A 115,343-nucleotide genomic window follows, 5' to 3' on the forward strand; every position below is an offset into this window, starting at 1 on the left:
TGCAGCCGGTCACCGAGCCTGATTTGCTGGATTTTGATATAGTCTTTGACATTTTCAACTTCTTCTTTCAAGGTCGTTTCACTTTTCGATCCCGATAAACTGTAGCGGAACAGCTTGCCTAACGTATAGGACATTTCGGCCGCTTCCGGATCATCATTTGCTTCTGCGATCATGCGTATGGATTCAAGCGTATTGTAGAGGAAATGAGGTTTGATTTGCGCTTGCATCATCTGATAGGCGGACTCTTTCCTCAGCATTTCAGAGCGGTGCACGGTATTGACCAGCTCGTCCATTCGTCGGATCATGGCATTGTAAGAGGAGGTCAGATGCCCAACTTCATCTTTATTAATTTCTCCTACGTACAAGGGAAAGTGGTTTTCATCGACCCGCCGCATATGCTTGGAAAGCTTCAAAATCCGTTTCGTAATGGAACTTGCGATCAGATAATACATACCGGATAACGTCAATAGTAGGATCGTTACAATCATCACAAGTACATATTTGTTTTTCTTAATTCCACTAAAGACATCATCTACTTGCTCCATCATAACAAAATGCAGCTTCAAACTGTCAGCATAAAAGGATTCGATCAACATTTTATCTCCGCCTACAGTTTGATAGTAGTACTTCATGTTGGTTTGGAAGGCATTATCCAATAGGGCCTTTTCTGAAACTTTAGTTAGTGGAATTTTCTCAATGCGCGAGATGACTTGGTGATCCTGATCAAGCACATATAGATTGCTTTTGCTATTCAAATTTAAAGATTCAAACAGTGGTTTAATTAACTTGGAGGTAACTTTTATATCGAGTAGACCGATGTCCTGCTCAAAATTCCGATTCCCTATTTTGTGAACATAATGAAGGTCGATGTTTGGATCGGATCCATTGCTTGACGTTATCCATTTCCCTACACCTAGCTGGAGCTTTCGGATGCCTTCTCCTAACTTGAACTCGTCCATTCTGGCCATTTCCGGTCGAAAAATCATTCCGTTTTGCTGTTCCATGTAAATTGTCATACCATCAATCATTTGATTGGAAGACAGGATATAGGAAAATAAGGGTCGAATATAGGTCAAGAAGTTGGAGACTTGTTCAAAATCCGTCCGATAATTCCCGCTTAAATAAGCGATCGTATTGGAATTGTTTTGGAATAACTGATAAGCGGACTCGATCTGCACCGTGCTGATGCTTATATTATTTAACACTTGATTCACGATTTTTTGTCTGCCTTGCGCGTATTCTTCCAGAAAGCTGTTATAGTTTTGATTATAAAGAAATAGTCCGAAAGAGATGATCGGAATAAAGATGATCACGATGTAGCCAATCGCCATTTTTTTGACAATAGACAAGTTCTGATAGTTGAAAGCAAGCTGCTTTGGAATGAGGCACACCACCTTATGAATGGACAGTTCATCTTAAAAATGATCCCTATAAATTTGTTCGACAGTCCATTATGATAGTCCTTGTAAGCGCTTAAACAAATAGGTCATTAAATGCATCTTGGAGGGAGAGTTACCATGAGTATAGCATTGAGAATGGTAAGGAAAAACTGGCAGCTCTATCTGATTATCCTGCCGTCACTTCTATATTTGCTTATTTTTAAATATGTACCGATGGCTGGCGTGCAAATTGCGTTTAAGAATTATGTCGTAACCAAAGGGATTTGGGGGAGCGATTGGATTGGCTTCAAACATTTCATTGAATTTTTCCGGCTGCCGATTTTCTGGCGAATTATTAAAAATACGGCTCTCCTAAGCCTATATTCGCTAATTGTAGGTTTTCCTGCGCCTATCATTCTTGCTTTAGCTTTAAATGAGTTGAAAAATGGCGTGTTTAAACGAGCCGTACAGCTAGTCACCTTCGCGCCTTATTTCATTTCCACTGTTATCATGGTATCGATCATTATGCTATTCCTTTCTCCACAACTTGGATTTGTCCATCTACTGGCCGATAAATTCGGTTTTCCGGCAGAAAATATAATGTCAAAGCCGGAGTATTTCAAAACTGTCTATGTGCTCTCCGACGTCTGGCAGTTTACCGGCTACGCTTCGGTCATCTATATTGCGGCTTTGGCCGGGGTAGATCCGCACTTATATGAGGCGGCGAAAGTGGACGGCGCATCACGCTTTCAGCGGATGATCCATATCGATTTGCCGAGTCTTATGCCGACGGCTGTGATCTTGCTTATTTTGAATGCAGGGCAAATCATGAACGTAGGGTTTGAGAAGGTGTATCTGATGCAAAATGCCATCAACGTTGGGGCTTCCGAAGTCATTTCGACCTATGTATACAAAATGGGATTAGTCGGAGCAAACTTTAGTTTCTCCGCAGCGGTCGGACTATTTAATGCCGTCGTGAACTTGCTGCTGCTCATCGTTGTAAATTATGTGGCAAGGAAAAATTCCGAGACAAGTTTGTGGTAGGAGGCAAAGAAGATGATGAATCCCGAGCAAGCCTTATCGTTAAAATCACGAAAATCAACGACCCGCATCGTTGAAAGCAGTATAGATCGTGTTTATCTGTTCTTCGTCTATCTGTTTTTGATCATTTGCTTAGTCATCGTAGCGTATCCCTTAATTTATATCGTCAGCTCCTCATTCAGTTCATCATCCGCTGTTATTTCGGGCAAAGTGTGGCTTCTCCCTGTTGAGCCGACACTGCGAGGTTATCAAGCCGTGTTCCAGAACCCGCAAATTTTGAAAGGGTACGGCAACTCTTTGTTCTACCTGGTCGTAGGGACCCTAATTAGCGTATCGTTGACAATTACGGCTGCTTATCCGCTTTCTCGTAAAAACTTTTATGGACGCAATGTGATCACGGCTTTGTTTGTTTTCACGATGCTTTTCAGCGGAGGTTTAATTCCCTATTATTTGACGGTAAAAGGACTGGGGATGCTCGATACGAGATGGGCCATGATTATCCCAGGTGCGATATCCGTCTGGCAGGTTATTCTGGCGAGGACGTTTTTTCAAACATCGATTCCATCCGAGCTAACGGAGGCCGCACATTTGGACGGATGCAGCGACTTCAAATTTTTAACGCGAATCGTGATCCCATTATCTAAACCGATCATTGCCGTTCTAGTGCTCATGTATGCAATTGGCTACTGGAACTCTTATTTTGAAGCCTTAATCTTCTTGAAAACCGCTAACTTATATCCACTGCAGCTTATTTTACGTAACATTCTAATCCTGAACTCCATTGATCCTACAATGATTAAAGACGTCAGGGAACTAGCGGAGAGGCAGGGCTTGAAGGAGCTGCTTAAATATTCACTCATTGTCGTAGCAAGTGCGCCTGTTCTTATTCTTTATCCATTTGTGCAAAAGCATTTTGTGAAGGGTCTACTGATTGGTTCTTTGAAAGGCTGATTCCTGGTGAACGATGAAAGGCGGGATGCGAGGCAGCGGATAGCTCCGGTTTGCCCCCACGAAGATGGATTGGCGAAGACAAACAAGGAGGGTTTGAGTATGGGGATGAAAAAAACCAATAGAACATGGAAATCGATAGCCCTTATTGTATTCATTACTACGTTTGTGGTCGGCTGCACATCAGGAGGCGGTGAGCCGAACAGCGCTACTCCGAATGGAGGCGGAAGTTCAGATGGAGGAAGCAACGTGAATGTTACGGGCTTTCCGATCGCCAAAAGCAAAATCAACATGAGTGCTTTTGCGCCGCAATCGGCGAATATTGCTGATTTGAATACAAACTGGTTTACCAAATATTTGGAAGATAAGACGAATATTCATTTGAACTGGCAGCTTGTACCTGGCGAAGCAGCGGCCTTGAAAGAGAAAAAACAGTTACTGCTGGCAAGTGGCGACTATCCTGATATTTTCATGTCAGGGGATCTGACGAAGGAAGAGCAGCTGTTATACGGTCAACAAGGCGTTTTGCTGCCGCTTAATAAGCTGATCGATCAATATGCGCCAAATATTAAAAAGGCATTCAAAGATATTTCTTATCTGGAAAAAGCAATTACAGCGCCGGATGGCAATATTTACGCGATTCCTTCGGTTAATGAGTGCTATCACTGCCAATTCTCCGCCAAAATGTGGGTGAACTCGAAGTGGCTGCAGAAGCTTGGGCTGAGTGCGCCGAAAACGACGGACGATTTCTACAACATGTTGAAAGCTTTCAAGGAGAAAGATCCGAATGGCAACGGCAAAGCCGATGAAATTGCATTCACCGGTTCGCCAACGGGCTGGCATACGGATATTGAAACCTTCGTCATGAACGCATTCGTTTATTTTAATGCTGATAATAACTATTTCGTGTTAAATGGCGGCAAGCTGGGAACGTCTGTTGACCAACCAGGCTTCAAAAAAGGATTGCAGTATTTGAATAAACTGTATTCGGAAGGCTTGATTGATAAGGAGGCATTTACGCAGAAATCGGATGCGCTTTCACAAAAAGGGAACAGCCCAGACACAGCCATAGCGGGTGCGATTCCGGCAGGTTGGTTCGGTGAATTCACCGATGCATCGCCGGCGGCGACTCGCCACAAGGACTATGATCCGATTGCTCCGCTAACGGGTCCGGATGGAGCCTCGTTCACCGCGCACTATATCGGGATTGGGAATTCCGTATTTGCCATTACGAACAAAAACAAAAATCCGGAAGCAGCCATTCGTTTGGCGGATTATCTCTATTCGGATGAAGGCACGACGTTGTCCAACTTCGGAGAGGAAAATCGCAACTGGGTAAAAGCGGATGCGAGCCATAAAAACACGCGCGGAACTGCCGCTAAGTTCAAGGTGAAAGAAACTTCGTACGGCGTAGGACAGGTACAGAACGACCACTGGAATCAAATGGGGCCGAACCTTCGTTCAGCCGAATATCGTGAAACATCTTATGCAGTGAGCCAGGACATCTATACGATGGATGGGTTGGAAGCACGACTGTACAAAGCTACGAAAGAATTGTATGAAGGGCACCAGCCGAAGGAAGAGTTCCCGACGGATATTTTCTTGACGAATGAACAAGCAAATCAAGTTAAGCAATTAAAGCCTATTATTACCGATTATGTGAAGCAATCCATGCTGCAGTTCATTATGGGTGCCAAAAGCATCGATAAGGATTGGGACGCCTACTTGAAAGGCCTCAAAGATTCCGGTATGGATCAATTCATCTCCATTTATCAAGACGCGTACAATAAGGTGTATAAAAAATAACGCCGAATAGCAGGAGGGTTGGCTGAATAACGCCGATCACTCCTGCTTTTCTCTTTTCCTAGTTGATCTTTACCCCTTGGAAGACATAATCCCATGTTGCATTCCGATTAGGGTCAGAAGGAACCTCCACCGCACATACTCTTTCAATACCCCAATCCAATAATGTCACCGCATTGGTGCTCTCAGCTGGACAGAGGATCAGGACGCTAAACGGACCATCTACCAATTCGGATAAAACTGATTGTAACTTGGCAGCCTGGTCATAATTAGCGGCCCATCTCACAAATAACATGCTTCGGCTAGTTTGCATCTTATCCATCAATCTGTCTATTCGGCGACTCATTTTCTCCCGATAGGAAGGGTATGTCATCGTCCAGTGTTGGTTTGGGTCTATGGGAAAATCATGTACGGAAAGAATATTGTAATAAGTGTCTTTTACAAAATGCGACTTTACAGATTGAATGGGGACTCCGTCATCTAATAAATGAGCAACCCCGTCTATTAATTTCATATTGTTCAAATCCATGAAGTTATGGAATTTATTCTTCAACAAGCGGTTTACATCAGAAAGTGAAAGAGACACATGCCAATCCAGCGGACCTGAAACCGTTCTCAACTGGTGACGTTTTAATTGAAGCGAAGGATTGCAAGCACTGCCTAAACTAACAATTGCGTCATAGGAACCTTTTATTTCAACCAATTTCAATGCCATTCCCTCCTCTGGGGTGCTCCTATTATACTAGATGATCTATGGATTAAATTTGATTGGACACCTTAGTAGATAGGGCAATATAGAGCCGCACAGATTGCAGTGGCGATATAAATATATTTTTTTCTTAACAAAAAAATGGTTTACAAAAACCAGGTTAACGCATATATTTAAGTCAAAGTGTTTCCTTGGGCAAACTTTTTGTCCTAATGGAAACAAAATTTTTGCGCAAAATGTTTCCTTAATGCAAAATAATTGTAAACAAGCAATATTAATGGGGGAGGGTTTAACGATGCTGCGTGATTCGAATGATAAGATCTCAAGACGCAAACTTTTGAAGATGGGAGGTGCCGGGGCTTTTGCCGTTATTGGAGCTGCTTTATTACATCCATCCACTTTATTCGGAAAGTCGACCTTAGTGGCGGATAAACATGACATTCATAAGGCGATGAAAGGTCAGCTGCATGAAGGCATGAAGCATGGCTATGTGCCAAGTAATGATGCAACCGAAGGATTTAAAGCCGCACAGAAGGCATTGACAGCATTTGATTATGGCAAGGTAAGTAAACTTCCGGATGGAAGAACATTGCGTGAGTATGAAATTACTGCCTATGAGAATGAAGTTCAGATCGCCAAGGGCATTAAGTTCCCGGGATGGACATTTAACGGCACAATTCCTGGTCCGACCATTCGTTGTACCGAAGGCGATGTGCTTCGTATACACTTTGGCAATGCAACGAGCCATCCGCATTCCATCCACTTTCATGGGATGCACCCGACAAATATGGATGGCTTGGAAGCTGTCAATGCCGGAGATACGTTTACTTACGAATTTGAAGCTAAACCAGCCGGCATGCATGTTTATCATTGCCATGTTGCTCCATTAGCCAGACATATTCATAAAGGACTATATGGGAATTTCATCATTGATCCCAAAAAACCAAGAGCTTCAGCGCGAGAATTCAGTATGGTCATGAACGGGTTTGATTTGGATCTTGATGGAGAAAACGAAATTTACACGGTAAACGGGTATGCTTTTGCCTATCAACAAGAACCAATTAAAGTGCAGGTCGGAGAACTTGTACGCATTTATCTCAGTAATTTGACGGAATTCGATCTGATCAATTCTTTTCACCTTCATGCGAACTTTTTCAACTATTATGCAACCGGCGCGGACCCTGAGGCTCGTCCTCAATTTACGGATACGATCATGCAGTGCCAAGGGGAACGCGGTATTCTGGAAATCGTGTTTCCATCCGCCGGGAAATATATGTTTCATGCCCATCAAAGTGAATTTGCGGAGCTTGGTTGGATGGGCTTCTTCATAGCCGAATAAGAAAGGAGGTAAATGCTCAATGAATTATGCAGATCAAAGGGAAACCAAGACGTCATCCCTTCCATTAAAAGCTATCTTATGGGGAATTCTCCCGCTCATTTTGTTAATTGCCATCATCGGTACGATTGCCAAGGTAGGTACTGGTATAGAAAGTGAGCCTGCTGCACCTATTGAAGTTGTGAACGTTGAGAAAATCACGCTGAATGATGACGGCATTCAAGTGAAGGTTCTGAACTCCGGCCCTGAGGAAATAACAATTGCTCAAGTCGTTGTTGACGGAGCGTTCTGGAACGCAGAGTTTTCACCAAGCGACACCTTGCAACGATTCGAGAGAGGAACGATTCTTATTCCCTACCCGTGGGTGCAAGGGGATCCCCATGAAATCAAATTAATCACGTCGAATGGATTAATTTTCACAGGTGAGGTTGCAGCAGCAGCAGCTACACTAACTCCGACAGGAAAGCTTTTTGCTCAATATGCCTTAATTGGATTTTATGTTGGAGTCATTCCTGTGGGGTTAGGTCTGCTATGGTATCCCTTCTTACGGCGGTTTTCGGTGAAAGGCATGCATGTGATTCTTTCCTTGACGATCGGACTTTTATTTTTTCTTGTCATTGATACGTTCGAGGAAGGGTTTGAAATGGCGGCTGAAGCTCCTGGTGTGTTCCAAGGTACTGGATTAGTATGGTTTGGCGCACTGCTCAGCTGTTTATTCTTGATCGCTGTCGATCAGTCGAATGACCGCAAATTAAGCAGCAGAACGCTTGAGGGAAGCAGAGTGTCCCGGAAAATCGCTACAGGCATCGGTTTGCATAATTTCGGTGAAGGCCTGGCCATTGGATCCGCATTTGCTGTCGGAGAGGCAGCGCTGGGAACTTTCTTGATCATTGGTTTTACCCTGCACAATATTACAGAAGGCGTGGGGATCGCTGCTCCATTGCTTAAAGAGCGTCCTAGCTGGAAGACTTTTGTTACATTAGCGTTAATCGCAGGTGGGCCAGCTATCATTGGAACTTGGGCAGGTGGATTCATTTTCAACGATACTTTGGCGGCTTTATTCTTCGGAATCGGCGCTGGCGCTATTCTTCAAGTCATTTATGTCATTTCCAAAATGATCCTCAAAGAATCCGAAAAGCGCAGTTTGTCGCCTGTTTCCTGGTTGAATTTTGGCGGGTTATCGGCAGGAATTCTCATTATGTACATCACAGCGCTTATGGTGAAATTTTAATAAATGCAGGTGAGAAGGTAGGTGCTTTTCATGCTTTCAGGGATTGGTGTTTCAGGTGTTATCATCATTGCAGTAGTGGCGTTATTGTTATTCGGACCTACGAAATTGCCTCAATTGGGGCGTGCGTTCGGCACGACAATTAAGGAGTTTAGACAAGGAACGAAAGGATTATTGGAAGAAGACACCGTTAAAAAACAAAAAAGCGAGTGAACAGGAAGGCCAGTCCCTAAAAGTGGGATTGGTCTTTTTTTCATGAGAAAGGTAAAATGAGGAGGTATCGCAGTGAAAGTAAAGGACCGATGACTAGGATGAAAATGGAGTTAGAAAATAGGACGATTGAATTTCATGTTTCATATGGCGTTAGAAAGAAAATATCCATTCAAATCGATAACACAGGCTATATGACTGTTAAAGCTCCTAACGATACAAACCAGGAGACGATAATAAGCCTTGTAAAACAGCATGGAAAACAAATCGTAGAGAAATTAAGGCTTATTGAGAAATCGAAAGAAACCGTTGGAATAAAAGAGTATCAAGAGGAAGGAAAGTTCCTTCATCTTGGAAAATATTATTTTCTCCATGAATTGATCGAGACCACTGGGCTTACTGAGGAAGAGTTGAAAATAAATCTTAAAAAGTTCTATTTCTCAAGCTGCAAGAAAATCATTGCTGAGCGCATCAAGATCTATCAGACACAATTAAAGGTTAAACCGAAGGAGATTGAAATCGAAGAGTCTACAACCAAATGGGGAAGCTGCAGCTCATCTAAAAAATTAACCTTCAATTATCGTTTAGCTATGGCGCCAATCGACGTGATTGATTATGTCATCATCCATGAGTTATGTCATCTCACCCATATGAATCATGATCGCTCCTTCTGGAGACGAGTAGGAAGCATAATGCCCGATTACAAGGAGAAGGAAGAGTTCCTGGCCAAGTATGGACTAGCTATGACACTTTAAAAAGATTAACGGAAATGAACTGTCGTCCGGACAAAATCGGCGTCAGTTTTTTTGTTTTTGTGCACGAGTTTAGCTCCGTATTATCCGCTTACGTAAAAAGGAAAGATAATTGTAAAAAAGCGCGGGATATTACAAATCTATATTTTTGAAAATATGTTAAGTTAAAAACACGCAGCAAGATAGGGAAAGGAGGTTACGCGGTGTGTCACTAGGTAACGAGGCTGCTGGCTTTGTTTCTTGCATGAACTCGGAACGTTAGCAGAATATCCACGGAGTAGAAACGAATATGAGAATAGGAGATTACCGATGAAAAAAGTAATAGGGATACTTATGGCTTTTATCTTATTTGCATGTACGATCAATATGCCTATGAATGCTCGTGCTGCAGATCCAATTTCGGATGGACATGGATTGATGGGGGATTTCTTTAAATGTGTGCCGAATCCTGATAATCGAACAGATATCACCGTATTCAAATTCGATGATCTGCGTGGATCACGTGCTATTGGCAATCTGAATGGGGATTCATTTAGCAGTATTTTTAATCAATTTTCTGGAACACCTGATTATAATACGGCACGTTTTACAGGAACAATAGTTCCTGCCTACACAGAAGATTATACCTTCCATATGGTTGGTGATGATGGGTTTCGCCTATGGGTTAATGGGCAGCTGATCATTGACTTCTGGCAGCAAACTTGGGAGAAACCGCAAGATAGTGTTCCTATCTCTTTGGAGGCTGGCAAACACTATGACATCAAAGTTGAATATTTACAAGGTTGGGGCGGTACTTGGCTCAAGATGGAATGGGAGAGTGCAAGTCAGCAGCGACAAATCGTTCCTGAATCAGCCCTTTACTTGCCGGCAGATCGCACGTTGGTAACGAAAAAAAGCGAGTTGTCCGCAGAAATTCAAAAGTTGGATTATTTAGCTGACAATTTTGGAGATAAAGTAACCGCAAGTGATCGAACCAATCTCCAAACGGCTAAACAAACGGCTGAAGAGCTGCTGAATACGATTGATGGCGCTCAAATGGATGACCGAGCTAAAGTGGAAGCGCTAATTCAAGGAATTGAAAACGTATCCATCGCTCGTTCCGCCTTTATGAAAGAGATGGGTGTCACAAGTTCTTCTATACATAACAAATTTAGCAATCCGCTCTATCAAGGGCAGGACCCATTTGTAACTTACAAAGACGGCTATTATTACTTCGTTTCTTCCAGTAACCTGGACTCTGAGAACAAAGTGTATGTATCCAAGTCTCGCACCCTGACAGACCAAGGGGAAAAGAAGCTGGTTTTTGATTCACAAGGCACACAAACGCGGATTTTTGCTCCGGAAATTTTCTTCTTTGACGGCAAATGGTATATCTACTACTGTGCCGACTTGAAAGCCTATGATTACAAGCACATGGCGACAGTTCTGCAATCCGTTACGGACGATCCGCAAGGGGCTTATGTTGACAAAGGTGCTCTATATGCGGGTGAACATGGTGTCTATAAGCAAGCGAACGATTTTACGGTTTTTGAAAATAAAGGAAAGCTTTATGCCGTATGGGGCACTTTGGGCTCCGGAGAACCAATCGGTCCGGCCATTGCTCCAATGGATAATCCTTATACCATTAGCGTTGACCGGTCATTCTTGCCTGGCGGAGGCGGGGAAGGTCCTCGTGTCTTACAACGGGACGGCAAAGTATTCATCACGATGTCCGAGGGTGACTATCAATCAGATGGTTACCGGTTATCTTATTTTATGAATACGGATGGGAACTTCTTGAACCCGAGCTCTTGGACGCGCAAAAATGATGTTTTCGTATCGACAAGTGATGTTTCAGGACCAGCTCGAGCAAGTTTTGTGAAATCCGTAGATGGTACGGAAGATTGGATGATGTATCACTCACGGGTGTATCAAGATACAGGGCGAAACTGGTGGCGTCAGGTTAATATTAAAAAATTCGGTTGGAATGCCGATGGTACGCCAAACTTTGGTACGCCTGTTGCTCCGAATGAGTGGCAGGAACTGCCTTCAGGCGATCTGGGTCAAGGAGATATGTATCAAGCCGAAGATGCTGTTCTATTAGGGGATATCACGAAAGAAAACAGCCATTTGAACTTCCAAGGAACAGGTTACATTCATTTACCGAAGAAATCAGGCGCTGAAGCGAATTTTGTTGTTAATGCAGCTGAAGCTGGGGATTATATCGTTGGTTTAAGATATGCCTATGGGGAACAAGTAAACGGGGAATCGACTTCGAATCCTACCGTTCAATTGCCTGCAAGAGCAAAAATCAATGTCTATGTCAACGGAGCACATGTGAAAACGATTGCTCCGGACAAAACAGCGATTAGCTGGGATGAATGGTTTACGGGTTCTGAACGTTTGGCTTTACAGGCGGGTAAAAATGTAATTAGCTACCGAATTGATGAAAGCAGTATCGGGAATGTCAATTTGGATTATGTAACGATGTATAAGGCTGATGTGCCTAATGTGACCGAGCCAACTGAACCGACTGAATTAACAGGAACGCTGACAGGTGTGTCTCAAGTTGCAGTCGGCAATAACCTTGATGTGAACTATGGACTGGCGCATGTTTCGACGAACGCGTCAGATGCCATCTTCGCACAGGATTTAACGTTCAGCTATGATGCGGATACCTTCCTTTTTGATTCAGCACTAGCACTGAAAACTGGTCTTGAAGTCGTTTCAGTGAATAAGGATGTGCCTGGCAAAGTACGTATTTTGCTGGCAAGCCTAGGCACTAATCATGCCGTTTCCACGGATGGCGGACTGCTTAAATTAACATGGAAAGCTCTTAAACAGTCGGCTAATGCAAGTATTCGGCTTTCTTCCCTGCAAATTGCTAACTCAGCGGGTGTAGAGAGTACACTTAACGCTGTTACGTATAACGTAAAGGTCACTGGCACGGCTGATCTGAACAAAGAAGCGTTGAATACATTAATTGCGCAAGCGCAAACAACTCTACAAGCGGCTGTTGAAGGTAGTGCACCAGGTCAATACCCAACTGGCTCCAAAGCCACTTTGCAAGCAGCGATCAATACAGCGATTGCGGTTGCCGCAAACGCAGTTACGCAGGCGGAAATCGATCAAGCAACAAGCAGCTTGAATCAAGCTTTGCAAGCATTTACGAGCTCCGTAAATACCAGCCCTTCAGGAGACGTCAATGGGGATGGCAAAGTAACGGTCGGTGATATCGCAATTGCCGCTGCAAACTATGGCAAAACAGAGTCAAGCCCAGATTGGAATTTGGTCAAGAATTTTGATTTAGTCAAAGACGGCATCATTGATATTAAGGATCTTGCGGTAATCGCTAGGGCTATGTTCGAATAAAGGTGAAGCAAGACCGTCAGGGGAGCCTGACGGTCTTTTTTTGGTTTGACGAACTTTTTTATATCGATTCAAGTGTTGATCCTATGTTAAAATAAGGAAACAAGTCAAAAAGAGAGGAACAATGGATGAAACGAATAGCTGAGGGAAGAACAGCCGAGATTTTCCAAGAACATCATGAAAGCGTAATCAAGCTATACCGCAGCGGATTTCCAAAAGACGCAATTATCTATGAATATGAGATAACGAAACAAGTTGCATCGCTTGGTATTTCTGTACCGATGGTTCATGAGCTAGTTGAGATGGAGGGAAGAATCGGCATTAATTTTGAATACATTGAAGGCAAGCCGCTCCTTCAGAAAATGGCAGAGCATCCGCAAGAACTGGATGATTTTGCAGAAATACTAGCTGAGATGCATGTCACACTTCATCGTTGTGAAGTCCCTGCCGATGAGAGGGGCAAGCCTTTTCGTAAACAAAAGGAAATGCTTGCGCATAACATTCATCAAGCTCCCCAGCTTTCAACGGATGAAAAGCATGCAATCCTTCAAATCCTTGAAGCCCTGCCAAACGGCAACCGTGTCTGTCATGGCGATTTTCATCCGGATAACGCGATGGTCGGGGAGAAGAGGTGGATCATTGATTGGATGACGGGCATGGTTGGCCATCCTGCCGGGGACATTGCCCGCACATTGATTTTGTTCCGTTACGGTACACTTCCAGAAGCTGCTCCGAGCCATGTGAAGGATCAACTTCAAGCCATGAGAGAGAGGATGGGGCATGTGTATTTCAATTATTATCTTGCCCATTCCAATCTACAGATGGATGAGATCGATCAATGGATGTTGCCAGTTGCTGCAGCCAGATTAACTGAGTGGATTCCCGAAGAGGAGAAAGATCAGCTGAGGTCTGTGATCAGAGAACGTTTGAAGCTGAAATAAAAAGCAGTCCATCGGTGTTAATTTTAAATCGAAAACGAGGTGCTGACTGTCATGTGGAATCCGGATCACTATTTTAAAGATCTGTACGATCGTGTAACGCCATCCGAAAAATTTCAAGCGAGCTCACAAGAGGAATGGCTTAACTGGAATGAACGGTTACGTTCGCGTTTTGTTGAGTTACTTGGTGGATTTCCACCGAAGATTCCCGAACTTGGACCCGAGCTTTTGGAGTCTGTGGATTGCGGCACGTATACGAGAGAAAGAATTCAAATTCAGACGTATCCTGACCTCTACATGCCTGTTTATGTACTTATTCCGAAAGAACGCAAAGAGCGAGCGGGAGCCATTATCGCCTGTCATGGCCACGGATATGGCAGCAAGGATATTGTAGGTCTAACGATAGATGGCGAGGAAAAAACAGGTGACAAGGGCTATCAGAAAGATTTCGCCGTAGAACTTGTCAAGAAAGGCTATATCGTTGTTGCACCAGAACTTTTAGGCTTTGGTGATCGTAAGTTGAGCGCTGAGAAGCAGGATGCAAACTCTTGTCACAGTCTATCTACATCGCTTTTGGCGATGGGCCAAACGATGGCTGGTTATCGAGTGTTTGAAACTTTGCGCTGCGTAGATTATCTACTTACACGTGAAGATGTAGATGCCGCGAGGATTGGGTGCATGGGGATTTCCGGAGGCGGACTTGTCTGCTCATTTGCTGCGGCTATTGATCATCGCATAACGGCAGCTGTCGTAAGCGGATATACGAACACTTTTCAAGCTAGCATACTATCCATTCATCACTGTATAGACAACTATGTGCCGGGTCTGTCACTAGCTGCTGAAATGCCGGATCTGATTGGCTTGATTGCCCCTAGACCTCTTCTCATTGAATCAGGGAAAGGCGATCCTATTTTTCCTGTACACGCGACCATGCAGGCCTATGAGCAGATTCGAAGCATTTATCAGATTTTAGAGGCAGAAGAAAAATTGGCTTTAGATCTTTTTGAGGGCACTCATGAGATTTCAGGGAAAGTGGCTTACGATTGGTTTCAACGAGTTTGGGCTTGAGTTTTCCGGGAATCTGAAAGAGAAGATTAGCAACTTTTTCCACTCCATAGCGTCTTAAATAACATGGAATTGTATGCGCTATCATTAGTTCTTTTTTCATTAAAATTGAACATAAGAAGGATGGATGACTATGTATACCTTTGGTTGGTGCAGTGAGATTCAGCAGGCTGAGAAATTAAAGGATTTGGGTTTTGATTACATAGAATGTGCGCTAGTTTCTTTAAATTTGGAAAATGAAACGGAATATGCGGCAAGATTGCCGTTATTTATGAATAGCCCGCTCCCAGTCAGCGCATTTAATATTTTTTTCCCTGGCGATTTAAAAGTTGTTGGGCCTGAGGTTGATGAGGAGCGTCTCCAGCGTTATATACATAAAGCAGCCAATGCGTTAAATCAAATCGGAGCCAAAACGGTCGTTCTGGGAAGCGGGAGATCACGTAATATTCCCGACGGATGGGAACAGAACCGCTCAGAGGAGCAGTTCACGCAGCTGTTGTCCCGTATCGGTGAAGAATTTGCCGGGACTGGCGTAACGTTGGTGATTGAACCTTTAAATAAAAAGGAGACGAACCTCATAAACAGTGTCTCCGAAGCTGTTCGCTTCGCGAAACAAGTTAATCACCCGTCTGTTCGGGTTTTGGCAGATTTTTACCATATGGATGAAGAGAAAGAGTCGCTACAAACGCTTATCGACAACCAAGCTTGGCTGCAGCATATTCATTTAGCGGATACGGGTCGATTTTCACCAGGGACAGGTCAGTACCCCTACGAGCAGTTCGTTTCAGCGCTGAAGGCTTCGGGCTATGAGGGGATGATTTCGGCGGAGTGTACAGTCCGAGATCCGGAAACAGATCAACGTAACAGTTTAGCTTTTATGAAACGAGTATTTGCTTAGTAATAAGCTGTAGTTATAGATAAACGATAGCGTTCACTCTGTTATGAGGTGAACGCTATTGTTCCTTGTTGATTTGCGAAGCAGCTATCCATCTTTTGCCTATAAGCCATATCTTTAATCCGGTGCCCCAAAGAATCAGAGCGGAGCCAAAACCAACGACGAGCCACCAGGTAATGACGGGATGCCCGCCAAGGGCTGCACGTTCAGGTACAAATAGAAGGGTAGCAATCGCAAGTAGGTGTCTCATACGCGCCAACTTCCTTTCCGCATCATGTTAGTTGATTTTAACTGAAGGAGGAGAGAAAATGAATTTATTTTTTCGTGATAATTTTTTTAATGCAGGTTTTACGGAGATTTTGGACAGCGAGGAAAAAAACATGGGGCATCTGGATTTAAAGAGTTCCTTTGGTTCGGCCATCGATGTATATGGCGTCAATGATCGACTTCTTTACAAAGGAGGATTTCCGTTCTTGTCAGGAAAATGGGAGGTTTCGCATCCGGGTGGGAGCTTGGCCGGTGTTCTGCGAAGCCGTTTTGCGATGTTTTCCAAAAAGTTTACGTATGAAACGCAAGGGAGAGGCAGTTATGACATCACCTCCCCGGCATTTTCAAAAGAATATGAAATATCCGATTCCTCAGGCGTGCTTGTCGCTCATTTTGAGAAAATAAACGGATGGTTTTCTTCAGGAGCATTTACACTGCGAAACCAATCTGCAGAATTGGATAGTTACGAACTTGTGGCTGTCATTATGGGCATGCATGCGATTCAAAAAAGGCAGGACGCCAGCCATGCTTCCCATTAAGGAGCGGCCAATCTTTCTATTTTAATAAAGTGTATCTGCAAAGATCCGAAAAATACTCTTCCTTGATTGTATTGAAGTTCACATATGTACCCATAAGTTCGAGAGATCGATTGCAGTTCTTTGAAACCTGGGAGCCTTTTAACTAAAGTTGTAATTTGTTGAATGACGTGATTTGGCAGGTGCGTGAACATCCTTGTATGGATGCCGTCGACGACGGATATAAAACTGGGAAATGTGGTTTTGTTGAAGTGCGAAAGTTTCGCGCTATCCTGGGCAATTTCCAATATTTCTTTGTTCAAGCGATTTAAATTAATGGTGATGTTCTTGTAAAAATAAATGCCAAAACCGATTCTGTTCGTTATAGGGTTGATGCGTTTTTTCCACTTTAACACCGTTGCTTCGAGATAAGTCTCCAGCTGATCAGCAAATGACCGCTTATGAAATAGGGATTTGATAAATTTCCTCATGATTATTCTCCTTCGTATAGCAAAGTTGCCTTGGATTTGACGTAAGCGTCGCGTGTATTGTTCATTTTACAAATGCTCAAATTTCTTCTTGTAGTTACTCAAGGTGAATAGGGGCCAAATATATCGATAACTGTGATAGTTGGAATAAAAGGTGCCGGGCAGTCCTGCTCCGGTTGGATACCGCGTCGTCCAGTCATCCTTGTGCAGCAGCAGGAGCAATTGCTGCATCCCCTTGCGGATGGCAGGCAGAGGTTCATCGCATACCGCGATAAGCGCATCAAGCGCCCAAGCGGTTTGGGAAGGCGTGCTGGCGCCGAGCGGTATGTAGTGTTTGGAGCTATCGCTGCTGCAGGATTCGCCCCAGCCGCCGTCTTCGTTTTGGATGCTTAGCAGCCAATCGACGGCTTTTCGCACTGCAGGGTGATAGGGTTTCGTTCGAACAGCCATCAGCCCTGTCAAAGCAGCCCATGTGCCATAGATGTAGCAAACTCCCCAACGGCCGTACCACGAACCATCTGCCTCTTGATTCGAGAACAACCAATCCGCACCTCTTTGCACAAAGGTTTGACGGATGTCCAGACCTGCTGTTGCGCCTAGGAATTCCAATGTTCTTCCGGTAAGATCCGCCGTAGACGGATCAATTGCAGCAGCGGAAGCGCCGTCGACCGGGACAAGCGTCAGCAGCTTGTTGGTAACCCCTCTTTCGAAAGCGGGCCAGCCGCCATCTTTATTCTGCATGGACAGAACCCAGTTCAACCCGCGGTTCCATACGTCTTGGTATTCAGGATTCTGCTGCACGGTTGCATGTATGGCCCGCAGAGCTGCTGTGGTATCATCCACGTCGGGGTTAATCGTATTCGATTCGGAGAAACCCCAACCGCCGGCTACTGGATGAGCGACATGAAATCTCCAATCTCCTAGTTTGGATTGCTGCAAACCGTGCAAATAATGGACTGCTTTTGCGATCGAAGGATGATCGGGTGAAGTTCCCGCTTGCTGCAGCGCCGCGGCAAGCAGGGCTGTATCCCAGACTGTCGACGGTGAGTTTTGGAGATGTACCTTTCCGTTTATGTTCCACAGCATCGAGTAGAGTCCGTTCAGCGCCGCGGTAATCGTAGGGTGATTCTTGTCATAGCCCAGCGCTAACAAGGACAAGATCATCAGCAGCGTACACGTCGCGTAGCTGTATAGCGTTCCATCTGCTTCAATACGTTCAAGCATATAGGTTTTAGCATATCGAATAGCTCGTTTATGCAGCTGTTGGGGAAGACTGGTTAGCTGCTTAATACCGGTATGCACTTCATTCAGCAGCTCCTGGAATCCTCGGGGTGACTCTTGCTCTTTGCGAACGGGCAGAGTCAGGTCTGATAAGTCCGGAGTGGCCGCGTTTTTTCTGACAAATTTGAGGTCGGCCATGATCAAGACCGGTGCAAAGTGAACGCGGGCAAAGCCGGAGAAGTCAAAAAAGTTGACGGGAGAGGTCAACGGCAGCAACAGAAATTCCAGCGGAATCATGATCGAGGATGGCCATGGATATTGTCCTGCGGTTGCCAGGAATACCTTCGTAAGAAAGGTTTTCACTTGCTTAATTCCGCCTTTGGAAGTGATGAACCGTGCAGCTTTCATCATCGGTTCGTCTGTTTTTTGGCTATAGCCCGAATACAAAAGCGCAAAATAGGCATTTACGGTCGTATCCAAATGGCCATCCGCTTCATCCTGATAGACTTTCCATGCGCCATTGGGTTCTTGTTCGGCAGCGATGCGATCATGCAATTGTTTGATGAGCGCTTCTTGAGGAACTTCCAGTGTCCGAAGGACGATAATCATGTAAGCGTCGGTTAACAGACTATTTTCAAAGCAAAATCGCCAAGAACCGTCTTGATGCTGCCATTGTTCGAGGCTGGCCCTCATGCGGCGAATTTCCTCATTCACTTCATTCCGTACAGGCATATGCAGTCCTCCTGCCGCTTCGAGTCAAGATTAGATGGATCTTTACATGATATGAACAACACATCATTTTAATCTAAAAAATCCAATACGCATCTATGGCGGTATCGCTACCTCGGTGATCGTAAAACAAGAAAAAACGCCAGTTTTCACTGACGTTTTACTTCTCTAGCCCATTAACTTTGATACGGAGGTGTAAAATCGTAATGATTTTGCGGCGCTTTAGGGACAAGCAGGCAGCCGATCATATAGATTAGGACTACGGTACCGAAGCTGCACAAAGCGGCGATGATGACCAACAAGCGAATCATCGTTGCATTTATACCTAGCCATTCTGCTAGTCCTCCGCAAAGGCCTGTTAATTTGCTGTCTGTTCTAGAACGGAATAATTTGTTCATGGTATGGCTCCTCTCCATTTTGCGATCTATGGCATGTCATTGTTTCGTTTTCATGTCTTTATTGTAGCTCTTGCAAGGTACTGCGAAAACGGACCTATGACGGTTATTGAAGCCGGACTTGAGGCGGGGAAGAGCCACTACAAAAGCCAAGAACCCCGCAATTAAGTTCGTAATCGCGGGGTTCTTTTATGGATAGGCTGTGCATCTTAAGATAGGAGGTAGTTAAGCTGGCGAAGATGGGGCTGTAGTTCCGGAACGACATCAAGATAAGAGGTAAACACTTTGATGAGTGTTGAATTGGGAGTTTGGCGGACGCATTCCTCTTGTAGCATGACCGCAACCTTGCGAAGCTCCTCGCGCACATCATCCGGCTTTGACAGCTCGCCGATCTTGAAAGTCATTAGCGAAATCAACTGCTCAATCGTCGTCTGACGGGCGGGAGAATCACTCGGATTCAAATAGTTGAAATGTGTGTTGCTTTCATCAATGATGGGCTTCGGTGCTGTCCGAATGAAGTCGTCGATTAAGGCATCCAAGCGATCGACGATGAACGCAGCTAACTCGGACATTGGTAAGGCAATCACTTTCTGCTGAACATAAGCTAAGTATTCAATATGAATGCCGCGGAAAATGGCAACAATATCCCATATGTAGGGCTCAATCTGATTGCCGTATGTCTCGATTAGCAGTTCGCGGCGCCAGGTGTGCAGCGCGTTTTTCTTCCGTTTCCATGCCGCGATGAATTGTTCATTGGTTGTAATGGGCAGTTCCCTGAAGTCAATCATGAACAGGTGATTCTCAACCGTATATTGCAACTGGAATTCGATTTTTCGCCGCAGCTTTTCTTTGGGAGTCAGGCTCAGCCTTTCAGCGCCACGATCAAGTGCTGCTGCTTGATCTAGCAATGTCTGGTGACATGCGACGAAAGCGGCAGTAAACAGCTCTTCTTTGGTCGCAAAAAATTTATAGATGCTGGCTTTGGCCATACCGCAAGCCTCGGCGATATCCTGCATGGATGCGGCGCTGTAACCTTTCGATCGGAACAGCTCGATGGCTGTATTCAAAATTTTATCTTTTTTCGTGTCTACCATCGCGATCCCTCCATCCCTATCTTGACATGAGTCAAGGGGAACGTCAATGTTTCTCATTGACGATAAAACTATCGAGTTCTATAATGAACTCATTGGTTTTATACTTGAATAAAAGGAGGTGGCCGATATCTTGCCCTAAGCTGGATAGAGGTTAAGGTATCGGTAATCACATGAGAATAGCTGAAGGCATTGAAATGTTGTCATTAAATTTGGGACCTATGACGATTCATCCGACAATCCTTTTTGACAAAGAGTCCTGGGTGTTAATCGATACGGGCATGCCGGGTTCGGCCCCTGCGATTCGGGAGTTAGCAAAGCAAGCAGGGGTGTTGAATGTCCCGCTTCGCTCCATTATTTTGACACATCAGGACATCGATCATGTTGGCGGACTGCCTGAGTTTCTCGCGGCTGAAGACGAATCTCCCATCGTCTATGCCCATGAAGACGACAAAGACGTCATTAACGGGGCGAAACCGATGATCAAAGTGAGCCCGGAGAGGCTGGCTGCGCTCCTGGCTCAGCTGCCGGAAGTGACTCGCAACCAATTCGAGCAGACTTTTCTGTATCCGTCGCACCCCAACGTGGAGAGCACGATCGCAGATGGAGAGACGCTGCCGATTGCAGGCGGCTTAACCGTCATTCATACGCCGGGACATACGCCCGGGCATGTCTGTTTGTACCACCACGCAAGCAAGACGCTAATTGCCGGAGATGCCATGGTCGTCGAAAATGGCGAATTAAAGGGGCCGCGGGCAGCCGTTACACCGGATATGGAAGAAGCACTAAGATCGCTTAAGAAGCTGCTTGCCTTCGATATCGAGACCGTTATCTGTTATCATGGCGGGAACTTCCAAGGTGAAGTGAATAAACGTATCGCTGAATTGACTGAGCAGCCGTGATTCGTTTCGTCATCACACTTGCTTTGTCGCTTGTAGGGGGGACCCTTTTCACGTTCATTCATTCTCCCTTACCTTGGCTCTTGGGTCCGATGCTGTTTGCGTTTTTGGGAGCTCGTTTGTTGAAAAAGGTGAAGCCGCTATGGCCTAGTTATTTACGTGATGCGGCACTGATTATTATTGGTTATTCCATTGGATTAACATTCACGGTGAACACGTTGCAAGAAATGGGAAAACAACTGCCCAGCATGATTCTAATGACCGTTTTACTGCTGCTTTTCAGCGCATTAATCGCCTACTGCATTTCCAAGGTATCTGGTTTGCCGCTGCCAACGGTGTTGATGGGGAGTATTCCCGGCGGGTTGTCGCAGATGATCATCCTTGCGGAAGATACGGAAGGCATTGATCTTACGGTAATGACGTTTCTCCAAGTTTCTCGGTTGATGATCATTATTTTCTGCGTACCGCTCCTTATCTTTAGTCCATTGTTTGGCGGTGAACGGTCGGCGATAGAGCAGATAGCGGGAGTAAGTGCGCGTTGGAGTGATCTTTTCCCTAATATTTTCTTGTTCGCTATTGTTTGTGTGATATGTGCCGTGCTGGCGAAAAAGATTCGTTTTCCATCGGCTTTTTTGCTGGGGCCAATGATTGCCACAGCCGTGCTTCATCTGTCCGGTGTGTCAGGGCCAGTTCTGCCGTCTGGTCTTCTAGACGTATCGCAACTATTGATAGGCACGTACGTTGGTTTACTCCTTCGTCCAGAGAGTTTAACGCATAAAGTACGAATCATTGGGCTCTCGATCGTAAGCGGCTGCGTTCTCATCCTGGGCTCGTTAGGTTTAAGCCTTATGCTTTCAAACATGCATAACGTTTCAGGAGCCACTGCCTTTTTGGCTATGGCGCCTGGAGGTATGGATCAAATGGGGATCATGGCCAAAGAGGTTCATGCGGACATTGCGATTGTCACGTGCTATCAAATATTCCGAACCTGGTTCATTTACTTTGCGGTTCCGCCGCTTCTAAGGCTTGCCTTTAAATATTTGCTGCCAAGGGAAAAAGTAGGGAATGAGCCTGTCCCCAGAAGCTGAAAAGTGGAAAATACAGGATCGGCAGAGGATTGAAGCCATCTTATTCTGTCAAGACTAGTTAGCATAACTTTTTTAGCAGATGAGTGGTGAACATGAAAGATATTACTTTCAGAGCTCTGGCGGTCACGAATGAAATTGATTTAAACAAAATCGCAATTCATTGTCATATTCCAAAAAAATACACGTGGGAGCAGCCGTTAATTCTGAGGGGGGATATTTTATCCTCAATCCTTCAAAAAGAAACGGATTCCTTACAGCAGGTGCTGGTGTTTTCGTTTGGAAGTATTGTATTTGTGAATCACAAAAACAAGGATGAAATTACAGCTTTCTTAAAATTTATCCAAACCTTTGAGCCTGATCTGGAGCTCCAGCATGTGGATAGATATATGGACGATTACAGTCTGCATATCGAGGAAATCGAGAGCATGGAGTTGACAGACAAGTATGTCATTGTTGCCGAATATCAGTTCTTTTACCCTGAACTCATCTCTACAGTTCTTGCCAAATCCGTAGCGTTGGAGAAGATTGAGGAACAACTTGGCGATATTCATGATGGACTTGAAGGAATGATCGATCGATTAGAGAAAGGGAAGCTTCGCGTGGGCAACAAAGAATTGGCGAGAACCACAGCCAAAATCGTAAGGCATGAGTACAATACCCTTGCCTACATCATGATTTTGGATAAACCTGATCTAACTTGGACGAATAGCACGGCCAGTGAATTTTATGACGGGATGATGGATTTCTTTGAACTGAATGATCGCTATAAAATTTTGAAAAGCAAAACGGACATTTTGTATCACATCCTTGAGGGGTTTTCAAATATCAGCCATTCTATTCGAGGGTTGTTCGTTGAGTGGATTGTCGTGATTCTAATTGTTATAGAAGTCGCGTTAACGGTTTTACAAATTGTAGGCTGGCTTCCTTCCCATTAGGAGAATGGAGTATCAAAAGATTGAGGGAAACTTCCTTCAAGCTTTTTATTTTTTTAGATCCAATGTGGCATAAAGCGGCCCGAAAAATGATAACATCAAGCATTATAGGGTTATCATTGGAGGTATGTGAATGAAGGCAATGGTCTACACGAAATATGGAGCCAAGGATGTTCTTAACCTTGTTGAGATAGAAAAACCAACACCCAAAGTCAATGAAGTCCTGGTTCGCGTTCATGCCGCATCCGTCAATTCGTGGGATTGGGATCTTTTGCGAGGAAAACCCTATTTGGCGCGCCTTGGGGGGATGCTAAAGCCAAAATATAGCATTCTCGGAGCTGACATTGCAGGGATCGTTGAAGCGGTGGGACGAGAAGTCAAACAGTTTCAGCCTGGCGATGAGGTGTTCGGGGACATCTCTGGCAGTGGTTGGGGCGGATTTGCGGAGTATGTGTCTGTTCGTGAAGCCGTTTTGTCACCCAAACCACCTCATCTGACTTTCGAGCAAGCTGCTGCTCTCCCGCAAGCGGGAGTCCTTGCTTTACAAGGCCTCCGTGATAAAGGAATGATTCAGCCAAACCAGAAGGTTCTCGTCAATGGTGCCGGTGGGGGAGTGGGGACGATCGCCGTACCGTTTGCCAAATCTGTCGGTGCGGTAGTGGCGGCTGTCGATCGCCGCGAAAAGTTGGATATGCTTACATCGATTGGGGCAGACGAGGTTATCGATTACACAACGAAAGATTTTACCAAAAACGGACAGCAGTATGACTTAATTCTTGATGTAGTAGGAAATCGATCAATATTCGATTACAAACGCGCACTAAGTCCATTAGGTTCTTATGTGATGGTAGGAGGTTCTATGGCTCGTATTTTCCAAGTTATGTGTTTAGGGCCATGGATTTCAATGACGGAGAAGAAGAAAATGGGCATCTTGATCCACAAGCCAAATCAACATGATCAAAAGGAATTGGGTAGGCTTGTTGGGACTGGAGTCGTTACACCCATTATTGATAAATACTATCCATTAAGTGAGGTTGGTGAAGCTATTCAGTATTTGGGAGAAGGCCATGCCAAAGGGAAAGTGATGATTCGCATCTTGGACTAAATGACTCTTCTGTTCCTGAAAAAGTGCATGATTAGATAGGCGGATTGGGGAAAATTCAAGCCTAGCTGCCACGCACCAATACCAAGCAGCTGATAGTCGATGACCAGTTGACATTTCGCTGCCCGGGCCCTCGCATCCTCAAACCAGACGATATGTCTGCGTCCTTGCTCATCCCAATAACCAAAATACGGCTGTTGATGCTGCTCGGAGTATTGAATATTCACTTCATATTTAATTGCGGTATCTGTTGCTGATTTTACGGAAACCGCTTTGGCCGTTAGCGGGACATTCCCCTCCATAGTCCAATCGAAACCATACCGCGGGACACCAAGAATGATTTTATGACGGGGCATGTGTTGAAGTGCATAATCAACCGTTTTTCTTATTTCATCGATCGGGCCGACGGGTCCAGGACCTGAATGTGCTTCATGGAAATCATAGGCCATTATAAACACGAAGTTGACAGCGCTAGCAATTCCGCCGTAATCATATCCCGGATGGTCAAGTTCGGACCTTTTTACAGGTACCGCAACTGACGTATAATAACCGTCAGGTTGTAACTTTTCTTTCAATGCTCTCAAGAAACCGGAGTACAAGTCCCGTTCATCTGGCCGAATTCGCTCGAAATCCACATTGACACCGGCAAAATTTTTCGTTTCCAGTAAGGAATAGATGTTATTGATTAAACGGTTTCGAAGTTCCGGAGACTGCAGCAATTGTTTCGTTATGTCGGAACTGAACCCTCCTGGCGTTAAATTTGTTACTGTAGCAAGAGGAGCTACAAGGTGAGAACGTGCGGCCTTGACTGCGACCTCATCGAGGGGGAGATCACTCAAACTGCCGTCAGGCGTAATATGATATTCAAAAACACCATAGTAGGTATTCAAGTTTGCGAAGTTTTGAACGGTTTTCTGAATCTGATCCGGCGTACTAGGCAAAATATAGCTTAGCCCTTCCTCCAAGTATTTAGGTCGATCCGGCAACGTTAGCTTCATACCGACAGTTAAGTTATCGCTTTGGAGACCGTTAGCGGTTCTTAACAGCTGTAAGGGAATATAGCTGATGCTCGCGATATAGGAAAGTGTGTCACCCGGTTGAACGATGTAGCTCGATGTTGAGATGATAAGCGCTTGACCTGGTACGAGGTCAGACTCAATTAAACCATTTACGGAGCGTATTGTTTCAAGTGAGACTTGAAATTTTCTCGAGATTGCATATAAAGAATCGCCTGATTTGACCGTATAAATAAACAAAGGGATCAGCCCCCTGACCGAGAAATGGCAATCTAATTTAATAATAGTTATTCCGTCTTCGGCATGTTTAAGAACAAGGGCCAGCCATTCAAAATGGTCCAATCCTTAGTTGATGATCTTTTCAAAACTGGGAATGCTAATAAGCAATACGGTATCCAGAGGTGTATGAGTTGAATCAGATCCGATGCGATGAATCCCCAATGAAAGAACAGCTCAAACTACATATCCAAGAAATTTCTGATGCGCTGCATCGTAGCTTACAAATCATAGATAATGAGAATCACTGCATGTTAAGCGATTTAGAGGCGATTCAAGAAAGGTTCAGGAGAGTTGAATCGATTGCCGCTTCCTTTTACATGCAATGTTATTTGTCAGCTTTCTCCATCCAATATTCCGATTTGACCATTGCCGTTGATCACTTGTCGAAACGCCGCCATGGTGCATTGATAGTCATACAACGCAACGATCCTATAGAGGAACATCTTCATAATGGCATTCCAGTTGGTGCCAAAGTATCGTATTCCTTGCTGGAATCAATCTTCTACCCTGGGAATCCCTTGCATGATGGCGCAGTGTTCATTAGTTACGATCAAATCGTTTCAGCAGCGAATGTCCTTCCTTTATCAGCCACGATTGTAGAAAATAAAAAGTTAGGTACGCGGCATCGGGCGGCAATTGGCATTACGGAACGAACAGATGCTTTGGCTCTGGTTGTATCGGAAGAAACCGGCCAAACTTCATTCGCCTATAAGGGCCAACTCCATCCGATCATCATGTCGGATATTATTGTATAGATCCCATAGGATAATAGACCTAAAAAGGCTGTCGAGAATTGAATTCTCGGCAGCCTATTTTCATAGCTCTGATACGCATTATATCAACTATTTACATACTAATTTAAATTAGCTATAAAAAATTCGACGGGTTTCGCCGAAATTAAACATAGGATAATTTATCCTGTAAATTAAAGGGAAAACATGACCCCTTACAACAAAAAGAGAAACTTCGGAGGCTAGCAGAATGAAACTCACGCTGTACAAGAAACTTCTTTGTAGCTTTGTCATTGTTTTAGTGCTTCTCACGGCAATTAGTATCACGTCACAAATGCGGATGAAATCAATGGGTGACACTGCCAAATTAACGACGGATAAAGGACTTCCTTCCGTTATCTTACTGGGTAATTTGAACTATGATTTAAAAAGCCTGGACGATCAAATCCTGCGTATTCAATTTAACATGGAGGATAAGACGAAGCAAAACCTAAGTGGTACTGGCATGTTAGAAGATGAGGCCACCACGTCTCCTGCGGAGAGAGCTCAAACCTTATTTAATGATATTGAAAAGAAAATCAATCAGCTGGATGGGACTTTCCAGGATGAGAAAGATATTCAGATGCTCAAAGTATTCAAAGAGCAGTGGACGCAGTACGCTACCGTTTTTCCTTCTACGCTGGAAGCTGCGCAAAAACACGGTGCTGAAGGTCTGGCGCTTATCCAGGTAGCGGATAGTAATTTGGGAAGCTGCTCGTTGCTGATTGAAATGTTCACCAAACGCATTCAGGAAAATGCGGAAGGATGGGCAGCAGAAGTGGAGCATTCTTATCAGGATGGCATTAAGTGGAATACGATCCTTAGTATCTTTGCTATCATATTAGGCTTAGTTATCTCGTTCCTGATTGCTCGTCACGTCTCCAAACCGATTACGACGATGAGTGCAGCGGCTAGACGCATATCGGATGGGGATCTTTCTGTGAGCTATACAGCATTGAAGCAGAAGGATGAAATCGGAGATCTCAGCGCTTCGTTTGCCCAAATGACGGAGCATATGAGAACTATGATCGAAACGGTGAATGGGCATGCGCAAAGCGTAGCTTCTTCGGCGGAACAACTTCGCATCAGCTCTATTGATATGCAGGAAGTATCCAATCATATCACGCAGACAGTGAAAGACGTAGCTACAGGGGCGGATCAACAGACGCTTACGATGGAAGAAACTTCGCGTTCCATGGAAGAAGTGGGCAGCGGGATATACCGGATGGCCGAAAGTGCTTCAACGATCGCGGAGTCGATCGAATGGACCAAACAGCAGGCAGAAGCGGGTGGCACCTATGTACAGAACACCGTACAGCAGATGGAATCCATTCATGACTCTGTCCATCAGACAGATCAAGTAATGTCTATGTTGGAGAGAAAATCGCAAGAGATCGGGCATATTTTACAAGCAATTCAGGATATTGCACAGCAAACGAATCTTCTGGCACTTAATGCAGCGATTGAAGCGGCTAGAGCAGGAGAGCAGGGACGCGGTTTTGCTGTCGTAGCTTCTGAAGTGCGTAAACTTGCCGAGCAATCCGGGCAATTTTCGGGTGAAATTTCCGCTTTGCTGAGTGAAATTCAAGCAACTGTACATGACTCGGGGGATGCGCTCAGCCAAGTCAAAAATGAAGTTCAAACGGGCATTGAGCTCGTGCAGAAAACCGAGCAAAACTTCGGTGAAATTTTGCAGTCCACTACTTTAGTGGCCTCACAAATCCAGGAAATGGCTGCAACTTCCGAACAAATGTCGGCTGGCGCGCAAGAGATTACGGCATCTGTGCAACAAGTTGCTTCCATTGCCAAGAAAACGGCGGACTCATCCCAGGACGTGTCATCCTCCGCGGTGAATCAGCTTGAGACTACAGGTGAAGTGAGAGTCGCCGCACAATCTTTATCGGAGATGGCTGAAGAGCTCCAGCAGATCCTGGCTCGATTCCGTATTGCTTAGTCCCATACATTTGGAAACCCCACAAACCCTTGCGGTTTGTGGGGTTTTATTCGGAAGGACGCCTAGTGCGTTTTTTTGCGTAGATAAGAAAGTATAAGTTTTTACATTTGCTTCGCTCTACCTTGACAAATGCGCTCGTCCTAAAGGACGACGAAGTCGTTTATCTTTGTATCTCTGTTATAAATTATTCAACCTTCGGTAAATATGACGTACTGTTGTCAGCTTTACTGTGCTATGCTAGATAAGTTCATGGAAGTTGATACGGAGACGGAGGAACTTACAGAGATGGCAGACGCATTAAAAGATATGTACAATCAAGCATTTCTTGAGGAATTCGCAAAAAAAGTTCATAGCGCTTACCAATCTTTCGACGAGGATTCGTTCGTGGAGAAGGTTATGAATGCTGACTGGGCAGATTTAGCGTTGAAACAAAGGATGAGGAAAATTACGCTAACGCTCGGCGATCATCTGCCGCCTTCTTATAGCGAGGCGTTGGCCATTTTATATGCAATTGAAGATACCTGTATTGGTTTTCCTTATTTGTTTTTTCCTGATTTTGTGGAAGTATACGGTCACAACAGCGAGCATTGGGAGATGTCCATGCAAGCACTGGAAAGATTCACATCAAGATCTTCCGCTGAGTTTGCTGTTCGGCCATTTATTTTGCATGATCCCGAACGAATGATGGAGCAGATGTCCGTTTGGGCCGATCATCCGAATGAGCATGTGCGCAGGCTCTCTAGTGAAGGATGCCGTCCGCGTCTTCCTTGGGGGCAAGCGCTTCCGGTGTTTAAGCGGGATCCTGCGCCGGTACTGGGCATTTTGGAGAAGCTGAAGGCCGATCCGTCGCTTTATGTCCGCAAAAGTGTCGCTAATAATTTGAACGATATTGCCAAGGATCATCCGGCGATCGTTCTGGAGACAGCCGCGCGTTGGAAGGGGGACAATCCGGATACGGATTGGATCGTGAGACACGGCTGCAGGACGCTGATTCGCCAAGCGACTCCAGAGGTGCTTGCTCTGTTTGGATATGCAGAGACGCGTGATGACCATCCGCTCGCGGATTACGCAGCAATCATATCCGAGCCGAACGAGCTGATGATTGGCGAGAACTGCGAACTTCGGTACGAAGTTCATGTTCGGCAGGGTGAACCCGTGCATCTGCGTATCGAATACGGAATTGATTTTGTGAAAGCAGGAGGAAAACATTCCCGGAAATTGTTTCTGCTCTCTGATAAAACCGTACCAGGAGGCTCACGACTTACCGCTGCTAGAACCCATCGATGGGCGGACCTGACGACCCGCCGGCATTACCCTGGCGAGCATCGAATTGTTTTACTCGTGAACGGAAAGGAAGTCGCAGAGACCTCCTTAAATTTAACGACAGGAAACTAGGGAGCTGATTCCGTGAGTCCTATTAACATCCAGAAAGTTGAGAATCTGGATACTAATTTATTGCTGCCTTTGGCAGAAGAGAGTGCGAGTGAAGGCTTTCATCACCTAGACCGATTGATTAACGAGTATGCGGATGGGAGTAATCAATTTGATCAAGATGGAGAAGCTTTTTTCATTGCCACGCTGGGCAGTGAGATTGTCGGGGTCTGCGGACTGAACCGGGATCCCTACGCCGATGGTGCAGATGTCGGACGTGTTCGACGGCTTTATGTTCGGGCAAGCGCACGCAGATTTGGAATTGGGCGAATGTTAATGGCGTCGGTTATTGCGGAAGCGAGAAAAAGTTATCACCTGCTTGTCCTTAGAACGGATAACCCTCAGGCTGATATTTTTTATCGCTCGATCGGTTTTTCCATCAACACGGATTCGAATAATCATACACACTTCCTTGTATTGAATGTAACTAATGAATAAAGAATGGACTGGAGATTAGGAATGAATTCTTCTTTGTTTCGAAATCGTGCGTTTATCATTTTGATGATTGGCGAAGCCATCCAAGGCGGAGGCATCTGGACCAGCATTATTGCCAATTTGCAATTTATGCAAAGCCACGTTCCGTCTGATTTAGGCAAAAGTTTAATCCTGATGTGCGGATTATTCCTAGGCGTGCTTATTTCACCTCAAGCCGGTGTGTGGGCCGACCGTTATGATAAGAAAAAAATCCTGCTCATATCAGGTTTTTTTCGTTGTCTTGCTCCGATTTGTATGTTCGCTGCATTATATTACCAATCTGTCGCAATCATGCTATTGTCTGTAGTCATTATGCAGTTAGCCGCGACAGTCTATATGCCTACCGTGCAAGCTGCACTGCCGGCAGTCGTTTCAGCATCTGATCTGCTGAAGGCGAATACCGTAAATTTCAATGTGACTACAATAGCAAGGATTGGCGGTACAGCTGTTGCGGGCATCTTGGTTGCCGTCATGAATTTATATACAGTGTATGCATTGTCGCTTGTATTTTACGTGATTCTTGTCCTGCTAATTACGCAGTTGAAGATTACAAATATTACGGATACAACATTGGTTAAAAAGAAGGAGAAAATCCGTTTCTCTGAGCTTTTTCCGTTCATCCGGCAAGAACCAGCTGTCCTCATAGCACTTATCAATAGCGGTATGATCACTTTGTTCTTGGGTGGTTTCAATTTGCTTGTGCTTAAATTTAGCCAAGTCCAACACAAGCCGGAACTGATGGGATGGATCTATTCCATTGAAGGAATGAGCATTTTAATCGTAGGTTTATTTGCCAAACGGGTGATCGGCAAGCGAAATCTGGTAACCAGTTCTACACTATTTATGTTACTGTTTGCAATTTCATTTGCTGGCATGTCCTTTAGCGAGAACACCTCTGCCGTACTTGGCTCTTTTGTTTTATTCGGCTGTGCCGTCGCTTTTTTCTTTCCGATGGTATCGACACTTTTCCAAATCAAAGTGCCGCAAGACGTTCAAGGCCGTTTTTTCTCATTTCGAGGAATGCTTGACCGCGTCATGTTCCAGGTTGCGCTGCTTGCGACGGGGGCATGTCTGGATTGGTTTGGGATCTCAACCTATTTATTAACATTGGCCGTCCTTACGTCCTTACCATTGCAAGTGGTATTTTGACCCTGATCTTGGCCAAACAAAAGTCTGTGGATGTGCGGCAGCCCCCCATTCGAGAAACGGTCAAAGGTTAAGGGAAATTACGGCTGTACCCAATATTAGTGAGTTGTACGAAATGAAGCAGTTATAGTATATTTTATTCATCATTCAAAAGGTCATTGTACCTTTCGGGGCTAGGGGGTACGTCTTGAATTCGGAGACATTCATTCACATACTTAGAAATGAACTTGTTGTTGCACTTGGCTGCACAGAGCCCGTTGCGATTGCATTAGCAGCAGCTAAGGCAAGAACATATGTTGGCGGTAATATCAACAAAATTACAGTTTACGCTAGTGCAGGCATCATTAAGAACGCATTAGCCGTCGGCATACCTGGCACGGGTCAGACAGGGATCGATTTTGTAGCTGCGTTAGGGGCGATTGCCGGTAATGCGGAGAAACAATTGGAAGTACTTGCTGATATTGACCCAGTCGCCATTTCCAAAGCTCGGACAATGGTCGATGAAGGTATTTCTGTGGTTCATCTCGCTGATACACCAACCAAACTATACATTGAAGTTATGATTGAAGCTGAGCAAAGGTATGCAAAGGTTGTCATTACCGATAATCATACGAATATCACGTTGATAGAAGTCGATGGGAAGATCGTGGATACCGGAGGCTGTGCAAACGCGAGCTTTAAGAGCTCTAAGGAAGATCGGAACTCGCTCACGATCGATTCGATTGTTGACTTCGTGAATGCCGTCGATCTTGGAGAGCTTAGTTTGGTCAAGCAAAGCATAGAATTGAATCGCAAGGCAGGGTTAGACGGCCTTACACATTCGTACGGACTTGAGGTCGGGAAGACGATAAAAGAAAACGTGCAGCGGGGTATTTTATCCGATGATCTCATTTCCCATGCGATGGCGCTCGCAGCAGCAGGTTCGGATGCCCGTATGGCGGGCTCCACGATGCCTGTCATGGCGAATTCAGGAAGCGGCAATCAAGGGATTGCCGCGACGAATCCTGTCATCGCGGCAGCAGAGAGGCTCGGCGCCTCCGAGGAGCAGCTCATTCGCGCGGTTGCTCTAAGCCATTTGGTGACGATTCATATCAAATCGAAGTTTGGGCGATTATCCGCGTTATGCGGAGTGACCGTATCGGGTACGGGCGCCAGCTGCGGGATTACCTATTTGCTGGGCGGAGGGAAACCGGAGATCCGGGCTGCAATTCAGAACATGCTTGGCAATGTGACCGGGATGATGTGCGATGGGGCCAAAGGCGGCTGCGCCATGAAAGTTGCGACTTGTACAAGCGCAGCGGTACAATCTGCGCTTCTGGCGTCAAGAGGGAAGTCCATCTCCTCAACAAATGGATTCATTGAAAATGACGCCGAGAAGACCATCGAGAACTTCTGTCGGATCGGGAATGAGGCAACGTCCGAGATGGATAAACTAGTTCTCGAAATGATGTTAAATAAGGAATTATAAGCGATTAGCAGCGGTTATTTCATACATTTCGAACGGTAAGGACTTGGGGATTAAGCCTCAAGTCCTTTTTTTGCGACCTTTATCGGGATGACCTCCCGAAGTGTATAGGTACAGCTGGAAGCTGGTCTTTATTTGTAGAGCGTATATGGCGACAACTTGCGTCGGATCAACACCCCTAAATTTGTAATGCTGTATGTTGTTTCCACATGCAGCGCGTAAAAGGAAGAGGAGGTTATCTTGAAACATGAAGAAAAAAGTACAGGCTCTAATCTGCATTTGTTCCTTAGGTATCATGGGGATGGCGCTTCCGGTTAGCGCACAATCATTATCCCAGGGCACGCAAAGTGACCAAGTTTTGGATCTGCAAGAAAGATTAAGTGCACTTGGCTACTTTCATGCTGGAATTACGGGTTACTATGGCAGCCAAACGAAGAGTGCTGTTAAGAAATTTCAAGCCAGCTACGGCTTGACGGTTGACGGTGAAGCCGACTCACTGACATTGTCGAAATTAAAAAAAACGATTTCACCCAAACAGTCGGTGCTGGATGAGCTGGCACGAATCATTCATTCCGAAGCTCGCGGTGAATCCTTCTTGGGTCAAGTTGCCGTTGGAGCCGTCATTCTGAATCGTGTTCAATCCGAACAATTTCCAGATTCCATCACGGAAGTCATTCATCAACCTGGCCAATTTTCATCCGTTGATGATGGTCAATTTGCTCTCAAACCTAACGAAACAGCTTACCGCGCGGCAGCAGCCGCTTTGAATGGCGCGGATCCAACAACAGGAGCTCTCTATTTTTATAATCCGGTCACTGCCACAGCATCTTGGAGTAAAAGCAGAATCAAGAAGATTGCGATTGGTCATCACACATTTACCATTTAGACCTTGTAAGGCTGCCTTGCGCAGTCTTTTTTCAGTAGATAAGAAAGTATAAGTTTTATACTTTTGCTTCGGCTCTACCTTGACAAACGCGTTCGTACTAAAAGGACGACGAAGTCGTTTATCCTTGGTATGATTAAAAACGCTTACTTATGTAGTGTTATACAGTGAAAGTAGATAAATAACATTTTGCTTGCAACTTATTAAAAATAAGTTATAATAGAAATTGTAACAAATAAAATTACAGAATGTGAGAGTGAAACCATGGCAACTGTACTTTATATTACGGCAAACCCTAACGATCACCAAGCTTCCTATAGCATGGCGGTGGGTAAAGAATTTATCGAAACATACCGTGAAGCAAATCCTGGTGACGAAGTTATCCATATTGATTTGTTCAAAACTAATATTCCACAAATCGATGGCGATGTATTGAGCGGCTGGGGTAAACTTGGCTCTGGAACTGAATTCAGTGCACTAACGGCAGATGAGCAAGCTAAAATCGCGCGTCTTGGTGAAATTGTGGATCAATACATATCCGCAGACAAATACGTGTATGTATCACCAATGTGGAACTTCTCGTTCCCTCCAGTTATGAAAGCTTACATCGATGCGATCTGTGCAGCTGGTAAAACGTTCAAATATACAGCTGAAGGTCCTGTTGGCTTGCTTAACAACAAAAAAGCACTTCACATTCAAGCATCTGGCGGCGTATACTCGGAAGGTCCAGCAGTTGGATTCGAGAGTGGTCACAGCTACTTGAAAAAAATCATGATGTTCACTGGCGTACCTAGCTTCGAAGGTATCTTCGTTGAAGGTATGGCTGCTGCACCTGATAAAGCTGCAGAAATCAAAGCTAATGCAATCGTTAAAGCGAAAGAAGTTGCAAAGCAATTCTAAGATTTATACCTTATATCGAAACAGCGCATCTTTTCAGATGCGCTGTTTTTCTATTTTCAGTTGAAGGTATCTTTCTCACATCTTAAAGTTGCTGAAAATCATCGCGAAACTGATGATAATCGGATACGCGGCATTCCAGCTTGAGACGGGTCCCATCCGGTTCATAGTTCGTTGACTGAATATGGGCATGTTCATTGAAATAGGCGACCAATCGACCCTGCTCATAGGGGATTAATATTTCGCATGCCATGTAATTTTGGAAGATGCGGTCGCGAATCAGCTGAGTGAGCTCTTCCATGCCGCTTTGCTGTCTGGCAGAAAGATAGACGAGATCCTTTTCTACTCGAGGATAGGCATGCTCCGTCAAATCAGATTTGTTGTAGGCAAAAATCATGGGAATATGATCTGCACCCAGCTCTTTCAACGTGTCATTGGTCACTTGAATATGCTTCTCGTAATCGGGATTAGAGATGTCTACGACTTGAATTAACAGATCAGCTTCTGAGACTTCCTCCAAAGTAGAGCGAAATGCTTTAATTAAATGGTGGGGAAGTTGGCTAACAAACCCTACCGTGTCTGTTAACAGAAATGTTTTACGGTCGGGCAAGGTGATGCTGCGAACAGAGGTCTCCAACGTGGCGAACAACATGTCTTTGGTAAAGACTTGTTTATGCTGCTTATCTGCTCGCGGATTGTACTGTTCGATCATGGCATTCATCAAACTTGATTTCCCGGCGTTCGTATAGCCAACGACACATATAACCGGCACCTCATTTTTGCGCCGCTGCTTCCGTTGTGTTTGGCGACGGCCAACGAGCTTCTCTAACTCGGATTGTAAAGCTGCGATACGATCTTCGATTTTACGGCGGTCAAGCTCGAGCTTTGTTTCACCCGAACCTCGATTTTTTAAGCCTGCTCCGCCACCTTGGCGTCCTAAAGACTCACGCAGTCCGACGAGTCTGGGAAGCATATAGTGGAGCTCCGCGACTTCAACTTGCAGCTGTGCTTCCCGTGTTTGAGCGCGCTCTCCGAAAATATCCAGAATCAAGATCGTTCTGTCAATGACTTTGCAGTCAAGGGAGGATTCCAGATTTCGAATCTGAGAAGGAGTTAATTCATCGTTACATATGACTACTGATGCGTCCTTGTCGCTGAATAGAGCGGCTAACTCTTGAATTTTTCCCGTTCCGATGTAATGGGAGGGATTTACACGCGTAACTTTCTGTGATAACTCGCCAACCACATCAATGTGACAGGCTTCAGCCAGGTTGCTTAATTCCTCCATCGAATAAGCAAAATCCGATCGGTTCCATAGTTGGACACCGATAATAATCGCTTTCTCTTTCTGTTGTTCCATAGGTCATCATCCTTTCAAATTGGGAAATAAAAGAAACAACACAAGCGACAGGCTTGTGTTGTCAGTGGTTGAGAGGACGTTGACTATCGCTGTGAGTACAAGAAAGCAAACAGCAGTTGGAATAGAAGATACTTCACCTTCTTACAACTGAGCTTCTTGGTCACCGATAGGTGCAACAAATCAGGGGTATAAATGGACAAACTTATCCTGAGTCCTCTGTACACAGACAGAATCTTGAGCGCTATTCAATTAGCCGCGCAAAGATCTAACTCGGATAAAATCTATCACACGTAACCCCTCCGTTCGTTTTAATTAATATCAGATTAACACAAGATCAATCTCCTTGGCACTATGAAGGAATTATTATAGTTATTTTTTATTGGCGGACGATAAAAGTGAGTGATTTTGACAAGCCACAGCGACTCATGATACGTTACTTTCAGCGGACATGAAGGCAATGCGCCGTTTGTTGGATTTTCGCCAAGGAAAGGCAAAATTTGTTTGTATTTCGCAACAGGTGACTCGCAGCGGGAATCACTCCTGAGGGATTTGGGAAAACATACGACCGGGAAAGCCTGTATTTATATTAATAAAGTGGATGACATCCATGTAGATGTCTTAAGGTCGTTAATTAAGCAATCGATACAGTTCCTGAAAGAGACATATCCGGATTAAATAGGGGATGGAGCATGTTCTAGCGATGCTTCATCCCTTATTTTTTGGAAACTCCCGGCCGAAATAAGACTTTTCCCCTGCTTTTTTGTCCTTCGCTCGGGTTTTCCACCTTGTTGATTTCCGATAAGCTTAGTCATGTAAACAATCTAACTCAGAAAGGTTAGTTATAGAGGTCGGACTGGAGGGGATAGTAATGGAACTGGTGACCGCCAGAATCACAGATGCAAAAGAAAAGCCGTTACACAAGCAGATAAGGAGGATTTGGAAATATAAGTTGTTGTATGTTCTGTTAGTTCCAGCATTTTTATGGGTTCTTATTTTTGATTATCTTCCGCTTTACGGGGTTAGCATTGCTTTTATGGATTACAACGCTATACAGGGTTTTTCGGGCAGCCATTGGGCAGGTGTCAAATATTTTCAGATGCTGTTTGAATCGGAGATGTTTCTGAACGCGTTCAAGAACACACTGCTCATTAGCTTGTACAAAATGATAAGCGGTTTTTTATGTCCTATTTTGCTAGCGCTTGCATTAAATGAAGTTCGAGTTGCCTGGTTCAAAAAATCGCTCCAAACCGCTGTTTATTTGCCAAGGTTCGTTTCCTGGGTCGTTTATGGAGGGATTATCACACTGCTCCTATCGCCGGAAACTGGAGTTATTAATAAAATCGTTGCGTTTTTTGGTGGCGATCCTGTTTATCTGCTTGTTGAACCCGCGTATTTTCGAACGATCCTGGTTGTTACGGATGCCATGAAGGAAATGGGCTGGGCGGCTATCATCTATATTGCGGCAATTGCCGGACTTAACCCGGAGGTGTATGAAGCGGCCATGATGGACGGTGCGACACGGTTTCAGCGTATTGTTCATGTTACCTTGCCAGGAATTACAGGAACAATCATCGTCATTTTCATCCTTAGGGTTGGATACATCATGAGCGCAGGGCTTGATCAAGTCATTAACTTATACAATCCGATGGTTTTTGAAGTCGGAGATATACTTGATACTTACATTTACCGTGTTGGAATTGAGCAGTTTAATCTAAGCCTTGCCGCTGCAGCAGACGTTATCAAAGGAGTAATTGGTCTTGTATTGATGGTTGCCGCCAATCAGATAGCCAAACGGTTCAATGATTCCGGCATTTTCTGATAAAAGGGGAAGAGTACCGATGAAGCAAACGAAAGGCGAGAACGTTTTTGTCGCCACGAATTATTTAATACTAACGATCATTACCTTCGTCATTATCATCCCTTTCTGGTATGTAATTTCCGTATCTATAACGCCTTATCACATTTTCAGTGAAAAGGACGGTTTGATTTTATTTCCAACATCGTTCAGTTTGGAGTACTATGCGTATTTGCTGAAGGAAGGATCGCTAATTTTTGCGGCTTATGGCAATACGATCCGCAATACGGCAGGAGGCGTTCTGCTTGCCTTGTTCCTTACGACTACAGCTGCTTACGCGCTTGCGGAGAAGAAATTGCCCGGGCGCAGAATCTTTATGCTTTATTTCATCTTTACCATGCTGTTTAAAGGGGGTATGATTCCCACCTATATCACGATTAAACAGTTAGGATTGTTGAACACAAATTATGTGCTAATTTTGGTGATGGCTTATAGCGCTTTCAATATGATCATCATGAAATCCTTCTTTGAAGGTATCCCCGAAAGCTTGCGTGAATCCGCTTCCATAGATGGGGCATCCGAACTTAGAGTTCTATGGCAGATTGTTCTGCCGTTATCCAAGCCGGTTATCGCAACGATAGGGCTGCTCTATTTGGTGGTTTACTGGAACGATTTCTTCAATGCTATGTTGTATGTCACAGATTGGCACAAAGCGCCAGTACAGCTCGTATTACGCACCATTATTGCCAGTTCCAGCCTTCCGCCGGAGCTGCTTGAAGCAGCAGGGGCTACGCCGCCGCCTACCATAGGCATCCAAATGGCCGCAATTGTGATTGTTGCGTTGCCAATGATGCTGATTTACCCGTTTATTCAAAAGCACTTTGAACAAGGGATGCTGATTGGTTCTGTGAAGGGTTAGAAATATAATGAAGACAAGTCTAGGAGGTCATATCAACATGTCAAATCAAGGTAAAGTTTGGTCGTACAGCGCATTTGCAGTCATACTGGCAGGGAGCGTAACGCTTGCAGGATGCAGCAAAGCTGTCGATCCGGTTGCTGCGACGTCTTCGCCCACTGGAATCACTGGATCAGCAGTGCCAATAAGTGATGCGCCTTATGAACTGAAATGGCTAAAAGGGCAGGATATATCCAAACCTTATGATCCTTCGAAAGATCTCATCATGCACACCATAGAGAAGAAACTGAACATTAAAATCATTCCGGAAATGGTCGATGTCCAACAGTATAAAACAAAGTTGAATCTGAAGATGTCGAGCGGAGACATTCCCGATGTGGTGCGGATTGATTTTGCCGATGATTTCCAAAAGTATGCCCAACAAGGCGCTTTTTACGATCTTACGAATCTTATTAATGAAAAAGATACCCCGAATATTCTCAAGGAGGTACCCAAAGAAGTTTTCGAGCAGGCCAAAGTAAACGGCAAAATTTACGGCATTCCTTATCAAGGGGGGCCGGGAGCAGGATACCGCTGGAATTTAGTCCTGCGTAAGGATTATTTGGAGAGTGCGGGCACCCAGGTACCCAAAACACTAGATGAGTATTACGACCTGCTCAAAAAAATCAAAGCGGCTAAACCGGATGTTATCCCGTTAGGCGGCTATACGGCGCAAATCGGCCAGCAGAAATATGCCAATAACTCATTTGACCATATTTTTGGTGCATTTGGCGTAACTCCGGGTTATTTTACTGAGAAGAACGGTACATTCAGCAATTATGATATTGATCCGAAAATGAAAGATGCCCTGCTTTATTTGCAGAAAATGTATGCGGAAGGGCTCATCGATAAAGAATTCGCGACCATTAAAGAAGAGCAGCTGCGGGCGAAGCTGTTCAGTGGAAAACTATTTTCGTGGATGGGCTGGTGGTCAACACCGAATGACTATGACACCCAAGTGGAAACCAATGAACTCAAGAAAAGCGGGAAGCTCGCTACCGACGGGAAGTTGCCCGATCAGTCCTTTCAACCGCTTAAATATTTGACTTTGACGGACTCCATTGTCGGTTCGGATGGTAAAGCCGTAGCGCCGGCTGGAGCGCCATTCGGACAAATGCACGCCATCAGTGCGAAAACGAAAGATCCTAAAAAGGTTCTGTCCATCATCGAAAATTCCTTGTCACTGGAGAACCAAATGCTAACCGTATGGGGCATAGAAGGGGAAGACTACAAAATCGATAACGGCAAGATGAAGTTGGTTACCGATTTACTTGATCCCAAGACACAACAAGATAAGAACGGGAATTTCCGTGGTGTTCAAAGCTATCTGTTCGCACCAGGTTTGAAAGGCTGGCCTCGATATTTGGAGTCGCTGCCGCTTAGACAATCGCAGGCTTTGGATGTAGCCATCAACAACAAATTTCAAATTACGGATGCCTCCAACTATCTGGATTCACCTACGAAAATCGCTAAACTTGTAGAACTGAACACGATGCGGGATTCCGTCTTTACACAAATTATTATGGGTGCGGACGGGAAAAAGTTCGACGAATTTGTGGAGAAATGGAAATCGCAAGGCGGCACACAAATCCTTAGTGAATTAGAAGCTTCTTTTAAGAAAAAATCAGGTATGTAGAACATGAACCAACATGTGCAGGACGGTACTGATCATTTGGTGTATGATTAAGCTATAGTCGGACCGCAACTGAATGGCTGGAGCCCCTCTGGAAATATGAACAGCTGGGGCTTCTGCGATAACACCGGTGAAAAAGGGTAGGTATGAATGGCTATTCGGATACGAAAACAAAAAGGCAACTCAGGATTATTGTCCAGGCTCAGTCTTCCGATATTTGCATTGATTGTCACATTCATCGCACTATTTGCGGCGGCAGCCAGTTACATCCTTATCCGTTTGCAGAACGACCATTCCGTCAAGATGGCTGAGCAATCCATGAAATTCGTTTATAGAAATATCGAATATCAATTTGATACGATGAATAACGTAGCGGCATTTGTTTTAAGCAATCAATCCATTGAAAATTTGCTCATGAATACCTATCAACAGCCTTACGAAGCGGCAGACGATTACTACACCTTACAGACGAATTTGCAAAATCTTTCTTTATTGTCACTCCTGAACGATTTCGGCTCAGGTAATATCGCGCAGCAATCGTACGTCGTATCCGTTATATTGGAACCGGAGAGCGGGCTATATGCGATGGCTCCGGATCATTTTTATCCGACTACAGGAATTTATAAAAATAGCGATTTGCAAAATCAAGAATGGTTTCAAAGTCTGAACAGCGGGAAACAACAGAATGCTTGGTGGGGTCAAAAGACGGATTCAAACCTAGCCATGATTTATTCCGCAAGGAAAAAAGCAAGCCTCAAAGACGGCCGAAGCATCGGTACGGTGATTGTCGGTGCGGATACCCGCAGCATTAAAGGTGTGTTCGATAATGCTCCTCTAGATCAGGGCTTTCATCTGCTGCTTGACCAAAACAATCGTGTCATTTATGGCGAGCGCCACGACTTTCTATCGAATGCCGGAGAACTGCCCTATGTTTCTCAATTAAAAGGAGCCGAAGGCACCATTGAAACGAAAATAGATGGCGAAACTTACAGGGTCATGTTCCAAACGTTGAAGAATGGGTGGAAGCTTCTCGCCGTAGCTCCCAACAGTCATTTCAGCAGGTACACTTTTGCCATTTCGGCCATTGGCGCAGCCACGGCAGCAGCGGCCTTACTCATAGCGGGGTTATGGCTCCGAAGGATCGTCGTGAGGGTCACTGTCCCTATTACTAAACTGGTAACAGCCATACAGCGGCCGGAAGTTGTGGAGTTCAAAGTGCCGCTTCCGTCGCAAAGAACAGGGATCTATGAAGTTGATGAGCTGAACCAAAAGTTCGCATCTATGCTCGTAACGATTCATAGTCTGATCGAGAAGTCGTTTACCGAAGAAATAGAACGCCGTCAACTTCAATTGGAGCTGTTACATGCCCAAATCAATCCTCATTTCCTATACAACACTTTGGATTTAATTAACTGCAGGGCTATTATGGCAGGAGATCGGGAGACGAGTCAGATTGTCCGATCGCTTGCCAACGTCTTTCGCTACGGCTTGAATCGGGGGCAAACCTGGATTTCCCTGGAAGATGAGATCAAACAAGTTGAAGCTTATCTTCATATACAGCAAATGATGATCGACGATTTGACCTTTGAAATCCAACTACCGAGTGAACTTCGGTCTGCATCTGTCGTTCATCTCATTTTGCAACCGCTAGCAGAAAACGCTATCATTCATGGATTTGCTGAACGTAAGACGGGCTGCCGAATTCTCATTTCTGCCAGAGTAGAGCAGGGAGAGCTTGCAATCAGAATCGAAGATAACGGCCGTGGCTGTGATGCGGATAAAATGAATCGTATGCTTGGGCAGCATTTTGTACGAGACGAACAATTTTCACTCGAAGCAGGAAGCGGGTACGGCACTATGAATGTACACAGGAGAATTCAATTGTTTGTCGGAGACGAATATGGCTTGCGGTATCTAAAAGTTGCGGAGGGTATGGGCACCTGCGTCGAAGTTATTATGCCTTATCGTTCAGAACAAGCTGTAGCCAGAAAGGAGGCTTCGAATGTTTAAGCTGCTGATCGCGGAAGATGTAAGAATCGTGCGAGAGACTTTGGTTCGTGCGATTCATTGGAAGGCACTTGATATACAGCTTCTAGGAGCTGTAGAGAATGGGCAAGAGGTGCTTGGCTGGTTAGATCGCGAGAAACCGGATCTTCTCTTGACAGATATCGGCATGCCCAAGATGAATGGATTGGAATTGATTGAGATTATCAAATCCCGTAACCCGGATATTCGTTGTATCATTTTATCAGGGCTAAACGAGTTTGAGCATGCCAGACAGGCCATTAAGCTGCAAGTGCTAGATTATGTGCTGAAACCAATTGATCCGGATGCCATTGAGAAAGTACTTGCAAATGCGGTTGAAGTGCTGCGCAAGGAGAGGGAAGAACGTCTCGCGCTAAACATCGCGGAGAAAGCAGCCAAGGAATCGCTTCCCAATTTGACTGAAACCATGCTTCATATGGAATGGAGCGGGAATTTAAAAAAGAAGAAGCTGGTTGAACAGGCGATCCAGTATATGAAAGAAGGTTATATGCGCAAGGAGTTGTCACTATCGGATGTAGCGAATGCCGTAGGGTTAAGCGAAAAATATTTAAACCTGCTGGTTAAAGAAGTAACAGGGGCAACGATGAACCATGCCATTATTCGTCTTCGTATGGAAGAGGCAGCACGGCTTCTGAAGGATCCAGCCATTAAAATCTATGAAGTCTGCGACAGAATCGGGTACACAGATCAGGATCATTTCAGAGAGAGCTTTAAGAAGCAGTATGGGGCTACGCCTTCTGAATATCGGAACAAGTTTTTATAACGTTGCTCATACTAGTTGTTTTCCCCACATATTCAGTTCATTATTCAGCGAATAGAAGGGTAGTGTGAAATACGAGAATGATCGTTACAAAATAATTCTTTACTGATCGTTCTCGATATGCTAAGATACTTTCAGTAAGGACGACGTCATCCTGTTTCAAAAAATGAAACAGAGCGTGACTGTTTTTTTTGATAATTCAAGAACGATCATTCTTAAAAAATCATACGCTAAAGGAGAGATACAAGATGGGAAAATTGAATGGGAAAGTTGCTTTAATTACAGGTGGAAGCAGCGGAATTGGTTTTGAAACGGCAAAATTATATGTGGCCGAAGGTGCGAAGGTGGTTATTACCGGTCGTAATCAGGAAGCGTTGAACGCGGCAGTTGAGAAGCTTGGTGTATCTAACGTACTTGGAGTGCAGGCAGATGCGACTGATCCAACAAGTGCAGAAGAAGCTGTATCCAAAGCGATCGAGACATTCGGTCGTCTAGATGTTGTTTTCGCTAATGCGGGTATTTCCGGTTATACGCCTGTTGGCGGGACTGAGCTCACTCTTTTTGAGAAAATTATGCAAGTTAACGTGACTGGCGTATTTTTCACCGTTCAAGCTGCTTTGCCTCATCTGAAAACAGGAGCTTCCGTGATCTTAAACGGCTCCGTGCTTGCTAAAGGAGGAAGCCCAGGTTATGCTGCTTATGCCGCAAGTAAAGGTGCAGTGACCAGTATGGCCAGAGTGTTCGTTTCTGAATTATCACCACGCGGTATTCGAGTAAACACGATTGTCCCAGGTGCTACGCGGACGCCAATCTGGGGTCAACCAGAGGGATTGTCAAAAGTTGAAGCCGCGTTAGCGCCTAAGATTCCTATGAATCGTTTGGGTGAACCTGTGGAGATCGCCAATGTGGCTTTGTTCCTGGCTTCTGATGATTCATCCTTTGTTCAGGGGGCTGAAATTAGCGTAGATGGTGGCGCTGGATCATCCCCGATGGGCGCTCCAGCTTATCGTCAGGCTTAATTGTATTGATTTTTAAAAATGAGTTTGTTATACTTTATTTAAATTTTCAGGAGTGGAGTTGAAAGCATAATGTAGGTTTTCTTGCTAACGGTAAAACATTAAAGCGATTTTTCGCATGTTTTATTTCGTATGCAAGAAAGTTACATTATCTTTCACTCAAACGATACAAGATATCCTTATTTAACTCCGTCCAGGGGTTAATTAACTGTATTTATTTGAGCTACAAGAATGTAACTTTCTTGTAGCTTTTATTTTTTATACAGGAGGATTTGTTTATGTCATTAATAAACGTTACAAACTTGACGTTCGCTTACGATGGAAGTTACGATAACATATTCGAAAACGTTAATTTCCAAATCGATACCGATTGGAAATTAGGCTTTACAGGAAGAAACGGAAGAGGGAAAACAACGTTCCTCAACCTGCTGCTTGGTAAACTTGAATACAGTGGATACATTTCCGCTAATGTAACCTTCGAATATTTCCCGTTTCCCGTTGAGAACAAAAGCAACAATACGATAGATGTCATCAGTGACATTTATCCCGACTATATTCACTGGCAGTTAATGCGCGAGCTTTCACTGTTAAAGGTTTCCGAGGATGTTTTGTACCGGCCATTTGACTCCTTATCCAACGGAGAGCAAACGAAAGTGCTGCTGGCTACATTGTTCATCAAAGAGAACAGTTTTCTTTTAATTGATGAGCCGACCAACCATCTGGATATGAAAGCAAGAAAACTCGTTAGCGATTATCTCAAATCGAAAAGTGGATTTATCTTGGTATCCCATGACAGATCCTTTCTCGATAACTGTGTAGATCACATTTTATCCATCAATAAGACCAATATTGAAATTCAAAAAGGTAATTTTTCAAGCTGGTGGGAAAATAAGTCGCGGCAAGATCACTTCGAGCTGGCAGAGAACGAAAAACTTCGAAAAGACATCAAACGATTGTCAGATTCCGCCAAAAGGACGGGGAACTGGTCGCACGAAGTGGAAAAAACAAAAAACGGAACAAGAAATTCCGGTTCCAAGGTAGATAAAGGCTATATTGGCCATAAAGCTGCTAAAATGATGAAACGATCTAAAGCCATTGAGCAAAGACAGCATTCGGCCATCCAGGAAAAGTCCAAACTTCTCAAAAATATCGAGAGCTCAGAAAGCTTAGAGATTTCGCAGCTTGCTTTTCACAAAAATCAGCTGGTTGAGCTTGATCATGTTTCCATTTATTACGGTGAGAAGACCGTATGCTCAGATCTAAGTTTCTCGATTGATCAAGGTGAGCGTATTGCGCTTTCAGGTCAAAATGGCTCTGGAAAATCAAGTATCATCAAGCTAATTTGCGGCGAGGATATGAATTATACAGGCAACATTCGAAAGGACAGCCAGTTAAAAATATCCTATGTTTCGCAAGACACATCGCACCTTCATGGAAATCTATCTGATTATGCTGCCGAATGTGGGATTGATGAAAGTCTTTTTAAATCCATTTTAAGAAAGCTGGATTTTTCCAGAATTCAGTTTGACAAGGATATTTCATCGTATAGCGGCGGACAAAAGAAAAAAGTATTAATTGCAAAAAGTCTGAGTGAGCAGGTACATTTACACATTTGGGATGAACCGCTTAATTTTATTGATGTCATTTCTCGGATGCAAATTGAAGACTTGCTGCTCGAATATTCACCGACGATTCTGTTCGTGGAGCATGACCGAGAATTTTGCCTTAACGTTGCTACTAAAATAGTAGAGCTCTAGATCTAAAGCTGCCGTGCTTAGAAACGGCAGCTTTATTAGTTCTAACGCAGTTCTCATGTGAAAAATGGAATGTCATCGAATTTTTGTGTGGCTCAAACCCATCATTCTATGTTATATATGAAATGACTCAAATTTGACGAATGGAGTGATAGGAATGAGAATCGCCGCGCAACTGTATACGCTTCGCAACTTTCTGAAAACACCCGCTGATATTAGCGAAAGCTTGAAAAAAGTTAAGCAATTGGGTTATAACGCTGTACAAGCTTCCGGTATTGGACCAATCGACATTCAAGAATTTAAAGCGCTTGCAGACCAAGAAGGGTTGACGATCTGTGCCACTCATATCGGTTATAATGACTTGTTGAATGATATGGACGCCGTCATTAAGAAGCATCAAGCATGGGATTGCAAATATGTCGGTTTAGGCGGACTTCCTCCGGAGTTTCGGGAGAACAGCCAAGGTTATGCCACATTCGCCAAACAAGCTTCGGAATTTGGCAAACAGTTGAAAGATGCCGGGTTGCAATTTATCTATCACAATCATGATTTTGAGTTCGCCAAATATGAGGGGAAGACAGGCATGGACATTTTGTTTGAAATGTCGGATCCTGATAGCGTCGATTTCGAATTGGATGTTTACTGGGTACAGGCAGGCGGGGCAGATCCCGTGGAGTGGATACGCAAAATGGATGGACGTATGAAGGTCGTACATTTTAAAGATATGATTGTGACTCCGGATCGGAAACAGCGTTTCTCCGAGGTCGGTGAAGGCAATATGAATTTCAAAGGAATTATTCAAGCTTGTGAAGACATTGGCGTGGAATGGGCAGCGGTTGAGCAGGACGATTGCTATGACCGGAATCCTTTCGAAAGCTTAGAGATTAGTTTTGCTAATTTAGCGAAATTAGGGGCAAAAGCTTAGGAGTTTAACTACAAAAAGAACGGCTGCTTTGCACAGCCGTTCTTTTTTATTTAAACGCTTAAACGGTACGTTCTTCTAGATGCTTTACTTGATTCGTTTGACTCAGCATGCCAGCTTTTTGCCTTTTGTGATAATACATATAGGAACCTGCGATAATAATATAGCCTGGAAGAAAGCCTAAACCGGTCATAAAGCCATCCACAGCGATGGTTGAATACACAGCTCCGGTTAAATCGAAGATCAAACCGGCATATGCCCATTCTTTGATTCGAGGAAACCCGGGAATAAGGATAGCTATGACACCTAATATTTTGGCAATTCCAAGAAAGGGAAGCAGATAATCAGGGTATCCCAAATGCTTGAAAAGTTCTACTGCAGACGCTGCTTTTACAGTATCACCGATTGCGCCCATCCCCATAAATAACACCACTAATGCAGTAAAAATCCAGTAAGGAATCGTAATTTTTTTCATTGCTTTCAGCCTCCTAGGATCGTATCCATTTGATTTATGTTATAAATATACTCTATCAGGAATATTCCTGTCAAGGAATATATAATCCTTAGGCACGCATAGTGGAAAAGACTTATTTTTAAGATAGAAAAGGGCATTTCAACGAAGTTGAAATGCCCTTTTTCCTTGAATGTGATCGGAGTGTCAGAATCACTCCACAAGTTCTCCACCGGAAGCCAACGGCTCAAACGAATGGCGTACGGAAGCTTCTTCAATGTCATGAACAGCCCAATGACTGTCTGGTACATCAGTCCATGGCGAGTGGACGATTCCATGAAGTGGTCCACGGCCGAGTACCCGATTGATCACGGTAACGGCTTCTGCGCGAGTGAGCGGATTAGCTGGTCCGAAGGAGCCATCTGTATAACCGTTCAAGTAGCCCGCAGCTTGAGCGGCTTTGATTGCGTCTTCGGCCCATAGGCCGGACGTATCCGTAAAGCCTGCTCCGGATACTGCGGTAGCCACCGCAAACCGGGCGGCAAGAGCTGCCATTTCCGCCCTAGTAATCGGCTGGTCCGGTCTGAAGGAGCCGTCTGCATAACCTTGCATCAGACCCATACGAGACACTTGGGCAATCGCATTATAAGACCAAAGCTCCGGTTTCACGTCAACGTATTCGCTGCCGCTGGCTAGTGCCGGTTTGGCCGCAATACGCGAGAGAATCATTGCCATTTCTGCGCGGGTAATGCGATTGTCGGGACGGAACAAGTTGTTCTCATAGCCTTGGATGTAAGGCTCATGCGAGAAGGACAATGTCCGGCCATCGACTTTCAAAAGGGCAAATGTACTAAATTTGTTCGTCGTGAATTGAATCCCGCGACCGCCTTGGTGCGTGGTCACAGTGCCTTTTTTAAACTCCGTGGTCCCGTCGCTGTGTTCAATATAGACACCGATTTGTTGCAGCTCCGTATCACTCAATTCATCTGGAAGCGGAAGAACGAGAGTAACCTCTTGATCATGCAGGTTCGTCGTTATGTCTACTGGACGGCCAATCAACGAGGTTCTTGCTCCTCCGGTAACGCCTAGTACAACTGTCGCCGCGTTCGCGCGACGTTCCAAGTCCTGGCGGGCAGCCGAAGCTTTCATCGGAACAAGATTAAAATAACTTTCATCTTTCAAGTTTTTAAGTGAATGGTTAGCAATCAGGACTTGAACGTTAGCCGTATCGAGAACAAGGTCAAGACCGCTGTCGCCAAGCAAACTGAGCGACTCTTTACTCAATTGCACAGTTGTCATGGATACGTCATCTTTGGCATCCGGTAAGGAGATAATAGCTGAATTGGCGTCAGCAGTCTTGGACTTCTGAATCAACGTTTTCGCATTATCGCCTGAGATCTTGACTTCCTCTTTGCTTGTTCCGTCAGTTTGAGTAGTACGCACGACATTCCATGCGTTGGTGTTCACAATCACGCCTCCGTAACCTCCTCCATAGCCGCCGCCACCCGTTTGAGGAGTGGAAGGTGTGCCGCTATTCGCGGCAATTTCATATTTGAACGCGTCTACAAGCATGTAGCTGCCTGATTTTTTGAGCGCTTTCAATGTATGAGTACCTTTCGGAAGTGCCGAGATGCGGTAAAGACTTTGACCGGCATTTCGAATGGCTGAATAGGCATTGATCGTTTGCTTCAACTCCCCGTCGATATAGATGTCGATATCACCCAGCTCTGGACCGGTTGGTGCGAGGAGTTCGATCCCGGTTCCTGTGAACGAGTAGAGGTAAGAGTCTCCATTCACAGAAGTTGCATGGACATCATCCGCATAGTCGCCTGCGAAAGAAAAAGTAAGCTTCAAGCTGCCGACTGGTTGAGCGGCGAGATATTCTTTTTTAATCGTCACTTGCTGCCCGTTAATAACATAATCGGCAGAATTCACGAGCTTGCTCGCGCCGTTCGAAATGCTTTGAAGACTGTCAGGGTTGCCCAAGAGGTTAACGCTCACATCTGCGGCCGTCGTTTTATTAAAATCAGCGGCAGAGATATCCATCAGGTCGGGCTGCTGGACTTTGAGCGCATCAATCAGCATGAATTGACCAGACTTTTTGACTGCTTTCAATGTATGAATACCAGGTGTCAAATGAGTAACGGTATAGACTTCTTGCTGAGCTACGTTATGCGAATTCGCTCCGAACGTATGAGCCGTTCCATGTAGTTGACCGTCGATATAGATGTCCACATCGCCTTGGCCTTGATCGACTTCTGTTATATAAGTAATGCCCGTGCCATTAAAGGTATAGGTGAAAAAATCGTTGTTTTGCTCAACATAATGAACGTCCTTGCCATAGTCGTTAAAAGGCCGGTTCGTGCTGCGGTTCCAAGCTCCGGTGTAGTGGATCTCCGAGTTGTCGTCATTGATGTAAGTGAACCTTCCGGGAGAAGCAGAGTTGCTAATGGTAATGGCGAACGTTCTCGGACTTCCTGACTGGAAAGTGAAGGTCAAATTCGTAAGACCAACAGGCTGTTGATTCAAGTAGGATTTTGAGATTTTCACCACATCATTCGTAACGGTGTAGTCCTGTCCAGGGATTAAGCTGACTGTGCCGTTCAAAATGCCTGCCAGGTTGTTAGTGCTTCCGAGAGTAAGCGTTGTAAAGACATCAGCTTGTGCGGATGTTTTTTTGTCAAAAGCAGCGGCTGCGGGATTGAGGGACGTTCCAGTGATCGCGATAGACAGGGATTGTGAGTCACCACCGGCAAAAGTGAACGCCAGTTGGACAGGTTGCCCCGATGGCTGCTGGAGGAGGAATTCTTTCTTGATTGTTACAAGATTGCCTCCGCTTATCGTGTAGTCCGTATTGGGCTGCAGGGATACTGCCCCATTATTAATGCCTGTCAGCGAGCTTGCGCCAAGGAGGAGATTCGTCGTGATGTCTGTTGGTTGATCTTTGTCAAAGCTGTTCGTAGAAAGTTGGCCAAGCAGCGTTTCCGTCGTCACCTTTAAAGCATCCAGGATGAAATAGTATTGGCCGGTGCCGTTTCTTAGCACTCTAAGCGTGTGCTGACCTTGCGGAAGATCGGCGATACGATAAACCGAGTATAAGCCGGATTGCTGAGGACCTTCAGCATCGACAGTGCCTTTCAGCTGTCCATCGATATAAACGTCCATCCGTCCATTGGATGTGCCCTGCTCAGAGAACAGTTCAATGCCAGTGCCTGTGAACGCGTAGCTGAATTCCGGCTGCGTTCCGTTGTCCGGCTCACCGTAATGAACATCATCCTGATAGTCTCCGAAAGGCCTTCCTCCGCTGTGACCCCACTTGTTCGAATACTGAATGAGTGGATCCGTATCGTTAATATAGACTGAATGTGAGACAGTAGAGTCCAATGCATTCACTGGCAGTGATACATGAGTTTCGATTTGATTAGAAGGAGCAGGGGAGGAGTCCGTAATGGCAATGGACAAATCTTGCGCATCGCGAGCCAGCTCTTTGCCGCCGTTACGTATCCAAGTGCCCGTGTATCTCAGGCCTGTGTCGTCGTCATTGACGAAAGAAGTACCGTTTTGGGCCGTCACTTTGAATAGGCGAGAGGCGTGTGGCTCCAAGGAAACTGGGCCATAGCTTGAAGTGTAAGTGCCAAGTTCGGTATGGCTCCACAGGTCACGAACGGAAGCAGGACCATTCAGGCCGATGTCGTTCCAGTTAACGGTGACAGGCGCTGCTTTGTTGCCCAGATTGAAAAGCGCAACCGTGTACGTACCGTCACCGTTATTCGCATACCAGACTTGCTGATTGGTCGATGTTGAAACCGGGTGAACGGGCCGTCCAGCCTGATTAACCGCGATGACTTCGTCATTCGTCAGCAAGTCAAGACCATAGGCGTCGAGATTGGACAGGTCGTCGCCAGTATAAAACTGCGCGGCCGAGGCAGCCCACAGCGTAGCTGCTGTTTGCCTTTCGTCTTTGGTCAAACCGGAGGTTGCGCCATTACCGACATTCAAGGAGTCGAAATCATTCCAACCTCCCGGTCCGGCATCGCGCCACCACAGGGCTGCGTCAGGGAACAAACGCGCAATGTTAGCCCATTGCGTCATACCGACCTCGCGGTCATAGGACTCCACGTCCCAATCGACCCGCCAGCCGTTCGCGTATTTTTTCCAATAGTCCACGTAGTTGTGATCGAGAGCCCAAGATAACTCAAACCAAATCTTGTGTCTGCTAAGCGCCGTTGACCAGGCTTTAACATCGTCACGCGCATCGATGCTGACATCATTATGCCCGGAGCCAGGTGTGACGCTATCGAATTTAACGAAATCCACGCCCCAGGAAGCGATGGCGTCCGCGACGGAATCGATATATTTATGCGAGCATGGATTGCCGAAATCAATTTTATATCCAATGTTCCAATAATCCGCGAATTTATATGGTTTTACGACGATATCACCGATGTTACAGCCAGGAGCATTATAAATAGGTAAGTTCTGAGTGACCGCTTCAGGCGAAACGCCGGGAATTAAATAAAGGCCGATTTTTTGGCCGTTACCGTGGATGTAATCAACGAGATTCTGAAAACCCCCCGGATAAAGTGCAGCGCTGGGCACCGGTCTGCCGTATTCGTCCATGCTGCCGTTCCAGCCCGCATCGATATTGATATATCTGTATCCATGAGCCTGCAATTTCTCATGCATGGCGTCCGACATCTTCTTGATCTTCGCTTCGGAAATCCAGTTGCCGGACGGACCATCGTAGACCTGCATGCTGTAGCTGCTCCAGCCCATATACGGCTTCTGTGCCAAGCCATAGTCTGCGGCTTTGACCTTGCCTTCTCCGGAAGGGATGTAGCCGATCTGCGCAATGACAACGATAGCGAGCAGCAATCCAAGCCATACCTTCCTTCGGCGTTGCAATCTGCTTTTCATCTTCACTTGTCTCCTTTGTCGTTGAAATAACTACATTTATGTAAGCGCTACCGCACTCGCACATGTCCGATTATATAAGATCATTTCTGAATGTGGATAGGTACACTTCTGCCCCAAACCGTACCAAATGGCCGTTTTTTATAAGAAACGCGCACCCTCTTTGCACTTTACGAACCGTTGGGCAGGCCATACCTCGAAACTTCTCAGAGGGGAAATATAAAAAGAAGCTGTCCCCCTAGTAGTTTAACTACAGAGGCAGCCTCTTGGATGTGTTTCTGCAAATTTTAATGCTCGACCAAACTGTGAAGAGGTACTTCTTGTTCTTGATCAGGTTGATCTAATGGATAAATTCTTGCCGTTTCATTCGTTTCATCAACATTTTGAATATAGATAGGAACGCCGTTGCAAGAAACGTTAGCCATAACCGGTGAAGCAGCGATTTGTGAGGCACGTAGTTTGTTCACGTCAATTATTCTCCTTCAGGTAGTATAAACACGAAACATATTGTTTCCTCTCTGGCGCTTAATTATTTGAGAGCATATAAAAAAGGAGCTAAGCACAGAAAGTGGCTTAGCTCCTCATTCAATTGACTATTTAATCACACGTCGCGCTGTCATGTAGTGAGAATTCCAATAGGAATTAATCGTAGTGATTTTCACGCCGCCAGCACCGTAAGTATTAAGCATCTTGTTGTTCCCAAGGTAAACGCCTACATGACCGACTCCTGATCTGCCAGGGACGGAGAAGAATAGCAGGTCGCCTTTCTTCCAATTGCTTTTTGAAACGAAACTACCAACTTTGGATTGCTGAGCAGCCGTCCGCGGCAAGGTTATGCCGTATTTACCGAAAATGTATTTTGTCAGTGTCGAGCAATCAAAGTTACGCGTTTGTCCAACTGCTGCACCGAACTTATAAGGTGTGCCCAGATATCTTTTGCCTAGTGCAATAATGCTATCCGCTTTTGACGTTCCTGTAATTGTAGCGTCAATAGTAGCAGTATCATTATTCGTAGCAGCTTGAGTAGGCTGTGGACTACTAATTACCCCTCCTGAGATAGCAACGGTCGCTCCAATTGTCAAAATAGCCAATCGCTTGCTCCATTTATGATGTAATTTCATAGTTATTTGTCCTCCTCCTTGTTGTGAGCGCTAATTTCTTAGCTGAGCCTAGTATAGCAGACTGGAAGTCTCCTATAATTTGCTAGGAGAGGGGAAAACCGTGGGCTGGCAAGGGTCAAGCCTGCTTTATTAGAAAACCATGAGAATCTTCTAAAAAAATTATTCTTGACTAGCTAAGTTACTATGAAACCCTGTTAAATCAACAGTTTTGCCATGCAAAACAATGATTTTCTATTCCGAATTCGTTCATATGTTCATATAAAAACAAAGAGCAGTTTAAACTAAGTGCTAGTTTAAACTGCTCTTTGTGGTTGATTTGGTCATTGCGTAGGCAAGCCATTCGGAACATAGTATGGAGGGATTTTCATCCAGCCGCGTTTCCGCATTAAGGTTTTTAATGAAGCTCCATACTTCAACTTCTCTGCCTGAAAACTGGCAAACATGAACCCTACATCATTGCGCACGGATTGAACGGCACCGGTTGCACACATCATGTAATTGGCGACAACTTTAATGGAAAGCGCATTGGCAATCTCATCATCCGTTAATTTGACACCCATTGGGATGGTCAGAGGGTCGGACTGGGGCTTTTTTTCGGATACCGGAGGGAGACTTACGCCTTCTCGCAGCATAAAATCCCTTATTATATTTGATTGCGCGGTTGCTATCTCCATAGATCCATGTAGGGCATCTAACAATTCGATATCAGTTGTCGTATTGAGTCCAATTTGTACGCTTGCTATTTCTTCTTCGAGCATGGTTAAGTACGTCCAGCAAGTCATGGCTTCGCCTATATGTAAAGGTGGTTTCGGTTCGTTATCAACGAGTGTTTTCATCACATCAAGAACCGTTTCAAGTATGTTTGTCAATCTAATATCATCCTTTGTTTTATTCGTTAGTTTGTTTAATCGTACAAAAATTATTCGGATTTGCTTTTTTCTATTCCATATAACTCGTTCATATGCGCGGCATGAGACATTCCCCAATCGTTTATTGCTTGTAAAAGAGGTATCGTTTTTTTGCCATATTCGGTTAAGGAGTATTCAACTTTTGGAGGGATTTGAAGAATGATTTCACGGTTCACGATATCTTGAAATGCTAACTCTCTTAATTGCGCGGTCAGCATTTTTTTCGTTATATCCGGGATTGCTTTATGAAGTTCACCAAATCTCATCGTTTCATGCTTAAAAAGGTGTAAGAGAATAACGGGTTTCCATTTGCCGACCAGAATTTCATAAGCAACTTCGACACTAGAACCATCAGGCAAATTGATGTCCTCCTTTTATAACGCCAATTTCATTTGCCGTATATGTTAATAGATGATTCTAAATTAAAAACCAGAACAAAGCGGACGAATAAGGTGGCTTTTTTTGTGCTGCAGCGTTATGAGTTGCCATAAGTGTGAGTAAGTGATACAATGTCCTGACGAACGTTCGGAAGGGAGAGGTAATATGACTGCTGATCGAATTAAAGAGATTGCCCTCAAGCATTTTGCCAGTAACGGCTACGAAGGTGCCTCACTCGCTGATATTGCAACGGATGTAGGGATAAAGAAACAATCGATATATACACACTTCAAAGGGAAGGATGAACTTTTCCTTTCGTTGCTTGACGATGTGCTAGCCAGGGAATTGGCATTTGTTCTTGATTATCTAGAAAGCCATAAAGATCTTGCCGTTGACCAACTGCTTTACGGTTTCCTTATTCAATATCAGGATTGCTATGAAAAGGATGATAATACGAAGTTTTTTTTGCGTGTAGCCTTTTTCCCGCCGACTCATCTCTATGAGGTCATTGTCAAAAAGGGTTATCACTATTTAGATACCTTGGACACGATGTTAATCCCACTATTTGAGCAAGCAATTGCAAATGGAACCATAAGCAAAGAGGTCAGCAGTAGCGCGGCGACCGTTGCTTTTTTAGCTGTGCTGGATGGTATGTTCGTAGAATTGCTGTTTGGCGGGGTCGAAAGATCAATGAAAAGAATAGAAGCTTCTTGGTTTGTCTATTGGCGCGGCATCAAGAAGTAAATCAACAAGAGGAGGTTCACACACCATGAATCGCAATTGGATTTATATTTTTATAGGGGCCTTATTTGAAGTTTTATGGGTCACAGGTTTAAAACATTCGCATACAACGATGATGTGGATAGGCACAATCATTGCGATGTATGTCTCGTTTCATCTGGTTATTAGCGCATCTACGAAACTGCCGGTGGGTACCGTCTATGCGGTCTTTACGGGAATGGGGACTGCAAGCACAGTTTTGGTAGAAATGCTGGTGTTTGGAGAACCGTTCAGGTTTCTCAAAGTATTTCTCATTCTCCTGCTTTTATCCGGTGTATTCGGACTGAAATTTGTCACGAAGGAGAATGATAAGAAAGGAGCTGCCGTCTAATGGGTTGGATTTTTCTGATGTTTGCCGGTATTTTCGAGGTCGTAGGCGTTGTGGGCATGAACCAAATTAATAAGGCGAAAAATATTCGCTCGTTTAGTCTTTTCATCGTTGGTATTGTTATGAGTTTCTCGCTTTTAAGCTTGGCGATGAAAAGTTTGCCGATGGGCACTTCTTATGCCGTCTGGACAGGGATCGGTACAGTGGGCGGAGCCATCGTCGGTATGCTTTTTTATGGTGAGTCCAGGGATTGGAAACGTTTGATGTTCATTGCGATGGTATTGGCTGCGGCCGTTGGTTTGAAATTAATTGCCTAACCACATAGATATCGATTTACAAAAAAATGCATGAATAAGACGCTATCGCTCGTGAAGAACTGTTTCCTAAAAATAAATCCTATGTAATAATAGATATAAAAAAGTAAGAGGTAAAGGAGTACATCTTCAATGAAAATCAATTATCATGGTCATGCCTGTATTCAAATTCAAACGGGAGATAAATCTCTCATTATCGATCCATTCTTAAGCGGTAATCCTACGGCCAAAATTAAGCCAGAGGACATCAAGGTGGATGCCGTGCTGCTAACGCATGCTCATATGGACCATATTCTCGACGCAGCGCCTATTGCGAGCGCTAATAACGACGCACCGGTTGTTTCTATTGTCGAGCTTGCGTCTTATATGTCTTGGCAGGGTGTAAAAAATACCGTCGGCATGAACATGGGAGGCACATGCGATTTGGGATTCGCTAAGGCGAAAATGGTTCAAGCGTTCCATAGCTCAGGCATTGTTATTGAAGAAACGAAGCAAATTCTGTACGCGGGCATGCCTGCCGGGTTCCTTGTGTTCGCAGAAGGTTTAACGATCTTGCACGCGGGAGATACGTCCTTATTCAGCGATATGAAAATGATTGGCGAGCGCCATCCGATCGACGTAGTTTTCTTACCGATTGGAGACTTCTATACCATGGGACCGGAAGATGCCCTTCAAGCCGCGGAATGGTACAACGCGAAACTGACAGTGCCGATTCACCACAGTACATTCCCAGGGATCAAGCAAGACGCGGAGCTTTTCGTAAAGCAGCTTGAAGCGCGGGGATTAAAAGGCAAGGTCATGGCACCTGGCGATGAGATTGAGATTGCGAGTCGCTAAGATGGGTCTGAGGTAGGATATGTTGATGATTTTGTCGAAAGTTTAAGTGAGACTTCAAACATTATGAAGAACCGCGAGAGTCATATGCTCCGCGGTTTTTTGTTTTTTTAATGATAAAATATTTCACAATTTGTAGTGGCGGTCATGGTATAATCGAACTATTATTCGACAACATGAGCGTATTTTTTCAAATAATAGAGAATGGCATGGATTTATTGTAGCTAAAGGGGGGCTTAGTTGTGAGTGAACATACATCCGCAAGTCGGACAACTAGCAGCCAAACATCTGCTCAAGCTCAGCCGGTCAGGTCCGAGACGGAAGTTCCAAGCACCTTGGATACTCGTCAAATGACACCTGCAAGTATGATGCAAATGCAGAGAACGCTGGGGAACAGGGCGGTTCAGGGTATGGTTCAAAGGATGGGGAATACGCATCCCGTTATTCAAAGAGCGGGAGGAACGAGTGCAACCCCAGGTCCTGCCATATCTCAAGAGCAGCAGCAGCGAAATGCTGATTTAGTAACGGCGCGTGACGCGAAAGTTACGACACTTGTAGATAGTTCTTATACGGAAATAAGCGAGAAGCTGAAGCGAACGATCGATACATACTTGACTTCGGATTCCCAAGCGGATCCGATTCGAAAAAATGTGAAAGAAAAAGTGAAAGCAGAAATTCGAGCAAGCATGGGGTCAACGGGTACAGCAGAACAGAGAGAAGATGCCTATAAGTTCGCACAAGCAAAAGCGGATGGCATAATGATAACCAAACTTAAAGAATATGCCATTGAAGTAGCGGATAGCGAGTTTGCCGTCAGCAAAAAAACAGCCATGAAGGATGAAGCGAACAAAGCCTATCTGTTTACGCCAAATCTAAACAATGCCACATATGAAAAACAGAAAATAAAAGCAGCAGGGGATGCAAAGAAAAAGCTGGATACATATTCCAAAACCTTATTTACTAATTCGGTTACGGCTTCCAAAAGAGCCATTGCCTTGAAGTTCGCTCCCCCGACTGCAGCCGGAGGTACCTCCGGTTTTGATTCCATCAGTGTTGGAAGGGCTGGAACGGATGAGTTAACCAAGCGAATTGGTCTTGAAAGCCAATTGGTCGACTTAGACGTTGTGAGGCAAGAAACTGTCGACGGGACGACTAGAGACATTAAAGATATGGAAGAAATTTATCTAACCATCCTGTTCGCTCCTATGAAATCAGCGGTTTTATCCAAATTAGGCGTAGGCCGAAGGGCGTTCAGAAGATCGGCGGAGTTGAATGCGTATCGTGAAGATCTTAAAAAAGCAGCGCGAACCAAAGTTAATGCACAGATCAATAACGAGATTGATAATCCATCAAGCACTTCAACCCCAACAAACGCTGCCCCAACAGGAACTACTCCGACAAGTGGGACACCGACTGGCGCAACCCAGTCTTCAACAAGTACTCCGACTCCGGGGCCAATGCAAAAAGAATATCTGAAAACGGCTACGAAGGCTGTTGCCTATAAGGAATCCAAAGTCCTAGTAGACGATGTGATGAGGGATGAAGCTAATCTCATTCTGGAAAGGGTCATTCCTAAAGCCCTTACCATTGAAGAAATGACAAAGGTAGCAAAAAGCTCAGCATATGAAGTGGCTAGATTACCTGCAGCACAGGCAGATAAGATACGTGCCGCAAGCGTCAAGGCGGCAGAAGAACACGCAGCTAAATTACTGAAGCTGAACAAAGATAAAGCTGTACTTGAAGCCAGGAAGCTCACAAAAGGAACAAAAGCGGAAGGCACTACGGCAGCGACATTACCGGATGCAGCTAAAACCACGCAAATTAAAGAAGCGGTTCAAAATGATGATAAAACGAAGAAACTTGCCAAAACGATTGTCAGGTCCGTAGAAGCAAGCGATTTATCTTCCGGTTTAACGAAAGTCGGCCATTTAATCGATATTTCTACACCTAATCCAGGGGATGCAAGTTCATTAGAATTAGAGCTGAAAATTCCAGTTGCCTCCGCAGCAGGCGGTGGTAATGCCTACTTCCTTTTCGGTTTCGCTGGGGAGGCGGAGCGTGAAGCGGATGAATTAAGTGTGAATTCCCAACTGACTTTTGGTGCAGGATTTACAACCTTTGGTTTTGATGCAAACGCACGTTTTGGGCTATTCCTTGAAGGAAAAGGTAAAGATACAGCTACTGTCATGAATTTACTTTCCTATGGGTTATACAGACAGATGCCGGAAAGCGCACAGGCATACTTCTGGGGTAAAGGCGGTAAATCCGGCGAGTCAAGCTTGATCGAAGCTGAGAAGTGGGCCATGATGATCGAGGAAATGCATATGGGTGATGACGAAGCCGAGGTTAATGTTGGTTTCCTTACGAAATTAGCAATGGAAGCTAACGTAGGTGTCGCATCATTTTCTGCTGAGCTGGCATTCAAACGCCTCAGTAAATATAACAAAGAGATTATTGAAGCGAAGGGCAAGGATGCAGCTGGTAATGTGATGTCTGCGGCAGAGCGTTTAACGGCTGAGAAGTCCGGTAATGGTATTGGCAAAGGCGAAGTCAATACGACCGTAGAAGCGGGAACTGAAATAGAAATCGAATTTGGAAAACACAAGGTTGCGTTTGGTCTTGAAGGCTCTGCAACTTTCTTAAATGGGGACGAAACCAAGCTCAAAGAATTGAATCTGCAGCTATCGGCAAGTATCCCTTCGCAATTCGGAGAAGAGGGTGGAGATTTCACCAAGTATGCATCCAAAATTGTCACTGCTGCGATTGGCGGAGGTAAAAACCTTACTGCACTGTTTAAGAAGGGGATGGCTTCCAAGGCAGATAAAGCCAAACAAGTGACTGGTTCTTTAGTTGATGCTGGAACCGATGCGTTATACACGGGAAATTACTTCGATGATATTGGAGCAAGCTTTGCAAGTAAAATCCAAGGCGATGAAACGGTTAACGATACCATGCGATCCTGGCTGCCTGGCCAAGATTCAGAGGCATCCGATATTGAAACGGTTGATAAAATTGGATTATCCAATGCGCTTAAACTGGAAATTGGTTTCCAAAGGGAATATGATGGAAGAAGCGTACCAACCTCACCTTGGGTAATCACAATTTCAGCTTCTCAAGTAAAATCGCTGGAAGTTGACGCAGAAATTGTTAAGGTTGCTGTAGAGAAGTCCAAGCGACTAGGGCAGTTGGAATTCCGGAATGATAAAACCATGAAGTATGAGTTTATCGGTTTTGAGGGCGGTGGCCAAGACCGACCGGCGCCGACGCCATCTACAAGCACCGCCACGGCAGGAACGACCGGTGCAACGGGAGCGACAGGTACGGCAAGTACGGGAAGTACAACGAATACAGGAAGTACGTCGAGTACTCAATCAGCACCGGTTCAAACTCCAGCGCCGAGCACAACGACTACAGCAAGTCAGGTTCCAGTGGTCACGCCATGAAATAGATGCGTAGAAACAACATGATGTAAAGGAGGTTTGTAGATGGTTGATCTGAGAGATAATGGCGACGAGGAGAAATCAAGTTTGGATTTTGACATCGAAATCGTATTTCAGACCCTCGTTGGTGATGCATTGAAGGCTAATGCGAAGCGAATAACCCTTGCTGAATTTGAGGGGAAGTCGCATTGTACGCTGTATCTTGTAGTGGAATGGGGCGTATATCAGCAATTGTTAGCCGGCGAATGGATGGGGCTGTTCGCACAAGGAAGCAATCGAGATTTACAAGTGAAATTCGATGAGAATCAACCTGTCGAGCTTCAAGTCATGTTAAAACAAAGCCTTATGAAAGCTGCTCTTCGCAAAGGTTCAGAGATCGAAAATGTGCTGCAATCCTTCGTTGAGGAATCGGAAGAATCGCGACCTCTGCGCCAAAGCGAAAGCTGGCTGATCACTGAAGTGAAGCAGCAAATGAGTTTGCCGGATGGACTAGATGGGGGTACTTTGAGAGTTGGCTACCGTACCCAATGGGGCGAGCCTGCGGTCTCAAAGGCAGCGTCCACCATCGTTAAATCTACTTTAAATGAAGTCGTGGACGACTATCTGAAACGGATGGAATTGCCCTTTGAATGGGTGGATGAAACCATTGCCCGCTTATCATTCTCAGGAGAGAATGGCGAATGGATCGTGTTGGTTCGTACCGATGAAGAGAAGCAAATTTGCATTGTATTTTCCATTTACCCGGCGTTAGTCCCCGAAGAGCAGCGGACGGAAGTGGCGAAATTCCTTTTCGAAGAAAATTATGATTTGGTGATCGGCAATTTCGAAATGGATGCAACCGATGGAGAGCTGCGGTATCGAACAAGCATCGATGTAGAGAATGACCGATTGACGATGGAGCTTTTCAACCAGCTTTTTACTACCAATGTCGTGATCATGGATCATTACTACCATGTGATTGATGACAGCATTCAGAACGTATAGTTTCAACAAAGTCCGCTAAATAGCGGGCTTTTTTTCTGAGTAAATTGAAAGAAATTGGAGTTTACTATTATAGTAATGCCTATCGTTTGTTTCTATAATAAACTAAAAACACAACGAGGTGAGCTACATGGAAACAACAATTGTAACCTCAACAACCAAACGTCGGTCTACAAAAGTAAAACGATGGGATTCCTTTATTACCGGGCATTTGTTTATCTCGCCTTGGTTAATCGGATTCTTATTGTTAACGCTTTATCCGATGATTCAATCCCTTTATTATTCATTTACCGATTTTTCTTTACTTGAAGAGGCGAATTGGGTAGGGGGCAGGAATTACGAGAAAATATTCACGGTAGACACTAGATTCTATCAATCTGTCAAAGTAACTTTTCTCTATGTGCTTGGCTCCGTTCCTTTAAGACTGATTGCCGCATTATTCATTGCAATGCTCCTTGCCAAGAGCCTTAGAGGGATATCGGCCTATCGAACGATGATTTACTTCCCTTCGTTAATCGGAGGAAGCATTGCCGTATCGCTATTATGGAAAAATATTTTTGGCAGAGACGGGTATATCAACGAAGTTCTTGGTTTATTCGGTATCCAAGGCATAGGCTGGATCAACAATCCAGACACCGCTTTGAGCACATTGGTTCTGCTCGTCGTGTGGCAATTCGGTTCAGCGATGGTTATCTTTCTGGCAGGCTTGAAACAAATCCCACAAGACCTGTATGAAGCCTCCTCTGCGGATGGAGCGGGGAAGGTTAGACAGTTTTTTAACATCACCTTACCGATGCTTTCCCCAACGATCTATTTCAATATCATTATGGGAATCATTGGTGCCTTCCAAATGTTCACGCCGGCAATGATCATCACACAGGGTGGACCAATGAATTCTACGTATGTGTACGCTTTATACTTATATGAGCGCGCTTTCAGTCAACTGCAAATGGGATATGCCTCCAGCCTTGCATGGATTATGTTGATCATTATTGCACTTTCGACTTCCGTCATCTTTCTTTCGTCCAAGTATTGGGTTTTCTATGAATCTGAAAAGGAGGAACAGAAATGAGTACCTCTTTACAACGTAGACATATATTCACTCACGTCATTCTAATATGCTTGAGCGTCGCCATGATCTATCCAGTCCTGTGGTGGGTCGGAGCTTCCTTAAAATCCAATCAAGAGCTGAGTATGCCCGGTCTGTTCCCGGCACATCCGCTATGGAGCAACTTCTCGAAAGGTTGGAACGCCATTCCCGGCCATTCGTTTACTGATTTTTACATCAATAACTTTGAACTCATCATTGGACTTCTGTTTACGACGGTCATTTCTTGCAGCTTGGTTGCCTTTGGGTTTGCTAGATTGCAGTTTCGGCTGCGAAATTTCTGGTTTGCAATCTTAATGCTTACCTTGATGCTGCCAGGTCAAGTAACGATCATTCCACAATATTCGTTATTCCATCATCTCGGTTGGGTTAATACCTATTTACCGTTCATTGTACCTCACTCTTTGGCTGGGGGAGCAGGAGGAACCTTCTTCGTATTCTTGCTTGTCCAATTCATTCGCGGGATTCCTAGAGAACTGGATGAATCGGCGAAAATGGATGGCTGCAGCTGGTTCGGCATCTATTGGCGCATCGTGATGCCACTTACGAGACCCGCTCTTTTAACCGTTATTATCTATTGCTTTTTATGGAATTGGGACGACTTTTTTGGCCATCTGCTCTACATCAATTCGGTCGATAAGTATACCGTAGGACTGGCCTTAAGAATGCTCAATGATTCGCAGTCCGCTCAGCAGTGGGGACAACTTTTGGCGATGGGGCTTGTTTCCATCATCCCGTCGGTGCTCATTTTTACATTTGCACAGAAATATTTCGTGGAAGGAATCGCCACGACAGGGATTAAAGGTTGAGCGAATATTAGGAGAATTTTGAAACAAATCGTTGGGTACTATCATAGGCATGATGATTTGATAGAGCTATAGTTATTAAAGATAGAAAATTCAAACTACTATATCACGAAGGGGTTATGACGAATGGCTACAATGAGAAAAAGACTGACAATCGCCATGTTAACAACAGCAATCGGATTATCGTTAGTAGGATGCGGTGCGGCAGAATCATCGCCTAAAGCAGCCGAAAGCAAGAGCCCAGGCAGTACAACGAATGCTACAACAAGCAATAAACCTGTTAAGCTGCGCATAATGTGGTGGGGTTCTCAGCCACGTCATGATGCGACATTAAAAATGTTGGAGCTTTATACCAAAAATAATCCAAATGTCACGTTCGAACCGGAGTACTCAGGGTTTGACGGGTATATCGATAAACTGACGACACAAGCCGCAGCGAAAAATGCTCCGGATATTATTCAGATGGACGCAGCGTGGCTGGCAGATTGGAACGCTAGAGGCCAGTTGGCGGATATCAGCTCTATCAATGAAAAGGATGTAGATCCTAAACTGGTTGAAGCTGGGAAATACAAAGATAAGCAAACGGCAGTTCCGCTTGGGGGGAATGCTTGGGGTCTTATTTATGACAAAGGCTCACTGGACAAACTCGGAATCAAGCTTCCGGCTGAAGGGATTACCTGGGATGCATTTTTCAGCCTAGCGAAAGACATTAAGTCCAAGTTGGACAAGGATCATTACGTCATTGGGGATTTTGCGAGAAATCGTGATATGTATACGTCTTATCAATTAAGTAAAGGAAAAGGATACCCCGTTACACCGGATGGAAAGTTTAATTTTGATAAGGACACATGGTTGGAATGGATGAAAATGGCCGAAGATTTCCGCAATGCGGGTATTATTCCACCAGCTGATGTATCGGTTAGCGACGTTGATTTGGATCCGAAACAAGACTTGATGCTTACTGGAAAAATTATCTTCAAAGCAGCGCATGCAGCACAAGCTTCTTCCTGGGATAGCTTGAAACCTGGCAGCATCGGTGTTTATGCGATGCCTAAGGACAAGCAAGGCGGAAGTTGGTTGAAGGCAACGTTCTTCTTCAGCGTTAGCCAAGATTCTCAGCATAAAGAAGAAGCCAAAAAGTTCATTGACTGGTTTATTAACAATCCGGAAGCAGGAGAAATTTCGGGAACAACACGTGGTGTGCCTGTCTCAAGTAAAATTCTCGCCCAATTACAACCGAAATTCAGTAGCGCCGATAAATTGACAATCGATATGATCAACATGGCTACACAAGGAGCTCAACAATTTAATCCGGGTGCAAAAGGCTGGAACAATTTCGATACGAAGGATTACAAAACGATCACAGAATCGATTATGTTTGGAAAAATGAAGATTGAGCAAGGTTTTGACGAGCTGAAGAAAAAATCGGCTGAATATGAAAAATAAGTAGTTGTAAGCACCCCTTAGTTAACATAGAAACCCTAATTCGGTTATTCTGATGTTATAATTAAGGGGTGCTTTGACATGACACCCGTTTTTATAGGAGGCAACGAGATGTGGAAGGTTGCAATCATTGATGATGATCGGCAAGTACTCAAAGGAATGAAACAAGTGATTCCCTGGGAAGAAATCGGAGCCGAGTTAGTAGGAGAGGGTCTGAATGGAGAGCGCGGATTAGAACTGATTCGGGAGAAAAAGCCCGACATCGTCATCACAGACATTTATATGCCTGTTATGGGTGGAATGAAAATGATAGAAACATTACGCAATGAGAGTTTTGAAGGAAAGATTCTTATTCATAGCGGGTACGCCGATTTTGAAGTGGCTCGTCAAGCGCTAAGACTTCAAGTTGAGGATTACTTATCAAAGCCAGTCTCTAGAAACACAATTACGGAAGTGCTGCTGCGAACCATTTCGTCCATCGAACTTGAAAATCAATCAAAGATTGAGCAGGAGAAACTACGAGACCAAATTGACGAATATGAGCCTTTCGTGCGGAAAGAACAGTTAAAGACAGTCGTGACGGGGACAGCTAGCAATTGGAATGAAATGACACTTTTATGCAACATGAGAGAGGATCAAAGCCATATCGTCCTTGGATTAGAAATTCTAAGAACGTCGAGAATTTCCGATGTCCGGACGCAAGATCGATTATTATTTCGTTTTGCTATTAAAAACATTATGAAAGAAATTCTCCAAGCCGAAAAAAGATCTTATGATTATGTTGAATTGCATGGCTATCATGCCGCTTTAATTCTTCATTTTGAAAAAAACGCGGTGTATTCGGAGCATATCGATCATATAAGAACTATTGCCAAGAAAATTATAGAATGTGTACAAGCCTATCTCGATATTACAATCCGAATTGGTATCGGCAGATTCACCGAGAATTGGTCCAACCTATCGGATTCGTTGGAAGAGGCTTTTCAACCACTGGTCCCGGATGCCAGAGTGCTTCAATCAACCGGCGTGTTTGAATATGTGAATACGGAGCGTTTCCCCGCCAGTCACATCCAGACGACGGCCAAACCGATTAAGTTTTATCAACAAATTATTGAAGATATCAAAACAACGCAAGGCAAGAATGCTGAGAAGTTGATTGAAAGTTATATGGCTACCTTAAGGGTAAGCGCAACCCCTCCTCCATTCAGCTTACTTGGGGCGCAATTTTGGGCTATTTTCAGCTTCGCGCTAGCGGATGAGGATATCCGACTGACGGAGATCTTTCAGGATCAAAGTATGGAAAGCGAATTGAATAAAGTGAATACGTTTGATCAGTATGCAGCATGGTTGCACAGCATTATTCAGCGAATCTGTACGAATCAGCCTTGGCAAGAAAGCTTTAAGCATAAGATGGCCATTGATTTTATCAAACAATATGTTCGTGAGAATTATGCCAATGATATCACGATTGCCGAACTTGCCGATAAAGTGTATATCTCTCGTAATTATTTAAGTCAAATTTTCAAGAATGCAACAGGAGAGACCATCAACAACTATATTATCAGTGTGAAGATGGAAGAGGCTAAACGGCTTATTTTAGAAAGAAAATATAGAATCTATGAGGTCGCAAATAAAGTCGGCTACAATAATATCCCTTATTTTAGTACCACTTTCAGAAAACACTTTGGAATTACACCAGCGGAATTACTCACATTAAGGCGGAATGGCGAATGAAAAAGATGTTTAAAAGATACCGGATCGATTATCTGCTTTTTGGAGGCTTAACAAGTTTTGTCCTCATCTTGCTCACGATTGTCATTTTGCTAACCTACACACTTTCAACAAAAGAACTGGTGCGGGTAACAACCTATTATCAAAAAGAAAATTTGAATGAATTATATAACAAAATTGAAATTCAAATGCGTGCAATTGAGCAAATTTCTCTAGCTGCGACCAGGAATATTGTGACAACGGAATATCCGGACATGACCACTGATTCCTACGTCAATTATCAGAAACGTGAAGAACTAGAAACATTTTTGAGTAATATCGCATATTCTACGCCAATTATTCAGTCTATTGAATTATATACGGGGAATGCGTTTCCATCGAAATCACAAAGTCTTGTTTCATTTATTGACATGAATCAAGCCAAAGACCAAAGCTGGTATGAAGCTGTTGAGAATGCAGACTTCGCATGGATTGGCGAACATACCATTACTTCCAATCAAGGCCGAATAGAAGTCATCAGCTTCGCCCGCAAAATCTATTCGAATAGCGGGAAATACCAGGGGTTCATGATGCTCAACTTGAAATCGTCATCAATTCAAAATCAGATCAGCGGTGAAATCCCGACCTCTAACCGGATACTGCTTGATTCAGGGGGCAGAGTAATCACTTACATCGGTGATCCCTCCTTACCAACGAAGATAAAGTCCTATTTGTTGGACATGAATAATGAAAGCGGTTATATGAAAGTGGGGCTTCCCGAAAGTAGCGACTCGGTTAGCTCTCAAAAGAATACCTTAATGGTATGGGCCATGCATTATAACTCCAGTTGTATGCTCGTTCAGCTCACGCCATTGAACCAAATTACAAAAGGCAGTGTTCACATCTCCGCTGTTTTATCTCTTGTGGGTGTTTCGGCGATTCTGATTGCCTTGTTGTTTACCTTATATTTTTCGAATCTATTCATTACACCTATACGTCAGCTGCTCCACGAAATGGGGAGATACACAGCTAACACGAATAAAGTGAATCTGCCGGAAGACTATCAGAATGAATTCGGTGTGTTATTCTCCGGTTATCGCAAATTAATGGATCGCATCAAGTCGCTATATGTTTCATTGGAGAATCAATATAAGGAGCAAAAGAAAGCAGAAATCAAAGCGCTGCAAGCGATGATAAACCCACATTTTCTGTATAACACGTTAGATCAATTAAATTGGATGGCACTGACTGCCGGGCATGATAAATTAAGTCAAATTCTTGAGCTGATGGGGAAAATGTTTCGAATCGGGCTGTCCAACGGCGAAAGCCTTATCACGATTCGCGAAGAGTTTACACACGCGTTGTGCTATGTGCAGATCCAGCAGCTGCGCTGGGAGGAGGGGTTGACCGTTTCCATCGATCTGGCAGAGCATTTACAAGATTGGTACATCCCCAAAATGACGTTACAACCGTTCATTGAAAATGCGATTATGCATGGATTTAATGAGCGATTAACCGGAAATATTACCATTAGCGCCAAAGAAGAACAAGGAGATGTTATTATTCAAATCACGGATGATGGCGTCGGGCTGAAAAAAAACTGGAATGCCCAACGGGAAGGAAATACGGGCGGTTACGGGATACGGAATGTAAAAGAACGTTTTGAAGCCTTTTTCGGGACCCGTTATCGAGTCGATATTGAAAATAATTCGCAAGCCAGCGGAACGAGGGTAACGGTTCAATTTCCAGTGCTAAAATACAAGCAAGAAGAGATGAATGTCAGCCTCGGAGCAAGTATCCCATAATCATCTTGGAATTGGCGTAACCAACAGAGGAGAGGTGAAAGAAGATGCGCGAGCCTAAGCCTTATTGGCGTGATGTACCCCTTACCTTGAGGAAGCAAGTGGAAGAGAAGATGGCAAGCTCGATTCGAACGGCAACTCGTGTGTTCGGAGGATATGGACCGACGGCAACGTTTCGTATTTTTTTAGAAGATGGAAGAACGCTGTTTGCCAAGGGAGCAGGACAGGGATCACTACCAGAGAATTGGCGGGTGCTTCCGTTAGAAGAAGCCGTGTATCGTGAGGTTCGTGCGATTTCGCCGATTTCCCCACGTTATTATGGGTCAGTCAGCACTCAGGGATGGCATCTATTATTACTGGAGGATTTAAAGGGCAGTAAGAAAGTGCCGGCTTGGACCGAAGCATTAGCGGTACAGGCGATGCGCGACCTAGCCCAATTTCACGTACAGGGAATCGCCGAGGCTGATAAGGTGGAAGCGATGTCTGCCCGTGGTGTAACGGAGAACTGGCTTTCCATGAAACAGAGCAGCGAAGAGCGAAATTATTTTCTTGACTTGTTTCACGAGAATAGAGATGAAGCGGAGGCTTGGCTGGATGCGGTACTTGATGTTTTGATTCCTCTTGAAACGGATCTTATGCGTCAAGACCAACCCTGGGGTTTGATCCATAAAGATATACGCTCGGATAATCTTCGTTTCAGAGACGGAAGATTAGTGTTATTTGATTGGGCATTGGCTTGTAGAGGCCCTTTGCTATTTGATATTGGTTTTTTCTTTCCTAGCTTGGAAGGGGAAGGAGGGCCGACCGCAGAACATTTATTGCCTATTTACAAAAAGGAAATGGCTGAATACGGCATTAAATTCCCCGAATTCGCCGAGCAAGCTGTTGCCGTTTGTGCGGCAGGATTCTTTGCTACAAGAGCGGGGAAACCGCCAATTCCTCAGCTCCCGCGGCTTCGATATATTCAGTGTTTACAGCTGGGACCTGCGCTGCGTTGGACATGCAATCTATTAGGTCAGCCACAACCGCCTAAATTGTCTCCACTAAAGGATGAGTAATTGTTAATCTAATCAAATACGTTGGAGGATGGGTATGAATCCAATTCAGAACAAAATCGGTGGCGTTTTTCTTCCAGTCAGCAACATAGAACAGGCTCGTGACTGGTATTGCGATATTTTAGGCTTACCGTCGGATGGAGAAGTTTTGTTCGGGCATATTTACGTTTTGCCGATGGAAGGGCCAAGCCTTGTGCTGGACAGCAAAATATATGCACCTGATTACGTTTATAAAGTGCCAGCCTTTCAATTTCGCACCGATGATATCGTTCAAGCCTTTGAATTTATGAAAGCAAAAAATGTTCAATTATTAACTGAAATCGAAAATGATCACTGGTTTAACTTCAAAGACCCAGATGGAAATGTATTAATGATTTGCAAGTAGTACTTAAGATTAACTCCCTTATCTCTTAAATTTTCAGGAATATAGGCGCCCTCCTGTCAAATCCAATGGTGTCTGGTATGCGATTGGCAATCAGCTGCTGCACCTGCTTGAACACCCGAAAGGCGAAGCATTGTGAATGAGCGTCATTGATTCGGGATGCTGCATATAATTCATAACATGAATTAATTAAGAAGAGGCCTCCCTTAAGTCAGACCATGGGAGCGCCTCTTTTTTGAACATTCGTTAGCCATTAAATAGCGACAAATCTAAGAATTTGAAGAAGGAAAAGTCTTCTAAGAACAACGACACCACGATTATTCATAAATCGAAGAACAATGGAGTTACGATTTCTGGAGACCACACGACCGTTAAAAACGGTAATGAACCCATTGGCACTGCGGTAAACAATACCATAAAAGTGGTTGATTAATAAAGCCATTTCTATCATTCCTTTCTAGCGAGGATACTTTAGCATATGCTGGAATGACTTGTCTGTGAGGGCACATTTAATAGATTAGTATGGAAATATGAATTGTTTCTGAAAATTTACATCACGGCAGATCACCTACTTCATATCCCCATTGGCATATGTTATGGTTAAAGAAAATTGAAATAGATCCGTGCAACTCGCAATACATTGAAACTGTAGGAACAGTTATTTATATCCGTTTATTAAAGTTTGTGTTGAAAGGTGGTATTTCAACGATGCCTTTTAATCCTCGCATCTTAATTCTTACGGCTAGTTATGGCAATGGACATATTCAAGCTTCTAAAGCGCTGCAGCAGCAGTTCTTCAAACAAGGTATAGAGCAAGTGAAAATTGTTAATCTCATGAAGGAAGGCCATCCGTGGATCTACTCAATAACTTCTTCGTTAATCAGTAAAAGTACAAAAAGCTCTAAATTAGGGCTCGACTACTATGGTTGGAGCTATTATTTAACACGTGAAACGAAAGAGACCGCGCTATTTCAGAGATCAATGACATATTTGGGTCAAAAGAAACTGAGAGAACTCATTCAAAAAGAACGTCCGGATGTTGTTGTCAACACGTTTCCCTTCGGCGCCGCTCCAATCGTTTGTAGTGCAATGGGGGTCAAAAATTTTACAGTACTCACGGATTACGCGTTGCATGCAACTTGGCTGCATCCAAAAGTCGATCGGTATTACGTGGCAACGGAGGATTTGAAGCAACAAATTATTTTTAAAGGATATAACAAGGATTGTATAGAAGTCAGCGGCATTCCGCTAAAACAAGAGTTCGCAGCAGCGAGCATTCGCGCGCAAACGCAATCTCAGCGAAAGAAAATTATCCTTATCATGGCTACGGAAAGCGGAGTAACCAGTTATCTGGATGAAATGTTGGATTCGCTGCTGCTTCTTAAAGACTGTCAGCTAGTTGTCATTTGTGGCCATAACGAGAAGTTGAAAGATCGACTTGAGGCAGATTTTGCTGCGTACCCGGGGATCACCATTTTAGGCTTTGTTGATAATGTTCACGAGTGGATGTCAAGAGCCATGTGCATTGTAACGAAAGCAGGCGGTTTAACGTTGACAGAGGCTATAGCTTTGCGACTGCCGGTTTTTGTATATAAGCCAAACGGCGGTCAGGAGAAAGAAAATGCCTTGTATTTATCCAGGCTCGGTGTAGCTTCAATCGCCAATAAGATGGAGGACTTTTACATAAATATTGAACAATTCATACGCCATCCCACTAAAAGCGAAGAAATGAGAGCTCGTATGGCTAAGTTGCAGCGCCATCATGCAGCGGCTCACATTGTTAATGATATGATGATGGTTCTGGATAATCCAATTATGTCCGCTTTAATTTAAGTTATAGATGGATCAAGGAGTCTGCTGCGAAGCAGCTCCTTTTTTTGTTGAGGAATTTGAACAAGTTAGGTTGGAAAAGAGAGAAAAATGATAAGCATTTGCTGAAAGGCTGCTCCTAATATACATTGAATGACAAGATGCGTCTAATAACGAGCGAGTTGTTCGGAAAATAGAAGAAAATATTATTTCTAAGGAAATATCCAAGATAGTACTAACTGGTGTATAGCATTAAGTTTTGATAAAGTCACAGGGATTAACCTTGTACTAGAGAAGTTACTACAAACCAATAACATTAGTATTAATAACCTTGAAAAGGGATAGTAGATATGAACCCTTTAACGTTTGTTTCAAGTTATGACAGCAACTTGAAAGTACAAATTGATTTTGATTGGAATGGAAAACATGCGGATGAGTTTCAGGACAGAAATCAACAGTTCAGAAGGGCAATAATAGAATTTAGTTAAGTGAGACGTATACAAGAGGGATTGAATTATTTACCCTTTATCAAAAAGGTAATCCAAGACAAGGCATTGTTAACATCACTGGAAATGTCCCAGTGAGTAACATAAAAATCATCAAGCCGAATTTTATTAAAAGAATTTTTATGAGAATAAGAAAACGTTAATACTGTTAAGTATTAATTGGGATACAAAACTTAACCAGAAGACACCTACCAGTGTCTTTTTTTATTCGACAAAACGAATCGAAATATGCCGATATTCGGCAGGGAACTAGTTCATTAGACATATTTTGAGCGGCGTATAGAGGGGAAAGGTCTCATAGGTAGAAAAAGGTAATTGACAACCTATTTTACACCTAATGATGGAGGTGAAGCACGGTGCTGCGACGCCCTGTACCCATTTTTGTCCAGTTGCTCGCGGGGATGTTCTTGATTGCCGCATTGGCGATCGCGCTTACAAATTTGCTGAATTATCGCATGACGTCACAGATTGTGCTCAACCGTACGGCAAGCTATACCCAAGAATCCGTGGAACAGCTGTCGGCCAAAATTGATGTGTTGCTGCGTCAATACGATCAGGCTACGCAAATGGTTGCCTTTGATGAGAAAGTGCTGGCTGCTTTGAAAGCGGATGTTCCCCCACAAGGTGCCGAACCCCAAATTTCCATGGACCTAAATCGGTATTTGGCGGAAAAAATACGCTACATTGCCGGGGATATGCTGCTTCATTTATTCGACCGCAATGGCCACGCCTACGCCTCGAATGAATCCATGCAGTTATTCTGGCGAATGGCGGACGATGTAGCTGCTGTAAGCTGGTACAGCAAAATGCAAACGCTTGACGGACATATGCTGTGGGTATACGGGCCTGCTTGGCGGGATGGCGAAATCCCGGCGATCATCGGAGCCCGCAAGCTGAAGGACCCGTCAAGTCTGACACCACTCGGGGACGAGTTTATTGTATTTCCGGTAGATAAAATCAACCGGATTATTGGCGAAACAGGCCAACGCATCGAGCGAAAGGTGCAGGTAATGGATTCCATCGGCAACATCGTATATTCTACGGTGCCACGAGAAATCGGTACGGCTGCGGATGTAGGGCTGTTCAGTAAATTTGGAAGAAATGCGCAACCCTTCTTCGAATGGAAGACAAGGGAGGATCAGCGGCAAGTGCTGGTGTCTTATGCGAAATCTTCGTACAGCGGTTGGACGACAATCGCCTATTTCAAACCTGAGGCCGTCAACAGCGAGGCTTCTCAAATTTGGGCTCATGCCTTGCTCACTATGGGTGCAGGCATCCTCATTGCATTAGTGTTTGTGACATATTTTACATGGACACTTACCAAACCAATCCGGCTGCTAGCCGATGGCATGAATCGACTCCGTAAGGAAGGGGTCAAGCCGATTGACAAACCATTTGCGAGCCGAGAAATCACTAGACTTTATGCCAATTACAATGCCTTAGTGGAAGAGTTGGAGGACGTTGTAGAGCGGCTCTCGGAGCAGCAAATTACAGTTCAATGGGCGCAGTTGGTCGCACTTAAGGCGCAGTTCAGGCCTCACTTTTTGTACAATTCACTCAATCTGATTTATTGGACCATAGAGGACGAGCGGCCGGATCAGGCGCAAGCCATGACACTCGCACTAAGCGAACTGCTCCGTTATAGTGTCCACCCATCGACGGATCTCGTAACATTGGGTGAAGATATGGAACAGCTGAATCGATATTTGCTTTTGCAGCGAGCAAGATACGGAGAGAAGTTTCAGGTCAGCATAGATGTGGAAGATGGACTAGAACAACAACGCGTTATACGACTCGTACTCCAGCCATTAGTCGAGAATGCATTTCATCATGGCTTGGAGCAGCAAGATGAAGGGGATTGGCAAATCCGAGTTCGGATCTACCGGCAAGACGGCATGGTGAAGTGCTCTGTAGAGGACAACGGCGTAGGGATGACGCAAGAGGCATTGCAGTTGTTGGAGGTATCCATCCATCAAGAGCAAAGCTTTGAGAAGCAGGGACGTGGAATTGGACTGAGCAACCTTCACAAGCAGCTGCAGGCGTTCTTCGGGCCAAGCAGCGGGATTAGCCTCTCCAAGAGTCCGCTAGGCGGGCTGCAGGTTATGCTGTCTTTGCCGATTCATACTTCGGAGATGGTTACGGTGCCACCCTTATTGTCCAAGAAAGGGGGGACTGGCGCTGCTTAATGATCGAAAAGGAAATCAATCTACCTTATGGCTCATTGTTTGCCTGGTGAGTTTCCTATTCTTGACTTCCTGTGAACCTCAAGCAGCTTTACCTAGTGTGAACGAAAACACGTCGCAAGTCGTGAAACTTCGGATTTGGCTATGGCCGGGAAGTGGACTTGAACGGCTCGTTAAGAAGTATATGGCCCAACATCCCGGAGTGGATGTGGAGATTGTCAGCTTTCAGCTTGACGATGTTTTGCCGGGGCTGATGACGTCCCTTGCTACGAAAGCAGATACGCCGGATCTCGTTCTGCTTGAGGCTTCTCAACTAAATCAAGTAAAGCGTTTTCAAAATGAATTTTTTAATCTCTACGATTACGGCGATGAGAGGGTGCACTACTTGGATTGGAAGTGGCGCCAAGCTGAAAGCAAGGATGGCGGCTTTCTATTTGCGATGCCAGTGGACATCGGCCCTGTCGCATTAGCGTACCGCCGGGACTTGTTTCAGATGGCAGGGCTGCCGGTCGAACGCGAGGAAGTGGCCGAAGTTCTAACCAATTGGGAACAAATGGAGCAGGTTGGCTTGGAAATCAAGAAGAAAACAGGCGCTTATCTTATCGATAATTTGACCAACGTATTTATGAGCTATTTGAACCAGTTCGACGGCTATTACTTGACGCCGATGGATCACGAGCTTGATCCGCATGTGAAAGAAGCTTGGGATCAAGCTATACGCTTCCATAAGCTCGGGTTAAATGCGGGCCTTCCGTCGCAATCTTCCGCCTGGGCTGCAGCTGCCGTAAACGGGAGGTTTGCCGTTGTTGTTGCACCCTCTTGGCTTCATGGAGCTTTCAAGAAAGTTGCCCCCTCTACCGCAGGTGTCTGGGATCTAGCCCGAGCCCCTGGACTTCCCTCGAACTGGTCAGGGACATGTCTGGCTGTTCCACGAACGAGCCGAAATCCTCATGCGGCCTATGAACTCGCTCAGTGGCTGACGGCACCGGCACAGCAGCTGGACAATTTCATTGGCAGCGGTAATTTCCCTTCCACACCGGAGTCTTATTCGACCCGGGAGTTTCTAGAGGTGCGAGACGCTTTTTTTCATGACGCACCTGTCGGTCAGATCTACTCGTATACGGCACTTCGTTATAAAGCGGCTTACAATGATTTTGAATATGAAGGGATTGAACGAATGATAAAAGAGGGTTTGCGCCGAGTGGAATCAGAGGGAGCAGATCCAGAACATACTTGGGAGGATATCGTCCGCCGATTGAAGCAGATAAATACGGGAGGTTGATCGTGATGTTTACAGTTCTTGTCGTCGATGATGAAGCAAATGTGCGCCATCCGGTATGCAGAACCCTTTCACGCTTAGATGGCGTGGGAGAAGTGTTGGATGCAGCAAATGGACTTGAGGCAATGGCTTTGTTAAAAAAGCAGAAAGTCCACCTCCTTATTACGGATATCCGTATGCCTGCAGCGGATGGTCTGCAATTAGCGGAATTTGCGCGAGAGCATTCGCCTGGAACCGATGTATATGTACTCACGGGGCATGCGGAATTCGATTATGCGCAGAAGGCAATGGAACACGGGGTTCATGCTTATTTGCTCAAGCCATTGTCGAAGGAAAAGCTCAGGGAGGTATATCTCGCATCCTACGAGAAACATCGTCGCAGGCAGGAATCTCAGCAAGTTAATGTCATTAGAGAACGCGCGCTGCTGGAAAAACGCCTTCATGATCTCCTCCAAGGCGTGCCGGTCCCAACCTTCGATGAAGGTTTGATTCCTTCACACAAGAAGGTGATGCTCGTTTCCTTTTCAACCAAAGACTTAAGGTCATTAGGAGAGGCTTCGGTACGTTATTTTATACGGGAGTGCGCTTATGAGGCATTTAGCCGTCTGGGCACAGCAGCCGTGTGTTTGGAGGACCGACTCGTCACGGTTGTGTTGTTTGCCAATCAATGCGATCAAGAGGCTTGGGAGAGGGAAGTTCAAGAGACGTCGAAGTGGATGGCGGCTAAGCTGCGGATTGAGGTGAAGACTGGGTATGGGGGAGCGACAAAGGAGATCGGGGATCTTAGCTTGATGTACATACGCAGCATGATCAGCCTTGGATTCACAGAAATTACACGTAAAGAAAGTGGCGGTGAATCGTTCCCGCCGATCATTCGAGCGCTCCTAGGCTATATTCACAAAGAGTATGCGGGTGCAGCGAACTTATCCGATTTTGCCCAGCAATATCAAGTCAATCCCAATTATTTGAGCAACTTATTTCATCAGGAAACGGGAATGACTTATACGCACTATTTAACGCAACACCGCTTGACTGAGGCTAAAAAATGGTTAAGGGATACGAATTTGAAGATCTATGAGGTGTGTGAAAAAGTAGGCTATAAGGATCCCGCTTATTTCAGCCGAATCTTCAAAACGTTCGAGGGGATAGCTCCGGGGGCTTATCGGACGGTGGACGGAACTTTCCTAACTTAAGTCCAAGAAATCGAAGATGCGTTACCTATACGGGTTGTCCACCCCTGTTTATACTAAATGTAAGGGCTTTCTTAATAGGCTCGAAATTTGAAGGGAGCGTTAATCGATGAAAAACGTGTCGAAGGGTAAGGCCTTAGGTTTGCTAATGGCTTCCGTCCTCCTTCTTAGTGCTTGCAGCAGTGGTGGAGGAGCGCCGGAAGCAGTAAAAACGGATGCGAAAGCAAGCGATGGCAAGAAAGTTCAATTGCAAATGTGGTTTTGGCAGGGGGCTTCATTCGAGAAAATCATCCCTGAGTTTAACCGCACCCATCCTAACATCGAGATCATTCCGCAAATTTACAAATGGGAAGATGCGCACAAAAAGCTTTTAACGGCGATGTCTGCCGGGTCTGGAGCTCCGGATATCGCAATGATCGATATTTCCCAGTTGGATCAGTTTCTGAAATACCCAGATAAATTTAATGATCTTAATACGTTTGGCGCCAAGGATATGGCAAAAGACTTTCTAGAATGGAAGTGGAAACAGTCCACGGTCGGTGAGAAACAGCTTGGTCTTCCGACAGACATCGGTCCGATGGTGCTCTATTATCGGCAGGATTTGTTCCAACAAGCTGGATTGCCATCCGAGCCGAACGACGTTGCAGCCAAGATCAAGACATGGGACGATTTCCTAGCTGCGGGTAAAACGCTTAAAGAGAAAACGGGTGCCGATATTTTATCCAATCCTAACGAACTTTTCGGCGCTATTCGCGACCAAGGGGATGAATTGTACTTTGATAAAGATGATCAGCTTATCATTGAAAAAAATCCGCAAGTGAAGAAGGCTTTGGATTATTTTAAAAAGGCTCGAGATATGGGTATAGCGGGTAGTTATGATCAGAAGAATGCCCTACAAGAGTATTCGGCCGCTCTCAACTCAGGTAAAATTGCCACTTATATTTCAGCCGCATGGGGCCGAGGACATGTTGAAACCCGTGCTCCAGATACGAAAGGGAAATGGCGTGCAGCGAAAATTCCGGAAGGCACTGGCAACATGGGCGGATCGTTCCTGACCATTCCTAAGGAGTCCAAATATGCTAAGGAAGCTTACACCGCTATTAGTTGGTTAATTTCTCCGCAGCAGCAGCTTGAAGTCTTTAAACTATCCGGCAACTTCCCTTCAACTCCATCTGTATATGGAGACAAGGCTTTCACGGAAACGGGCTATGAGTTTTGGGGCAATCAGAAGCTAGGTGTGTTGTACTCTGAAGTTGCTAAGGACGTCAAAGTGCAGCGTAAGGGGCCGAACTATCAAACGGTTGCGGATATCATTGGCGACGGCATGCAAGCTGTAGCGGTAGATAAAACGAAAGACCCTGATAAAGAGTTCTGGTCACTCGTCGAGAAGGCCAAAACGAAGTTGAAGAATAAATAAAAGCCAATAGGGGGCAATCTCGATTCACTAGCCCATAGCGGTGATGGTAGCGATTTGCTCCCTGTAGGTATATCTTATGAGGATAGGATGTGGAGCCGATGAAAGGGTTCAAAGCCCATCTGGCGCCCTACGTAATGATTTCTCCATTTTATATTCTCTTTATCGCTTTTAGCCTGTTTCCGATCCTGTTCTCGCTGTATCTGGCGTTTCATTCCTGGGATGGGCTTGGCCCCATGGAGTTTGTAGGGCTCCGCAATTTTCGAAATCTATTGACGGACGATCCGGAATTCTGGACATCGGTTGGCAACACGTTTGTCATTTGGTTTCTGTCCACCGTGCCTCAGCTGTTCGCTGCGCTCGTGATTGCCTTTTTACTTAATGCAGCCTTTATGCGGTTTAAGGATTTTTACCGGGCGGTTTATTTTCTGCCTAACATTACTTCGATTGTAGCAGTCGCTATCATTTTTGGATCGTTTTTTGGCAGCCAATTCGGTCTCATTAACGGCCTGCTGCAGGCAATAGGGCTTCCTCGCATTGAATGGATCAATGATCCGTTTTGGGTCAAAGTTGCCATTTCGCTTATGGTCATTTGGCGTTGGTCCGGTTATAACGCAATCATTTATTTGGCGGGACTTCAGAGTATCCCACATGATTTGTACGAAGCTGCGACCATTGACGGAGCCAGCCGCAAGCAGCAGTTTTTCAGCATTACGCTGCCGCTTCTGAAGCCAATTATTCTCTTTACCGTTATTCTCTCAACGATTGGCGGCATGCAGCTGTTTACGGAGCCACTCATTCTGGTTGGCAATACCGGAGGAGCGACGAAAGGCGGTCTGACGCTGGTGTTATACCTGTATAATCAGGCGTTTGGCAACCAAATGTTCGGTTATGCTTCTGCCGTTGCATGGATGCTGTTTCTGATTATCGGCATATTTTCGTTTGTGAATTGGAAATTCGTCTCGAGAGGGGAGGGGGTTTGATGGTGCCATCATCTTCTAAAGTATCCCTCGGACGGGTCATTACTGCTGTTGCTGTGAAAAAGACAAGAGCGCCAGGCACCCTCTGGCTCCATGTTGTCATGATCACCGGGGCAATTTTATCCCTGTTTCCTTTCTACTGGCTGCTTGTCATGTCGACTGCGACGACGGCGGATATGTTCCGGTTTCCGCCTCGGCTTCTGCCTGGTGACCAACTGCTTGTCAATATTGGAAAAGTGCTTGATCATGTCGGCTTTTTCCGTTCATTTGGCAATAGCCTTCTTGTTGCAGGTACGCATACGGCGTTGGTGTTGTTTTTCTGCTCTCTAGCAGGATTTGCATTTGCAAAATTCCAATTTCCAGCGAAGGCGCCGTTATTCTTCTTTTTATTAGCAACCATGATGGTGCCCCAACAGCTTGGGCTAATTCCACAATTTATCATTATGCAAAAGCTTGGATGGATCAATGATCTCAAAGCGCTTATTGTTCCAGGAGCGGCTAGCGCGTTCGGTATTTTCTGGATGCGGCAGTATACGACTTCCGTCGTGCATGACGAGCTTGTTAATGCAGGTCGAATTGACGGTTGTAACTCGTTCGACCTTTATTGGAGAGTCGCGCTTCCAGTACTTCGTCCAGCACTTGCAACACTTGGGATCATTACATTTCTAGGGTCGTGGAACGATTACTTGTGGCCGCTTGTCGTCATTTCGGTGCAGGAAAAGTTTACAATCCAGATGTTGATTGCTTCTATGAACGGGGTATACAGCACCGATTATTCCATGGTCATGGCAGCTACACTAATGGCTACCGTGCCGCTCATCATTGTATTTTCACTATTTAGCCGCCAATTTATTGCCGGACTTATGCAAGGGTCTGTGAAAGATTAATAGTTAACTAAATTAAACGTTCACTCTACGAGTGGACGTTTTTTAGTGCAGATGGAATGCCTTCGATCGTGTACAATGAGAAAAAGACAGGCAGGACCTTTTTAAAAAATAATGAGGTGAGGATATTGAATGAGTCTGCTTTACAATTTTATGATGAACTTGCAGAAGACTATCATTTACTTTTCGAAGAATGGACACGAGCCGTTATTTCGCAAGGAGAAACATTAAACAGAATCATCCGTTCAAAATTCACGACTTCGGTTACAGAAGAAATCACACTGTTGGACTGTTCTTGCGGGATTGGCACACAGGCAATAGGCTTGGCATTAAACGGATTTAAAGTGACAGCGACAGATTTAAGTCCAGTGTCCGTAGAAAGAGCGAAAAAAGAGGCGACGTCTTTTGGGGTAGAATTAAGTGGAGGTGTAGCTGATTTTCGAACGTTGGACAAAGACGTTTCTGGAATGTTTCATATCGTTCTTTCGGCCGATAACGCGATCCCTCACCTTCTTGCGGATGAAGATCTTTTTAAAGCTGCTAGTAATATGTATAATATTGTGGAAAATAATGGAATAATTTTGATTACAATAAGAGATTACGATGAATTGGTGAAATTGAAGCCAAAAGCTACAGAACCCCGTATCTTTGATCAGGGAAAGCGCATTGTTTTTCAAATTTGGGACTGGGAAGAGGATTCGGCCACTTATCTGACTAATCACTTTATTATGCAAGAAATTGACGGCGTGTGGAAAACTAAGCATAATAAAACGAGATACAGAGCATTGCTGCGAGAGGAATTTAGTCGTATTTTGACGCAAGCGGGATTCTCTTCCATCGAATGGCTGATGCCATCCGAAACAGGGTATTACCAGCCGATTGTCACTGCGCGAAAAAAATAAAAGAGTAAAAGGATGGTGCAGATGTCTCAACCACTAGTCTATGTTCGGTTCCCTGAAGAAGCGGACATTGCACAGATCATTGCAATGAACAAGCGCAATAGGGAGTTTTTTGAGCAATTTTCTCCAAGCAATTCAGATGACTATTATACGGAGGAGCACATGCTCCAATGGTTGAATAAGAGCAGAATCGATCGCATGGAGGATCGGAAATATTCCTTCGTGATATGCCAAACGGAAGACGATCAGATCGTCGGCACCATCGGGCTAACATATGTCGTACGGGGACCGCTGCAGAGCTGCATGATTGGCTACAATTTGGACCAGGCGGCCAACGGCAAGGGTTATATGACGGAAGCAGTGAAACAAGTGGTACGTTATGCTTTCGAGGAATTGAAGATACATCGGATTATTGGCGAAGCTTCTCCTAAGAATCCTGGTTCAATTCGCGTGCTAGAGAAGGCCGGGTTCCACAAGGAAGGGATCTCCCGCAGCAATGTGAAGATCAATGGCGTGTGGGAGGACCATCAAGTTCTGGCTATTATTAATCCCAATCCGGATATTTAGACGATTTAAAACAATGATCAGACCCATGTTGTGGGTCTTTTTTGCTCTTCATCTTATGGCCAAATGAGCGGGAAAATAGGGGGTTGACTTGGAGTTAACTCCAACTATTATAATACGTCAAATGTGTATTCAGACGGTACCAGCGAGGAAATCGTTGGACGCGAACTGAAGGACTATGCCAATCGTGATGAAATTGTACTTGCGACGAAGGTTCATTTCCGTATGCATCAAGGTCCGAATGGTGCCTGTCTTTCCCGTAAGACGATCATGAGTGAGCTCGATAAGAATCTTAAGCGATTAGGAACAGATTATGTAGATCTGTATCAAATTCATCGCTGGGATTACAACACGCCAATTGAAGAAACGATGGAAGCCATGCATGATATCGTTAAAGCAGGAAAGGCAAGATATATTGGCGCTTCCGCGATGTACGCCTGGCAGTTCCTGAAGGCATTGCACGCGGCTGAGAAAAATGGATGGACCCGATTTGTATCGATGCAAAATCATTTGAACCTCATATACCGTGAAGAGGAAAAGGAGATGCTGCCGCTTTGCAGGGAAGAGAAAATCGGCGTCATTCCATATAGTCCCCTTGCTTCAGGACGATTGACACGTGATTGGTCGGAAGCGACGCATCGTTCCGAAACCAGAAGAAGCCAGTCGTTGAGCAGTGTAAGCAGCTCAGAACAAGGATGGAAGATATGATATATGTGTTGGAACGCCTGGATGATTGCTGCTAGAGAAAAAACACTAAATAGAGCATTAGACTAGTCTTGCATCTATGAAAACCACATGCGACAACTTCCTATTCTTACGATATAATAGTAGTTGAAAACGTTTCCGAGAGGAGCTGTGGCTGTGGGTAGAAACGATCGATTAGGCGAGCGGTTGACTCCGCTGTTGAAGAGCTTTATGGAGAAAGGGCCAGTTGGTTGTGCCTGTACGGTCGTACACCGGGGAGAAGTGATCTATCAGGAAACCCTGGGGTATGCGGATTTGGACAAAAAGCAAGAGATCAATCTTAACACCGTTTACCGTATTTATTCCATGACCAAAGTAGTGACCTGTGTTGCAGCACTCATGCTTTATGAGAAAGGCCTTTACTTGCTGAACGATCCGCTAGGTGATTATTTGCCGGAATTTCAAAACCCGCAGGTGTACAAGTATAACGATTTCGGTGTGAAGACATTGGTCCCGGCGGGAGCTCCGATTCGGATCAAGGATTTGTTTATGATGACTTCCGGGATTACATATGGCGGAGACGGCAACGAAACGGAACGCCAAACGCGTGCGAAATTGGAAAAAGCGGCTGAGACCATGGACACTCGAACGGCGGTCAAAGCGGTTGCTTCCGTGCCGCTCGCCTTTGAGCCGGGTACTCGCTGGAAATACGGGATGAGCCACGATGTTCTTGCCGCATTGATTGAAGTGCTGTCAGGCCAAAAGTTCGGGGATTTTGTGGAGAAGGAAATTTTCAAGCCTCTCGGCATGAAGGATACCACCTTCCGAATTCGAGAAGATCAGCGCGACCGACTGTGCACGATGTATGATTGTGCTGCTGATGGCACAATGACGCCAAACACTAGATTGGATGCCTGCTATCAGCCGGATTGTCAGTTGGAGAGCGGAGGAGCAGGGCTGCTTTCGACGATTGGGGATTACAGCAAGTTTGCGCAAGTATTAGCTAATGGCGGCGAACTAGATGGGGTTCGAATTTTAAGCCCCAAAACCGTTCAATTGATGGCAACGAATCATTTGAATGCTCAACAGCTGCGAGATTTCGACTGGACGCAAATGAGCGGTTATGGCTATGGCCTCGGCGTCCGCGTCTTGCTGGATCCTGCAGCTGGGGGAAACAACGGTACAATCGGTGAATTCGGTTGGGCAGGTATGGCAGGTTCCTATTTGCTAATCGATCCCAAAGAAGAGCTTTCTATTGTCTATATGCAGCAGCTGCTTCCGAGCCGCGAGCCTTTTATTCATCCGCGGATACGGGCTGTTGTTTATGGGGCGATGGAGTGAGGTTTCTCAGCGTGTAAAAAAGAGGCGACCCCAAGGTCATTACAATGACTTTGGGGTCGCCTCTTTTCATTTGGCAAGCTTATTCAACAATATTGATTGTCACTTCGATGTTGCCTCTTGTTGCTTTGGAGTAAGGGCATATTTGATGAGCCGCTTCGGCAAGCTCTCTGGCCACTTGTTGGTCAACCCCGTCAACGGTCACATCGAGTTCAGCGGATAACTGAAATCCGCCGTCGTCCGTTTTATTAATTGTAATATGGGCCGTTACTTGTGTGCCCTCTACTTTGATGCCTTTTTGGCGAATCGCCAGATTCAGTGCGCCATCGAAACAAGCGGAATAGCCTGCCGCAAAAAGCTGCTCCGGATTCGTGCCATGGCCGCCTGAACCCCCGAGCCCTGTTGGTGTTTTGAGTTCAAGGGAGATGACTTGGTCGGAAGAGACGACTTTCCCGCTTCTTCCGCCGACGGCTGTTACGGTTGCTGTGTATAGGTTTTGCATGATGATCTGCTCCTTAAGGTACATAATTAATGTGAGTCCCCTATACATTACCCGAAAAAAGTGGATATTATGAGAAAATTTTCTTCTTTTTTAATCTATGTTTGAGTGCCTTGTAGATATGGTAATTACGGCCAATTGTGACTTAAAACATAGCTGGTTGGCGAATAAACTATACGTATAAGGAGGAAATCGCCGATGAATAACCTTGCAAACCTTGCAAATCGATATAGGATCGTTCAACCGCTTAAGCAAATGACGAATGGACTGATCGTGAGAGGGAAGGATGTAACCTCTGAGCGGGATGTTCTTTTATATATATTTCAAGAAAGTGATGCATTAGCTCACGAGGAAGTTTTACGTTGGATGAAAAAAGCGTCGCAGATCTCCAACGAGTTTTTCATGCAGATGCTGGACTTCGGTTCGGAAGAGGGATCGTTGTATGCCGTACTTCGGGCGGAGTCGGGAAGTCTATTATCCGATCGGCTGAACGATGTGGAGGTAACCGGGAACAAAGCACTGACGTATGTACACGAGTTGGCTATCGCTATTCGAGAAGCACAACTGAAACAGCAGATGGCGTATTCGGTTGAGGTGAATAATCTTTGGATCACAGATAACGGTCAGCTGCAGATCATGAATCGTTGGACGGAGGGGAGCAACGGGAGGCGCGGTGCTCCGGGTCTGGGTTTGCTGCTTTATCAGCTGGCTGCGAAAAGCGATATTCCAACGTCCTCAATGAGTGCTTACTCATTTGAGATGGGTTTGTTATTTGCCGACATGGCAGAAGCAACTCGGGAACGTGCCGTTGCATTAGCCTGCAAGGCGTATGAAGGCTTGTGCACGCTTGAAGATTTTCAGTTGGAGCTGGAGGGGATACTTGGTATTTCTAGCAATAAGCGAGAACCACGTACGCAATTCGATGCCAAACCTTCTACATTTAGTGAGAAAAAGGTTATTCGCAAATGGCCATTAATCGCGTTCGCCGGAGTCTGTGTACTTGTTTTGGTCATCTTTTTATCGATGCGTCCGCACGAGGACTATGCGAGCGATGCGAAGATGCCGACGACTGCTATGACCGATCCCGCATCGGTATCGACAAGTGGGGAAGATTCGTCGAAATCATCTGCTGCGCCGACACCCGATCGTACTCCCACACCGTCGGTTGAGCCTGGAGATGCCCAAACTCAATCGAGTGGCGATAGCGCGGGACAAGACCAGGTTGGGGTCGTTCCGGATCTGGTCAATCGCACGAGGGAGGAGGCAGAGAATATGGCATTGGACGCAGGTCTTCGCTACGAGTTTTTCTTGGAGTCGAGCAGCGCCGCTAAGGGAACGGTATTCAAGCAAGACATACCTCCAGGAACTGCTATTCAGAATGGTGACCGTATTACGTTTTGGGTCAGCAAAGGGTTGTAACGGGGACTGATTGTACTCGTAAACTTCTAACATTTATTTCCGCAACCCTTCTTTTCTTATTTCGGAAGGGTTTTTTCCTCTTACTTTTTTAAACTGCCTGCTGAAGAAAGACAAGTCCTTGTATCCCAACGCTTCGGCGACTTCAGAGGCATTCATCCCGTTATAGCGCAGCAAGTGTTCGGCCCGCTCAATGCGGGTTTGGATGATATATTGTTCCAGGGATATTCCCATAACTTCTTTGAATTTGAGCGAAAAATAGCGCGGGGACAAGTTCGCATTCTCAGCCAAAGATTCCATCGAATGTGGAATGCCCGGTGTCTGACGAATACGGTGAGCAAGCATCCGAATGAGCGAGTTTGTATGATCGGCTGAGTGTAAGGCCGGCTGCTCTTCTTCGCGTTTTAACTGCAACAGCATCAAGGTTAACAATAGTTTTCCCTCTATGGCGGAATCTTTCGTGTTCTCCAACATCGCTTCAACATAACGATTGAGATAGGTTTCAAAGAGGTATCGATCCTTCACGGTATGAGTACCAGATGGCATTGATGGCAGCAATTGCTGATAATCAGCCAAAGAAAAGTGAATATAAGTGACGGTTAATGGCTGCTGAGGATCATGGCTTGCTGCTGTGCGGTCTCCCGGCCTGAATACGAAACATGTTCCGCCTCCGATGGGTGATGTCAATCTGTTTCGCAGCATCATGCCCGAACCGCTCCAGGCATACCAGAGATCGAAATCTTCCAATGGCTGCTGCCGAGTATCCCATTTCCAAGTTCGTTCGCAAGTGACTTTGCCGAAGTTTTCATTTAAGTCTAATTGAGAGATGAATTCCACGCGCAGTTATCTCCTTTATGTAGAATAGTACAAAGATTTCAACCTGTAGTGAATTCATTTTACACTGATTTACAAGTAATATGAAGTTATTCAAGGTATCTTTAGTACAAACATTTGAAGGAGCTGTTTTATGATGCTGCATCCGTTTATGGGAATCGAACAATGGGATCGAATTGGTTTGTCTGTTGAGGAATCGGCTAAGCGTCTTCAGCGCATTGCGTACGTTGATCGGCGTTGTATGAATCTCGAAGCGGGACACATGACGGCACGACCTGAATATGAGGTAAAAGGAGCATTAGCTCGGTTCACCTGGCAGGATGCCGAATTTTATAACCAGTTCCGCAACCGCTGCAAGCAGCTTCGAATGAGCGTGAGAGCATTCGAGAAGTGCCCGGATGATGCATTAGATCGGTTGATGACGACAATTTTGGAATCGTCCAATACGCTAAACTTGCTGGTCGCTTTATTTGAGGTGCTGAAGCCAGCATCAATCAATGCGGTGAACAGGTATCTATCTGAAGCTCAACCCCTCGTGGATGAACCGACGATCCATCTTTTGCAGCATCAGCTTAGCGACCGCAAAGGGCAAATGGTTTGGGGCGAGCAGGCGATTGCTCACTTTATGGCATCCGCCAGCGGGGAAGAGGTAGAGAGCGCAGAGCGCTGGAAGCAGTATATTCAAGCGCTGCTGCAAGCAGCTGGGGGCATTGATGGCTGCGAGGAGCAGATACCGGTGAATCCGAGCTTGATTGTGGAGACGGAACCTTTTCAGCTCCCTATTGCGAGCACCAGAGATGATCGGTTTCAAACGTCGGTCGTCAAAATGAAGGGCATGACATTCGAAGACAATGATGAAGGACGGTTTCTTCAAATGATGCTTTCCCGTTACTTCGAGATGTCGCCTGCCGAAGGTGTCGCTTATGTGCACTTTTCTACGGAAGGGAAGCCATGGTCGTTTTACTACGATACCGCCAGACATTGTTGGGATGAGGTCAGGCACTGCTGGTTCGGAGAAGCGGCGCTGCGGAGTAAGAGCTACGATGTTCATGCCATCCCGAATTGGACGGGCTGGTATGATATGACCAGTCAATTGTTCAATAGGGATGAAGCATATACACATTTAACCATTGCCATAGAAAAAGCTGCGATGAAATATCCACCGGGAAAAAGAGAAGAGTGGGAATTCTGCCGGGATGTCGTCAAGGACCCGTTAATGACAACTTTCCAGGACTTCGATTGGGCCGATGAGGTGGTTCATGCCGGGTTCGGGCAGAAATGGATTATTGATGAACTGTTTCAGGGCGACAACGTGAAAGCCTTGGATGCAGCAGAGGTCACTGTGGCGAAACGGGCCGTGTACATGGACAGCTTCGAAAAAGATGGGAATGTGCCGCCACCGAGCCGCTTTGCCGGCAATTATTAAGGAGCAAACGTGGCTGTTGATAGACGTTGAAAAGTAGATCCTCAGCATACTGCTGTGGGTCTTTTTTCTGTGCGCTTCGAAAAATAGTCGATTTTTCGGAAGATTCACTTATATTCGAATAATTCGTAATTATGTGCATAATTCGTAGTACTGCAGATTTATTTTTCTCAATATTACAACTATTATTAGAATTAAGGTGGACAGTAACATTAGAAAGCACAAGAGGGAGGGATAGCAGGGATGAAGCTGGCAGTATTGGGCGGAGGGGCTATAGGTGTCAAACATTTAGAGGCAGCAAGTGAGATTGACGGGTTGGAGCCAGTCGCCATTGTTGACATTAATGAATCTCTGGCAGCGGAGACGGCTAAGAAATATGGAGTTAAGCCTTATACAGATTTTCTAGAAATGCTGCAGAAAGAAAAACCGGATATAGCTGTGATTGCTCTGCCACATTTTTTACATAAGGAAGTGTCCAACCGCTGTGCCGAATATGGATCTCATATTTTACTTGAAAAGCCGATGGCTTTAAATACAGTGGAATGCGATGAGATTATTGCTGCTGCTGAGCGTAATGAAGTTAAGTTAATGGTTGGACATACCCAACACTATTTTCCAGAGAATATTGAGGTTAGACGAATTATTGAAAGTGGCGAGCTTGGAAAGCTTGTCATGATTAACGATACGCGGAACGTAAACTACTATAGAGCAGATCGACCCGGCTGGTTCTTCGAGAAGAGTAAAGCAGGTGGAGGCATCATGACGAATCTGGGGGCGCATTCTATTGATAAAATTCAATGGATGACACAAAGCAAGGTCACCAAGGTGAAGGCATCCGTAAGCTTTCATGAAGAACGGGGTGATGTTGAAGGCAGCGGGATTGTTTTTATGGAAACCTCCTCCGGTGTTTCGGCTGTGATTACGCAATCCGGATATCCAGGAGTTTCACGTAATGAAACGGAGTTTATGTTTACAAAGGGTATGCTCAAGCTGGAAACGGGGAAGGGCCTGTCTATAAGCCGCAATGGCATGTATGAACCAGTTCTGCTGAAACCGGCAGAGCAGCCATTGGTTCAGCAATTATTAGACTTTATGGATGCGATTACAAATGATACAGGGCTGGATTGTTCCGGTGCATATTCCAAGACTGTCGTTTCTGTCATCGAGAGTGTATATGCGTCAAGTGAGACAGGTACGGAGCAGATCGTGAAGTAACGATATAGGAGGATTGATGATATGAGCGAAAAAATGAGATTTGCTGTTATCGGAGCGGGAGTGATTGCTCCCTCTCATGCGAAGGCCATTCAGGGTAACTCGCAAGCAGAGCTGGTTGGCATCGCCGATGTTGAGGTTGAAAAGGCTGGAAAATTAGCTGCAGATTTTTCAATTCCGCATGTGTATCAGGACTACCAGCTGCTGCTCAAGCGTGATGATATTGATGCTGTTACGGTAGCGGTACCAAGCGGCTATCATGCGGAAGTCGTCATTGCGGCTGCACAGGCAGGCAAACATGTGTTGTGTGAAAAGCCACTTGATATAACTGCGGATAGTATGACGCTTATGATCGATGCTTGCCGCAAAGCAAATGTGAAGCTCGGCTGCGTATTTCAACGTCGCGTAACGGAGGCATCTATTGTCGCGAAAAAAGCCATAGAGGCTGGCAAGCTGGGTAAGCTGGTGCTTGGCGATGCTTACCAGAAAAGCTATCGCAGCCCACAGTATTACCAAAGCGCCGGCTGGCGCGGCACTTGGGCTATCGATGGGGGCGGCGCCCTGATGAATCAGGGTGTGCATGGCATCGATTTGATTCAGTGGCTGATGGGTGATGTCCAATCTGTCTTTGCCTATTCGTCCGCGCTGGTTCGCGAGATTGAAGTGGAAGATACGGCAGTAGCCGTTGTGAAATATAAGAGCGGAGCATTCGGGGTGATACAAGGAACTACCTCTGTGTATCCGGGGCAGGAGACGCGCTTCGAACTTCATGGGGAGAAAGGCACGATCATTTTTGATGATACGGGGTTCAAGCAGTGGAAAATTGCTGATAGTGAAGAAGAAGCGCCTAAGGTGGAGCCAAGAGTTAGCGCCAAAAATGATCCTTCCCATATCGCCAATGACGGGCATTTTATATTCGTTGATGATTTAATCCAAGCTATTCGTGAGGACAGGGATCCCCTGGTATCGGGGGAAGAAGGCAGGAAAGCTGTCGATTTAATTCTCGCTATCTATGAATCGGCACGGAGCGGGAAAGAGATTATGTTGAAATAGTCCTCTGCTGATGATTTGACGTAGGGAAACGTAGGGGGGATAGGTTTGCCGGAAGAGACAAGACGTGAGGGAAAGACCGTAGTTGCAGGGATACATTACCGTACAGGATTACCGATAGAAGTAATCATCGCTAATGGTCATATTGAGAGTATTAGCACGTTAGAAGCTGAGGTTCAGGACCAGCTGCCGTGGATCGGACCCGGTCTGGTTGATTTGCAAATCAATGGCTACGCAGGCAGAGATTTCAATCAAACTCCGTTAGCGAAGGAAACAGTCATGAAGCTGACGCGTGATCTTTGGAACAAGGGTGTCACCACTTATTATCCAACGGTAATCACGAACAGTGCTGACAAGATTAGTCAGCTATTACGCGCCATTTCCGAAGCCTGTCGCACGGATCCCTTATCCGATAGCTGCATTCGCGGCATACATCTGGAGGGTCCGTTTATCTCACCTGAAGATGGACCGCGGGGAGCGCATGGGAAATCGTATGTTACTGCTCCGAATTGGGAGTTGTTCCAGCATTGGCAGGAAGCAGCGGAAGGTCGTATTACCATCGTGACGATGTCACCGGAATGGCCGGAGTCCGACGAGTTTATCAGGCGCTGTACCATAAATGGTGTTACGGTGTCTATTGGGCATACCAACGCTTCGCCCGAACAGATTCGTTTAGCGGTAGCCGCCGGGGCAAAGGTGTCCACGCATCTCGGCAACGCAGCTCACCTGATGCTGCCAAGGCATCCGAATTACATTTGGGAGCAGTTGGCGGCAGATGAGCTCTGGGCATGTATGATTGCTGACGGATTCCATTTACCGGAATCGGTGCTGAAAGTGTTCATGCGGGTAAAAGGCGACAAAGCGATCCTCGTCAGTGATGCCGTCTATTTGAGCGGACTTGAACCGGGACGTTATACCACGCATATTGGCGGCGAGGTCGTGCTGGCGCCAGATGGCAAGCTGCATTTGGCTGAAAATGCCAAATTGCTGGCAGGATCCGCGCAGATGCTGGTGTGGGGCATTCAGCATTTGGTGAAAAAAGGCTTATGCAGCTTGGCCGATGCCTGGGAAATGGCCTCTATACGGCCATCGGAGTTAATGGGCCTGCAGACAGCTAAAGGACTTCAACAGCATGCTCCGGCGGATCTCGTGTTGTTTGCGTTTAAGGACGACGGCTCGTTACATATTGTGAGCACATATAAAGAGGGAAAGCTCGTATCACACGCATAAAAATTGCTGAAAAGCACAGAAAGGGCTGATTGTTATGACTACGTCAAATTCGTTGATCATCGGGATGATCGGACTGGACACTTCCCATTGCACAGCTTTTACTAAGCTGCTAAACGAGCAAGATCATGAATTCCATGTTCCTGGTGGGAAAGTCACTTATGCTTTTCCCGGCGGATCACCTGATTTTGAAATGAGCTACTCGAGGCTGGATCGGTTCACAAATACGATTCGGGACGAGTACGGTGTGCAGCTGCTTGATTCTCCGGAGGCAGTAGCGGAACGTTCCGATGCGATCTTATTAACTTCTGTGGACGGACGAGTTCATTTGGAACAGTTTCGGAAAATTGCTCCCTTCAGGAAGCCCGTCTTCATCGATAAACCGTTTGCCGTTTCGACCTCTGATGCGAAGGAAGTCGTGCGGTTGGCGGCCGAGTATAACGTGCCGTTGATGAGTGCTTCGTCGCTGCGTTATGAACAAGGGCTGGTTGATGCCCTAACAGAGAATACAACTGATATTATTGGCGCCGATTGCTATGGACCGGCAGAACTACAGCCGACACAGCCAGGCCTTTTCTGGTACGGCATCCACTCTGCAGAAATGTTGTATCGCATCATGGGCAAGGGGTGTGTGCAGGTGACCGCAAGCACAAGTGAGTTCCATGAACTGGCTGTCGGTGTTTGGGAGGATGGCCGAATGGGGACAATTCGCGGCAACCGTCAGGGAAATAAAACGTTTGGGGCTGTCATCCACCACGTGAACAAAACGGAATTCGTAGATGGCGACAAGCATCCGAAACCGAAATATGCCGGTCTAGTCGAGGCGGCGGTTGCCATGTTCCAATCAGGAACGCCGTCTATTGATGCTCAAGAAACGGTTGAAATCATTCGCTTCCTGGAAGCGGCAAACGAAAGCCGGGCAACTGGGAAAACGGTGAAGCTCTAGCATATCTCTTACCAAACATACAATCTGCATAATTTGAGGGAGTGTAAAACTTATGATTTGGGACCGACTTGGCGTCATTAGCGATGAAGTAAGCCATGATTTCATAGGAGCTCTGGATTGGATAAAAGCTGAAGGCTTAAAATACGTGGAAATTCGCATGGTAGACGGAATAAATGTAGCGAATCTGACGGATGAACAGGTAGAGCGCGTTCGTCAGGAAGTCGAGAATCGAAGCCTGCACATCTCTGCATTGGCTTCACCCTTATTTAAATGCGCACTTGATCCATTTCGCCCAGTTGAAGCCGGGGACAGGTTCGGGCAGGAGGAGGAGAGCGTTGAAACACATTTTGAAAAGCTTGCTCGAACGATTGAGATTGCAGATAAACTTGGTACGAACTTTATTCGGATATTCTCCTTTTGGAGAGAGAAAGAGCCTGATCAGTTCGTAGATGAAATTGCAAGCCACTTGAAAAAAGCAGCTGAAATTGCTGCACAGCACAACATCACTTTGTTATTAGAGAACGAGGGTTCCTGCAATGGAGGTTATGCGTTCGAAGTAGCTAAGCTAATTCGACTAGTCAACTCTCCAAGCTTGAAAGCTTTATGGGATCCCGGCAATGAAGCTCTGGGAGAACACTGGTCTTATCCTCAAGTGTATCACGAAGTGAAAGATCTGTTAGCCCACGTGCATCTGAAGGATGCCTTGATCGAGAAGGGCGGCAAGCCCTCCTGTGTGCCGATCGGTTCGGGTAGAGTTCCGTACGTACAACAAATTCATGATTTGGAGAATGAGGGGTACACGGGGTTATATGTCATTGAGACTCACTACATTCCTCCTGGCGGCAGCAAAATGGAGGGCACCAAGCAATCCTTAGAGGGATTGAGAAAGCTGTTTAGCTATCCGACGCTGAAAGAAGAGAGGGCAGAGCATCTTAAAGTGAAAGTTTTTGAGAATCGTCAGGTTATGGGAGCTGCAGCTGCCGTAGAAGCAGCAACAAAGATTAAAGAGCTGCTGTCACGAAAAGACCAAGTAAGGATGATTTTTGCGGCCGCCCCTTCTCAAAATGAATTTTTGGCGGAACTTGTGAATCAGAAAGGAATCGACTGGGAGCGTATCACCGCATTTCATATGGATGAATATATCGGTCTTCCCGATGGTGCACCGCAAAAATTCGGTCAGTTTTTAACAGACAGACTGTTCAAATTGGTTAAGCCCGGGGAGCTTCATTTGATTCAGAGCTCTACGACAATTGATCAGGAATGTCAGCGCTATAGCGATCTGATTGCGGCTGCACCCATTGATATCATTTGCCTCGGGATCGGGGAAAACGGGCATATTGCTTTCAATGATCCTCCAGTGGCTGATTTTGAAGACAGCTTCATCATCAAGCCGGTTGAACTGGATGCTCCTTGTCGCCAACAGCAGGTCAATGACGGCTGCTTCCCGGACTTTGATGCCGTTCCTACCCATGCATTAACTTTGACCATACCGACGATGATGGCTGGCGCGCATTTATTCTGCATCGTTCCAGGATCAACCAAACGTGCTGCTGTTGAACAAACACTTCGCGGACCGATAAGTACCTCTTGCCCGGCATCCATCCTGCGCACACATCCGGATTGCACCCTGTATGTGGATCAAGATTCATATGGACTGCTACAAGTACCTCAAGTATCAACTCAAGGAGGTCAGGCATGATTCGATCAATTGAAGAATTGGAAGCCAAGCTTGCAGAGCCGTCAGATGCCTTAATTCAGGATCTCGCTGCGTTGGACGGGGATATCATGCTGCTAGGTATTGGCGGGAAAATGGGGCCAAGCTTAGCGAGACTTGCTAGGAATGCGTTGAAGAAGGCAGGTGTTGAAAAAACAATTTGGGGTGTTTCTCGTTTTTCGGAGTCTGGCTTGAAAGAGCAGCTGGAACAGGAGGGTATCCACACGATTGCGTGCGATCTGTTGGATGATGAGCAATTGCAGAAACTTCCCGATGTGAAAAATATCATCTACATGGCTGGCAATAAGTTCGGGACAACGGGGCGCGAGCATTTCACATGGGCAATGAATGCGTACTTGCCGGGACGTGTAGCGGAAAAGTTTAAAAGTTCCCGCATCGTGGTCTTTTCATCTGGTAATATTTATCCGTTTACCCCCGTGTTCCAGGGGGGTGCAACAGAATCACAAGCCCCCTCTCCGCTTGGAGAATATGGCCAATCAACGCTTGGGCGTGAACGTATATTTGAGTATTTTTCTCGGAAATATGAGATTCCGATGGTCATCTATCGGCTGAATTATGCGATTGATCTTCGATATGGTGTACTGCTGGAGGTCGCCAAAGCCGTAAAAGCAGGTAAGCCAATCGATGTGACCATGGGGCATGCGAATTGTATTTGGCAGGGAGATGCCAACGAAATGGCTCTGAGAAGTTTGAACATTTGTTCAAGTCCTCCGAATGTTTTAAATATAACAGGTCCGGAGACGATGTCCATGCGCTGGATCGCTCAGGAATTTGGTAAGCGGCTAGGCACTCAACCTGTTATTGTTGGGCATGAAGCGGAGGATGCGTTGTTAAATAATGCCTCTAAAGCCTTTCAACGATTCGGGTATCCGCGGGTGACGCTTCTCCAAATGTTGGATTGGACTGCCGACTGGGTCGCAAATGACGGCGCAACCTGGAATAAAGATACTCATTTCCAGGAAAGGGAGGGAAAATTCTAATGCCTTCCAATTTAAGCAGAAGCTTATCTCAGGCCAAACTGCAGGCACTGCATGAAGGGCTTGTGATTCCTGCTCATCCTCTGGCTTTGGATGAAAACCGTCAGCTGGACGAACAGCATCAGCGCGCGTTAACGCGTTATTATATGGCGGCAGGCGCTGGAGGGATTGCAGTTGGGGTACACTCCACCCAATTTGAAATTCGAAATAAAGACGTCAATCTGCTGGAGCCGGTGCTCCGAATGGCTTCCGAGGAAGTAGACAGAGCGGGTTTGGAGCGTCCTTTTATTAAAGTCGCAGGAATATGCGGTCCTACGAAGCAGGCGCTAGCAGAATCGGAGCTGGCGCTTAAGCTAGGGTATGATGCAGGGCTCCTTAGCATGGGAGGTTTGCAGGATTGGACGGAAGCGGATATTCTGGAGCGAACGAGAGCGGTGGCTGGTCAAATGCCGGTCATCGGCTTTTATCTGCAGCCATCGGTAGGCGGGCGTACATTCAGCTTTGATTTTTGGAGGGAATTTGCTGAAATTCCAGGAATTATCGCGATCAAAATGGCACCATTTAATCGTTACCAAACGATTGATGTTGCTCGGGCCGTCTGTTATTCAAGCCGTCGTGACGAGATAGCTTTGTATACGGGCAATGATGATAATATTGTTAACGATTTGTTGACAACCTACCGATTTCAAGTCAATGGTGCACCTGTGGAAAAAAGCATTGTCGGTGGGCTTCTGGGACATTGGGCGGTTTGGACACACAAGGCTGTCGATCTGCTGGAGGAAATCAAGCAAGTAAGAAATGCCGGGCAAATTGACAAAGAATGGTTGACTCGCAATATCGAGGTAACGGAGACGAATGCGGCGTTTTTTGACCCGGCGCACCATTTTGAAGGCTGCATTCCGGGCATACATGAAGTTCTGCGCCGCCAAGGATTGCTAAAAGGGACATGGTGCCTGAACCCTAAAGAGGTATTGTCTCCAGGGCAAACAGAAGAGATTGGCCGGATGTATGCGGATTATCCGCATTTAAACGATGATGAGTTTGTTGCAAAGCATTTGAATGAATGGCTTATGATCAAATAGCCAATGAAAAAGAGTTAAGCACTGACAGCGTGCTTAACTCTTTTTGACTATTTCATTTTTTCTGAAAGTCGAACTGTATAGAAGTTTTGTAATTCGTATAGTGTATGTATTTTCCACTCATCCAGAAGAGGAGGGCTTGGCCGTCATGGCTGCCACGAGTCAGGAATGGCCGCACCTGATGGAAGGCAGAATTTGCCGTTATAGGTGCAGATGACCACGTGACCCCAAGATCGGAAGATGACCACCGTTCGATTTCGAACGTCCCCTGTACTTCCCGAGATAAATACACGTTGGATGGATCGGAGTGATCCAGAATAATGCCGCCTGAATAATAGGGCTCGGTCTCATGAACTCCTTCAGGGGTTTGAGGAAACCAGCGGCCAGCCGACGTGATCTCATTCGTCACCCATTGTGCGCCACTCCAGCGGCTGTAGTAGTAACGATGATCCTCTAAGGATTCGAATACGGCAAAGACGATGACGGGATATCCTTGCTCATCCTCGGCTATATCCCAAATCCAGGCATTGCGTTGTGCACTTGTACCGTCGAATACCTTGTCTATCTCGGATAGTTCGAGCGGTAAATCTGTGGTTTGTTTGATTAACGAGCCATCTGAGCGATAGATAGCTCCTTCACGATAACGGGCGTAATAAATACTGTTATAAGGTTCAATGTTCGGATGCCCATCGGTACAAGAGAAATGTATCGTGTCTTTCCCATTTGAGGCATACCGGATATAAGGTCGTTGACCGCTATCCATGATCAGCGTGCGCGCAGGGGACCATTCACTGTGTACCAAATCAGTGGAAACGCTGAAATTAGGCTTGAAATTGCCTCCACGCCAGAACAAATAGAGCCTTTTTTCCTCCGATAGATAGATTGGAGTAGGGTAAGTATAGCCGAAATGCCCATCGGTATTCGCAGGAAGCTGCATCTCCGCTCCGAAGGAGGAGAGGTCTTCCGGCATCCGTGTTGTCCGATAGTACATCTTGGCCCCATTATGAGCGGAATAAAAGATCGTGATATGTCCCGAATCGTCTATGTACAGGGATGGGTTGGCGTGGTCATCCTGCTGAAGAGCAGAACGGATCAAGAAAGTCTCGTAAGTACCCAGCAGGTGATCGTAATAGCCAATCCATACATCTCCGATGCTATTCAACCAGCCGACATACGTTCTATGGTGCTGTCCCTGATAGTAGAGCGCGCGAGGGTCGGCGAAAAAGCACCATGCCCCATCGGATGTGAATTCTTGCGTCAAACTTAAGGGTGAATTCATCTGTCATTCTCCTTATCTCTGATTAAACAGAACGCCATACTGGGAAGCGGCAGCTCCCGGTAAGGCGTTCTTTGTTTCCCTTTTTAATAACAGATTATTTGAGTCGGTCGTAAGCGGTTTGCGTGATTTTCATCAGTTCGTCTACGCCAAGCTTTTTAGCTTCGGCAACATATTGATCCCACTCATCCATGCTGCGTTGACCTAGTATGAACTTGGTAATTTGCTCGTTGCGGTGCTTGTCTACGGCTGCTTGCAGCAAGGAAACGTTGGACAGCTCGCTTTCAATATACTGTGGTCTTACATGGTAGACACTGTCATGCTTGCGTGCCAAATCATAGGCATTGCGCTGCTCTTGTGTAGCAGGAATCAGATGAGCGTCATAATTAAACCAAGTGTAGGTTCCGTTCGTCGCTAGTCCCGTCTTTTTACGAACATCGGTTATATCCAGATATTCAGGGCGCAATTTTTTTTGCCCATTCTCAGTGATGTACACTTCGTCGCCTTTGCCCCAGCTGAGCAGTTCTTTCCCTTCCTCACTATAGAACCAATCGAACGCCTGGAGCGCTTCCTTAATTTTCTTGGATTTGGAAGAGAAGGTCATGCCTGTTTCCAGAATGTGGGTATAAGGGTTAACGCTAAAACCGGGAACGCCCTCAGGAGGGGGCATGAATGCAAGATTGAAGCTCGGATTCGTCTTTTTCATAGGGATGTTGAACAGATCCAGACGACCGATATAATCGAGTATCATGAACGTTTGGTCATTCGATACGGCATTTTGCCATTGTTGTACGTTGAAAGTCAGCCAGTCCGGCGGAATAAGCCCTTCTTTTTGCATACGTTGGAAGAACTCAATCATTTTCTTGTATTCGTTCTCAATAGGACCGTAGCGCACCTTGCCGGTTTTCTCATCCTGGAACAAACCATTCATTGTACCGAATTGTGCGGTGGCAAAGTTAAGGATTCCTAGATTAGCTCCGCTTCGGAAGGAGAACGGATAGCTGTTAGGGTATAGTTCCTTCAGCTTCTTACCCACAGTAATCAGTTCTTCATAATTGGCAGGAGGTTTAAGCCCGTTTTTCTTGAAAATGTCTTCCCGATACATCCAGATGACACGATTCGTTTCACCGAAGCCTTCATTGGGAAGCATGTACATTTTTCCGTCAGCGGCCAAAGCAGCTTTCGCGATGTCCGGGTATTTCTTCAGCCAAGCGGTTAAATTCGGCATAACATCTTTATAATCCAGAATGTTGGCGAGAACCCCTTGCTGCCCAAATTTATCAGCGTCTGCGCGAGGGTTGAAAAAGGTGATGTCAGGCATGTTACCAGAGGCGACATTCAGATTAATGGTATCCTTCAGTTCTCCGGACGGAAGCTGAACATTGAAAGTGGCACCGGTTTTCTCTTCAATCCACTTCCAGACAACCCAGTCTTTGTTATACGGCCAATTCGGGTGAACCTCTAGTAACATGGTAAACGTATTTTTGGGTTTTTCCGTCTTGACAGCAGGATTTGTTGAACTGCCAGCGTCCGTCGCTGTTGGGGTAGATGTGGTTCCTGAGCAGCCAACCAACATCGAGGCACTGATTAATAGGGATCCAAGTGTCGTAGTCCATTTCTTCATGCGTGAACCTCTCCTTTTCATTTTTCTAATTTCTCACTACTTAAGACTTGACCGCCCCGATCATGACGCCTTTGACAAAATACTTCTGCAGGAAAGGGTAGGCGAGAAGGATGGGAACTGTGGAGACCATGATTGTTGCGAACTTCAGCGGTTCCTCCAGCACAACATTGGCATCGCCAACTGCGGCAATATCCGCTTGGTTTGACTGGCCGGCAAGGACGATGTTGCGCAAAATGACCTGCAAGGGGAAAAGCTCTTGGTCTCGTAAATATAGCAGCGGCAGCAAGAAATTGTTCCATAATCCTACCGCGTAAAACAAACCGATAGTGGCGAATACCGCTTGTGACAAAGGGACAACGATTCGGAAGAAAACGCCGAAATCGCTCAGTCCGTCCATTTGCCCCGATTCCTCAAGTTCTGCCGGGATATTGGAAAAGAAGGTACGCATGATGAGCAAATTCCATGTGCTTACAGCGCCAGGAAGTACCATTCCCCAGACCGTGTCGATAACGCCGAGTTCTTTTACAACTAGAAAAGTAGGGATCATCCCACCGCTGAAGAATAGGGTGAATATAATGATCATGGTAAACCCACGACCGAATACCATATTTTTTTTGGAAAGAGCGTAAGCCCCTAACGATGTGATAACAAGTGAAAGGGTAGTGCCCAACACAACGTAAACAATCGTATTCCAGTAGGCAGTGCCAATGCGCGGATCCTTTAAAACGACCTTATACATGTCAAGATTGAAGCCTTTTGGGTACCAGCTGATTTCTCCTTTGAGCACATGAATGTTGCTGCTTAGTGAAACAGCGGCCATGTAGATAAATGGATACAGTGTTAGCAGAACAACTCCTAGAAGGATGACGATGTTAACGATTGAAAATAAAGTGATTTTGGAGCGTGTCATATGGAAGAATCCTCCTCAAGGGTTACCACAGACTTGTTTGTGATAGGCGCCGACTTAGTGCATTCGTGCTATAGATGAAGAAGAAACATACAATCCCAGTGAACATATCTATAGCGGCGGCGTAACTGAAATTACCGCTAACGAGCCCTGTACGATACACATAGGTGCTTAAAATGTCGGCGGTAGCATAGGTGGCCGGGTTATATAGCAGGAACACTTTCTCAAATCCTATTTCCAGCACTCGACCGACATTAAGGATGAACAATATGATGATGGTCGTGGAAATACCCGGCAGTGTGACGTTCCAAAGCTTCCTCCAGCGGCTGGCGCCGTCTATATCAGCAGCTTCATAGAGGGAAGGATCAATAGAAGAAAGTGCAGCCAAATAAATGATGGCCTCCCACCCAATATGCTGCCAAACCTCTGAACCGACATAAATGAATCGGAACAACTCAGGTTTAATCATAAAATGAATCGGTTCAAAGCCAAAGGATTGAATCATGTGGTTAACAAAACCTTGAGAGGGGGATAAGAACAAAACGACCATTCCAGCAACTACGACATTAGAGATGAAATGCGGTAAATAACTGACGGTTTGAACAAAACGTTTGAATACCATGTTCTTGACCTCATTAAGAAGCAAGGCCAAGATAATAGGGGCAGGGAATCCGAAAATAAGTTTATTGATGCCAAGTAGAAATGTATTACGCAAAATGATCCAAAAATCCGGACTATGGAAGAACATCTTATAATACTTAAGTCCAACCCACTGACTGGCCCATATCCCTTTGTACAGGTTATAGTCCTTGAACGAGATGACAATTCCGAACATAGGCAAATACTTGAAAACTAAGTAATACAGCAAGCAAGGTAAGAACATGAGAAGCAAGCTCTTGCTTTTTGCGATCTTCCTCCACATCAGAACAGTTCGACCGGGAACGCCCGGTAAGGAAGTCTCCGGATTTGCTCCAGCTGCGTCTAACTTATTCATTTGAGTATCCCCCCCGATCATGAGTACTTGAAGATGTTGGTGTTCTTGTTATTTCGAAATTAGCATAGCACCGTTCGTATAGAATGTAATCCATAATAATTCCGAATTGTCCCCTCTTCTATGAAATTCGTAAATATGTTAAGTTTTCGTGAAAAAGTGAATAGGCAAAATTGGCTTTTTTCCGTATTATTTAAATAAGACTTCTCGTAGATGATAAATACATTGAGATAGGAAAGACCATAAAAACAGATATGGAGGGGAGTAGGATACGTTTACTTTCGCGAGTCCAATCAAGAACGTCTTCCTTGCTCATTCGTTTGCTGCTAGGTTTTCTCACTGTCATTGTGCTGCTGATGTCTTTTAATTATTTGTCATTTACATTTTTCCAGAACAATATTAGGAATGAAATCATTAGTTATAACGCGCAGAACATTCGATTTACCTCAGAGAGATATGAGGAACATTTTCAACTCGTACAGAAGCAAATGTATGCTCTTTATTTTAACGATGACGTGGATCGACTTCAGAAGGCCAGCGGGAATGCTCGTTATGCGCTGTTGGATAGGGTCAAGCAGGAGATTATCAAGGTTGTTGGTAATCCTTTGATCTATGTGGACAATGCCATCATTGTCTTCAAGGAAGGTTCATTAACGTTAAGCAGAATAGGGACCAATGACAGAGCATCGTTGTTCGACAAGTTCTATGCCAGCACTGATTACCCGGATTCTTTCTGGCAAAAGCAATTCAACGAAACGTATAGCGCCAAGATGTTTCCCATGTCCAAATTTTATGAGCATTCTTTTCATAAAGCGGGTGATGTGACAACTAAGGGATTGTTCATCCCTTATGTCCTTAAGCACTGGCAAAATGAGGACTTCTACATCGTTGCGATGATGGATGCGAATCAGCTATTCGAAGCTTTCCATCGTTCTGTGAATGCCAATTTCATCATCTTGGACAAGCAGGGTTTACCTTTGTTTTCAACGGGAGGGTTGGCTAAGCGAGAGGAGCTTCCAGAACTGCCGGTAGACAAAACGTATTTGCTGCGTGACAATACTTATTACTTTTATCAAACTGGACAAAATAGCGGATACACGTATATAAATATCATACCTAGCGCCAGTATTTCGAAGCAGATTTCAAAGCTTAATCTGACACTATTTTTCCTGCTCATTCTTTCCTTGATCGTTAGTGTTGTTATATCTGTACTATTCAGTGTTCGCTTTAACCGTCCGGTTAAGCAGTTGGTTTCCTCGCTGCAGACGGCAGGTGGTGAGGATGTTCGATTTAAAAGCAATATTCGCGAGTTTAAGTTAATTGGTCAGAAGCTGGACGATATGCTGCAGACGAACGCAAGAATTCAGTCGGATCTGGCTCAAAAGAATATCCAGCTCTTGTCATACAGTTACTTGAATAAACTAAAGAAAATATATAGTGGCTCTCCAGGAGCCATAGATATGATTTCCACACAGGCATATCGTTTCGTCGTGTACGAGATTACGTACAAGGATAGGTTCTGGGAGGAAATGAAAGAAGAGCCGGGCCCTTTAACTTACAGCATTTATACGTTTATCAATCATAGCTTGCTCAAGGTATTCCCCGCTTCATTAACGATTCAAATCGAGAGTCGGCAAATGTTATCGGTTATTAATGAAATTGACGATTCTCGTTTGGATGCGTATATGACAGAATTGTTGAAAGTCGTGGCTCATGACGCTGATTTCTATTTTTTGACCATCGCGATCTCACCGGCATTTCCACAGTCGTTTGATTTCACAGAGGCCTATGAGCAGACGGTTAAACTGCTGCAAGAACGAAAGCTGAACGAAGATACGCAAATTGTTCGTCAGCATGCTGGTCGTCAATCCGTACATTTGCTTACGTCTGCGCAAGAGCAGCAATTCGACTGCAATCTGGCAGCAGGAAATACACAGGAGTTGCTTCATTTGCTTGATCGCCAGCTTGCTCTTATGGAACGGAAGTGTGAAACGGTGCTGCAATATCAAGAATTTTTAATTGATATTGTACAAAAGGTGCGCAAAGCGTTCCATGTGCTGCGGTTAGACGAACGGGCCATACAACCCGTTATCGCCGGATTGAGCACGAGTCAGAGCTTTTATTCGGGTCGGCATTATCGCAAATTTTTCAGTCAACTGCTTGTTGCAGCCTGTGAAGAGATTCGAAGTAATCAGAAAAATGAAGATCCTGTCATTGATTTTGTTGTGGACTATGTGAACAAGCATTTTGCTCAAGATATTACGCTGGATATTGTAGCCGAGCACCTACATATTACTGGAGGCTATTTGTCCACGTACTTCAAGGAGAAGACAGGGGAAAACTTCATTGATTATATTAATGGCGTAAGAATCCGGGTAGCGCAGCAAATGCTGCTGGAAACGGATCTGAGGATACAGGATGTCGCCAGCAGCTCAGGATACCAGAACATTAATTCCTTCAACAGGATGTTCAAGAAATTTACGGGGATGCCGCCACGCGAATTTCGCAGGGAGAAACGCACGGAAGACGAAGTCGGGTAAATGAAGGCCCTTAGCTCGCTGCTAGGGGTCTATTTTTAGTATTTTAAAAATTTGTAAAAGGGGAGGTTAATGAAAAAGAAGAGCGAATAGTACATGGAGATGTTCCTTATTTAGCGAAAAGGTGACACAGTATGTAAAGAATGGGGGGTTCCAACTTGAGAGATACGAATGTCAGAGAAGTCAGGGTTTCTGATTATCAGAATATTTATTTATTGAACCAACACTTCAATCCGAATCTATCTGTCTTTATGGAAGAGAAAGTAAAAGAGAAGCTAGTCACCCTTACAACCAAAACAAAAGATGTCATCTTTGTGTATGAACAACATAACGAGGTGATTGGATATATTCATGGCAGTCCCTATGAATTACTGTTTGCTGACTCGCTAGTAAACATCTTGGGGTTCGTTGTCAATGTGGAGTACCGGGGTCAAGGGATTGGCAGCATGTTGATTGAAAGCCTTGAACAGTGGGCCAAGGATGCCGGTTATTCGGGGATCAAACTGTTATCGCATCCAACTCGTGTAAAGGCTCACCATTTCTACGAGCGACGAGGGTATCAGTTTACGAAGGACCAGAAAAATTTCATAAAGACATTCCGTGAGAACTAAAAACAGGCTGCCAGCTTATGTGGCAACCTGATCTTCTAGAGCCTAGACAACACCTTGTGCAATCATCGCGTCTGCGACTTTTGTAAAGCCTGCAATATTAGCGCCTACAACCAGATTGCCCGGGTGGCCGTATTCCTCTGCGGCTTGAACAGCGCTTTTGTAAATATTTTTCATAATGGCATGAAGCTTATCGTCTACCTCATGGAATTGCCAGGAGTAGCGCATGCTGTTCTGAGACATTTCAAGCGCGGATACGGCAACACCACCGGCATTCGCTGCCTTAGCAGGTCCGAAGAGCACGCCTGCCTTCAGGAATACCTCAATGGCTTCCAAAGTGGATGGCATGTTTGCGCCTTCGCCAACCGCTTGTACGCCATTTCTAACCAGGATTTTAGCCGATTCCTCGTTGATTTCGTTCTGCGTTGCGCTCGGTAGAGCAATGTCGCATGGAATCGTCCAAATGCCGTCACAACCCTCATGGTAAGTAGCAGTAGGGTGCTCGTTGACATAATCGCTGATTCGCTTTCTATCCACTTCTTTCAAGCGGCGTACTGTGTCTAGGTCGATTCCATTTTTATCATAAATATAGCCATTGGAATCGCTGCAAGCAACGACTGTAGCGCCTAGCTGCATCGCTTTTTGCATGGAATAGATCGCCACGTTGCCTGAACCGGAAACAACGACAGTGCTATCCTTAAAGCTAAGACCTTTGGACTGTAGCATTTCATTTACAAAGTAAACGCAACCATACCCCGTTGCCTCTGTACGTGCCAAACTACCGCCATAGATAATCCCCTTGCCAGTCAAAACACCAGCCTCGTATGCACCGCGAATTCTTTTGTACTGACCGAACATGAAGCCGATTTCCCGTGCACCAACGCCAATATCACCGGCAGGTACGTCTGTATCTTGCCCCATATATTTATAAAGCTCCGTCATGAAACTTTGCGTAAATCGCATGATTTCATTATCGGACTTGCCTTTAGGATCGAAATCGGAGCCGCCTTTACCGCCGCCAATTGGCTGTCCAGTAAGGGAGTTTTTGAAGGTTTGTTCAAACCCTAGGAATTTGATGATGCTGGCATTAACGGAAGGGTGAAAACGCAAACCACCTTTGTAAGGTCCAATTGCGCTGTTAAATTGCACACGGAAACCGCGGTTCACATGTGTAACTCCTTGGTCGTCCACCCATGGCACGCGGAAAGTGACCAAGCGCTCAGGCTCGACGATTCGTTCAAGGATACCATGTTTCATGTACTTCGGATGTTTGGAGAGAACAGGAATCAGGGATTCAAGGATCTCTTTTACTGCTTGGTGGAACTCTTTCTCATGAGGATTACGTTTTACCACTGTCTCGTATACGCCGTGTACGTATTCACTTGCAATTGTTTCGTTATCGACCTGTACTATCACAATCTCATCCGCCTTCATAATCAAGTATAGTTAAAAAAGTTTATTATAATAGTTTTACCTTATCCGAAGGATTTGATCAATTAAAATTTACATGTCATGTAAGCTTACTCCGTTGAGTGAATGAAGTGCCCATTCAAAGTTAAAAAAAGGCCGCGAAGAAAAAGTCCTCGCGGCTATTTTTATTGAATTTCACGAAATGTTTTGCGAAAGTCACTAGGTCTCACATTTGTTTTGCTGTGGAACAGATTCGAAAAATAATGGGGATCGAAATATCCCAGCTTGTATCCAATTTCACTTATGGTCAATTGCGTGTCGACCAGCATGCGTTTAGCGGATTCTATCTTTTTAGCAATAACATAGTTATAGAGGGTAGTTCCCACCTCTTTTTTAAATAAGCGATTCATATGTCTGGTAGAAACACCAATTTGAGAAGAGAGCTCAGATGTGTCGTAAGGAGAGAAGACACTGTTATCCAGGAATTGTTTGATAGATTGAACCGTTGACGTTAAAGTATCGCCTTGTTTTCGCAATGCCTCAGAGAGGCAAATGATGATTCGCATAAGGATGATCTGAAGCTCAGTTTGCAGCTCCTTGGCGGATTTATGTTTAGCTTTGTCGATTGCCTCGTGAAAAAGAGGGTCTAACCCGCTATTCTTCACGACGATATGGGGAAGCAATTGATAGGCTTCGAGCATCTTAAGAATCCAGTTGCCGCTAATGTTTAACCATATGTAGCTCCATTGCTCCTCATGCTGAGGGTCTGAGACAACTTCATGGTAGCAGCCGGCAGGCAGGATGAAGACATCTCCCTGTCGTGCAGTCAAGGTTCGTGTGCCAACCGTAACGCTTCCTTGTCCTGAACGTACCAAACCGAAAACGGTTACCTGCGCAAGCTTTCGAATATTGCAGTAATCCGAATCGCAGTAATTTACCCCCAAGAACTGTACGCTTAGGGGAGGAGGGTCTCCTACTTGCGGCAGATGATAGATAGGTCCATGCTTCCCGAGCTTATTCACGTTTTTCATCCTCTTTACGCATGCCAAACCCGAGGCATCACCATAGATTCTTTACCTAGTTCCGCCCACGCATATTTCAACAAAAGCTCCGATTTCAGGGTCTGGTATTCAGGAAGATTCCATAAATTGCGGATTTCTCCGGGATCTTCTTGCAAATCAAACACTTCTCCGTACGTTTGGTTATAATACACGGTTATTTTATATCTTTCATCCACATAGGTTTTTTGATGAATCGTCGTTGGGGTATGACGAAACTCGCAAATCGCATGATCCCTGGCTTGACTTTGCTGACCGCGCCAGACTCGTGACTGATCTACACCTGTCATATGGTGAGGAATCGTAATACCGCATAGTGAGAGAAAGGTAGGGGCCAGATCTACCAAGGACTGAATGGCAGGCGAAGTAACTCCAGCAGGAACTTGGCCGGGATATCGAACGATGAACGGAATCTTGATGAGATCCTCGTAATGGAAGCCACCTTTGGCCTGGAGGCCGTGTTGACCATAGAAGTGCCCGTGGTCTGTTGTAAATACTACGATTGTATTTTCCGCTAGGCCTAGTTCATCAAGCTTATCCAAAATATTTCCAATATATTTGTCCATTAGACTGATCATGCCATAGTAGGTTGCGACCAGCTGTTTGCGGTCTTGCTCGGAATACAAGGCTGAATGGGAATGATAGCCATGCACGGCATAGTCACCTTCCTGCCAAGGTTGAAAATCGGGATTTTCCAATTGGGTTAATTGAAAATGGGGTGGATTGTGGTCATGCTCGCCAGGAGTGACTTCCGGAATCGTCAGCTGATCGGGATCATACATCGTATCCCACGGTTCAGGTGCCAAATAATCCGGATGTGGGTCAAAGAAGCTGGACCAAAGGAAAAAGCTTTGATCTTCTTCTTTATATTGCTCCAGAAGCGCGTTGGTTCTCTCAGCAATCCAGGTATTGTAGTGGTATTGTTCTGGAATAGGCCACTTATGAAGAATGGAGCGATCCATCGTCCCGGTTGGCGGCAAGAAATAATCACGCCAGTTCATGCAGCCCTTTTCTTCCATCCAAAGAGCGTAATGTTGACCGACATGCGCTTCATTCGTATGATTACGAGCCAATTCTACATGATCGAAACCGTAGAAGGGTCCATGATTCTTTTTCCAGAAATCAAGATCTTGTAAAATCGGATAAGCTTCAAGAGAAGGATATTGTTCAGTTGAAGCTAAGGGTTGAAAATGAGCTTTACCGACAAGTGCAGAATTGTAACCGGCTTCACGAAAATCTTCACCGACCGTATGCACATTCTCCAACAGTTTTGTGCCAAGTGTCCATGCTCCGTGTTGGCTTGGATACATGCCTGTAATGATGGAAGCTCTGGTTGGCGTACAAGTCGGGTTTGGACAATAGGAACGCGTAAAAGTCGTTCCTTCCTTCACCAAACGATCCAAATTCGGCGTATTAATTTCCGAGTTAAAAGCACCTAACGTATTCCAATGCTGCTGGTCACTAGTAATTAACAAAATATTAGGTTTCTTCATCCAATAACTCCTCCATGTTTCGAAATTCTATATTAAGAATAAGGGAAAGATGTCGTATTTAAAATATCATAGAAGCATATACGTTTAACATTTTGTTAGGTATGATAATCTTAAAGTCATCTATCAAGTCTGGAGGTGGATCTGCGATGCAGGAATTTCCCCACGAATATGCACAACACCATTATTTAAATCCCAATGAGTTTATAAAAATGAGCGGCTTGTGGTGTATTCGTGTTGGGCATAACGTTGCCAAACCGAACTATCAGGTCGGGCCTAAAAGAATTGAATGCTACAGTCTGCACTTCGTAGTGGCAGGTCAATTACTTCTTCAATCCGAAAGCGGGGAAGCGATTCTTCAACCGAATGATCTTTGCTGCTTTTTCCCGGATGAATCCTATTCCTACCGTATCTACGAACAAAAAGAGACCTTAAAGCTTGTTTGGATAGCTTTTCAAGGTCCACAGGCTTTACAGCTGCTGCATTCGCTTGGATTAACACAAACGACTCCCGTATTACGTGCAAGATGCAGCCGGGAAATCTGGACAAAACTATATGCTTTCCTGCAGTTCATCTCAGATCAACCGGATGAAGCGGAGGACATCGGCTTTTCAACAGGACTTCAGGAACAATTGTATGGAATCTTTGCTATCCTTATGAAAGGGGGCAAGACAATAATCGATGAGAAAACGAACAACGTAGATGACCTTCCTTGGTTAAAGCGGTCCCTTGATTTTATGCAGCTGCATGCGTTGGAAGGAATCAGCATCAAAGAAGTTGCTGAAGAGGCAGGAGTCCATCGATCATACTTTTCTGATATATTCAAGAAGCGGATCGGCGTATCGCCAAATCGTTATTTATACCGTCTCAAAATGGAAAAGGCTGCGGCGTTAATATCTTTAAAGGATCGGACAATCACAGAGGTCGCTTATAGTGTCGGCTATCCGAGTCTATATTCGTTCTCAAGAGCTTTTCGCAACTATTATGGCTACTCTCCTGAAAATATGCCGTGATTTGTTCAATGTCCGTTTTCCTCACCTCATAGGCAGCTTTCTATATTAAGAGTTAGGAAAAAGCACGGTATACTTATCTTAGGCATACGGCAATTAGGAAAGGAAGAATCCAATGAACAACGACTTTATCATACAGCCTCCACATCCAGAAACGGAATGGGCTGCCTGCATCAGCTATTCAGAAAATGCGGTAAGAATAGAACGATTGATCGATGTTCCTTTGAAGGACGCGAGTATTTGTACGGGACCGGACCATTCGTACTATTTGACGGGAACGGTTGATGGCGTTAATGTGCTGGTGTGGACTTCGACGGACTTGAAAACATGGACAGAACCTGTAAGCGTATGGAACTTAGAGCTGGAGGGGACATGGCAAAAAGAAGGGACAGGCACAGCTGGTATTTGCGCGCCGAAAATACGCTATGTAAAAGGAGTGCTTTGGGTTACATACGGGTTAACCCAAGGCGGTACCGGATTGCTTAGATGCACGTCGAATTCCGCGTTGGGGCCATACGAAGATATGGGAAAGATGACAACGGATGGGCAGGATGCCTCGTTATTTGAAGATGAAGACGGAGCTGTCTTTTGGATTTATAGCCATGGTCGAATTGCTCGTATGAATGAGGATATGACCGGTTTAACCGAAGTTCCGAGGATGATTGCGGTGCAGCCGTGGAAAGTCGCAGGACGAGAAGATGATCCTTCGTATATGGGCACTTCGCAAGTCGGAGCATATGGTGCTTTTGTATACAAAAAAGATGGAACCTATGCCATGTTTTGTGCCGATCGTTTTACTCGAATGGGCAGCGAGGCTGCGGATACTTTTGTTGCTGTAAGTCAATCCATCTATGGCCCCTACAGCAGGCGATATTTGGCACTTCCCCATGGCGGGCAAATAAGTCTATTCGATGGGCCCGAACAACAGCTTTATGCTTCATTTACAGGCAGTGGCGAATATTCCTTGGTTGAAAATTATCCGGCTGTCGTTCCGATGACTTTTGCCAGTCCTGGTTTCATTAGACCGACAGAAGCCGTTGTGCTGGAGAAGGGTGCAGTGGGCGGTCTCAAACCTGTCGCTGATTTTCCAATTCGAGATCCTCATATCAGTACCGGACCTGATGGCACTTATTATATGACAGGAACATCCGATAAGCCGCATCGCAACTTCTGGGACAGGAATAATCAGCTGCACTTATGGAGGTCATCTGATTTGCAGGAGTGGCATCATGTTGCGAAAGTGTGGGATTTATCCGAGAACGGCACATGGGAGAACCATATTTATGAGAATCCGTGTCTCTGGGCACCTGAGATGATCTATTTATATGAGACATTCTGGATTACGTATTCCCTACAAGGCGGAGGCACCGGGTTAATCAAAAGCGTGTCCGGACACGCCGAAGGTCCTTATATCGATATGGGCCGCATGACGAATACGGATATTGATTCAAGCTTTTTCCAGGATAGCGATGGCGAGGTGTACTTTGTCTGGCAGGACGGGAAAATAGCCCGAATGAAAAAGAATATGACGGGATTCGCGGAAGAGCCCCGCAAGCTGCTGAGCTCAGACGGGCAGCGCGTCGGTTATGAAGGTGCTTTTATCGTTAAATATCAAGGGAAATATATCCTTGGTGCGGCGGAATGGAACGGCGACAAACGGGTAGACGGCACCTATGATTTGATGTATGCCGTAGCGGATCACATTTACGGCCCGTATACGCCAAGACGCGTGGGGGTGCCTCATGGAGGTCACGGAACGATGTTTATCGATCGAGACGGCAGACTTTGGTCCACCTTTTTTGGGAACGATCGCACGGCACCTTTCCGGACGCGCCCGGGAATCGTTCTTCTTGATGCGGAGGAAGATGGACAAGGGCTATGCATAACGCCTAGTTGTGAGTAATATAAAAGCATGAATCAAGCTCGGGCTGCCGGGCAGGGTTCATGTTTTTTTCTAATCTAAGCGCAGTAGAAGGGAGCACCTACCTATGAAGTTTTCCTCCTTGAAGAAGTTAATTTCACCTACGGTAAGCATTCAGGGGAAAATCTTCGTCGCCTTCAGTTTAGTAACACTGCTGGGCATCGTGGCCGTGACGAGCATCGTTTATTTGTATATGAGAGAAACGGTCAAGAACAATGCGATCACGTCTGTGACGGAAAGTATCCGCCAGGCAGACGAATCCTTGAATCTCCGATTAGAAGAAGTAAGCCGATTAAACACAGTTGTTGCTACGAATAAAACCGTGCTGGATACACTCCTTAGCAAGACGGAGGAACCGAGCTTCGAGTGGTTTCAGGAACAAAAACGAATCGAGGAGTTTTTATCCGCTCTAATTGCCTATAAGCCGTACATCTCGCGGGTTGCTGTAATAGGCTTAAATGAAAAGGTGTTTTTTGTGGGTTCCCCGTGGCTCGACAAAAACATTTTATTCACTCCGATGATGGAAAATTTGCTGCAAAATGGATCGGGCCACGCCTATTTTCATCAAACCGGTTTTAATAATTCGATTGTAACCGGGCGTGAACTCCGCTATAACCGGAATTTAATCGGTATGGTCATGTTTGATTTGAATGATGAAATTGTTAGAAAAATTTATGATGTTAAACCTACATCGGATAGTATGTTATACGTCGTAGACAGGAAAAACGAGTTTATTTATCAACCGAGCACAAGCGCTCTTGATAAAGATACGATCATGAAGCTCAATCAGGAACTTAACGGTACGGACGGTTCGGTTGAAAGGATCATTAACCAAACCTCTTATCTCGTCGTCATGCGTAAATCAGAGTATACAGGGTGGTCTACGCTTGCGCTCGTACCCATGAAGTCGCTATTAACCGAAACGGCACGAATCCGTCATATGTTAGCGACCGTATCTATTTTCGTTTTTATCATCATTGTCATTGGTACCTTACAGGTCTCCTCCCGAATGACGAGGGACATTCGCAGATTAAGATCGATGATGATGCATGTCATGGAAGGCAATATGTCGCTGCCGACTGTCGAAATCCATTCCAAGGATGAAATCGGTCAGCTGTATCAAGTTTTCAAAAGCATGGTGGAACAATTAAAACGTTTACTTGAGGGAATCATGACAACGGAAAAGGAGAAACGTGAAGCGGAATTGGCTGTTCTGCAGGCTCAAATTCGTCCTCATTTTCTATATAACACACTGAATACAGTGAAATATCTAGCTAAGTTAAACGGGGTACCGAACATTGTGGAAGTATCCGAATCTTTGATTGAGCTCATGCGCGGTGTGCTTGGAAATACGAATGAATTTCTTACACTGCAAGAAGAACTTCAGTATGTCCGTAGCTATGTGACCATTGAAAAATACAAATATGTAGAACCCGTCCATCTGATGATTGAAGTTGAAAATGATGAGCTTTTGCAGCTTAGCGTGTTGAAACTGATGCTCCAGCCTCTTGTGGAAAACGCCATTATTCATGGGCTCTCCGGCTCGGAGTGCGAGGGCGAAGTGTTGATTCGTATCTATGAGGAGAACAAGGAATTGAGAATCGATGTCCGAGATAACGGCAAAGGGATGTCGAAGGATCAGATCAAGGCGCTGTTCGAAGCGAACACAAATACACGCTTTAGCGGCATGGGAGTGCGCAATGTACATGAGCGAATTGTTCGTCTTTTCGGAGAGCCATACGGAGTTTTTCTAGATAGTGAACCTGATGCATATACGACAGTGCAAATCAGATTTCCAATGATAACGTGAAGTGAACAGGAGGGGTGAAAGATGTTTGAGGTCTTATTGGTTGACGATGAAGCGTTAGCCCGCAACGATGTGAAGGGAATGCTGGACTGGGAAAAACATGGATTCACCATTTGCGGAGAAGCGCAGAACGGCGCTATAGCCCTTTCAATGATAGAGCAGAATACGCCTCACATTGCCATTGTGGATGTGAGCATGCCAACGATGAATGGGGTAGAACTAAGTCGCCGAATCAAAGAGCAATTTCCGATGGTTAAAATGATTATGCTGAGCAGCTTCGACGATTTCGATTATGTTCGTACTTGTTTGATGAATGGAGCCATGGATTATTTGCTCAAACATCGCTTGAACGCTAGCGCACTCTTGGCGCTTCTGGATCGAGCCGTTATGGAGCTGCAGAGTGAAGCGCGGGAGCATAAAGCACGCAGCGTGCAAACTCAAATCATTGAAAGCCTAAGCCCGGTAATACTTCGCGAGCATGTGGCGAATTTGGCTAGAAATGTGGAAGGTGCTGAAGAATCTTTACTGGCTTATGCCAAAGAGAATGACCTTTACACACATTCCGTCAATTATGGAACTGCTGCCGTGCAAATCGTACCGTTTCTGTTAGTGACGGAGATGTTGAATGATGTTCAGAAAAATAGGTTCGTACAGCAAGCGACGGATGTTATGCAAATGGCAATTGGAGACGTTCAGAAACGAACGGTAGGTTACGTGGGGGAGGGACGATTTATTATTTTGTTTTCATTCGAGGAGCGAAGTGAACTTGCGGTAACGAGCCAAATTAATCAAGCTGTGAGCGCTCTTTCGCATTCCCTGGAGAAATTTCTTAATTTGAAATGTGTCTGTATCATTGGCCCTCGAAGCGGGAGTTTAAAGCAGCTTGTCGCCAGTTATCGCAAGGCCGATCAAGAGATGAATGATATTTTATATCAAGGTATGCACCCTGCGACGCTAAGAGATGCTCTGATTATAGAAGAGAAGAAGCAACTGCTTCTCTACCTGGAGCAGCTCGATGGAGACAGGATCCGCCATACCATTACAACCATCTTTGCCACTGTAAAACATCAGCCCATCTACGCTATGACGGTACAAACCATAGTCAGTGAATTGCTTCGGCTCATAGAGATGTCGCTGAAACGGCAATTTTCACATATCGCCAGGGAAGATGTGCAGCTAGTCCCTACTCGGAATGAATTTGGGCGGATGAGCAGTGTTTCCGAATTCGAGATGTGGGTATTGTCGTACTACGCACGGATGGTTGATATCATTAAGGAACAGCAAGCCGGGGGATCCTATTCACGTCATATTGGCAAAGCGGTTCAATACATTTCGGATAACTATGCCGCCAACATTTCCTTGGAAAGCACAGCCGGTGCGCTCAATCTAAATCCGTCCTACTTAAGCAGATTGTTCAAGGAGGAAACGCAAATGACTTTCACGGAATATATCAATCGCGTCCGCATTAAAAAAAGCTGCATGCTCATGGAATCCGATGCTTACGCGCTCAAGCAAATAAGCAGTGAGGTTGGCTTTTTGAGCTATACATACTTCTTTAAAGTGTTTAAAAGCATAACAGGGATGACGCCGCAAGCCTATATCGATCATTTGAAAACATCAAAAAAGTAGAATGAAATGTCATATATGTTGAATCAGCAGGATGAAATCATTCTTTATAATGAGATCAACCCTTAGAAAACGCTTTCCAACAAGGGGAAAACAACATGAACGGAGGAAAGAAAGAATGAAAAGAAAATGGGGGACAGTACTGCTTTCAACTTTAGTTGTTTCCAGTTTGACGTTATCGGCTTGCGGCACGGATAAGCCAAGTACAGAGAAAGAAGGCAAATCCAAAGGTGAAACTTCAAGTCATACATCTGCAGAAGGATTTCCCATTGTTAAAGAACCGTTGAAGCTGAAAATGTTCACTCGCATTGCACCTGTCAACGGACCATTTAAAGACATGCCGGTGTTTCAGGATTACGAGAAAATGAGCAACATTCAAGTCGAGTTCATTGAAGCGCCAACGGATGGCTTTAATGAGAAAAAGAACCTGCTTTTTGCTTCGAATGAACTCCCTGATGCTTTGTACCGCTCAGGTTTGACACCATTAGAGGCAATTCGATACGGCTCAGGAGGTCAATTGATTCCACTTGAGAGTTTGATTGATAAGTACGCGCCAAATATCAAAAAGCTGATGGATACATATCCGGAAATTCGTTCTGCGATAACGACGCCTGAGGGTCACATCTATGCCCTGCCTGGTATCGTAACTGTAAACGCTGCCAGAACGGATAAACGTTGGATGAATCAAGTCTGGCTGAAGAAGCTGAACCTGAAAGAACCTGAGACGACGGACGAACTGTACGAGGTACTGAAAGCTTTCCGGGATAAAGATCCGAATGGCAACGGCAAACAGGATGAAATCCCGATGACAGCGCGTAACGGCCTTAGCATCGTTCCTATTATGGCGGGATCCTTTGGATTGGATTTCCAATTAGGATATAACATTAACTTGGACAATGACAAAGTGAATATTTGGATGGGCAGCGATCGAAATAAAGAATTATTAATGTACTTAAATAAGTTATATTCCGAGAAATTGCTTGATTCAGAGCTATTTACGCAGAAGGAAGCCCAGTATTTGGCTAAGCAAGGGACGGGAAATACCGGTTTCTTCTTTGATCAGACGAATAATCCGATGCTGGATACGAAAGTGGCGGATCAATATATTGGTGTAGCTCCAGTAAAAGGTCCGCACGGTGACAGATTGCAGCTGGCGGCTCCGGTGCCTAGGGATTTCGGTGCTTTTGCGATCACCTCAGTGAACAAGAATCCTGAAGCAACGCTTCGTTGGGTTGATTATTTCTATGGCGACGAAGGATC

General features: G+C 45.1%; 95 protein-coding genes and 2 pseudogenes (2 of these 97 cut by a window edge). 73 read left to right on the forward strand and 24 right to left on the reverse strand.

Going from position 1 to position 115,343, the window contains the following annotated elements:
* On the reverse strand, nt 1-1,391 hold the 5' portion of the coding sequence (locus PCH02S_RS14670) for a sensor histidine kinase (RefSeq protein ID WP_127454215.1). Its footprint begins 397 nt before the window's first position; only the first 1,391 of its 1,788 coding nucleotides appear in the window; its start codon is at nt 1,389-1,391; its stop codon lies beyond the left edge, outside the window.
* Between the two features lie 126 nt (nt 1,392-1,517).
* On the opposite strand from PCH02S_RS14670, the gene PCH02S_RS14675 reads away from it, so the two are divergent.
* The 3 genes from PCH02S_RS14675 to PCH02S_RS14685 all read left to right on the forward strand — a co-directional run bounded on the left by PCH02S_RS14675 (nt 1,518) and on the right by PCH02S_RS14685 (nt 5,174).
* Nucleotides 1,518-2,423 (forward strand): ABC transporter permease, encoded by a 906-nt coding sequence (locus PCH02S_RS14675; RefSeq protein ID WP_127454217.1) that lies wholly within the window; start codon nt 1,518-1,520, stop codon nt 2,421-2,423.
* 12 nt (nt 2,424-2,435) lie between these two features.
* A complete protein-coding gene (locus PCH02S_RS14680) occupies nt 2,436-3,371 on the forward strand; it encodes a carbohydrate ABC transporter permease (RefSeq protein ID WP_246069083.1) in 936 nt (311 codons plus the stop codon).
* Between the two features lie 99 nt (nt 3,372-3,470).
* A complete protein-coding gene (locus PCH02S_RS14685) occupies nt 3,471-5,174 on the forward strand; it encodes an ABC transporter substrate-binding protein (RefSeq protein ID WP_127454219.1) in 1,704 nt (567 codons plus the stop codon).
* A gap of 58 nt (nt 5,175-5,232) precedes the next feature.
* Here the strand turns inward: PCH02S_RS14685 and PCH02S_RS14690 are convergent, their stop codons facing one another.
* Nucleotides 5,233-5,886, reverse strand: a complete 654-nt coding sequence (locus PCH02S_RS14690; protein WP_307719934.1) for a DUF1796 family putative cysteine peptidase — start codon at nt 5,884-5,886, stop codon at nt 5,233-5,235.
* Between the two features lie 289 nt (nt 5,887-6,175).
* On the opposite strand from PCH02S_RS14690, the gene PCH02S_RS14695 reads away from it, so the two are divergent.
* The 8 genes from PCH02S_RS14695 to PCH02S_RS14730 all read left to right on the forward strand — a co-directional run bounded on the left by PCH02S_RS14695 (nt 6,176) and on the right by PCH02S_RS14730 (nt 15,655).
* On the forward strand, nt 6,176-7,219 hold the full coding sequence (locus PCH02S_RS14695) for a multicopper oxidase domain-containing protein (protein WP_127454223.1): 1,044 nt from the start codon (nt 6,176-6,178) through the stop codon (nt 7,217-7,219).
* Nucleotides 7,220-7,238: 19 nt separating this feature from the next.
* Nucleotides 7,239-8,447, forward strand: coding sequence for a ZIP family metal transporter (locus PCH02S_RS14700; RefSeq protein ID WP_127454225.1), 1,209 nt, complete (start codon nt 7,239-7,241; stop codon nt 8,445-8,447).
* 30 nt (nt 8,448-8,477) lie between these two features.
* Nucleotides 8,478-8,657 (forward strand): twin-arginine translocase TatA/TatE family subunit, encoded by a 180-nt coding sequence (locus PCH02S_RS14705; RefSeq protein ID WP_127454395.1) that lies wholly within the window; start codon nt 8,478-8,480, stop codon nt 8,655-8,657.
* 98 nt (nt 8,658-8,755) lie between these two features.
* Entirely contained in the window at nt 8,756-9,409 is a 654-nt protein-coding gene (locus PCH02S_RS14710) for a M48 family metallopeptidase (protein ID WP_127454227.1), read from the forward strand.
* Between the two features lie 306 nt (nt 9,410-9,715).
* The gene (locus tag PCH02S_RS14715) at nt 9,716-12,757 is read left to right on the forward strand and encodes a family 43 glycosylhydrolase (protein ID WP_127454229.1); all 3,042 of its coding nucleotides are present in this window, start codon (nt 9,716-9,718) and stop codon (nt 12,755-12,757) included.
* A gap of 125 nt (nt 12,758-12,882) precedes the next feature.
* Nucleotides 12,883-13,695, forward strand: a complete 813-nt coding sequence (locus PCH02S_RS14720; RefSeq protein WP_127454231.1) for an aminoglycoside phosphotransferase family protein — start codon at nt 12,883-12,885, stop codon at nt 13,693-13,695.
* 51 nt (nt 13,696-13,746) lie between these two features.
* Nucleotides 13,747-14,760, forward strand: a complete 1,014-nt coding sequence (locus PCH02S_RS14725) for an alpha/beta hydrolase family protein (protein WP_127454233.1) — start codon at nt 13,747-13,749, stop codon at nt 14,758-14,760.
* Nucleotides 14,761-14,890: 130 nt separating this feature from the next.
* On the forward strand, nt 14,891-15,655 hold the full coding sequence (locus tag PCH02S_RS14730) for a sugar phosphate isomerase/epimerase family protein (RefSeq protein WP_164819568.1): 765 nt from the start codon (nt 14,891-14,893) through the stop codon (nt 15,653-15,655).
* A gap of 55 nt (nt 15,656-15,710) precedes the next feature.
* On the opposite strand, the gene PCH02S_RS14735 is transcribed toward PCH02S_RS14730, so the two are convergent.
* Nucleotides 15,711-15,902: a hypothetical protein gene (locus PCH02S_RS14735; protein WP_127454236.1), complete on the reverse strand. Its 192-nt coding sequence runs from the start codon at nt 15,900-15,902 to the stop codon at nt 15,711-15,713.
* A gap of 58 nt (nt 15,903-15,960) precedes the next feature.
* Between PCH02S_RS14735 and PCH02S_RS14740 the strand changes: the two genes are divergently transcribed.
* Nucleotides 15,961-16,458, forward strand: a complete 498-nt coding sequence (locus PCH02S_RS14740; protein ID WP_127454238.1) for a hypothetical protein — start codon at nt 15,961-15,963, stop codon at nt 16,456-16,458.
* Here PCH02S_RS14740 and PCH02S_RS14745 read toward each other — a convergent pair.
* The 4 genes from PCH02S_RS14745 to PCH02S_RS14760 form a co-directional block, all read right to left on the reverse strand.
* Complete coding sequence (locus PCH02S_RS14745) at nt 16,455-16,925, reverse strand: hypothetical protein (RefSeq protein ID WP_127454240.1); 471 nt, start codon at nt 16,923-16,925, stop codon at nt 16,455-16,457. The genes PCH02S_RS14740 and PCH02S_RS14745 overlap by 4 nt on opposite strands.
* Before the next feature lie 66 nt (nt 16,926-16,991).
* Nucleotides 16,992-18,875 (reverse strand): squalene--hopene cyclase, encoded by a 1,884-nt coding sequence (gene shc / locus PCH02S_RS14750; protein WP_127454242.1) that lies wholly within the window; start codon nt 18,873-18,875, stop codon nt 16,992-16,994.
* Between the two features lie 173 nt (nt 18,876-19,048).
* Nucleotides 19,049-19,270, reverse strand: coding sequence for a PspC domain-containing protein (locus PCH02S_RS14755; protein ID WP_127454244.1), 222 nt, complete (start codon nt 19,268-19,270; stop codon nt 19,049-19,051).
* Nucleotides 19,271-19,476: 206 nt separating this feature from the next.
* Nucleotides 19,477-20,361, reverse strand: coding sequence for a TetR/AcrR family transcriptional regulator (locus PCH02S_RS14760; RefSeq protein ID WP_164819569.1), 885 nt, complete (start codon nt 20,359-20,361; stop codon nt 19,477-19,479).
* A 170-nt stretch (nt 20,362-20,531) separates the two neighbouring features.
* Between PCH02S_RS14760 and PCH02S_RS14765 the strand changes: the two genes are divergently transcribed.
* The 4 genes from PCH02S_RS14765 to PCH02S_RS14780 all read left to right on the forward strand — a co-directional run bounded on the left by PCH02S_RS14765 (nt 20,532) and on the right by PCH02S_RS14780 (nt 24,382).
* Nucleotides 20,532-21,260 carry an MBL fold metallo-hydrolase gene (locus PCH02S_RS14765; RefSeq protein ID WP_127454247.1) on the forward strand — a complete coding sequence of 243 codons (729 nt, stop codon included), beginning with the start codon at nt 20,532-20,534 and terminating at the stop codon, nt 21,258-21,260.
* On the forward strand, nt 21,257-22,345 hold the full coding sequence (locus tag PCH02S_RS14770) for an AbrB family transcriptional regulator (RefSeq protein ID WP_127454249.1): 1,089 nt from the start codon (nt 21,257-21,259) through the stop codon (nt 22,343-22,345). The genes PCH02S_RS14765 and PCH02S_RS14770 overlap by 4 nt, the downstream gene beginning before the upstream one ends.
* 92 nt (nt 22,346-22,437) lie before the next feature.
* Nucleotides 22,438-23,280, forward strand: coding sequence for an RMD1 family protein (locus PCH02S_RS14775; RefSeq protein ID WP_127454251.1), 843 nt, complete (start codon nt 22,438-22,440; stop codon nt 23,278-23,280).
* A gap of 130 nt (nt 23,281-23,410) precedes the next feature.
* The gene (locus PCH02S_RS14780; protein WP_127454253.1) at nt 23,411-24,382 is read left to right on the forward strand and encodes an NAD(P)-dependent alcohol dehydrogenase; all 972 of its coding nucleotides are present in this window, start codon (nt 23,411-23,413) and stop codon (nt 24,380-24,382) included.
* Here PCH02S_RS14780 and PCH02S_RS14785 read toward each other — a convergent pair.
* Nucleotides 24,379-25,635, reverse strand: coding sequence for a glycosyl hydrolase family 18 protein (locus PCH02S_RS14785; protein ID WP_127454254.1), 1,257 nt, complete (start codon nt 25,633-25,635; stop codon nt 24,379-24,381). The genes PCH02S_RS14780 and PCH02S_RS14785 overlap by 4 nt on opposite strands.
* Nucleotides 25,636-25,805: 170 nt before the next feature.
* On the opposite strand from PCH02S_RS14785, the gene cdaS reads away from it, so the two are divergent.
* The 8 genes from cdaS (at nt 25,806) to PCH02S_RS14825 (ending at nt 34,697) form a co-directional block, all read left to right on the forward strand.
* The gene (gene cdaS / locus PCH02S_RS14790; protein ID WP_127454256.1) at nt 25,806-26,429 is read left to right on the forward strand and encodes a sporulation-specific diadenylate cyclase CdaS; all 624 of its coding nucleotides are present in this window, start codon (nt 25,806-25,808) and stop codon (nt 26,427-26,429) included.
* 226 nt (nt 26,430-26,655) lie between these two features.
* The gene (locus PCH02S_RS14795; protein WP_127454258.1) at nt 26,656-28,398 is read left to right on the forward strand and encodes a methyl-accepting chemotaxis protein; all 1,743 of its coding nucleotides are present in this window, start codon (nt 26,656-26,658) and stop codon (nt 28,396-28,398) included.
* A 285-nt stretch (nt 28,399-28,683) separates the two neighbouring features.
* A complete protein-coding gene (locus PCH02S_RS14800; RefSeq protein ID WP_127454260.1) occupies nt 28,684-29,793 on the forward strand; it encodes a DNA alkylation repair protein in 1,110 nt (369 codons plus the stop codon).
* 12 nt (nt 29,794-29,805) lie between these two features.
* Complete coding sequence (locus PCH02S_RS14805; protein WP_127454262.1) at nt 29,806-30,267, forward strand: GNAT family N-acetyltransferase; 462 nt, start codon at nt 29,806-29,808, stop codon at nt 30,265-30,267.
* Nucleotides 30,268-30,288: 21 nt separating this feature from the next.
* Nucleotides 30,289-31,452, forward strand: a complete 1,164-nt coding sequence (locus tag PCH02S_RS14810) for an MFS transporter (protein WP_246069084.1) — start codon at nt 30,289-30,291, stop codon at nt 31,450-31,452.
* 184 nt (nt 31,453-31,636) lie between these two features.
* On the forward strand, nt 31,637-32,917 hold the full coding sequence (locus PCH02S_RS14815; protein WP_127454263.1) for an L-cysteine desulfidase family protein: 1,281 nt from the start codon (nt 31,637-31,639) through the stop codon (nt 32,915-32,917).
* A 244-nt stretch (nt 32,918-33,161) separates the two neighbouring features.
* Nucleotides 33,162-33,800, forward strand: a complete 639-nt coding sequence (locus PCH02S_RS14820; RefSeq protein ID WP_127454265.1) for a cell wall hydrolase — start codon at nt 33,162-33,164, stop codon at nt 33,798-33,800.
* A gap of 261 nt (nt 33,801-34,061) precedes the next feature.
* Nucleotides 34,062-34,697 carry an FMN-dependent NADH-azoreductase gene (locus PCH02S_RS14825; protein WP_127454267.1) on the forward strand — a complete coding sequence of 212 codons (636 nt, stop codon included), beginning with the start codon at nt 34,062-34,064 and terminating at the stop codon, nt 34,695-34,697.
* A gap of 82 nt (nt 34,698-34,779) precedes the next feature.
* Here the strand turns inward: PCH02S_RS14825 and hflX are convergent, their stop codons facing one another.
* Complete coding sequence (gene hflX, locus PCH02S_RS14830) at nt 34,780-36,054, reverse strand: GTPase HflX (protein ID WP_127454269.1); 1,275 nt, start codon at nt 36,052-36,054, stop codon at nt 34,780-34,782.
* 441 nt (nt 36,055-36,495) lie between these two features.
* Between hflX and PCH02S_RS14835 the strand changes: the two are divergent.
* The 9 genes and pseudogenes from PCH02S_RS14835 to PCH02S_RS14875 form a co-directional block, all read left to right on the forward strand.
* Nucleotides 36,496-36,729 (forward strand): annotated as a pseudogene (locus PCH02S_RS14835) (DUF1801 domain-containing protein); the annotation flags it as partial.
* A gap of 193 nt (nt 36,730-36,922) precedes the next feature.
* Entirely contained in the window at nt 36,923-37,873 is a 951-nt protein-coding gene (locus PCH02S_RS14840; protein ID WP_127454271.1) for an ABC transporter permease, read from the forward strand.
* A 19-nt stretch (nt 37,874-37,892) separates the two neighbouring features.
* Complete coding sequence (locus tag PCH02S_RS14845; RefSeq protein ID WP_164819570.1) at nt 37,893-38,768, forward strand: carbohydrate ABC transporter permease; 876 nt, start codon at nt 37,893-37,895, stop codon at nt 38,766-38,768.
* Nucleotides 38,769-38,805: 37 nt separating this feature from the next.
* Nucleotides 38,806-40,440, forward strand: coding sequence for an extracellular solute-binding protein (locus tag PCH02S_RS14850; RefSeq protein WP_164819571.1), 1,635 nt, complete (start codon nt 38,806-38,808; stop codon nt 40,438-40,440).
* A 147-nt stretch (nt 40,441-40,587) separates the two neighbouring features.
* Nucleotides 40,588-42,447: a sensor histidine kinase gene (locus tag PCH02S_RS14855; RefSeq protein ID WP_127454276.1), complete on the forward strand. Its 1,860-nt coding sequence runs from the start codon at nt 40,588-40,590 to the stop codon at nt 42,445-42,447.
* The gene (locus PCH02S_RS14860) at nt 42,440-43,246 is read left to right on the forward strand and encodes a response regulator transcription factor (protein ID WP_127454278.1); all 807 of its coding nucleotides are present in this window, start codon (nt 42,440-42,442) and stop codon (nt 43,244-43,246) included. Before PCH02S_RS14855 ends, PCH02S_RS14860 begins: the two co-directional genes overlap by 8 nt.
* Before the next feature lie 245 nt (nt 43,247-43,491).
* Entirely contained in the window at nt 43,492-44,262 is a 771-nt protein-coding gene (locus tag PCH02S_RS14865; protein WP_127454280.1) for an SDR family NAD(P)-dependent oxidoreductase, read from the forward strand.
* 275 nt (nt 44,263-44,537) lie between these two features.
* Complete coding sequence (locus PCH02S_RS14870) at nt 44,538-46,016, forward strand: Lsa family ABC-F type ribosomal protection protein (protein ID WP_127454282.1); 1,479 nt, start codon at nt 44,538-44,540, stop codon at nt 46,014-46,016.
* 154 nt (nt 46,017-46,170) lie between these two features.
* Nucleotides 46,171-46,938, forward strand: coding sequence for a sugar phosphate isomerase/epimerase family protein (locus PCH02S_RS14875; RefSeq protein ID WP_127454284.1), 768 nt, complete (start codon nt 46,171-46,173; stop codon nt 46,936-46,938).
* Nucleotides 46,939-46,996: 58 nt separating this feature from the next.
* Here PCH02S_RS14875 and PCH02S_RS14880 read toward each other — a convergent pair whose 3' ends face one another.
* The 6 genes from PCH02S_RS14880 to PCH02S_RS14905 form a co-directional block, all read right to left on the reverse strand.
* Nucleotides 46,997-47,410, reverse strand: coding sequence for a DoxX family protein (locus PCH02S_RS14880; RefSeq protein WP_127454286.1), 414 nt, complete (start codon nt 47,408-47,410; stop codon nt 46,997-46,999).
* A gap of 189 nt (nt 47,411-47,599) precedes the next feature.
* Entirely contained in the window at nt 47,600-52,303 is a 4,704-nt protein-coding gene (locus PCH02S_RS14885) for a X2-like carbohydrate binding domain-containing protein (protein ID WP_127454288.1), read from the reverse strand.
* A 284-nt stretch (nt 52,304-52,587) separates the two neighbouring features.
* Complete coding sequence (locus tag PCH02S_RS14890) at nt 52,588-52,767, reverse strand: H-type small acid-soluble spore protein (protein ID WP_127454290.1); 180 nt, start codon at nt 52,765-52,767, stop codon at nt 52,588-52,590.
* A 126-nt stretch (nt 52,768-52,893) separates the two neighbouring features.
* Nucleotides 52,894-53,421, reverse strand: a complete 528-nt coding sequence (locus PCH02S_RS14895; RefSeq protein WP_127454292.1) for a C40 family peptidase — start codon at nt 53,419-53,421, stop codon at nt 52,894-52,896.
* A gap of 320 nt (nt 53,422-53,741) precedes the next feature.
* Complete coding sequence (locus PCH02S_RS14900; RefSeq protein ID WP_127454294.1) at nt 53,742-54,290, reverse strand: DUF3231 family protein; 549 nt, start codon at nt 54,288-54,290, stop codon at nt 53,742-53,744.
* Between the two features lie 50 nt (nt 54,291-54,340).
* Entirely contained in the window at nt 54,341-54,688 is a 348-nt protein-coding gene (locus tag PCH02S_RS14905; RefSeq protein WP_127454295.1) for a winged helix-turn-helix transcriptional regulator, read from the reverse strand.
* Nucleotides 54,689-54,872: 184 nt separating this feature from the next.
* On the opposite strand from PCH02S_RS14905, the gene PCH02S_RS14910 reads away from it, so the two are divergent.
* The 24 genes and pseudogenes from PCH02S_RS14910 (at nt 54,873) to PCH02S_RS15030 (ending at nt 83,423) form a co-directional block, all read left to right on the forward strand.
* Nucleotides 54,873-55,451 carry a TetR/AcrR family transcriptional regulator gene (locus tag PCH02S_RS14910; RefSeq protein WP_127454297.1) on the forward strand — a complete coding sequence of 193 codons (579 nt, stop codon included), beginning with the start codon at nt 54,873-54,875 and terminating at the stop codon, nt 55,449-55,451.
* Between the two features lie 25 nt (nt 55,452-55,476).
* Nucleotides 55,477-55,818 carry a DMT family transporter gene (locus PCH02S_RS14915; RefSeq protein ID WP_127454299.1) on the forward strand — a complete coding sequence of 114 codons (342 nt, stop codon included), beginning with the start codon at nt 55,477-55,479 and terminating at the stop codon, nt 55,816-55,818.
* Nucleotides 55,818-56,132: a DMT family transporter gene (locus PCH02S_RS14920; protein WP_127454300.1), complete on the forward strand. Its 315-nt coding sequence runs from the start codon at nt 55,818-55,820 to the stop codon at nt 56,130-56,132. Before PCH02S_RS14915 ends, PCH02S_RS14920 begins: the two co-directional genes overlap by 1 nt.
* Nucleotides 56,133-56,261: 129 nt before the next feature.
* Nucleotides 56,262-56,966: a metal-dependent hydrolase gene (locus PCH02S_RS14925; protein ID WP_127454302.1), complete on the forward strand. Its 705-nt coding sequence runs from the start codon at nt 56,262-56,264 to the stop codon at nt 56,964-56,966.
* A gap of 239 nt (nt 56,967-57,205) precedes the next feature.
* Nucleotides 57,206-60,406 carry a hypothetical protein gene (locus PCH02S_RS14930; RefSeq protein WP_127454304.1) on the forward strand — a complete coding sequence of 1,067 codons (3,201 nt, stop codon included), beginning with the start codon at nt 57,206-57,208 and terminating at the stop codon, nt 60,404-60,406.
* Nucleotides 60,407-60,448: 42 nt separating this feature from the next.
* Nucleotides 60,449-61,387 carry a YbjN domain-containing protein gene (locus tag PCH02S_RS14935; protein WP_127454306.1) on the forward strand — a complete coding sequence of 313 codons (939 nt, stop codon included), beginning with the start codon at nt 60,449-60,451 and terminating at the stop codon, nt 61,385-61,387.
* 127 nt (nt 61,388-61,514) lie between these two features.
* A complete protein-coding gene (locus PCH02S_RS14940; protein ID WP_127454308.1) occupies nt 61,515-62,456 on the forward strand; it encodes a carbohydrate ABC transporter permease in 942 nt (313 codons plus the stop codon).
* Nucleotides 62,453-63,301, forward strand: a complete 849-nt coding sequence (locus PCH02S_RS14945; RefSeq protein WP_127454310.1) for a carbohydrate ABC transporter permease — start codon at nt 62,453-62,455, stop codon at nt 63,299-63,301. Before PCH02S_RS14940 ends, PCH02S_RS14945 begins: the two co-directional genes overlap by 4 nt.
* Nucleotides 63,302-63,424: 123 nt before the next feature.
* Entirely contained in the window at nt 63,425-64,744 is a 1,320-nt protein-coding gene (locus PCH02S_RS14950; RefSeq protein ID WP_127454312.1) for an ABC transporter substrate-binding protein, read from the forward strand.
* Between the two features lie 108 nt (nt 64,745-64,852).
* Nucleotides 64,853-66,475 (forward strand): response regulator transcription factor, encoded by a 1,623-nt coding sequence (locus PCH02S_RS14955; protein ID WP_164819572.1) that lies wholly within the window; start codon nt 64,853-64,855, stop codon nt 66,473-66,475.
* A complete protein-coding gene (locus PCH02S_RS14960) occupies nt 66,472-68,256 on the forward strand; it encodes a cache domain-containing sensor histidine kinase (RefSeq protein WP_127454315.1) in 1,785 nt (594 codons plus the stop codon). The genes PCH02S_RS14955 and PCH02S_RS14960 overlap by 4 nt, the downstream gene beginning before the upstream one ends.
* Before the next feature lie 44 nt (nt 68,257-68,300).
* Nucleotides 68,301-69,311, forward strand: coding sequence for an aminoglycoside phosphotransferase family protein (locus tag PCH02S_RS14965; RefSeq protein WP_127454317.1), 1,011 nt, complete (start codon nt 68,301-68,303; stop codon nt 69,309-69,311).
* Between the two features lie 34 nt (nt 69,312-69,345).
* Nucleotides 69,346-69,693 (forward strand): VOC family protein, encoded by a 348-nt coding sequence (locus tag PCH02S_RS14970; protein ID WP_127454319.1) that lies wholly within the window; start codon nt 69,346-69,348, stop codon nt 69,691-69,693.
* Nucleotides 69,694-70,398: 705 nt separating this feature from the next.
* Entirely contained in the window at nt 70,399-71,523 is a 1,125-nt protein-coding gene (locus PCH02S_RS14980; protein WP_164819573.1) for an MGDG synthase family glycosyltransferase, read from the forward strand.
* Nucleotides 71,524-72,361: 838 nt separating this feature from the next.
* A complete protein-coding gene (locus PCH02S_RS14985; RefSeq protein WP_246069085.1) occupies nt 72,362-74,191 on the forward strand; it encodes a cache domain-containing sensor histidine kinase in 1,830 nt (609 codons plus the stop codon).
* Nucleotides 74,192-74,288: 97 nt separating this feature from the next.
* Nucleotides 74,289-75,470: an ABC transporter substrate-binding protein gene (locus PCH02S_RS14990; protein ID WP_246069086.1), complete on the forward strand. Its 1,182-nt coding sequence runs from the start codon at nt 74,289-74,291 to the stop codon at nt 75,468-75,470.
* 5 nt (nt 75,471-75,475) lie between these two features.
* Nucleotides 75,476-76,660 (forward strand): response regulator transcription factor, encoded by a 1,185-nt coding sequence (locus tag PCH02S_RS14995; protein ID WP_127454401.1) that lies wholly within the window; start codon nt 75,476-75,478, stop codon nt 76,658-76,660.
* 106 nt (nt 76,661-76,766) lie between these two features.
* Nucleotides 76,767-78,074 (forward strand): ABC transporter substrate-binding protein, encoded by a 1,308-nt coding sequence (locus tag PCH02S_RS15000; RefSeq protein ID WP_127454324.1) that lies wholly within the window; start codon nt 76,767-76,769, stop codon nt 78,072-78,074.
* A gap of 98 nt (nt 78,075-78,172) precedes the next feature.
* The gene (locus tag PCH02S_RS15005) at nt 78,173-79,054 is read left to right on the forward strand and encodes a carbohydrate ABC transporter permease (RefSeq protein WP_127454326.1); all 882 of its coding nucleotides are present in this window, start codon (nt 78,173-78,175) and stop codon (nt 79,052-79,054) included.
* 98 nt (nt 79,055-79,152) lie between these two features.
* Nucleotides 79,153-79,938, forward strand: coding sequence for a carbohydrate ABC transporter permease (locus PCH02S_RS15010; protein ID WP_246069091.1), 786 nt, complete (start codon nt 79,153-79,155; stop codon nt 79,936-79,938).
* A 125-nt stretch (nt 79,939-80,063) separates the two neighbouring features.
* Complete coding sequence (locus PCH02S_RS15015) at nt 80,064-80,837, forward strand: class I SAM-dependent methyltransferase (protein WP_127454330.1); 774 nt, start codon at nt 80,064-80,066, stop codon at nt 80,835-80,837.
* A gap of 21 nt (nt 80,838-80,858) precedes the next feature.
* Complete coding sequence (locus PCH02S_RS15020) at nt 80,859-81,401, forward strand: GNAT family N-acetyltransferase (RefSeq protein WP_127454332.1); 543 nt, start codon at nt 80,859-80,861, stop codon at nt 81,399-81,401.
* 102 nt (nt 81,402-81,503) lie between these two features.
* Nucleotides 81,504-82,061, forward strand: a pseudogene (locus tag PCH02S_RS15025) (aldo/keto reductase); the annotation flags it as partial.
* A 198-nt stretch (nt 82,062-82,259) separates the two neighbouring features.
* Entirely contained in the window at nt 82,260-83,423 is a 1,164-nt protein-coding gene (locus PCH02S_RS15030; protein WP_407670076.1) for a serine hydrolase domain-containing protein, read from the forward strand.
* 79 nt (nt 83,424-83,502) lie between these two features.
* On the opposite strand, the gene PCH02S_RS15035 is transcribed toward PCH02S_RS15030, so the two are convergent.
* Nucleotides 83,503-83,922, reverse strand: coding sequence for an organic hydroperoxide resistance protein (locus PCH02S_RS15035; RefSeq protein ID WP_127454334.1), 420 nt, complete (start codon nt 83,920-83,922; stop codon nt 83,503-83,505).
* A 195-nt stretch (nt 83,923-84,117) separates the two neighbouring features.
* Between PCH02S_RS15035 and PCH02S_RS15040 the strand changes: the two genes are divergently transcribed.
* Nucleotides 84,118-85,338, forward strand: a complete 1,221-nt coding sequence (locus tag PCH02S_RS15040; RefSeq protein ID WP_127454336.1) for a PASTA domain-containing protein — start codon at nt 84,118-84,120, stop codon at nt 85,336-85,338.
* A gap of 33 nt (nt 85,339-85,371) precedes the next feature.
* On the opposite strand, the gene PCH02S_RS15045 is transcribed toward PCH02S_RS15040, so the two are convergent.
* The gene (locus PCH02S_RS15045) at nt 85,372-86,172 is read right to left on the reverse strand and encodes an AraC family transcriptional regulator (protein WP_246069087.1); all 801 of its coding nucleotides are present in this window, start codon (nt 86,170-86,172) and stop codon (nt 85,372-85,374) included.
* Nucleotides 86,173-86,302: 130 nt separating this feature from the next.
* Here PCH02S_RS15045 and PCH02S_RS15050 point away from each other — a divergent pair, with 130 nt between their 5' ends.
* The 8 genes from PCH02S_RS15050 (at nt 86,303) to PCH02S_RS15085 (ending at nt 95,821) form a co-directional block, all read left to right on the forward strand.
* Nucleotides 86,303-87,595: a hypothetical protein gene (locus PCH02S_RS15050; RefSeq protein WP_127454340.1), complete on the forward strand. Its 1,293-nt coding sequence runs from the start codon at nt 86,303-86,305 to the stop codon at nt 87,593-87,595.
* Nucleotides 87,596-87,835: 240 nt separating this feature from the next.
* A complete protein-coding gene (locus PCH02S_RS15055) occupies nt 87,836-88,807 on the forward strand; it encodes a Gfo/Idh/MocA family protein (protein WP_127454342.1) in 972 nt (323 codons plus the stop codon).
* 21 nt (nt 88,808-88,828) lie between these two features.
* Nucleotides 88,829-89,857: a Gfo/Idh/MocA family protein gene (locus PCH02S_RS15060; RefSeq protein ID WP_127454344.1), complete on the forward strand. Its 1,029-nt coding sequence runs from the start codon at nt 88,829-88,831 to the stop codon at nt 89,855-89,857.
* Between the two features lie 45 nt (nt 89,858-89,902).
* Entirely contained in the window at nt 89,903-91,084 is a 1,182-nt protein-coding gene (locus tag PCH02S_RS15065) for an N-acetylglucosamine-6-phosphate deacetylase (RefSeq protein ID WP_127454346.1), read from the forward strand.
* 34 nt (nt 91,085-91,118) lie between these two features.
* Nucleotides 91,119-92,027 (forward strand): Gfo/Idh/MocA family protein, encoded by a 909-nt coding sequence (locus PCH02S_RS15070; protein ID WP_127454348.1) that lies wholly within the window; start codon nt 91,119-91,121, stop codon nt 92,025-92,027.
* 52 nt (nt 92,028-92,079) lie between these two features.
* Nucleotides 92,080-93,726, forward strand: a complete 1,647-nt coding sequence (locus PCH02S_RS36850) for a TIM barrel protein (protein ID WP_307719935.1) — start codon at nt 92,080-92,082, stop codon at nt 93,724-93,726.
* Nucleotides 93,726-94,742, forward strand: a complete 1,017-nt coding sequence (locus PCH02S_RS15080) for an NAD-dependent epimerase/dehydratase family protein (RefSeq protein ID WP_127454407.1) — start codon at nt 93,726-93,728, stop codon at nt 94,740-94,742. The genes PCH02S_RS36850 and PCH02S_RS15080 overlap by 1 nt, the downstream gene beginning before the upstream one ends.
* Nucleotides 94,742-95,821: a dihydrodipicolinate synthase family protein gene (locus PCH02S_RS15085; RefSeq protein WP_127454350.1), complete on the forward strand. Its 1,080-nt coding sequence runs from the start codon at nt 94,742-94,744 to the stop codon at nt 95,819-95,821. The genes PCH02S_RS15080 and PCH02S_RS15085 overlap by 1 nt, the downstream gene beginning before the upstream one ends.
* A 52-nt stretch (nt 95,822-95,873) precedes the next feature.
* Here the strand turns inward: PCH02S_RS15085 and PCH02S_RS15090 are convergent, their stop codons facing one another.
* The 4 genes from PCH02S_RS15090 to PCH02S_RS15105 form a co-directional block, all read right to left on the reverse strand.
* Nucleotides 95,874-97,097: a BNR-4 repeat-containing protein gene (locus PCH02S_RS15090; RefSeq protein ID WP_127454352.1), complete on the reverse strand. Its 1,224-nt coding sequence runs from the start codon at nt 97,095-97,097 to the stop codon at nt 95,874-95,876.
* A 94-nt stretch (nt 97,098-97,191) separates the two neighbouring features.
* Nucleotides 97,192-98,718 (reverse strand): extracellular solute-binding protein, encoded by a 1,527-nt coding sequence (locus tag PCH02S_RS15095; protein WP_127454354.1) that lies wholly within the window; start codon nt 98,716-98,718, stop codon nt 97,192-97,194.
* Nucleotides 98,719-98,758: 40 nt separating this feature from the next.
* Entirely contained in the window at nt 98,759-99,628 is an 870-nt protein-coding gene (locus PCH02S_RS15100; protein WP_127454356.1) for a carbohydrate ABC transporter permease, read from the reverse strand.
* Between the two features lie 22 nt (nt 99,629-99,650).
* A complete protein-coding gene (locus PCH02S_RS15105) occupies nt 99,651-100,547 on the reverse strand; it encodes an ABC transporter permease (protein WP_127454409.1) in 897 nt (298 codons plus the stop codon).
* A 377-nt stretch (nt 100,548-100,924) separates the two neighbouring features.
* On the opposite strand from PCH02S_RS15105, the gene PCH02S_RS15110 reads away from it, so the two are divergent.
* Together PCH02S_RS15110 and PCH02S_RS15115 are read left to right on the forward strand one after the other, a co-directional pair.
* Nucleotides 100,925-103,156 carry a helix-turn-helix domain-containing protein gene (locus tag PCH02S_RS15110; protein ID WP_164819575.1) on the forward strand — a complete coding sequence of 744 codons (2,232 nt, stop codon included), beginning with the start codon at nt 100,925-100,927 and terminating at the stop codon, nt 103,154-103,156.
* Between the two features lie 155 nt (nt 103,157-103,311).
* Nucleotides 103,312-103,764 carry a GNAT family N-acetyltransferase gene (locus PCH02S_RS15115; RefSeq protein WP_127454360.1) on the forward strand — a complete coding sequence of 151 codons (453 nt, stop codon included), beginning with the start codon at nt 103,312-103,314 and terminating at the stop codon, nt 103,762-103,764.
* Between the two features lie 42 nt (nt 103,765-103,806).
* Here PCH02S_RS15115 and gdhA read toward each other — a convergent pair whose 3' ends face one another.
* From gdhA to PCH02S_RS15130, 3 genes are all read right to left on the reverse strand, one after another.
* Nucleotides 103,807-105,177, reverse strand: a complete 1,371-nt coding sequence (gene gdhA, locus PCH02S_RS15120) for an NADP-specific glutamate dehydrogenase (protein WP_246069088.1) — start codon at nt 105,175-105,177, stop codon at nt 103,807-103,809.
* Nucleotides 105,178-105,356: 179 nt separating this feature from the next.
* Complete coding sequence (locus PCH02S_RS15125) at nt 105,357-106,193, reverse strand: AraC family transcriptional regulator (protein ID WP_164819576.1); 837 nt, start codon at nt 106,191-106,193, stop codon at nt 105,357-105,359.
* A gap of 14 nt (nt 106,194-106,207) precedes the next feature.
* Nucleotides 106,208-107,722, reverse strand: a complete 1,515-nt coding sequence (locus tag PCH02S_RS15130) for a sulfatase family protein (RefSeq protein WP_127454365.1) — start codon at nt 107,720-107,722, stop codon at nt 106,208-106,210.
* 146 nt (nt 107,723-107,868) lie between these two features.
* Between PCH02S_RS15130 and PCH02S_RS15135 the strand changes: the two genes are divergently transcribed.
* The 5 genes from PCH02S_RS15135 to PCH02S_RS15155 all read left to right on the forward strand — a co-directional run.
* Entirely contained in the window at nt 107,869-108,732 is an 864-nt protein-coding gene (locus PCH02S_RS15135; protein ID WP_164819577.1) for an AraC family transcriptional regulator, read from the forward strand.
* Nucleotides 108,733-108,844: 112 nt separating this feature from the next.
* Nucleotides 108,845-110,632 (forward strand): family 43 glycosylhydrolase, encoded by a 1,788-nt coding sequence (locus tag PCH02S_RS15140; RefSeq protein ID WP_127454369.1) that lies wholly within the window; start codon nt 108,845-108,847, stop codon nt 110,630-110,632.
* Nucleotides 110,633-110,717: 85 nt separating this feature from the next.
* Entirely contained in the window at nt 110,718-112,460 is a 1,743-nt protein-coding gene (locus tag PCH02S_RS15145; protein WP_127454371.1) for a cache domain-containing sensor histidine kinase, read from the forward strand.
* A gap of 21 nt (nt 112,461-112,481) precedes the next feature.
* Entirely contained in the window at nt 112,482-114,086 is a 1,605-nt protein-coding gene (locus PCH02S_RS15150) for a response regulator (RefSeq protein WP_127454373.1), read from the forward strand.
* 115 nt (nt 114,087-114,201) lie between these two features.
* Nucleotides 114,202-115,343: the 5' portion of an extracellular solute-binding protein gene (locus tag PCH02S_RS15155; protein WP_127454375.1), read on the forward strand. Its footprint extends 442 nt past the window's final position; 1,142 of the gene's 1,584 nt are visible here — the first part of the coding sequence; the start codon lies at nt 114,202-114,204; its stop codon lies beyond the right edge, outside the window.

It is taken from the genome of Paenibacillus chondroitinus NBRC 15376 (assembly GCF_004000765.1).
GTDB lineage: Bacteria > Bacillota > Bacilli > Paenibacillales > NBRC-103111 > Paenibacillus_E > Paenibacillus_E chondroitinus.

Bases quoted from the DNA above. Each gene is read 5' to 3' on its own strand.
- PCH02S_RS15010 (WP_246069091.1), top strand. From the start codon at position 79,153: ATGATCACCGGGGCAATTTTATCCCTGTTTCCTTTCTACTGGCTGCTT.
- PCH02S_RS14795 (WP_127454258.1), top strand. From the start codon at position 26,656: ATGAAACTCACGCTGTACAAGAAACTTCTTTGTAGCTTTGTCATTGTT.
- PCH02S_RS14730 (WP_164819568.1), top strand. From the start codon at position 14,891: ATGTATACCTTTGGTTGGTGCAGTGAGATTCAGCAGGCTGAGAAATTA.
- PCH02S_RS15070 (WP_127454348.1), top strand. From the start codon at position 91,119: ATGACTACGTCAAATTCGTTGATCATCGGGATGATCGGACTGGACACT.
- PCH02S_RS15150 (WP_127454373.1), top strand. From the start codon at position 112,482: ATGTTTGAGGTCTTATTGGTTGACGATGAAGCGTTAGCCCGCAACGAT.
- PCH02S_RS15040 (WP_127454336.1), top strand. From the start codon at position 84,118: ATGAATAACCTTGCAAACCTTGCAAATCGATATAGGATCGTTCAACCG.
- PCH02S_RS15100 (WP_127454356.1), bottom strand. From the start codon at position 99,628: ATGACACGCTCCAAAATCACTTTATTTTCAATCGTTAACATCGTCATC.
- PCH02S_RS14720 (WP_127454231.1), top strand. From the start codon at position 12,883: ATGAAACGAATAGCTGAGGGAAGAACAGCCGAGATTTTCCAAGAACAT.
- PCH02S_RS14765 (WP_127454247.1), top strand. From the start codon at position 20,532: ATGAGAATAGCTGAAGGCATTGAAATGTTGTCATTAAATTTGGGACCT.
- PCH02S_RS15020 (WP_127454332.1), top strand. From the start codon at position 80,859: ATGTCTCAACCACTAGTCTATGTTCGGTTCCCTGAAGAAGCGGACATT.
- PCH02S_RS14845 (WP_164819570.1), top strand. From the start codon at position 37,893: ATGAAGCAAACGAAAGGCGAGAACGTTTTTGTCGCCACGAATTATTTA.
- PCH02S_RS14995 (WP_127454401.1), top strand. From the start codon at position 75,476: ATGTTTACAGTTCTTGTCGTCGATGATGAAGCAAATGTGCGCCATCCG.
- PCH02S_RS14910 (WP_127454297.1), top strand. From the start codon at position 54,873: ATGACTGCTGATCGAATTAAAGAGATTGCCCTCAAGCATTTTGCCAGT.
- PCH02S_RS14690 (WP_307719934.1), bottom strand. From the start codon at position 5,886: ATGGCATTGAAATTGGTTGAAATAAAAGGTTCCTATGACGCAATTGTT.
- PCH02S_RS14855 (WP_127454276.1), top strand. From the start codon at position 40,588: ATGGCTATTCGGATACGAAAACAAAAAGGCAACTCAGGATTATTGTCC.
- PCH02S_RS14760 (WP_164819569.1), bottom strand. From the start codon at position 20,361: ATGGTAGACACGAAAAAAGATAAAATTTTGAATACAGCCATCGAGCTG.
- PCH02S_RS14940 (WP_127454308.1), top strand. From the start codon at position 61,515: ATGGAAACAACAATTGTAACCTCAACAACCAAACGTCGGTCTACAAAA.
- PCH02S_RS14700 (WP_127454225.1), top strand. From the start codon at position 7,239: ATGAATTATGCAGATCAAAGGGAAACCAAGACGTCATCCCTTCCATTA.
- PCH02S_RS14895 (WP_127454292.1), bottom strand. From the start codon at position 53,421: ATGAAATTACATCATAAATGGAGCAAGCGATTGGCTATTTTGACAATT.
- PCH02S_RS15130 (WP_127454365.1), bottom strand. From the start codon at position 107,722: ATGAAGAAACCTAATATTTTGTTAATTACTAGTGACCAGCAGCATTGG.
- PCH02S_RS14965 (WP_127454317.1), top strand. From the start codon at position 68,301: ATGCGCGAGCCTAAGCCTTATTGGCGTGATGTACCCCTTACCTTGAGG.
- PCH02S_RS15060 (WP_127454344.1), top strand. From the start codon at position 88,829: ATGAGCGAAAAAATGAGATTTGCTGTTATCGGAGCGGGAGTGATTGCT.
- PCH02S_RS14875 (WP_127454284.1), top strand. From the start codon at position 46,171: ATGAGAATCGCCGCGCAACTGTATACGCTTCGCAACTTTCTGAAAACA.
- PCH02S_RS14725 (WP_127454233.1), top strand. From the start codon at position 13,747: ATGTGGAATCCGGATCACTATTTTAAAGATCTGTACGATCGTGTAACG.
- PCH02S_RS14945 (WP_127454310.1), top strand. From the start codon at position 62,453: ATGAGTACCTCTTTACAACGTAGACATATATTCACTCACGTCATTCTA.
- PCH02S_RS14705 (WP_127454395.1), top strand. From the start codon at position 8,478: ATGCTTTCAGGGATTGGTGTTTCAGGTGTTATCATCATTGCAGTAGTG.
- PCH02S_RS14825 (WP_127454267.1), top strand. From the start codon at position 34,062: ATGGCAACTGTACTTTATATTACGGCAAACCCTAACGATCACCAAGCT.
- PCH02S_RS15095 (WP_127454354.1), bottom strand. From the start codon at position 98,718: ATGAAGAAATGGACTACGACACTTGGATCCCTATTAATCAGTGCCTCG.
- PCH02S_RS15085 (WP_127454350.1), top strand. From the start codon at position 94,742: ATGCCTTCCAATTTAAGCAGAAGCTTATCTCAGGCCAAACTGCAGGCA.
- PCH02S_RS14950 (WP_127454312.1), top strand. From the start codon at position 63,425: ATGGCTACAATGAGAAAAAGACTGACAATCGCCATGTTAACAACAGCA.
- PCH02S_RS14740 (WP_127454238.1), top strand. From the start codon at position 15,961: ATGAATTTATTTTTTCGTGATAATTTTTTTAATGCAGGTTTTACGGAG.
- PCH02S_RS15140 (WP_127454369.1), top strand. From the start codon at position 108,845: ATGAACAACGACTTTATCATACAGCCTCCACATCCAGAAACGGAATGG.
- PCH02S_RS14715 (WP_127454229.1), top strand. From the start codon at position 9,716: ATGAAAAAAGTAATAGGGATACTTATGGCTTTTATCTTATTTGCATGT.
- PCH02S_RS14745 (WP_127454240.1), bottom strand. From the start codon at position 16,925: ATGAGGAAATTTATCAAATCCCTATTTCATAAGCGGTCATTTGCTGAT.
- PCH02S_RS14980 (WP_164819573.1), top strand. From the start codon at position 70,399: ATGCCTTTTAATCCTCGCATCTTAATTCTTACGGCTAGTTATGGCAAT.
- PCH02S_RS14820 (WP_127454265.1), top strand. From the start codon at position 33,162: ATGAAGAAAAAAGTACAGGCTCTAATCTGCATTTGTTCCTTAGGTATC.
- PCH02S_RS15005 (WP_127454326.1), top strand. From the start codon at position 78,173: ATGAAAGGGTTCAAAGCCCATCTGGCGCCCTACGTAATGATTTCTCCA.
- PCH02S_RS14810 (WP_246069084.1), top strand. From the start codon at position 30,289: ATGAATTCTTCTTTGTTTCGAAATCGTGCGTTTATCATTTTGATGATT.
- PCH02S_RS14935 (WP_127454306.1), top strand. From the start codon at position 60,449: ATGGTTGATCTGAGAGATAATGGCGACGAGGAGAAATCAAGTTTGGAT.
- PCH02S_RS15000 (WP_127454324.1), top strand. From the start codon at position 76,767: ATGAAAAACGTGTCGAAGGGTAAGGCCTTAGGTTTGCTAATGGCTTCC.
- PCH02S_RS15090 (WP_127454352.1), bottom strand. From the start codon at position 97,097: ATGAATTCACCCTTAAGTTTGACGCAAGAATTCACATCCGATGGGGCA.
- PCH02S_RS15035 (WP_127454334.1), bottom strand. From the start codon at position 83,922: ATGCAAAACCTATACACAGCAACCGTAACAGCCGTCGGCGGAAGAAGC.
- PCH02S_RS14955 (WP_164819572.1), top strand. From the start codon at position 64,853: ATGTGGAAGGTTGCAATCATTGATGATGATCGGCAAGTACTCAAAGGA.
- PCH02S_RS14680 (WP_246069083.1), top strand. From the start codon at position 2,436: ATGATGAATCCCGAGCAAGCCTTATCGTTAAAATCACGAAAATCAACG.
- PCH02S_RS14710 (WP_127454227.1), top strand. From the start codon at position 8,756: ATGAAAATGGAGTTAGAAAATAGGACGATTGAATTTCATGTTTCATAT.
- PCH02S_RS36850 (WP_307719935.1), top strand. From the start codon at position 92,080: ATGATTTGGGACCGACTTGGCGTCATTAGCGATGAAGTAAGCCATGAT.
- hflX (WP_127454269.1), bottom strand. From the start codon at position 36,054: ATGGAACAACAGAAAGAGAAAGCGATTATTATCGGTGTCCAACTATGG.
- PCH02S_RS14915 (WP_127454299.1), top strand. From the start codon at position 55,477: ATGAATCGCAATTGGATTTATATTTTTATAGGGGCCTTATTTGAAGTT.
- PCH02S_RS14735 (WP_127454236.1), bottom strand. From the start codon at position 15,902: ATGAGACACCTACTTGCGATTGCTACCCTTCTATTTGTACCTGAACGT.
- PCH02S_RS14870 (WP_127454282.1), top strand. From the start codon at position 44,538: ATGTCATTAATAAACGTTACAAACTTGACGTTCGCTTACGATGGAAGT.
- PCH02S_RS14920 (WP_127454300.1), top strand. From the start codon at position 55,818: ATGGGTTGGATTTTTCTGATGTTTGCCGGTATTTTCGAGGTCGTAGGC.
- PCH02S_RS14885 (WP_127454288.1), bottom strand. From the start codon at position 52,303: ATGAAAAGCAGATTGCAACGCCGAAGGAAGGTATGGCTTGGATTGCTG.
- PCH02S_RS14685 (WP_127454219.1), top strand. From the start codon at position 3,471: ATGGGGATGAAAAAAACCAATAGAACATGGAAATCGATAGCCCTTATT.
- PCH02S_RS14775 (WP_127454251.1), top strand. From the start codon at position 22,438: ATGAAAGATATTACTTTCAGAGCTCTGGCGGTCACGAATGAAATTGAT.
- PCH02S_RS14800 (WP_127454260.1), top strand. From the start codon at position 28,684: ATGGCAGACGCATTAAAAGATATGTACAATCAAGCATTTCTTGAGGAA.
- PCH02S_RS14880 (WP_127454286.1), bottom strand. From the start codon at position 47,410: ATGAAAAAAATTACGATTCCTTACTGGATTTTTACTGCATTAGTGGTG.
- PCH02S_RS14755 (WP_127454244.1), bottom strand. From the start codon at position 19,270: ATGAACAAATTATTCCGTTCTAGAACAGACAGCAAATTAACAGGCCTT.
- PCH02S_RS14780 (WP_127454253.1), top strand. From the start codon at position 23,411: ATGAAGGCAATGGTCTACACGAAATATGGAGCCAAGGATGTTCTTAAC.
- PCH02S_RS14840 (WP_127454271.1), top strand. From the start codon at position 36,923: ATGGAACTGGTGACCGCCAGAATCACAGATGCAAAAGAAAAGCCGTTA.
- PCH02S_RS15050 (WP_127454340.1), top strand. From the start codon at position 86,303: ATGATGCTGCATCCGTTTATGGGAATCGAACAATGGGATCGAATTGGT.
- PCH02S_RS14695 (WP_127454223.1), top strand. From the start codon at position 6,176: ATGCTGCGTGATTCGAATGATAAGATCTCAAGACGCAAACTTTTGAAG.
- PCH02S_RS14865 (WP_127454280.1), top strand. From the start codon at position 43,492: ATGGGAAAATTGAATGGGAAAGTTGCTTTAATTACAGGTGGAAGCAGC.
- PCH02S_RS14960 (WP_127454315.1), top strand. From the start codon at position 66,472: ATGAAAAAGATGTTTAAAAGATACCGGATCGATTATCTGCTTTTTGGA.
- shc (WP_127454242.1), bottom strand. From the start codon at position 18,875: ATGCCTGTACGGAATGAAGTGAATGAGGAAATTCGCCGCATGAGGGCC.
- PCH02S_RS14850 (WP_164819571.1), top strand. From the start codon at position 38,806: ATGTCAAATCAAGGTAAAGTTTGGTCGTACAGCGCATTTGCAGTCATA.
- PCH02S_RS15105 (WP_127454409.1), bottom strand. From the start codon at position 100,547: ATGTGGAGGAAGATCGCAAAAAGCAAGAGCTTGCTTCTCATGTTCTTA.
- PCH02S_RS14860 (WP_127454278.1), top strand. From the start codon at position 42,440: ATGTTTAAGCTGCTGATCGCGGAAGATGTAAGAATCGTGCGAGAGACT.
- PCH02S_RS14970 (WP_127454319.1), top strand. From the start codon at position 69,346: ATGAATCCAATTCAGAACAAAATCGGTGGCGTTTTTCTTCCAGTCAGC.
- PCH02S_RS15055 (WP_127454342.1), top strand. From the start codon at position 87,836: ATGAAGCTGGCAGTATTGGGCGGAGGGGCTATAGGTGTCAAACATTTA.
- PCH02S_RS15145 (WP_127454371.1), top strand. From the start codon at position 110,718: ATGAAGTTTTCCTCCTTGAAGAAGTTAATTTCACCTACGGTAAGCATT.
- PCH02S_RS14675 (WP_127454217.1), top strand. From the start codon at position 1,518: ATGAGTATAGCATTGAGAATGGTAAGGAAAAACTGGCAGCTCTATCTG.
- PCH02S_RS14925 (WP_127454302.1), top strand. From the start codon at position 56,262: ATGAAAATCAATTATCATGGTCATGCCTGTATTCAAATTCAAACGGGA.
- PCH02S_RS15135 (WP_164819577.1), top strand. From the start codon at position 107,869: ATGCAGGAATTTCCCCACGAATATGCACAACACCATTATTTAAATCCC.